The sequence below is a fragment of the Sporosarcina sp. FSL K6-5500 genome (assembly GCF_038005665.1).
In the GTDB taxonomy this organism is placed as follows: domain Bacteria; phylum Bacillota; class Bacilli; order Bacillales_A; family Planococcaceae; genus Sporosarcina; species Sporosarcina psychrophila.
Genome location: NZ_JBBOTP010000001.1, coordinates 3,951,099 through 4,066,441, shown reverse-complemented (window position 1 = coordinate 4,066,441; position 115,343 = coordinate 3,951,099). Strand labels below are relative to the sequence as shown.

Annotated in this window: 124 protein-coding genes, 2 pseudogenes and 2 other annotated features (2 of these 128 cut by a window edge); of the genes and pseudogenes, 32 read left to right on the top strand and 94 right to left on the bottom strand. The window is 38.6% G+C overall.

Annotated features, from left to right (window positions below; genetic code table 11):
* Positions 1-821: the 5' portion of an MFS transporter gene (locus tag MKX62_RS19380; RefSeq protein ID WP_187044841.1), read on the bottom strand. It extends 388 nt beyond the left edge of the window; 821 of the gene's 1,209 nt are visible here — the first part of the coding sequence; its start codon is at positions 819-821; the stop codon falls past the left edge of the window.
* A gap of 190 nt (positions 822-1,011) precedes the next feature.
* On the opposite strand from MKX62_RS19380, the gene MKX62_RS19375 reads away from it, so the two are divergent.
* Both MKX62_RS19375 and MKX62_RS19370 read left to right on the top strand, forming a co-directional pair.
* A complete protein-coding gene (locus MKX62_RS19375; protein WP_187044840.1) occupies positions 1,012-1,188 on the top strand; it encodes a Zn-dependent hydrolase in 177 nt (58 codons plus the stop codon).
* Positions 1,172-1,750 (top strand): Fic/DOC family protein, encoded by a 579-nt coding sequence (locus MKX62_RS19370; RefSeq protein ID WP_187044839.1) that lies wholly within the window; start codon positions 1,172-1,174, stop codon positions 1,748-1,750. Before MKX62_RS19375 ends, MKX62_RS19370 begins: the two co-directional genes overlap by 17 nt.
* A 66-nt stretch (positions 1,751-1,816) precedes the next feature.
* Here the strand turns inward: MKX62_RS19370 and MKX62_RS19365 are convergent, their stop codons facing one another.
* The 3 genes from MKX62_RS19365 to parE form a co-directional block, all read right to left on the bottom strand.
* Positions 1,817-3,037, bottom strand: a complete 1,221-nt coding sequence (locus MKX62_RS19365; RefSeq protein WP_187044838.1) for an MFS transporter — start codon at positions 3,035-3,037, stop codon at positions 1,817-1,819.
* A gap of 276 nt (positions 3,038-3,313) precedes the next feature.
* Entirely contained in the window at positions 3,314-5,743 is a 2,430-nt protein-coding gene (gene parC / locus MKX62_RS19360; protein ID WP_340742124.1) for a DNA topoisomerase IV subunit A, read from the bottom strand.
* The gene (parE, locus tag MKX62_RS19355; protein ID WP_067209303.1) at positions 5,740-7,716 is read right to left on the bottom strand and encodes a DNA topoisomerase IV subunit B; all 1,977 of its coding nucleotides are present in this window, start codon (positions 7,714-7,716) and stop codon (positions 5,740-5,742) included. The genes parC and parE overlap by 4 nt, the downstream gene beginning before the upstream one ends.
* Positions 7,717-8,016: 300 nt before the next feature.
* On the opposite strand from parE, the gene plsY reads away from it, so the two are divergent.
* Together plsY and MKX62_RS19345 are read left to right on the top strand one after the other, a co-directional pair.
* A complete protein-coding gene (gene plsY, locus MKX62_RS19350) occupies positions 8,017-8,619 on the top strand; it encodes a glycerol-3-phosphate 1-O-acyltransferase PlsY (RefSeq protein WP_067209301.1) in 603 nt (200 codons plus the stop codon).
* 37 nt (positions 8,620-8,656) lie between these two features.
* Complete coding sequence (locus MKX62_RS19345) at positions 8,657-8,950, top strand: HesB/YadR/YfhF family protein (protein WP_067213944.1); 294 nt, start codon at positions 8,657-8,659, stop codon at positions 8,948-8,950.
* Positions 8,951-9,060: 110 nt separating this feature from the next.
* Here the strand turns inward: MKX62_RS19345 and MKX62_RS19340 are convergent, their stop codons facing one another.
* The 4 genes from MKX62_RS19340 to MKX62_RS24480 form a co-directional block, all read right to left on the bottom strand.
* Positions 9,061-9,363, bottom strand: a complete 303-nt coding sequence (locus MKX62_RS19340) for a hypothetical protein (RefSeq protein WP_187044836.1) — start codon at positions 9,361-9,363, stop codon at positions 9,061-9,063.
* Complete coding sequence (locus MKX62_RS19335; protein ID WP_067209295.1) at positions 9,363-9,788, bottom strand: acyl-CoA thioesterase; 426 nt, start codon at positions 9,786-9,788, stop codon at positions 9,363-9,365. Before MKX62_RS19335 ends, MKX62_RS19340 begins: the two co-directional genes overlap by 1 nt.
* A 108-nt stretch (positions 9,789-9,896) precedes the next feature.
* Positions 9,897-12,611 (bottom strand): aconitate hydratase AcnA, encoded by a 2,715-nt coding sequence (gene acnA / locus MKX62_RS19330; RefSeq protein ID WP_338656698.1) that lies wholly within the window; start codon positions 12,609-12,611, stop codon positions 9,897-9,899.
* A 354-nt stretch (positions 12,612-12,965) separates the two neighbouring features.
* A complete protein-coding gene (locus MKX62_RS24480; RefSeq protein ID WP_354313179.1) occupies positions 12,966-13,130 on the bottom strand; it encodes a D-arabinono-1,4-lactone oxidase in 165 nt (54 codons plus the stop codon).
* Positions 13,131-13,310: 180 nt separating this feature from the next.
* Between MKX62_RS24480 and MKX62_RS19325 the strand changes: the two genes are divergently transcribed.
* Positions 13,311-13,856 (top strand): cysteine hydrolase family protein, encoded by a 546-nt coding sequence (locus MKX62_RS19325; RefSeq protein WP_338656699.1) that lies wholly within the window; start codon positions 13,311-13,313, stop codon positions 13,854-13,856.
* A gap of 112 nt (positions 13,857-13,968) precedes the next feature.
* Positions 13,969-14,223: a GlsB/YeaQ/YmgE family stress response membrane protein gene (locus tag MKX62_RS19320; protein WP_067209287.1), complete on the top strand. Its 255-nt coding sequence runs from the start codon at positions 13,969-13,971 to the stop codon at positions 14,221-14,223.
* Between the two features lie 154 nt (positions 14,224-14,377).
* Here the strand turns inward: MKX62_RS19320 and MKX62_RS19315 are convergent, their stop codons facing one another.
* Positions 14,378-15,052 (bottom strand): lytic transglycosylase domain-containing protein, encoded by a 675-nt coding sequence (locus MKX62_RS19315; RefSeq protein ID WP_067209284.1) that lies wholly within the window; start codon positions 15,050-15,052, stop codon positions 14,378-14,380.
* A gap of 38 nt (positions 15,053-15,090) precedes the next feature.
* Complete coding sequence (locus MKX62_RS19310; protein ID WP_067209282.1) at positions 15,091-15,684, bottom strand: SCO family protein; 594 nt, start codon at positions 15,682-15,684, stop codon at positions 15,091-15,093.
* Positions 15,685-16,187: 503 nt separating this feature from the next.
* Between MKX62_RS19310 and MKX62_RS19305 the strand changes: the two genes are divergently transcribed.
* Positions 16,188-16,595 (top strand): DUF2621 domain-containing protein, encoded by a 408-nt coding sequence (locus tag MKX62_RS19305; RefSeq protein ID WP_156476164.1) that lies wholly within the window; start codon positions 16,188-16,190, stop codon positions 16,593-16,595.
* Positions 16,596-16,699: 104 nt separating this feature from the next.
* Here the strand turns inward: MKX62_RS19305 and MKX62_RS19300 are convergent, their stop codons facing one another.
* The 5 genes from MKX62_RS19300 to MKX62_RS19280 all read right to left on the bottom strand — a co-directional run bounded on the left by MKX62_RS19300 (position 16,700) and on the right by MKX62_RS19280 (position 22,110).
* A complete protein-coding gene (locus tag MKX62_RS19300) occupies positions 16,700-17,224 on the bottom strand; it encodes a CcdC family protein (RefSeq protein ID WP_187044833.1) in 525 nt (174 codons plus the stop codon).
* A complete protein-coding gene (locus tag MKX62_RS19295) occupies positions 17,221-17,529 on the bottom strand; it encodes a thioredoxin family protein (protein ID WP_067209275.1) in 309 nt (102 codons plus the stop codon). The genes MKX62_RS19300 and MKX62_RS19295 overlap by 4 nt, the downstream gene beginning before the upstream one ends.
* Before the next feature lie 20 nt (positions 17,530-17,549).
* Positions 17,550-18,260, bottom strand: a complete 711-nt coding sequence (locus tag MKX62_RS19290; protein WP_067209272.1) for a cytochrome c biogenesis CcdA family protein — start codon at positions 18,258-18,260, stop codon at positions 17,550-17,552.
* A 308-nt stretch (positions 18,261-18,568) separates the two neighbouring features.
* Positions 18,569-20,356 carry an ABC transporter ATP-binding protein gene (locus MKX62_RS19285; protein ID WP_340742123.1) on the bottom strand — a complete coding sequence of 596 codons (1,788 nt, stop codon included), beginning with the start codon at positions 20,354-20,356 and terminating at the stop codon, positions 18,569-18,571.
* A complete protein-coding gene (locus MKX62_RS19280; RefSeq protein ID WP_338656705.1) occupies positions 20,356-22,110 on the bottom strand; it encodes an ABC transporter transmembrane domain-containing protein in 1,755 nt (584 codons plus the stop codon). The genes MKX62_RS19285 and MKX62_RS19280 overlap by 1 nt, the downstream gene beginning before the upstream one ends.
* Positions 22,111-22,299: 189 nt before the next feature.
* Here MKX62_RS19280 and MKX62_RS19275 point away from each other — a divergent pair, with 189 nt between their 5' ends.
* Positions 22,300-22,749 (top strand): DUF4362 domain-containing protein, encoded by a 450-nt coding sequence (locus MKX62_RS19275; RefSeq protein ID WP_187044830.1) that lies wholly within the window; start codon positions 22,300-22,302, stop codon positions 22,747-22,749.
* Positions 22,750-23,143: 394 nt separating this feature from the next.
* On the opposite strand, the gene MKX62_RS19270 is transcribed toward MKX62_RS19275, so the two are convergent.
* The 3 genes from MKX62_RS19270 to MKX62_RS19260 form a co-directional block, all read right to left on the bottom strand.
* Positions 23,144-23,626, bottom strand: coding sequence for a methylated-DNA--[protein]-cysteine S-methyltransferase (locus tag MKX62_RS19270; protein WP_067209264.1), 483 nt, complete (start codon positions 23,624-23,626; stop codon positions 23,144-23,146).
* A gap of 116 nt (positions 23,627-23,742) precedes the next feature.
* Positions 23,743-24,180: a GNAT family N-acetyltransferase gene (locus MKX62_RS19265; RefSeq protein ID WP_067209263.1), complete on the bottom strand. Its 438-nt coding sequence runs from the start codon at positions 24,178-24,180 to the stop codon at positions 23,743-23,745.
* A gap of 255 nt (positions 24,181-24,435) precedes the next feature.
* Positions 24,436-25,419: a helix-turn-helix domain-containing protein gene (locus MKX62_RS19260; RefSeq protein ID WP_340742122.1), complete on the bottom strand. Its 984-nt coding sequence runs from the start codon at positions 25,417-25,419 to the stop codon at positions 24,436-24,438.
* A 630-nt stretch (positions 25,420-26,049) separates the two neighbouring features.
* Here MKX62_RS19260 and MKX62_RS19255 point away from each other — a divergent pair.
* Positions 26,050-27,147: a tyrosine-type recombinase/integrase gene (locus MKX62_RS19255; RefSeq protein ID WP_340742121.1), complete on the top strand. Its 1,098-nt coding sequence runs from the start codon at positions 26,050-26,052 to the stop codon at positions 27,145-27,147.
* A gap of 382 nt (positions 27,148-27,529) precedes the next feature.
* Here MKX62_RS19255 and MKX62_RS19250 read toward each other — a convergent pair whose 3' ends face one another.
* Together MKX62_RS19250 and MKX62_RS19245 are read right to left on the bottom strand one after the other, a co-directional pair.
* Positions 27,530-27,931 (bottom strand): hypothetical protein, encoded by a 402-nt coding sequence (locus tag MKX62_RS19250; RefSeq protein ID WP_067209255.1) that lies wholly within the window; start codon positions 27,929-27,931, stop codon positions 27,530-27,532.
* Positions 27,932-28,210: 279 nt separating this feature from the next.
* Entirely contained in the window at positions 28,211-28,996 is a 786-nt protein-coding gene (locus tag MKX62_RS19245) for a hypothetical protein (protein WP_340742120.1), read from the bottom strand.
* Between the two features lie 218 nt (positions 28,997-29,214).
* On the opposite strand from MKX62_RS19245, the gene MKX62_RS19240 reads away from it, so the two are divergent.
* Positions 29,215-30,075 carry a helix-turn-helix transcriptional regulator gene (locus MKX62_RS19240; protein ID WP_340742119.1) on the top strand — a complete coding sequence of 287 codons (861 nt, stop codon included), beginning with the start codon at positions 29,215-29,217 and terminating at the stop codon, positions 30,073-30,075.
* A 584-nt stretch (positions 30,076-30,659) separates the two neighbouring features.
* Here the strand turns inward: MKX62_RS19240 and istB (MKX62_RS19235) are convergent.
* Both istB (MKX62_RS19235) and istA (MKX62_RS19230) read right to left on the bottom strand, forming a co-directional pair.
* Positions 30,660-31,433, bottom strand: a complete 774-nt coding sequence (istB, locus tag MKX62_RS19235) for an IS21-like element helper ATPase IstB (protein ID WP_338656273.1) — start codon at positions 31,431-31,433, stop codon at positions 30,660-30,662.
* The gene (gene istA, locus MKX62_RS19230; protein WP_338655197.1) at positions 31,430-32,983 is read right to left on the bottom strand and encodes an IS21 family transposase; all 1,554 of its coding nucleotides are present in this window, start codon (positions 32,981-32,983) and stop codon (positions 31,430-31,432) included. The genes istB (MKX62_RS19235) and istA (MKX62_RS19230) overlap by 4 nt, the downstream gene beginning before the upstream one ends.
* Positions 32,984-33,179: 196 nt before the next feature.
* On the opposite strand from istA (MKX62_RS19230), the gene istA (MKX62_RS19225) reads away from it, so the two are divergent.
* Complete coding sequence (gene istA, locus MKX62_RS19225) at positions 33,180-34,727, top strand: IS21 family transposase (RefSeq protein ID WP_340742587.1); 1,548 nt, start codon at positions 33,180-33,182, stop codon at positions 34,725-34,727.
* Positions 34,724-35,470, top strand: coding sequence for an IS21-like element helper ATPase IstB (gene istB / locus MKX62_RS19220; RefSeq protein WP_340742118.1), 747 nt, complete (start codon positions 34,724-34,726; stop codon positions 35,468-35,470). The genes istA (MKX62_RS19225) and istB (MKX62_RS19220) overlap by 4 nt, the downstream gene beginning before the upstream one ends.
* Positions 35,471-35,789: 319 nt before the next feature.
* Here the strand turns inward: istB (MKX62_RS19220) and MKX62_RS19215 are convergent, their stop codons facing one another.
* The 4 genes from MKX62_RS19215 to MKX62_RS19200 form a co-directional block, all read right to left on the bottom strand.
* Positions 35,790-36,056 (bottom strand): hypothetical protein, encoded by a 267-nt coding sequence (locus MKX62_RS19215; RefSeq protein ID WP_067209249.1) that lies wholly within the window; start codon positions 36,054-36,056, stop codon positions 35,790-35,792.
* 43 nt (positions 36,057-36,099) lie between these two features.
* Complete coding sequence (locus tag MKX62_RS19210; RefSeq protein WP_340742117.1) at positions 36,100-37,086, bottom strand: hypothetical protein; 987 nt, start codon at positions 37,084-37,086, stop codon at positions 36,100-36,102.
* A gap of 54 nt (positions 37,087-37,140) precedes the next feature.
* Positions 37,141-37,824 carry a YiiX/YebB-like N1pC/P60 family cysteine hydrolase gene (locus tag MKX62_RS19205; protein WP_067209245.1) on the bottom strand — a complete coding sequence of 228 codons (684 nt, stop codon included), beginning with the start codon at positions 37,822-37,824 and terminating at the stop codon, positions 37,141-37,143.
* Positions 37,825-37,892: 68 nt separating this feature from the next.
* Complete coding sequence (locus MKX62_RS19200) at positions 37,893-38,102, bottom strand: hypothetical protein (RefSeq protein ID WP_340742116.1); 210 nt, start codon at positions 38,100-38,102, stop codon at positions 37,893-37,895.
* A gap of 108 nt (positions 38,103-38,210) precedes the next feature.
* On the opposite strand from MKX62_RS19200, the gene istA (MKX62_RS19195) reads away from it, so the two are divergent.
* The gene (gene istA, locus MKX62_RS19195; RefSeq protein ID WP_422397631.1) at positions 38,211-39,461 is read left to right on the top strand and encodes an IS21 family transposase; all 1,251 of its coding nucleotides are present in this window, start codon (positions 38,211-38,213) and stop codon (positions 39,459-39,461) included.
* A 3-nt stretch (positions 39,462-39,464) separates the two neighbouring features.
* Positions 39,465-40,238 carry an IS21-like element helper ATPase IstB gene (istB, locus tag MKX62_RS19190; protein WP_340741390.1) on the top strand — a complete coding sequence of 258 codons (774 nt, stop codon included), beginning with the start codon at positions 39,465-39,467 and terminating at the stop codon, positions 40,236-40,238.
* On the opposite strand, the gene MKX62_RS19185 is transcribed toward istB (MKX62_RS19190), so the two are convergent.
* Positions 40,156-40,521 (bottom strand): hypothetical protein, encoded by a 366-nt coding sequence (locus tag MKX62_RS19185; RefSeq protein ID WP_340742115.1) that lies wholly within the window; start codon positions 40,519-40,521, stop codon positions 40,156-40,158. The genes istB (MKX62_RS19190) and MKX62_RS19185 overlap by 83 nt on opposite strands.
* A gap of 192 nt (positions 40,522-40,713) precedes the next feature.
* On the opposite strand from MKX62_RS19185, the gene MKX62_RS19180 reads away from it, so the two are divergent.
* Positions 40,714-41,562 carry an Rgg/GadR/MutR family transcriptional regulator gene (locus MKX62_RS19180; protein ID WP_338652350.1) on the top strand — a complete coding sequence of 283 codons (849 nt, stop codon included), beginning with the start codon at positions 40,714-40,716 and terminating at the stop codon, positions 41,560-41,562.
* Positions 41,563-41,982: 420 nt separating this feature from the next.
* Here the strand turns inward: MKX62_RS19180 and MKX62_RS19175 are convergent, their stop codons facing one another.
* The 3 genes from MKX62_RS19175 to MKX62_RS19165 are packed head-to-tail and all read right to left on the bottom strand — an operon-like array spanning position 41,983 to position 44,201.
* The gene (locus MKX62_RS19175; RefSeq protein WP_340742114.1) at positions 41,983-42,111 is read right to left on the bottom strand and encodes a hypothetical protein; all 129 of its coding nucleotides are present in this window, start codon (positions 42,109-42,111) and stop codon (positions 41,983-41,985) included.
* Positions 42,112-42,166: 55 nt separating this feature from the next.
* The gene (locus MKX62_RS19170; RefSeq protein WP_340742113.1) at positions 42,167-43,159 is read right to left on the bottom strand and encodes a zinc-dependent alcohol dehydrogenase family protein; all 993 of its coding nucleotides are present in this window, start codon (positions 43,157-43,159) and stop codon (positions 42,167-42,169) included.
* Positions 43,149-44,201 (bottom strand): DUF1835 domain-containing protein, encoded by a 1,053-nt coding sequence (locus MKX62_RS19165; RefSeq protein WP_340742112.1) that lies wholly within the window; start codon positions 44,199-44,201, stop codon positions 43,149-43,151. Before MKX62_RS19165 ends, MKX62_RS19170 begins: the two co-directional genes overlap by 11 nt.
* 42 nt (positions 44,202-44,243) lie before the next feature.
* Here MKX62_RS19165 and MKX62_RS19160 point away from each other — a divergent pair.
* A pseudogene (locus tag MKX62_RS19160) lies at positions 44,244-44,423 on the top strand (cysteine hydrolase); the annotation flags it as partial.
* A 114-nt stretch (positions 44,424-44,537) separates the two neighbouring features.
* Here MKX62_RS19160 and MKX62_RS19155 read toward each other — a convergent pair.
* The 3 genes from MKX62_RS19155 to MKX62_RS19145 form a co-directional block, all read right to left on the bottom strand.
* Positions 44,538-45,029 (bottom strand): VOC family protein, encoded by a 492-nt coding sequence (locus tag MKX62_RS19155; RefSeq protein WP_187044825.1) that lies wholly within the window; start codon positions 45,027-45,029, stop codon positions 44,538-44,540.
* 110 nt (positions 45,030-45,139) lie between these two features.
* The gene (gene aroA, locus MKX62_RS19150; RefSeq protein WP_340742111.1) at positions 45,140-46,489 is read right to left on the bottom strand and encodes a 3-phosphoshikimate 1-carboxyvinyltransferase; all 1,350 of its coding nucleotides are present in this window, start codon (positions 46,487-46,489) and stop codon (positions 45,140-45,142) included.
* 53 nt (positions 46,490-46,542) lie between these two features.
* Entirely contained in the window at positions 46,543-47,040 is a 498-nt protein-coding gene (locus MKX62_RS19145) for a GNAT family N-acetyltransferase (protein ID WP_340742110.1), read from the bottom strand.
* Between the two features lie 412 nt (positions 47,041-47,452).
* On the opposite strand from MKX62_RS19145, the gene MKX62_RS19140 reads away from it, so the two are divergent.
* Complete coding sequence (locus MKX62_RS19140) at positions 47,453-47,596, top strand: hypothetical protein (RefSeq protein WP_340742109.1); 144 nt, start codon at positions 47,453-47,455, stop codon at positions 47,594-47,596.
* Between the two features lie 6 nt (positions 47,597-47,602).
* Positions 47,603-48,439, top strand: coding sequence for an alpha/beta fold hydrolase (locus MKX62_RS19135; protein ID WP_340742108.1), 837 nt, complete (start codon positions 47,603-47,605; stop codon positions 48,437-48,439).
* Between the two features lie 175 nt (positions 48,440-48,614).
* Here MKX62_RS19135 and MKX62_RS19130 read toward each other — a convergent pair whose 3' ends face one another.
* From MKX62_RS19130 to MKX62_RS19100, 7 genes and pseudogenes are all read right to left on the bottom strand, one after another.
* Complete coding sequence (locus tag MKX62_RS19130; RefSeq protein WP_340742107.1) at positions 48,615-49,346, bottom strand: hypothetical protein; 732 nt, start codon at positions 49,344-49,346, stop codon at positions 48,615-48,617.
* A gap of 408 nt (positions 49,347-49,754) precedes the next feature.
* Positions 49,755-52,916, bottom strand: a complete 3,162-nt coding sequence (locus tag MKX62_RS19125) for an ATP-binding cassette domain-containing protein (RefSeq protein WP_340742106.1) — start codon at positions 52,914-52,916, stop codon at positions 49,755-49,757.
* 210 nt (positions 52,917-53,126) lie between these two features.
* Entirely contained in the window at positions 53,127-53,543 is a 417-nt protein-coding gene (locus MKX62_RS19120) for an SRPBCC family protein (RefSeq protein ID WP_340742105.1), read from the bottom strand.
* Positions 53,540-53,866 (bottom strand): ArsR/SmtB family transcription factor, encoded by a 327-nt coding sequence (locus MKX62_RS19115; RefSeq protein ID WP_067209217.1) that lies wholly within the window; start codon positions 53,864-53,866, stop codon positions 53,540-53,542. Before MKX62_RS19115 ends, MKX62_RS19120 begins: the two co-directional genes overlap by 4 nt.
* A gap of 158 nt (positions 53,867-54,024) precedes the next feature.
* Positions 54,025-54,253 (bottom strand): annotated as a pseudogene (locus MKX62_RS19110) (recombinase family protein); the annotation flags it as partial.
* Positions 54,254-54,307: 54 nt separating this feature from the next.
* On the bottom strand, positions 54,308-55,060 hold the full coding sequence (locus MKX62_RS19105; RefSeq protein ID WP_340742104.1) for an SDR family NAD(P)-dependent oxidoreductase: 753 nt from the start codon (positions 55,058-55,060) through the stop codon (positions 54,308-54,310).
* Positions 55,047-55,991 (bottom strand): MBL fold metallo-hydrolase, encoded by a 945-nt coding sequence (locus MKX62_RS19100; protein WP_340742103.1) that lies wholly within the window; start codon positions 55,989-55,991, stop codon positions 55,047-55,049. Before MKX62_RS19100 ends, MKX62_RS19105 begins: the two co-directional genes overlap by 14 nt.
* A gap of 173 nt (positions 55,992-56,164) precedes the next feature.
* On the opposite strand from MKX62_RS19100, the gene MKX62_RS19095 reads away from it, so the two are divergent.
* From MKX62_RS19095 to proC, 3 genes are all read left to right on the top strand, one after another.
* Positions 56,165-57,313: an SPFH domain-containing protein gene (locus MKX62_RS19095; RefSeq protein ID WP_340742102.1), complete on the top strand. Its 1,149-nt coding sequence runs from the start codon at positions 56,165-56,167 to the stop codon at positions 57,311-57,313.
* 19 nt (positions 57,314-57,332) lie between these two features.
* Positions 57,333-58,454 (top strand): hypothetical protein, encoded by a 1,122-nt coding sequence (locus MKX62_RS19090; RefSeq protein WP_340742101.1) that lies wholly within the window; start codon positions 57,333-57,335, stop codon positions 58,452-58,454.
* A 71-nt stretch (positions 58,455-58,525) separates the two neighbouring features.
* Positions 58,526-58,739: a binding site (T-box leader), on the top strand.
* 90 nt (positions 58,740-58,829) lie between these two features.
* Positions 58,830-59,639 carry a pyrroline-5-carboxylate reductase gene (proC, locus tag MKX62_RS19085; protein WP_340742100.1) on the top strand — a complete coding sequence of 270 codons (810 nt, stop codon included), beginning with the start codon at positions 58,830-58,832 and terminating at the stop codon, positions 59,637-59,639.
* 137 nt (positions 59,640-59,776) lie between these two features.
* Here proC and MKX62_RS19080 read toward each other — a convergent pair whose 3' ends face one another.
* The 15 genes from MKX62_RS19080 to MKX62_RS19010 form a co-directional block, all read right to left on the bottom strand.
* Complete coding sequence (locus tag MKX62_RS19080; RefSeq protein ID WP_340742099.1) at positions 59,777-61,060, bottom strand: FtsW/RodA/SpoVE family cell cycle protein; 1,284 nt, start codon at positions 61,058-61,060, stop codon at positions 59,777-59,779.
* A 7-nt stretch (positions 61,061-61,067) separates the two neighbouring features.
* Positions 61,068-61,475, bottom strand: coding sequence for a PadR family transcriptional regulator (locus MKX62_RS19075; protein WP_187044818.1), 408 nt, complete (start codon positions 61,473-61,475; stop codon positions 61,068-61,070).
* Between the two features lie 3 nt (positions 61,476-61,478).
* Positions 61,479-62,012: a sigma-70 family RNA polymerase sigma factor gene (locus MKX62_RS19070; RefSeq protein WP_067209202.1), complete on the bottom strand. Its 534-nt coding sequence runs from the start codon at positions 62,010-62,012 to the stop codon at positions 61,479-61,481.
* Between the two features lie 180 nt (positions 62,013-62,192).
* A complete protein-coding gene (locus MKX62_RS19065; RefSeq protein WP_340742608.1) occupies positions 62,193-62,738 on the bottom strand; it encodes a GNAT family N-acetyltransferase in 546 nt (181 codons plus the stop codon).
* Between the two features lie 181 nt (positions 62,739-62,919).
* A complete protein-coding gene (locus MKX62_RS19060; RefSeq protein WP_340742098.1) occupies positions 62,920-63,363 on the bottom strand; it encodes a hypothetical protein in 444 nt (147 codons plus the stop codon).
* Between the two features lie 50 nt (positions 63,364-63,413).
* Positions 63,414-63,923: a GrpB family protein gene (locus MKX62_RS19055; RefSeq protein WP_340742097.1), complete on the bottom strand. Its 510-nt coding sequence runs from the start codon at positions 63,921-63,923 to the stop codon at positions 63,414-63,416.
* A gap of 352 nt (positions 63,924-64,275) precedes the next feature.
* Entirely contained in the window at positions 64,276-64,893 is a 618-nt protein-coding gene (locus MKX62_RS19050; RefSeq protein WP_340742096.1) for an NUDIX hydrolase, read from the bottom strand.
* A complete protein-coding gene (locus MKX62_RS19045) occupies positions 64,883-65,539 on the bottom strand; it encodes an HAD family hydrolase (protein WP_340742607.1) in 657 nt (218 codons plus the stop codon). The genes MKX62_RS19050 and MKX62_RS19045 overlap by 11 nt, the downstream gene beginning before the upstream one ends.
* 315 nt (positions 65,540-65,854) lie before the next feature.
* Positions 65,855-66,886, bottom strand: coding sequence for a S66 family peptidase (locus MKX62_RS19040; protein WP_340742095.1), 1,032 nt, complete (start codon positions 66,884-66,886; stop codon positions 65,855-65,857).
* A gap of 263 nt (positions 66,887-67,149) precedes the next feature.
* Entirely contained in the window at positions 67,150-69,561 is a 2,412-nt protein-coding gene (locus tag MKX62_RS19035) for a heavy metal translocating P-type ATPase (RefSeq protein ID WP_340742094.1), read from the bottom strand.
* A gap of 120 nt (positions 69,562-69,681) precedes the next feature.
* Complete coding sequence (gene copZ, locus MKX62_RS19030) at positions 69,682-69,882, bottom strand: copper chaperone CopZ (protein ID WP_082786566.1); 201 nt, start codon at positions 69,880-69,882, stop codon at positions 69,682-69,684.
* A 75-nt stretch (positions 69,883-69,957) separates the two neighbouring features.
* The gene (locus tag MKX62_RS19025) at positions 69,958-70,245 is read right to left on the bottom strand and encodes a metal-sensitive transcriptional regulator (RefSeq protein ID WP_067209184.1); all 288 of its coding nucleotides are present in this window, start codon (positions 70,243-70,245) and stop codon (positions 69,958-69,960) included.
* Positions 70,246-70,289: 44 nt separating this feature from the next.
* Positions 70,290-70,586 (bottom strand): hypothetical protein, encoded by a 297-nt coding sequence (locus MKX62_RS19020; protein ID WP_340742093.1) that lies wholly within the window; start codon positions 70,584-70,586, stop codon positions 70,290-70,292.
* 34 nt (positions 70,587-70,620) lie between these two features.
* Complete coding sequence (locus MKX62_RS19015; RefSeq protein ID WP_340742092.1) at positions 70,621-71,529, bottom strand: cation diffusion facilitator family transporter; 909 nt, start codon at positions 71,527-71,529, stop codon at positions 70,621-70,623.
* Between the two features lie 206 nt (positions 71,530-71,735).
* Positions 71,736-71,912, bottom strand: a complete 177-nt coding sequence (locus MKX62_RS19010; protein ID WP_340742091.1) for a cation transporter — start codon at positions 71,910-71,912, stop codon at positions 71,736-71,738.
* 531 nt (positions 71,913-72,443) lie between these two features.
* On the opposite strand from MKX62_RS19010, the gene ccsB reads away from it, so the two are divergent.
* Positions 72,444-73,643, top strand: coding sequence for a c-type cytochrome biogenesis protein CcsB (gene ccsB, locus MKX62_RS19005; RefSeq protein ID WP_340742090.1), 1,200 nt, complete (start codon positions 72,444-72,446; stop codon positions 73,641-73,643).
* Positions 73,644-73,762: 119 nt separating this feature from the next.
* Here the strand turns inward: ccsB and ltrA are convergent, their stop codons facing one another.
* From ltrA to MKX62_RS18945, 12 genes are all read right to left on the bottom strand, one after another.
* Entirely contained in the window at positions 73,763-75,148 is a 1,386-nt protein-coding gene (gene ltrA, locus MKX62_RS19000) for a group II intron reverse transcriptase/maturase (RefSeq protein ID WP_338652480.1), read from the bottom strand.
* A gap of 505 nt (positions 75,149-75,653) precedes the next feature.
* Positions 75,654-76,115: a DinB family protein gene (locus MKX62_RS18995; RefSeq protein ID WP_338656851.1), complete on the bottom strand. Its 462-nt coding sequence runs from the start codon at positions 76,113-76,115 to the stop codon at positions 75,654-75,656.
* Between the two features lie 9 nt (positions 76,116-76,124).
* Positions 76,125-76,898, bottom strand: a complete 774-nt coding sequence (locus tag MKX62_RS18990) for a Cof-type HAD-IIB family hydrolase (RefSeq protein WP_340742089.1) — start codon at positions 76,896-76,898, stop codon at positions 76,125-76,127.
* A 52-nt stretch (positions 76,899-76,950) separates the two neighbouring features.
* Positions 76,951-77,772, bottom strand: a complete 822-nt coding sequence (locus tag MKX62_RS18985) for an aminoglycoside adenylyltransferase domain-containing protein (protein WP_067209169.1) — start codon at positions 77,770-77,772, stop codon at positions 76,951-76,953.
* A gap of 92 nt (positions 77,773-77,864) precedes the next feature.
* Positions 77,865-78,299 carry a hypothetical protein gene (locus MKX62_RS18980; RefSeq protein WP_340742088.1) on the bottom strand — a complete coding sequence of 145 codons (435 nt, stop codon included), beginning with the start codon at positions 78,297-78,299 and terminating at the stop codon, positions 77,865-77,867.
* 161 nt (positions 78,300-78,460) lie between these two features.
* On the bottom strand, positions 78,461-79,228 hold the full coding sequence (locus MKX62_RS18975; RefSeq protein ID WP_340742087.1) for a class I SAM-dependent DNA methyltransferase: 768 nt from the start codon (positions 79,226-79,228) through the stop codon (positions 78,461-78,463).
* Between the two features lie 125 nt (positions 79,229-79,353).
* Positions 79,354-80,289: an aminoglycoside phosphotransferase family protein gene (locus tag MKX62_RS18970; protein ID WP_340742086.1), complete on the bottom strand. Its 936-nt coding sequence runs from the start codon at positions 80,287-80,289 to the stop codon at positions 79,354-79,356.
* Between the two features lie 248 nt (positions 80,290-80,537).
* Positions 80,538-81,164, bottom strand: a complete 627-nt coding sequence (locus tag MKX62_RS18965; protein ID WP_340742085.1) for a class I SAM-dependent methyltransferase — start codon at positions 81,162-81,164, stop codon at positions 80,538-80,540.
* A 412-nt stretch (positions 81,165-81,576) separates the two neighbouring features.
* Positions 81,577-83,208: a methionine--tRNA ligase gene (metG, locus tag MKX62_RS18960; protein WP_340742084.1), complete on the bottom strand. Its 1,632-nt coding sequence runs from the start codon at positions 83,206-83,208 to the stop codon at positions 81,577-81,579.
* Between the two features lie 51 nt (positions 83,209-83,259).
* Positions 83,260-83,528 (bottom strand) — a binding site (T-box leader).
* A 278-nt stretch (positions 83,529-83,806) separates the two neighbouring features.
* Positions 83,807-84,295, bottom strand: coding sequence for a hypothetical protein (locus MKX62_RS18955; RefSeq protein WP_067209151.1), 489 nt, complete (start codon positions 84,293-84,295; stop codon positions 83,807-83,809).
* Positions 84,296-84,418: 123 nt separating this feature from the next.
* Positions 84,419-84,979, bottom strand: coding sequence for a GNAT family N-acetyltransferase (locus tag MKX62_RS18950; protein WP_340742606.1), 561 nt, complete (start codon positions 84,977-84,979; stop codon positions 84,419-84,421).
* A gap of 54 nt (positions 84,980-85,033) precedes the next feature.
* A complete protein-coding gene (locus MKX62_RS18945; protein WP_067209149.1) occupies positions 85,034-86,068 on the bottom strand; it encodes a serine hydrolase domain-containing protein in 1,035 nt (344 codons plus the stop codon).
* A gap of 443 nt (positions 86,069-86,511) precedes the next feature.
* Here MKX62_RS18945 and namA point away from each other — a divergent pair, with 443 nt between their 5' ends.
* Together namA and MKX62_RS18935 are read left to right on the top strand one after the other, a co-directional pair.
* Complete coding sequence (gene namA, locus MKX62_RS18940; protein ID WP_340742083.1) at positions 86,512-87,531, top strand: NADPH dehydrogenase NamA; 1,020 nt, start codon at positions 86,512-86,514, stop codon at positions 87,529-87,531.
* Positions 87,532-87,882: 351 nt separating this feature from the next.
* Positions 87,883-88,359 (top strand): YbaK/EbsC family protein, encoded by a 477-nt coding sequence (locus MKX62_RS18935; protein ID WP_340742082.1) that lies wholly within the window; start codon positions 87,883-87,885, stop codon positions 88,357-88,359.
* 139 nt (positions 88,360-88,498) lie between these two features.
* Here MKX62_RS18935 and rnz read toward each other — a convergent pair whose 3' ends face one another.
* From rnz to mce, 6 genes are all read right to left on the bottom strand, one after another.
* A complete protein-coding gene (gene rnz / locus MKX62_RS18930) occupies positions 88,499-89,437 on the bottom strand; it encodes a ribonuclease Z (protein WP_187044803.1) in 939 nt (312 codons plus the stop codon).
* Between the two features lie 16 nt (positions 89,438-89,453).
* A complete protein-coding gene (locus tag MKX62_RS18925) occupies positions 89,454-90,638 on the bottom strand; it encodes a DNA polymerase IV (RefSeq protein ID WP_187044802.1) in 1,185 nt (394 codons plus the stop codon).
* Between the two features lie 237 nt (positions 90,639-90,875).
* Complete coding sequence (locus MKX62_RS18920) at positions 90,876-91,352, bottom strand: chemotaxis protein CheW (protein ID WP_067209139.1); 477 nt, start codon at positions 91,350-91,352, stop codon at positions 90,876-90,878.
* 14 nt (positions 91,353-91,366) lie between these two features.
* On the bottom strand, positions 91,367-92,488 hold the full coding sequence (locus MKX62_RS18915) for a M20/M25/M40 family metallo-hydrolase (protein ID WP_340742081.1): 1,122 nt from the start codon (positions 92,486-92,488) through the stop codon (positions 91,367-91,369).
* A 17-nt stretch (positions 92,489-92,505) separates the two neighbouring features.
* On the bottom strand, positions 92,506-94,053 hold the full coding sequence (locus tag MKX62_RS18910; RefSeq protein ID WP_067209135.1) for an acyl-CoA carboxylase subunit beta: 1,548 nt from the start codon (positions 94,051-94,053) through the stop codon (positions 92,506-92,508).
* 4 nt (positions 94,054-94,057) lie between these two features.
* Positions 94,058-94,468 (bottom strand): methylmalonyl-CoA epimerase, encoded by a 411-nt coding sequence (gene mce / locus MKX62_RS18905; protein ID WP_067209132.1) that lies wholly within the window; start codon positions 94,466-94,468, stop codon positions 94,058-94,060.
* A 110-nt stretch (positions 94,469-94,578) separates the two neighbouring features.
* Between mce and prli42 the strand changes: the two genes are divergently transcribed.
* A complete protein-coding gene (prli42, locus tag MKX62_RS18900; protein ID WP_156476017.1) occupies positions 94,579-94,674 on the top strand; it encodes a stressosome-associated protein Prli42 in 96 nt (31 codons plus the stop codon).
* A gap of 98 nt (positions 94,675-94,772) precedes the next feature.
* Here prli42 and MKX62_RS18895 read toward each other — a convergent pair whose 3' ends face one another.
* Positions 94,773-95,213: a BrxA/BrxB family bacilliredoxin gene (locus MKX62_RS18895; protein WP_067209130.1), complete on the bottom strand. Its 441-nt coding sequence runs from the start codon at positions 95,211-95,213 to the stop codon at positions 94,773-94,775.
* Positions 95,214-95,376: 163 nt separating this feature from the next.
* Here MKX62_RS18895 and MKX62_RS18890 point away from each other — a divergent pair, with 163 nt between their 5' ends.
* Positions 95,377-95,634 carry a DUF3949 domain-containing protein gene (locus tag MKX62_RS18890; RefSeq protein WP_340742080.1) on the top strand — a complete coding sequence of 86 codons (258 nt, stop codon included), beginning with the start codon at positions 95,377-95,379 and terminating at the stop codon, positions 95,632-95,634.
* A 175-nt stretch (positions 95,635-95,809) separates the two neighbouring features.
* Positions 95,810-95,992, top strand: a complete 183-nt coding sequence (locus tag MKX62_RS18885) for a DNA-directed RNA polymerase subunit alpha C-terminal domain-containing protein (protein WP_067209128.1) — start codon at positions 95,810-95,812, stop codon at positions 95,990-95,992.
* A 207-nt stretch (positions 95,993-96,199) separates the two neighbouring features.
* On the opposite strand, the gene MKX62_RS18880 is transcribed toward MKX62_RS18885, so the two are convergent.
* The 8 genes from MKX62_RS18880 to MKX62_RS18845 form a co-directional block, all read right to left on the bottom strand.
* On the bottom strand, positions 96,200-97,210 hold the full coding sequence (locus MKX62_RS18880) for a DUF418 domain-containing protein (RefSeq protein WP_340742079.1): 1,011 nt from the start codon (positions 97,208-97,210) through the stop codon (positions 96,200-96,202).
* Positions 97,211-97,673: 463 nt separating this feature from the next.
* The gene (locus MKX62_RS18875) at positions 97,674-98,162 is read right to left on the bottom strand and encodes a hypothetical protein (protein WP_340742078.1); all 489 of its coding nucleotides are present in this window, start codon (positions 98,160-98,162) and stop codon (positions 97,674-97,676) included.
* 113 nt (positions 98,163-98,275) lie between these two features.
* A complete protein-coding gene (locus tag MKX62_RS18870; protein ID WP_340742077.1) occupies positions 98,276-98,521 on the bottom strand; it encodes a hypothetical protein in 246 nt (81 codons plus the stop codon).
* Positions 98,522-98,654: 133 nt separating this feature from the next.
* A complete protein-coding gene (locus MKX62_RS18865; RefSeq protein WP_340742076.1) occupies positions 98,655-98,906 on the bottom strand; it encodes a hypothetical protein in 252 nt (83 codons plus the stop codon).
* A 195-nt stretch (positions 98,907-99,101) separates the two neighbouring features.
* Positions 99,102-99,782 carry a DUF6710 family protein gene (locus MKX62_RS18860; RefSeq protein ID WP_067209114.1) on the bottom strand — a complete coding sequence of 227 codons (681 nt, stop codon included), beginning with the start codon at positions 99,780-99,782 and terminating at the stop codon, positions 99,102-99,104.
* A gap of 131 nt (positions 99,783-99,913) precedes the next feature.
* Positions 99,914-100,624: a terminase small subunit gene (locus MKX62_RS18855; protein ID WP_222618016.1), complete on the bottom strand. Its 711-nt coding sequence runs from the start codon at positions 100,622-100,624 to the stop codon at positions 99,914-99,916.
* A 200-nt stretch (positions 100,625-100,824) separates the two neighbouring features.
* Positions 100,825-101,403 (bottom strand): DNA-3-methyladenine glycosylase I, encoded by a 579-nt coding sequence (locus MKX62_RS18850; RefSeq protein ID WP_067209109.1) that lies wholly within the window; start codon positions 101,401-101,403, stop codon positions 100,825-100,827.
* Positions 101,404-101,573: 170 nt separating this feature from the next.
* The gene (locus tag MKX62_RS18845; RefSeq protein ID WP_067209106.1) at positions 101,574-101,861 is read right to left on the bottom strand and encodes a hypothetical protein; all 288 of its coding nucleotides are present in this window, start codon (positions 101,859-101,861) and stop codon (positions 101,574-101,576) included.
* Between the two features lie 204 nt (positions 101,862-102,065).
* Between MKX62_RS18845 and MKX62_RS18840 the strand changes: the two genes are divergently transcribed.
* Complete coding sequence (locus MKX62_RS18840; RefSeq protein ID WP_340742075.1) at positions 102,066-102,236, top strand: aspartyl-phosphate phosphatase Spo0E family protein; 171 nt, start codon at positions 102,066-102,068, stop codon at positions 102,234-102,236.
* A gap of 1 nt (position 102,237) precedes the next feature.
* Here the strand turns inward: MKX62_RS18840 and MKX62_RS18835 are convergent, their stop codons facing one another.
* Entirely contained in the window at positions 102,238-102,477 is a 240-nt protein-coding gene (locus MKX62_RS18835) for a hypothetical protein (RefSeq protein WP_067209103.1), read from the bottom strand.
* 142 nt (positions 102,478-102,619) lie between these two features.
* Here MKX62_RS18835 and MKX62_RS18830 point away from each other — a divergent pair, with 142 nt between their 5' ends.
* The 3 genes from MKX62_RS18830 to MKX62_RS18820 all read left to right on the top strand — a co-directional run bounded on the left by MKX62_RS18830 (position 102,620) and on the right by MKX62_RS18820 (position 104,052).
* The gene (locus MKX62_RS18830; RefSeq protein WP_067209100.1) at positions 102,620-102,853 is read left to right on the top strand and encodes a hypothetical protein; all 234 of its coding nucleotides are present in this window, start codon (positions 102,620-102,622) and stop codon (positions 102,851-102,853) included.
* Between the two features lie 116 nt (positions 102,854-102,969).
* Positions 102,970-103,395, top strand: coding sequence for a ferritin-like domain-containing protein (locus MKX62_RS18825; RefSeq protein ID WP_338652401.1), 426 nt, complete (start codon positions 102,970-102,972; stop codon positions 103,393-103,395).
* A gap of 297 nt (positions 103,396-103,692) precedes the next feature.
* Entirely contained in the window at positions 103,693-104,052 is a 360-nt protein-coding gene (locus MKX62_RS18820) for an MmcQ/YjbR family DNA-binding protein (RefSeq protein ID WP_067209091.1), read from the top strand.
* A gap of 250 nt (positions 104,053-104,302) precedes the next feature.
* Here the strand turns inward: MKX62_RS18820 and MKX62_RS18815 are convergent, their stop codons facing one another.
* The 4 genes from MKX62_RS18815 to MKX62_RS18800 form a co-directional block, all read right to left on the bottom strand.
* Positions 104,303-104,452 (bottom strand): hypothetical protein, encoded by a 150-nt coding sequence (locus tag MKX62_RS18815; RefSeq protein ID WP_156476014.1) that lies wholly within the window; start codon positions 104,450-104,452, stop codon positions 104,303-104,305.
* A 720-nt stretch (positions 104,453-105,172) separates the two neighbouring features.
* Entirely contained in the window at positions 105,173-105,772 is a 600-nt protein-coding gene (locus MKX62_RS18810; RefSeq protein WP_067209085.1) for a YpjP family protein, read from the bottom strand.
* Positions 105,773-106,039: 267 nt separating this feature from the next.
* Positions 106,040-106,819, bottom strand: a complete 780-nt coding sequence (locus tag MKX62_RS18805; RefSeq protein ID WP_340742074.1) for a class I SAM-dependent methyltransferase — start codon at positions 106,817-106,819, stop codon at positions 106,040-106,042.
* A complete protein-coding gene (locus MKX62_RS18800; RefSeq protein WP_067209080.1) occupies positions 106,819-107,253 on the bottom strand; it encodes a BrxA/BrxB family bacilliredoxin in 435 nt (144 codons plus the stop codon). The genes MKX62_RS18805 and MKX62_RS18800 overlap by 1 nt, the downstream gene beginning before the upstream one ends.
* A gap of 237 nt (positions 107,254-107,490) precedes the next feature.
* Here MKX62_RS18800 and MKX62_RS18795 point away from each other — a divergent pair, with 237 nt between their 5' ends.
* Positions 107,491-108,747 carry a TolB domain-containing protein gene (locus MKX62_RS18795; RefSeq protein ID WP_067209078.1) on the top strand — a complete coding sequence of 419 codons (1,257 nt, stop codon included), beginning with the start codon at positions 107,491-107,493 and terminating at the stop codon, positions 108,745-108,747.
* Positions 108,748-108,829: 82 nt separating this feature from the next.
* Here the strand turns inward: MKX62_RS18795 and MKX62_RS18790 are convergent, their stop codons facing one another.
* The 7 genes from MKX62_RS18790 to MKX62_RS18760 all read right to left on the bottom strand — a co-directional run.
* Positions 108,830-109,039 carry a DNA-binding protein gene (locus MKX62_RS18790; protein WP_340742073.1) on the bottom strand — a complete coding sequence of 70 codons (210 nt, stop codon included), beginning with the start codon at positions 109,037-109,039 and terminating at the stop codon, positions 108,830-108,832.
* A 145-nt stretch (positions 109,040-109,184) separates the two neighbouring features.
* Positions 109,185-109,994: an N-acetylmuramoyl-L-alanine amidase family protein gene (locus MKX62_RS18785; protein WP_340742072.1), complete on the bottom strand. Its 810-nt coding sequence runs from the start codon at positions 109,992-109,994 to the stop codon at positions 109,185-109,187.
* Positions 109,995-110,311: 317 nt separating this feature from the next.
* Positions 110,312-110,752, bottom strand: coding sequence for a hypothetical protein (locus MKX62_RS18780; protein WP_067209070.1), 441 nt, complete (start codon positions 110,750-110,752; stop codon positions 110,312-110,314).
* Positions 110,753-110,878: 126 nt separating this feature from the next.
* Positions 110,879-112,078, bottom strand: a complete 1,200-nt coding sequence (locus MKX62_RS18775; protein ID WP_067209068.1) for a Bcr/CflA family multidrug efflux MFS transporter — start codon at positions 112,076-112,078, stop codon at positions 110,879-110,881.
* Positions 112,079-112,239: 161 nt separating this feature from the next.
* Positions 112,240-112,665: a hypothetical protein gene (locus MKX62_RS18770; protein WP_067209065.1), complete on the bottom strand. Its 426-nt coding sequence runs from the start codon at positions 112,663-112,665 to the stop codon at positions 112,240-112,242.
* A gap of 179 nt (positions 112,666-112,844) precedes the next feature.
* Entirely contained in the window at positions 112,845-113,975 is a 1,131-nt protein-coding gene (locus MKX62_RS18765; RefSeq protein ID WP_067209062.1) for a conserved virulence factor C family protein, read from the bottom strand.
* Between the two features lie 18 nt (positions 113,976-113,993).
* On the bottom strand, positions 113,994-115,343 hold the 3' portion of the coding sequence (locus tag MKX62_RS18760) for an ABC-F family ATP-binding cassette domain-containing protein (protein WP_067209059.1). 531 nt of this gene lie beyond the right edge of the window; the window shows 1,350 of its 1,881 coding nt (coding positions 532-1,881); the start codon falls outside the window, past its right edge; it ends in the stop codon at positions 113,994-113,996.

Here is a 115,343-nt window from a genome sequence, read left to right as displayed (position 1 = left end):
TTTGCAAAGGCGGCTGAAGCCGCTGCGCCTATTAATGCACCTACACCTGCAATACTGACGATGAGGCCATATAGTTGGTCAGACTGTGCTAGATCCTGCTTGATAAATGTGACCTCTTGGGAATCTAAAGCAAAAGCAATCATAAGCGAGGTCTGGAACAGCAAATAAACCTTCATAAAATAAGGATCCTGCTTAATGAACCCTTTTACAACTTGCCAATCAGAAGCCAGTATCTTCAAAGTAATTGGCTCACGTTGATTTAAGTTTTCATTTTCTACGTCAGGCAACCTTGCAATACAAAATGCACAGAAAAAGAACGTAACCGCGTTTAAAATCACACACCAAGTTGTACCAAATAAGGCGATGAGTACACCGGCTAGTGCTGGTCCGATTAAAAATGAACCTGAATTCATCATACTCATGATCGAGTTAAAACTTCTTCGATCGGTTTCAACCACAAATTTTGTGATATAAAAGGTCGAACTTGGACCAAAAAATGCTCCAGCGATATTTGTCGCAAATAGAATGGAGTAGACAATCCACAGCGAATCAAGAAATGGAACAAGTAAAATAAGCGAACCCCTTAGGACATCTGCTAAGACCATCAATTTTCGTTTATTAACACGATCAATGATGGAACCTGCCCAGAAATTTGTCAGCATTCGTGCAATTGGTCCGACAATGTAAATCCCTGCGACCGCAGCCGCTGAACCAGTCATATCTAGTACTAAAATATTTAACGCAATTAAATAAACCCAGTTTCCAAAAAATGAAACGCCTATACCACTTAACAGAAGTGAGTACTTCTTCCAAATTTTCATTGAAATCTCCCTGTATTCTTCGATGCCCTAAATTTCTAATTTAAGCTTATCAAATTTTTGGGGTAGAAATAGTTAGTTTTGGGGCAATAATGTGGATATTATGGGGTGAAAAGTTGAACCCCACTTGATTAAGTGGATAAATTCTGCTAAAAAGCTTATAATTAAAGAGTATAGAAAGGAGTCGTTTAGTGTGAAGGAAATTCAATTAAATTCTCCTGAGTTTAACCGCGTATTGAAAAATATGCAGCTTGAAAACTTACATTTAAGTCATTCGCTGCAACAAAAAGCTCTTGAAATTGTCAATTCGGGTATGCCAGTAACGCCTGCTTTGATTAAGGAAGCTTTGGCAAATGGCGAAATACAATGAATTTGAAAATGACGATTATCTTTTAACCACAAATTTGTTAGGTGTGACAAACTTTGCTGAGCTTGAGCAGGCCGAGGCGTTTACTTTCTCGATTCGTGCAACTCAAATTGAACAAGGCGCATACAACATCATGGATTTTTCGCTCATCAATTTTGTTGGACTTCACCGACATTTATTCCAAGACATTTACTCGTTTGCGGGACAATTCCGTGATTTGCAATTGATGAAAGGTAATACTCGCTTTTGCCAAGTACAATATATGGAGGCGTACGCGTCTAGTTTATTCACTCAATTAGACAATGAACCTGACTGGGATACTCTAGAGTATGCAGTTAAAAGGTTGGCTTATTTCAAATCAGAGCTGAATATGCTGCATCCATTTCGTGAAGGTAATGGTCGAACAATTCGTATTTTCCTACAAGCCTTTGCGAAGTCCAAAAGATTTTTATGGACATATGACAAAATCGATCGTGACGAATACATGCGAGCTATGATACGTGCAGTAACAAGTGAAGATTTCCTTGAAAAGTTATTGCTAGATACATTAAAACCCATAGATTAAATGCCGACGAACTTCCAAAATGGAAAGTTCGTTTTTTACATTATGTATAGAAAAAACCGCAAAAAGTTAAATACTTTTTGCGGCGATTTGTTTGGGTTGTTCTAATATGATATTTCTTTTTTTCATCTGAACAAAGAAAATTGCTGTCATGCTTAAACTGATTAATCCGAAAATGATAACCATTGATTGCAATCCGATAATATCGAGAAATGCACCTGCTGTTAGTAAAACGACCTGGAACATAACCCGTTCTAACATATTGCGGAACGAGAAGAATCGGCCATGGTACTCTTTTGGCATCTGTTTCTGAAATATAACCATTGCTGTTGGGAAAAAACAACCTAAGGCAAATCCAAGTACGGCAAAAGCACTTAACGTAATTACTATACTGTCTGCAAAAAAGAGCATGAATTCTGCTACTGCTACCATCGTTGCAAAGGAAAATAAGATTGTCGTCGTGCGCCATTTTTTAGAAATATACTTCACGGCAAATGTTCCGACCATGAATGCTACCCCTTCAAATGTATAAATAAGTCCTTTAATCGATGCAGAATCCTGGATTTCACTAATATTAATGACAATTAGATTGAATGATCCGATGAAAAGCAATGGAATAAGCGTCATAATGAGTGTCATGCCGACAGCAGGATATGCTTTCAACACAGGAAAAACTTCCATGAATCCACCCTTGTTACCCACCGATTTCACTTTGGCCTCTCTTCCCTCTCCCTCATCGATGCGCAACATCATTGTAAATAGTAGTAGGGCCCCGTAAGCAATCATAGATATCCAGTAGAGCGACATGAGCGACCAGTAGACGAGCATAATGCCCGCTAAGGCCGTACCAAGCACACGTGAGATCGTAGCAACGTTCATATGCCACCCATTCATCGTCAGCAAATCATCATCTTTGACGACAAGCGGAATGGTTGCCTGCAGTGCAGGGAAGTAAAAGGTAGCAGATAGTTGAATGCTAACCATGAATGCAACCATCCACCAAACAGATCCGGTTGATATAGCAATCAGCATAAAGATAACACTGAGCATACGCCCTGCGCCTGATATAAGAAGTACGGTTTTTTTCTTTGATTGGTCTATGATTTTCCCTGCTAGCGGTCCCGCAATAATTCCCGCAAGAAGTCCTGCTGACATTATTAGTGCTTTAACGAAATCGGAAGGGATTTTTTCTTGCATAAACTCGAGATTTCCGATTATTCCCGTCCATAATCCTAAGCCTGCAATCATTTCCCCCGTTAATATTATCCAAATGTTTCTATTTTTCCACATACCCTATCCCCGTTCTATTATTAATAATTACTCAAAAAGTTCACACTTTTATAGGGTGTGCCATATTCTATATAGGTTGAAGAATTGAATGCGGTATATAAACTAGCGTAGGCGCCTGACAGTGGTAGCCGAAGCGTAATTCAATGAAATCAATCATTCAACCTATCTAGTACAAGTTCTCTTTTTGAACGTGCAATTTGTTTCGCTTATCGAACTATTATACGTTAGAAAAAATTAAAAGTCATGGGAAGATACTCCCATGACTTTTAAAGTTATTTATTCAATTTCAGCTTTTGGATCCTTGTAGATATGTGTTATGCTGCCATCTTTTTTCTCATCGACTAAACTACTACCGTTTGAATAGCGGTCAACTGGTCGCAATGATCCTGCTAAGATAGGGATTTTACTTCCCTTTTCCGTCGCTAAAACAATAATTTCATCATTTTTCACCATTAACGCCCCGCTAACACGATACGGATTTGACTTCAGTTCCTTCAGAACAACATTACCTCTTTGCGCTCTGGAAGCACTTTCGAGCTCTTTTAAGCCCATTCTTTTCACGCTGCCTCGCTGTGTCGCGATTAAGACGGAAGCCCCGTCATCTGAATTAATCTCCATAGCAACAAGCAGGTCATCATCCTTAAGGTTAATGCCGCGTACACCGGCAGTCCTAATACCTGTTACTGATAACTCAGTAAGCGCGAAGCGTAGCGCATAGGCTTGCTGTGTGAAGAGGATAACATCTTCGTCCCCCCTAACGAGCCTTGCGTCAATCATTACATCATCCTTTTTCACGCCCATCGCTTTAAACAACCTTGAATAGCGCTGGACTTTAAAATCGGCAAGTTTTGATTGTTTGATTAGCCCATTTTGCGATGCTGTGACGATTAACGCTTCTTCATCGAAGTTTTCAAGGCCAATCGCTGCAACAATCGTTTCATTTTGCCCAAGTGGGATGATACTTGAGATATGTTGCCCAAGATCTTTCCATCTAATATCTGGCAACTCATGAATAGGCTGATAGAGATAGTTCCCTGCAGAAGTGAACAGCAAGAGATGATGCTGCGTGTTCATTGGCGCTTCTAATAGCGTATAATCGGATTCCTTCATTTCCTGTCCCGTGCCGTTTGAAGCGCTGTAAGAGCGGACGCTAGTGCGTTTCACATAGCCGTCTTTTGTGACGGATACAATAACTTCTTCACTTGGAACAAGGATATCAAGATCGACTTTAATTTCCTCGATTTTTTCCTCGATAACAGAGCGTCTTGGTTCTGCAAATTGTTTACGGATGTCAAGGAGCTCTTTTTTGATGACTGCAGAAAGTTTTTTATCACTTTTCAAAATTGCATCAAGCTGTTCAATCAGTTTTCGGAGTTCAGCATCTTCCTGCTGAAGTTCAGTAATATCCGTGTTCGTCAGTCTATAAAGCTGTAGCGAAACGATTGCTTCAGCTTGTATTTCGGAGAATTCGAATTTTGAGATGATATTATTTTTAGCATCACGTTTGTCTTTTGATGCGCGAATCGCTTTGATTACTTCATCCAAAATCGATAAAGCTTTCATAAGCCCTTCGACGATATGGAGTCGGTCTTGCGCTTTTTGGATATCGTATTGGGATCTACGTGTGACAACTTCTTTTTGATGGCCAATATAGGCATCAAGCAACATCGGCAGTGACATTAATGTCGGTCTGCGCCCAGAGATGGCAATCATGTTGAAGTTATACGTCACTTGCAGGTCTGTATTTTTAAGAAGATATTGCAAGATCGCATTACCGTCGACGTCTTTTTTTAGCTCTATGACAACACGGAGGCCAGTCCGGTCCGATTCGTCCCTGACATCTGCGATACCATCTAGTTTTCGATCATGACGAAGCTCATCCATCTTCCTCACCATATTTGCCTTGTTAACGTCATATGGGATTTCCGTCACAACGATTTGCGATTTACCGCCTTTTAAGGGTTCGATGAACGACTTCGATCTGATGATAAAGCGTCCTTTTCCGGTCTCGTAGGCTGTTTTAATACCGTTTGTTCCTTGGATAGTACCGCCAGTTGGAAAATCAGGTCCTTTGATAACTGTCATCAATTCATCGACCGTAACATCCGGTTTGTCCATCCGCATAAGGACCGCATCAAGTACTTCATGAAGCGCATGTGGCGGGATATCCGTCGCATATCCTGCAGAAATACCTGTTGAACCGTTGACGAGCAAGTTTGGATATCTTGCGGGTAAAACAGTTGGTTCAGGTTCAGTATCATCGAAGTTTGGTATGAAATCGACAGTATTTTTACCCAGGTCACGTAGCATTTGCCCTGCTATTGTGGAAAGGCGTGCTTCTGTATACCGCATTGCAGCAGCCGAATCTCCATCGACTGAACCGTTATTTCCTTGCATTTCCACTAACATATGACGCAGTTTCCAATCTTGGCTCATCCGTACCATTGCTTCGTAGACGGATGTGTCACCGTGTGGATGATAGTTCCCGATGACATTCCCGACTGTTTTTGCGGATTTCCGGAATGCTTTCTCATGTGTATTACCTTCGTGGAACATCGCATACAAAATACGCCGCTGAACGGGTTTTAAGCCATCGCGTGCGTCAGGCAATGCCCGGTCCTGGATGATGTACTTACTATATCGTCCAAACCGGTCACCGATCACTTCTTCCAGGGGAAGGTCTTGGTAGCTTTCTGATGGTGTCATTCAAAATCCCCCTCAACGTGCAAAAATTCGTTGTCTAAAATATTGTGCTCTTCCTGTGTACCGAAATCGACGTTCTCTTCAATCCAGCGTCGTCTTGGCTCTACTTTATCGCCCATTAGTGTCGTTACTCGACGTTCAACTGTAGCGCTGTCTTCAATCGTTACACGGATCAATGTACGTGTTTCAGGATCCATAGTCGTTTCCCATAACTGATCGGCATTCATTTCCCCAAGACCTTTGTAGCGTTGGAGCATATATCCTTTGCCGACTTTCTCTATCGCTTTATTAAGTTCTGTGCCTTCAGTCCATGCATATGCAAATTTTTCGCTCTTCCCTGTCCCTTTGAAAACTTTGTAAAGAGGAGGCAATGCAATATATACTTTTCCTGCTTCAATTAGCGGTTTCATGTAACGGTAGAAGAACGTCAACAACAGCACTTGAATATGTGCACCGTCCGTATCCGCATCCGTCATTATGATTACTTTATCATAAGCGATGTCTGCGACTTGGAAGTCTGATCCTACGCCGCCCCCGATTGCATGGATAATCATATTGATTTCTTCGTTTTTCATGATATCCTCGAGTTTTGCTTTTTCAGTATTAAGTACTTTCCCTCGTAATGGAAGGATTGCCTGGAATACACGGTCCCGTCCTTGTTTTGCAGAGCCGCCGGCAGAGTCACCTTCGACCAGGTAGAGTTCGTTTTTCGCAGCATTCCTGGATTGCGCAGGTGTTAATTTACCCGATAGTAGTGTATCTGATCTTTTTCTCTTTTTACCTGAACGCGCATCTTCGCGCGCTTTTCGCGCCGCCTCACGTGCTTGATGCGCCCGAATTGCTTTACGTACGAGGGACGCACTTAAATCTGCATTCTCTTCAAGGAAATACAGAAGTTTTTGCGAAACGATTGAATCGGTTACGCCTCTTGCTTCACTTGTCCCGAGTTTGCCTTTCGTCTGTCCCTCAAACTGCAAAATTTCTTCCGGTATACGGACTGATACGATTGCCGCAATACCTTCACGGATATCCGCACCTTCAAGGTTTTTGTCTTTTTCTTTTAATAAACCCGCTTTTCTTGCATATTCATTAAATACACGTGTCATACCGGTTTTGGCACCGGTTTCATGTGTTCCACCGTCTTTTGTTCGAACGTTATTCACAAATGATAAAATCGTTTCTGAGTAACCATCACTAAATTGGAACGCAAATTCGACCTCTATGCCTTCTGATTCGCCTTCCAAGTAAGCTACCTCATGCAAAACGTCCTTCTCTTCATTCAGATAAGAGATGAAAGCTTCAATGCCAGTTTCGTATTGAAAGATTTCATGCTTGTCCGTTCCTTCTTCTTTTAGCTCGATTTTCAAGCCTTTTAACAGGAATGCAGACTCCCGTAAGCGTTCACTAATCGTTTCATAATGATATTTTAACGTAGAGAAGATCGTCGCATCCGGTTTGAAATGAATGAGCGTCCCTTTTTCACGTGTTGTTCCAATTTGTTCAAGTGTAGTGGCTGGCTTACCACCTTTTTCGAAGCGTTGACAGAACTTTTTGCCGTCACGAAAAATCGTGACTTCGAGTTTTTCTGACAATGCGTTTACGACTGATGCGCCAACGCCATGAAGTCCACCGCTTGTTTTGTATCCGCCTTGTCCGAACTTGCCGCCTGCGTGGAGAACGGTCAGGATTACCTCTGTCGTTGGTTTACCCGACTGGTGAATTCCTGTTGGCATCCCCCGCCCGTAGTCCCGCACACTGACGCTTCCGTCTTTATGAAGTGTAACGTCTACCTCATTACCAAATCCCGCTAGCGCCTCATCTACCGCATTATCTACAATCTCATAGACAAGGTGGTGAAGTCCACGGGAATCAGTTGACCCAATGTACATACCTGGTCTTTTTCGTACTGCATCGAGGCCTTCAAGTATTTGTATCGAATCATCATCATACGTATAATTATCTACGTTTTTCGTCAAAGTGCAACCTCCATCAAACAAATGTTCTCTATTATATAATCGTACTGCTTCCTTTAAAGCTTGTCAAATCAACGTTTTCGGAAGCTTGCTCAATTAATTGTATAGAAGATAGACTTTTATTGCAACGAAGACAGGAAATTGTTCGTCTCTCAAATCAGCTGTTAGGGGTACAAAAATCAGAAATCAGGCTATAACTGCTTAACTTGGTTCGCTCATTCTTCACATGAAGCCCATTGTCGCAACTTCACGGTTCTGCTAAACTAGGTCTATACATAGACAAACTAAAAAAGGAGTACGTCAATGGAACTTATCATACTTTTACTACTTGCTTATTTAATTGGCTCAATTCCTTCTGCACTCTGGGTTGGGAAACTTTTTTACAAGACCGACATCCGACAACATGGTAGCGGCAACCTAGGTGGTACGAATACCTTCCGTGTACTCGGCAAAACAGCGGGACTTACCGTAACTATTCTGGATATTTTAAAAGGTACTGCAGCTGCATTATTGCCGCTCTTGCCTATTTTCGACAGTGTTAGCGTCCACCCTCTTATTCCAGGACTTCTTGCAGTCGTCGGACATATGTATCCCGTCTTCGCCCATTTCAAAGGTGGCAAAGCTGTAGCGACATCCGGCGGTGTGTTGCTTGCCTATGAATGGCCTGTTTTCATCATTGTGCTCGCAACATTTTTCATCGCTTTAAAAGTAACGAAAATGGTGAGCTTATCATCAATGATCGTATCTGTCGTTGGATTTGTATACAGTATCTATTTTTACCTCCGAACAGGCGATATTTATTTGATGGTGATGATTGGTCTTTTCGGTGCCTTTATCTTCTATCGTCACCGGGAGAATATCGGTCGGATCAAAGCAGGAACCGAGCCAAAAGTGAAGTGGTTATAATACAATGGATGTAGCAACGGAAAGGCTGGTGTTTCCAATGAAGATTATTTTGTCGAAAGAAGCGCTTTTGTGGTTTAAAGAGGAGATGGAAGCTGAACCTGGTGATGCTATCCGCTTTTTTGCAAGATACGGTGGATCCAGTTCGATTCAGGCAGGCTTTTCACTTGGTGTAACGAAAGAGCAACCGGATGAAGTAGCCATTGAAACAGAGCATAATAGTGTTCGTTATTATATCGAAAGCCGAGACAAATGGTATTTCCTTGGTCATGACCTACATGTCAATGTGGATCCTAAACTGCATGAACTTATTTATTCATACGAAAAAGCGTGATGGCCATATGCCTCACGCTTTTCTTCATTTATTTATGAGTAGGTAAGGCTTTGCTGACAATAGACAATTATTAACTCCAAAAAACTTGAAACTGTTATACTACACACTCATTAAAGTAGATTGAACCGTTTTAATTGATTATGGAGTCCTTCTTTAAGTAAAATGTCTCGTTCGTGTTTACCAAACAAATCAAAATGAGGATAATCTTCCCTCATATCGATCCACTCCCGCTTCAATCCATATTGCTTGCCCCATTCGACAAGTTTGCTGATATCTGCGCAACCTGCTTTGGTTACTGTATTGTATCCTGGAAAGCGTTCATCAAGCCAGTAATGAGTTAAAAATGCCATTTCCCCTTCACTAACTGCTTTTTTCCAAGCTCGCAGTTCTACACGCTGTATCCCAAATGCCATTAGTCTTTACATCGCTTCACTTCTGTATATTTAGCATCCCAATCTGGCGCGATTTTCTTTAGGGAAACGGGACGAAATGAGCCTTTTCTCACGACGACATGTTCCGATTTTGCTGTTGCTGAAATTGTGCCGTCCTCATGGAGGATTTCATAGCCATAAGTTGTACGTAGCCTTCCGTGTGACTCTACCCACGTCCGTACAGTCGCTTTCTGTCCGTATTTCATCGCTGCCTTATATTGAATAGATAAGTCCGTCACCGGCGACAAGAAGCCATCTGCCTCCAGTTGCGCGTATGTATAGCCTAAGTCCTCAATCAACTTCGTACGTCCGATCTCCATCCATACTAAATAATTCGCGTGATAGACGATTCCCATCTGATCTGTCTCTGCATATCTGATTTCAATTTCTTTTTCACTGATAAACACTACCATCACCTCACTACCCATTATACAAAAGCCATGCTGAAAAAGCTGAACTGAAGTCTAAGCAGAAAAAAGGTGCCCGATTAAATCGGACACCTCTACCTATTAAAATTAGTTCGTTTTCATTTTATCACGAAGAACCATTTGCAGGATTCCGCCGTGACGGTAGTAGTCAACTTCAACTTCTGAGTCAAAGCGTGCTAGTACGTCGAATTCTTTGACAGAACCGTTTTTCGCAGTTGCTGTTACTTTCAGAATGTCGCGTGGTTTAACGCCTTCTGCGATATTAACGTTGATTTCTTCTTCACCAGTAAGGCCAAGTGTTTCAGCACTATCGCCTTTCATGAATTGAAGTGGAAGTACGCCCATCATAACAAGGTTTGAACGGTGAATACGCTCGTAGCTTTCAGCGATAACTGTTCTGATACCGAGAAGTGATGTACCTTTCGCAGCCCAGTCACGTGAAGAACCCATTCCGTAGTCTTTACCAGTGATGATTGCAAGACCCGTGCCTTCTTCTTGATACTTCATAGCAGCATCATAAATTGGCATAATCTCTTTTGTTGGCCAGTAAGTCGTGAATCCGCCTTCTGTGCCTTTCGCAATTTGGTTACGAATACGGATATTAGCGAATGTACCGCGCATCATTACTTCATGGTTACCACGGCGTGAACCGTACGAGTTGAAGAAACGAGGGCTTACGCCATTGTCGATCAAGTATTTACCAGCCGGTGTATCTTTACCGATTGCGCCTGCAGGTGAAATATGGTCCGTTGTGATTGAATCGCCAAATTTACCAATGACACGAAGCCCTGAAAGTGCTTGAATGTCAGCCGGTTCTTTTGCAAGTCCTTCGAAGAATGGTGGGTTTTGAATATACGTTGAGTTTTCATCGAAATCATACAATGAATCGTCTGTAGTTTCAATTGCATTCCATGCTTCGTTCTCAGTGAATACCCGTGCATATTCTTTACGGAATAACTCAGGAGTAACTGTTGATTTAACAACTGCTTGAATTTCTTCCGTAGTAGGCCAAATATCTTTGAAGAAGACATCAAAGCCTTCTTTGTCTTTACCAATTGGATCTTTTTCGAAGTCGATATCGACTGTTCCAGCAAGTGCATAAGCAACAACAAGTGGCGGTGAAGCCAAGTAGTTTGCTTTCACAAGTGGGTGAATACGTCCTTCAAAGTTACGGTTACCAGAAAGAACTGAAGACATTAGCATATCGTTGCCCATGATTGCTTTTTCAATTTCAGGAAGTAGCGGTCCAGAGTTACCGATACATGTAGTACAGCCGTATCCAACTGTGTTGAATCCGATTTGATCCAAGAACACATTAAGTCCTGAATCTTCCAGGTACCCTGTAACGACTTTTGAACCTGGTGCAAGTGATGTTTTCACGTAAGCTGGTGGTGTAAGTCCTTTTTCAACCGCTTTTTTCGCAACAAGTCCAGCACCCAACATAACATATGGGTTAGATGTGTTTGTACATGAAGTGATTGCAGCGATTGCAAGGTCACCTGTTTTAATTTCGACAGAACGTCCGTCTTCGAATTCGATTGTAGCTTTTTTCGTTAGCTCTTTAGGAGAGAATCCGAAACCTTGGTTCCCTTCAGGTGCAACAACTGCTTCGTTGAATGAGCTTTGCATTTCTGTAAGAGGAATCAAATCTTGTGGACGTTTCGGTCCAGCAAGGTTCGCTACAATACCAGTAAGGTCGATTTCGACAACATCAGTGTATGTTGGTTCTTCGTTTTCTACAGTGAAGAACATATCGTTCTCAACTAGGTATTGTTTAACTACTGCAATATCGCTATCTTCACGGCCAGTTAAACGCATGTAATCAAGTGCTTCTTCATCTACTGGGAAGAATCCGCATGTTGCACCGTATTCAGGCGCCATGTTCGCAATTGTTGCACGGTCTGCAAGTGGTAAGTGTGCAACACCTGGTCCGAAGAACTCAACGAATTTACCAACAACGCCATGTGCACGAAGTGTTTGTGTCACTTTCAGCGCTAGGTCAGTTGCTGTCGTTCCGTTTGGAAGCTGACCAACAAGTTTTACACCGATAACTTCTGGAATCGGGAAGTATGAAGGTTGTCCGAGCATGCCCGCTTCAGCTTCAATACCACCAACACCCCATCCAAGAACACCGATACCGTTGATCATCGTCGTGTGGGAGTCAGTTCCTACAAGTGTATCCGGGTATGTTTCGAATGTGCCATCTTCGTTTTCAACTGCATGGACAACATTTGCCAAGTACTCAAGGTTAACTTGGTGAACGATTCCTGTTGCAGGTGGTACTGCACGGTAGTTGTCATAAGCTTTTTGTGCCCAGCTTAGGAATTGGTAACGTTCTGCGTTACGCTCGAACTCAAGTTCCATGTTCAGGTTAAGCGCTTCTGCCGAACCATAACGGTCAACTTGTACAGAGTGGTCAATAACAAGATCAACTGGAATTTCAGGATTGATTTTATTAGGGTCGCCGCCCATTGCTGCCATTGCTGAACGAAGTGATGCAAGGTCAACAACAACAGGTACACCCGTGAAGTCTTGAAGGATAACGCGTGACGGTTTGAATGGTACTTCTGCATCCGCGTCCGCATCTTTCCCCCATTTCGCCAAGTTTTCGACATGATTGTCTTTGATGATATAGCCGTCGTGTTGACGTAGGACGGATTCAAGTAGCACTTTAATCGAGTAAGGTAGATTGGAAACTTTAGCGATACCGGCTTCTTCGAGTGCGGCAAGACGATAATAGTTATATGTCTTACCGTTCAGATCGAATGACGTACGGCTGTTGTGCAAATTGCTTTTTGCCATTATTGAATTCCTCCTTCTATCTGCTGAAAACTACTGAAAAGGCTATAAATAAGCGTCTTTTCTCTACTTCATCATATAATATCAACCCACATAAGTAAAATACATTAACTTTATAGTCTATCATAAGTTAATGTTATGACTCCCCTCCCTCTTAAGAACTCTTCATAATACGTAAGATAGTTTGCAAGTAATTTGTCATAAAAACGCGACAAGGATCATATTGCTGTCGGATATGTTCATGAACCATTTGAGATTTGGTGACAGTTTCCGCATTTGTTCATTCTTCAAATCGTTCACTTTTTCGAAATGTGGCCGCCCGTTGTATATCTCGATTAGCATGTATACCCATTAAATTTAGAGGCAAGCGTCCAATTCTTTGTACATAAGAAACGCGATGAACTCCGTTTCCTCTTCTTGCGTGGGACTGAGAAGAACATCATCATCAGTAGCGACTATGCATTCAATTGGGGGATGAACGCAAAATGGATGTGCATGCATGAAGTCATGAATTTCTTCGATGCAAGCTTCAAAAGTACGCTAGGGAATCGCATATTTCGTCTCTGTGAATTTGACGAGCTGCGGTGAAGGGAGCACTTAATAATACATACCCCTTTTTGGAGCGTTTGGAACACTTTTAGCAGAAATTAATGAAGTAGTCACTAAATTATGGCATGATGGAATGAAAAGGGGTGTTATAAAGTGAAGAAAGCGTTGTTAGTTATTGATTATACAATGGATTTCGTGGCTGAAGATGGTGCACTTACATGCGGAGAACCAGGAATTCACTTGGAAAAATATATCACCGAGTTAACGGGGAAATTTTTAGACGACAATCATTTCGTTGTGATGCCAGTTGATGTGCATGATTTAGACGATTTGTACCATCCTGAAACAAAACAATTTCCTCCACATAATATACGTGGGACTACCGGCAGGAATCTGTATGGTTCCCTTCAACAATTGTATGATGAGCACAAAGAAGAAATCCATTGGATGGACAAAACACGTTTCAGTGCATTTGCGGGCACAGATTTGGAGTTGCTTCTTCGAGCACGCAGAATTACCGAATTGCATCTGGTTGGTGTCTGTACGGATATTTGCATCCTTCATACAGCTGTCGATGCATACAACCGCGGATTTGATATTGTCGTCCACGAAAAAGGAGTTGCGAGCTTCGATCCTGCAGGTCATGCATGGGCACTTCGTCATTTTGAAAATACGCTAGGTGTTACTGTTGTCCGCTAACACTCTTGAAGTTTCGGTAATTTTTTCCTTCAAGATGTTTAAAGGCATGTAATAAAGGTTATTGCAAAGACTATAGAGGAAATTTTAAATTACTAAAAAGGAGATGGACAGTATGAGTTTCATTTGGTTTTTGATTATTGGCGGGATTATCGGTTGGCTTGCAGGAATGATTTTGGGAAGAGATATCCCAGGTGGAATTATTGGTAACATTATCGCTGGTATTATTGGTGCATGGATTGGTGGAATGCTACTTGGGCAATGGGGTCCGAAAATTTCTGACTTCTATATTTTCCCTGCTTTCATTGGAGCGATTATCCTCGTGTTCATTGTGAGCTTTATTATGAAATCAATGCGTAAAGCTTCATAATTCCAATTAATAACGAAGTACAAAAGCGGAAACGCCTGCCACGTCTAGACGTGAAATATCGCCTTTCATAGGTGATCCCTAGGCCAAGAATTTTATAATTTACAAAGCAATAAAAAGATGGACCCCAATATACTGGCGGTCCATCTTTTTAATTTTATTTATTGGCTGCTTCCATGTCAACTCGTTGGACTTCGAATTCATTGAAAAATCGCAATACGTCCTGTACGTACTTTTCACTGCGGTTATAATTGAAAATAGCCTTTTCCAAGTCTCCATCTGCTGCGCCACTTTTTGAAAGATAGTTGGCGGCACTAAAAATTGCGTCTTCGATATCATATGGATCGGCTATGCCGTCACCATTCCCATCGACACCGTATCCGCCGTATTCTTTGATGATAGCGGGATTTGTCTTGTCTTTTTCAGGAATTTCGCCTTTTCCAAGACCGCTACATCCCGGGTAAGTCCAGCCGACAAATGTGCAAGGCATGAACTGCATATGTCCTTCTGCACCCACGGGTGAAAGAAGCGGATCCATCGTTGAAAACCGCGTTTCAATGCGGTGATGTGCTGCAAGGAGTGTCCACGGGATACCATAAACCTCCGCCGCCTCTTTATAGATAGGAATGTACTCTTCCGGAATTGACGTTGCAGTGTGACGTTCCCCTATGTCGAGCAATGCACTTGCAGATTTCCGAATGAGTTCTGGATTGTTCAAACCTGTCCAAATAATAGCTGTTAATATGAAGATAGTAACAGTAATCGGGATAAGCAGGATGATAAGCATTGCTTTCATTTTTATAGATAAGCCTTTACGTTTTTGTTTTTTCATCTTTCCACCCCGTTAGATCCAGTATTGCTTTTGTTTAGTTACGCACCTTCTTTACTAAGTGCTTTCATATCCTTGACGATTTCATCAAATGGTACATCTGTCATACCGTCATAGGTTTTGACGACTTCCCCTTTTTGATTGACAAGAGAAAAGTAAGTTGCGTGCATTACCTGATCCGAATCAGGTATATCAGCAACAAGCGTCTTGAAGGACTTCGCAGCGAAGTCAGTAATTTTCTCTTGTGTATAACCAGTCAGCATTTCCCATCTGCTTTGATCCAGGACGTCATACAAGTCAAGGTAATCTTGCATCGCTTCCGGTGTATCCACATCGGGATCAATACTGAATGATACGATTTTGTAATCTTCAATGCCTTCATCAATAAGTTTTTTGTCAAGGTCTGCCATGTTCATCATCATCGGCGGACATGCACTTGTACAAACAGTGAAAACAAATTGTGCCAGCCATACTTTCCCTTTCATATCATCCAATGAAACCTTTTCATTGTGCTGGTTTGTAAATTCAAACGGTTCAATTTTATAATTATGCTCCGCTTTGAACCCACCAGCAGAACACGCACTTAAAATAAGCACAACAAGTAATACATAAGGTAGTAAAAGTTTTTTTCTCATTTGTCTTCCTCCACTATCAATTGATACGTTCATCATATCGGAAGTAATGGCTTCAAACAAGCGAGGAGCTGATTGCTTCCATGACGAATCCGTGACTTATTTGTGAAGTTCACTTCATCTTTAAGGAAAAGAGTACATAGTATATATCGACAAGTTTCGTTTCGATTCGGTGCAAGAGATAAAGTTAATCTTCAATCAGAGGGGGGGCTTCATCCCCCACTTATTCTTCTTGTGTCCTTGAAGACTTGAAATGGGGGTCTTACTGCCCTTTAATGCGGGATAAAATGAAAAAAAGTGGAGAGTCATTTACCTCGAAAGCATCAGAATAAATTCCTCCAACCGCATTCTTAAATTTGCGGGTTGCCATGACTATCACCTTCTTTGTGTCCTTATATAGTCTGAAATTAAAGAAAGGAATACATTGTCCGTGTGTTTTTTTACAAAAGCTCTTATAATGGTGAATAGAATGGAAGAGGTGAAGACTGTTGCAGCAAGATCTATTTATGTGGTTCATCATTTTCTGGTGCGTTGTCCTCATAGGGCTATTCGGCATCGGCGGCTTTTTCATGTTCCGGAAATTTTTGAAAGTGTTCCCAAAAGCGGACGGAAAATCTACACTTGACTGGGAAGAGCATTATGTGGAGAGCTCTCTGCACCTTTGGAATGACGAGGCGAAACTTTTGTTGAATGAGCTAGTTGTCCCAGTACCGGAATTATTCCGCCCCGTAGCGAAGCAAAAAATCGCGGGTAAGATTGGCGAGATAGCACTTGAGGAAAATGCGAAGAAAATTGATTCCGATCTTATTGTCCGCGGATATATACAAGCAACGCCAAAACGGGACCATAAATTTTTGCGCAAGAAAATGGCCGAAATGAAGATTGATCTAACACCATATGAACATTTATTTTGATTGAACAAAAGTGGCTCAAAGGGCTTCTAAAATCTTTGAGTTTTAAATTATTCCCTGTGCGAGATTTCATTATTTTCTAAGGAACAAGTAAAAGGTGTCCGCATTTAATTGCGGACACCTTTTACTTGTTTACCTTCTTTTATTTTATTGTACTTGATAAGCATACCAATCCGCCAAGGGATAATCATGCCAAATGCAAGAATCCAGAACATGCCGCCCAGTTCCCCTACATCTATTGTATTACTTAGAAGCAGTTTCCCGACGAGCCGAACAATAAGAAGCCCAAGTAGAATAAATAGGAATGCTTTTGACCGTTTCATATAGATATCGTCATCTTTACGTTCGAAATTTGTCGTTTTTATCAAGATAATTGAGAACAGTATCCCAACAAGGAGGGCTTCTAGCACCTGGGACAGCGGCACCCGAAATTCTTCGAATATGAACATCAGCGCACCCGTCGACATAAAGAGGGGCGGCAAGATGATCTTCAGTGGGGTAACAGGTCTCTTCGCCGCTTTCGTCCTAACAATCAGCGCAATCAATCCCATAACTAGCGCAAGTACGGTTGAACCGATAATGAGGTAAACCGGGGGCACCTTTGTGAAAACTGTTTCAATTAGTTCGTTCATATTATTTCCCCCAAGCGATACTTCAATTCTTCTATTCGAATAAAACGTGCAAATCGCGCATACTCTTTCCCTTCATTGAACAGGAGGACAACTGGCGCTGTAAATAACGAAAGTTGTCCCGCTATTTCTGGCACTTCTGCCACATTCACTGTATAAAATGGAATTGGAAAGTCTACTTTAAGTGCTTTCACTTGTGGGTATAGTCCTTCACAGACTGAACAGTTATCGGTTTTCACGAAAAGGAGTAACGCGCTTTCTCTTTCAACGTATTCCATCCATTCACCGAATGATCCGATTTGCTTCATCGGAATCCCTCCCATTCAACTCAAAAACCTTGGAAATCTCCGAAAATTGGGCTGAGCAAACTTGTTAAATACGTCAATCCATCGAAGAACAGCAAAATTCCGAATGCAATCATGACGGCGCCCCCAATTTTCATTATCAAGCCACTATTTTTCCTAATCCAACCGAGACGCGTTATAAAGAACGACAGAACAAAGAATGGAATCGCAAAACCGAAGACATACATCAGCATATAGATAACTCCTGATCCTGGGTTTGTCGCAGAGAGTCCCATGATTACCCCGATTATCGGTCCTGAGCACGGTGTCCAACCTGCGGCGAATGCAAGCCCAATTAATACACTCCCAAAATAACCAGAAGGACGGTTTTTAAACTGTAGTTTCTTTTCGCCCATAAGAAACTTAGGTGTGTATACACCTGCAATCATAAGGCCAAATAACACCATAAAGACTGCCCCGAGTTGTCTTAGTATTTCTTGATTTTCTACAAAAAATGTCCCTACCAACGACGTAGCGAAACCAAGTACGACAAAAATAATTGAAAATCCGATTAAAAAGAACAGTGTATGTAGTGTACCGCTTCTGCTCATGCGTTTCGAATCCGATTTTAGATCATCCAGTGACATGCCCGTAATATACGAAATGAATGCTGGGTACAGCGGCAATGTACACGGAGAGATGAAACTTAAGAAACCGGCACCGAAAGCGAGAAATAGATTTAAGTCTGTTGCCATTATTCTCTCCCCTTCAATTTTTCTTCCTCAATCGTATCAAAAGAAGCGTCAAATTACGTCTAATATGTCTGTGAACAGTTTATGACAATTCCGCGGAACATAGTCACAGGTCTCTGTCTCTCGCTGCAATGACTGCTTAAAACCTATATACTGTCGGCTTAAAAACCGCCTACCCAATATGGGCAGGCGGTTTTAGTTCGTGACAATATGAAGGCAATCTAAATTCGCCACGTGCTACGGGTGCATAGAAGGAGGTAGTTCAACCCTTCCTCATTGCATGGGCCACCCACTGCAGCTCAAGTCATTTATCAGATAACATCTTCCAAAATATTGTTTTGAAGGAGATACATCTTATGGTAGAGCCCTTTTTTCAGTAATAATTCCTGGTGTGTTCCACGTTCGACGATTTCGCCTTTGTGCAGGACGAGAATTAGTTCTGCGTCTTGAATTGTGCTGAGCCTATGAGCAATTGCGATTGTTGTGCGCCCTTTTCTCATTTTTTCAAGGCTCGATTGAATTGCCACTTCTGTTTCTGTATCGATATTGGCAGTTGCTTCATCCAGAACGAGAATTTTAGGATTCGTCGCGATTGTACGTGCAAATGCAACTAGCTGGCGCTGCCCACTTGAGAATGTGGAGCCACGTTCTGTTACTTTTTGAGCATATTTGTCTGGTAGTTTTTCGATGAATTCATTTGCTTGGACGAACTCAGCTGCTGCTCTTACTTCCCCAGACGTCATTTCCTTATCATGTAAACGAATGTTGCTTTCGATGTCCCCGTAGAATAGAAACGGGTCTTGCAAGACAAGTCCTGTCTTCTTCCGCAATTCTTCTTTCGGGTATTCTTTCAGCGAAACATCATCGATATAAATACCACCACGCTCATATTCATAGAAACGCATTAGCAAGTTGATGATGGAGCTTTTACCGCTACCGGTATGACCGACGAGGGCAACAGTCTCACCTGCATTCGCGGTGAATGAAATATTTTTCAGTACGTCGGCTTGTCCGTCATAGGAAAACGATACATCACGGAATTCGATTTTACCATTTTGAATTTCGGCATGTTTATTATCTTGTTGCTCCGGTTCCATATCAGGATCATCCATTAACTTAAAGACTCGCGATGCTGCAACCATCGCTTGTTGGAAAATAGATAATCGTTGCATTACTTGTTGAACAGGTTGGAATAAACGGCCAATCAAAGTTGTACATACATAGAGTATCCCCACTTCCACAGGACTGGCAAGTGATAAAAATCCGAAGTATCCGAGTACAAAAATGATTGCTCCAGCGTACAGTAAATCGATTGCTGGGCCCAGCAGGACACTGTCAAATTTGATGTTACGCATTCCCGCACGGAAATGTTTTTCATTAATATCATCAAATTCTGCCTCTAACCGATCTTCCTGTCTAAAGGCTTGAATCATCCCCATTCCGGATAATGATTCAGCTATTTTAGCGTTGAGCTGACTTAATCGCTCACGAATATCTTGATAAAAATCAGCACTATAGCGTCTGTAGACGACAATAACGGCTAAAAACAAAGGCAATAATAACAAGGAAATAAACGCCAACTTTGCATTAAGTGAAAATAATGCAATATAAACGCCAATAATTACAAATATAGCTTGTAAAAACGTGACAATGACACTGACGAACATTTCTTTGATTGCTTCCGTATCATTCGTCACACGTGACACGATACTTCCAGCAGGTGTTTTATCAAAATAACGCATGCCGAGCCCTTGTACCTTTGAAAACACGTCGATGCGCATTTGCTGAATGATTTTCAGTGCAATATCTTGGAAACGTATCAACTGAAAATAAGAGACGATAACCATGAATATCTGAATAGCTATATAGACAATTGCGATATTCGTGATGAGACTCCTTTGAAAACTCATGGTAGCTAGATGGTTATCAATGAATTGTTGAATAATTAAGGGTCCTACGATACTGCCCGCGACCGTCAAAACAAGCAGGACAAGCGCAATAATTACGCTCTTTTTATGAGGGATGATATAACGCAACAATCTTATTAAGACAACCCATTGATCTTTCGCTGTTAATTTTGGTTGTTTTTCTGCTGACATTATTCCTCGCCTCCTTGTTCGACAAGCACTTCGAGTTGCTGCAGGTCATACATTTCTTTATATCTTCCATTCATTTCGAGTAGTTCTTCATGCGTTCCAGTTTCGACAATCGTACCTTCATGCAGAATGATGATTTTATGTGCATGTTGGAGGGCACTTAATCGGTGAGAGGTAATAATTGTCGTCTCGCCTGTACGTGTTTGTTTGAGTGATTGTAAAATCGCTTCTTCCGTTTTGGCGTCGACAGCCGATAAGGAATCATCCAAAAGCAGTAATTCGGGTTCCATAATTAATGCACGGGCAATGGAAATTCGCTGTTTCTGACCACCAGATAACGATACACCACGTTCTCCAACAATAGTGCCATATCCTTCCGTAAATCCTAAAATGTCTTCATGGATATGCGCAAGCCGTGCAGCTTCATGAATTTTCTCTGTTCCAATTCTAGGGTTTGTAAAGGCTATATTTTCAGCAAGTGTCGTTGAAAATAGGAAGTGATCTTGTGGTACATAACCGATCGACTCTCTTAAACGTTGCTGCTTATATTGATTGATAGGTTTGTCTCCATAGACGATACTTCCTTTGTATCCTTCAAACTCTCTAAGCAATAGTTTTAAAATCGCTGTTTTACCTGATCCTGTTTTACCCACAACGCCCATTGTTTCTCCTCGTTTTAACGTGAAGTGAACATTGTGCAATGCAGCGCGTTCATCACCTGGGAATTTAAACTCGTCTATATCGAAGTGTAAATCGCCTTCTGGTCTTCTATCGATCGCACCCGTTACGTCTTTAATTTCTGGTGCAACGGACAACAATTCTGTAATCCGGCTGTAAGATGCATTTCCACGCTCTACAATATTAAATAGGAAGCCGAATGCAAGCATTGGCCAGACAAGAAGTCCAAGGTATGTACTGAACGCTACCATGTCTCCAATTGACATGTCGCCTGCAATAATAAACTTCGTTCCAAAATAGAAAGACAAAATGTATGAAATTGCAAATATCCCTGTAATCGTCGGATCAAATAATGCATCTACTTTGGCGACACGCATATTTTTACCAACTACATCTGTAGACAGGCTTGTAAAATCTTCAATATCTTCGTTTTTCTGACCGAATGTTTTGATGACCTTAATGCCAGATATACTTTCCTGCGTTTTGTCATTCAAATTCGAGAATGCTTCTTGGGCAAACCGGAATCGCTTGCGCAATAGTTTTCCATAATAGCTTGTCAGGAAAATCATGAATGGCAGTGGAATAAGTGCAATTAATGTCAATTTCCAATTGATGGTGATGGCCATCGTCAAAATGACAAATCCACCTGTTGAGATGGAATCGACCAGTGTCAAAATCCCCATACCGGCTGTTTGCTGCACAGCATTTATATCGTTTGTTGCATGAGCCATTAAATCTCCTACACGTCTTTTTTGGTAGAAAGATGGCGACATTCTCGTGAAATGATTGAATAACTTTTCACGCATTGTTCTGGATAACAAAACGGCTGAACCAAAAATCATAACACGCCAATAATAGCGCGCAATGTACATGAGGATACCTGCTACAGCTAGGATAATAAGCCATTTTGTGAGCCCTTCAGCTGTTAAAGAACCCTTTGTAATATCATCGACGATAATTCCGATAATTTTCGGAGGCAACAATTGCAATACGGAAACGAAAACAAGCATCGCAATCCCGAAAAGATACTGCTTCTTGCGCTGTTTAAAAAACCAGCCAAGCTGTAATAAAACCTTCACGCTACTCCCCCTACTTTTCATTAAAATTAGACCTTTGATTAGTTTAGCAAAAGTCTGAACAATATAAAAGGTCCGAGATTCAAATAATTCGGATTCAGAAGTAGTTTTAGTTTTCAAAATGGGATAATGTATGCTGCTTCTTCATATAATTGAGGTGAAACGCTAGCGGATCGTAAGGAGGTAATAAATATGAGGAACAAAATACACTTATATTTACTTGTACTAATAGCCATGATAGTCAGTTCAGCTTGTTCGTATACTAGTGAAAAAGCTGTTCTAAACGGTGATATCGTCAATATGCACGGGCCTGTCTATAACTATCCGGCGTTTGAATCGTTCTTGGAAAGTATGGAGATGGAGGAAGCAGCTACAGTCCGTATTGCGAATTACACGCTTGAAGGAGATCCAACATTATATAATCTTTCTTTCCAAGACTCCACGATCCACTTGGAGATAGATCGTTCAAAAAATAAAAATAGAGGCAAGGATCCCGTCAAAACGAATATGACATGTACGGATCTCCTAGAAGAGGAAGGGCAACAATTATTTATCTACACACTTAAAGGATGTGATTCATCCGCTGAAAGCTTTACGATTCTAAGCGTGTCGAAAGAGCATGTGGACGAACACGTGCATTAGGTATGGCTGATGGATACTTTATACAATGACTGATTTTCCAACACTTCTTGTAGTGGCATCCACATCTGGTACTCCCTTCCTTCTGGTATTGATTCTGAAACAAAAGAAAACAGATTAAGAGTTCTTTTACCAAAATGCGAAGAGTACGACGGATATCATTGGTAAAGTAATACACAGTAAAAAAGACCGTTTGATGTGCAACTACCAAACGATCTTTAATAACATAATATCGCTCCAAAGGCGATTAGCAAACTCTACAGAATAATCCGCTCATTTTCTTGGAGACTCAAGGGCGGATTATTTCATTTGTACTAATGCGATTTGAATAGCGAAGCGATCATAAGGACGATTGCTTGAAAGAGTTCACGAACAACACTGTCCTAGAGGATGTGGGTTATGCCTTGTAAAAGGTCCTCTCATGCTGAAGTAACCATTCCTTTCTCCACAAACCACCTGCATAACCTGTTAATTTCCCATTAGAACCGATAATTCGATGACAAGGAATCACGATACTTAGCTTGTTTTTTCCGTTTGCAGTTCCTACTGCCCTGACGGCTTTTTCATTCCCAATTGAAACAGCAATATCTTTGTAGGATACCGTTTCGGCGCAGGATACTTTTGTCAAAGCGCTCCAAACTGATTTTTGAAAGTCTGTTCCTTCAAAGTTATAAGGAAATGTAAATTCGTGACGCTCACCTTTAAAATATTGCTCAATTTGATCATAGCAATCCACTAAAGACGCGGGAGTTTCTGCTTGCATCCTATTTGTCACACTATCCTCTTCAGAAAACATTATTGAATATATAGCCTCATCTGTACCTATTATTTCAATTACTCCAATCGGTGATTCATAATCTAGTTTATGTAGTTTACTCATGTAAGAACCTCCGTAGATAAGGATGCTGATAATGAAGACTTTCGGATTGTATTAAGTCCCTCCTAAAACTTCTTTTGATTTTCTGTGTTAGATATTTAATGGGTACTAGTATTTTCTCAAATTGAAAAGAAATAGAAGTAGTTTTTTTCTTTCGTGAAACCGATTTTTTCATAAAGCTTTTGTGCTGTTATATTTTCTACATTGGTCTCAAGTAATATTCCTTTTGCACCTGTGTCCGCTGCAAATGAAATGGCTTTTTTAATTAACTTTTCGCCAAACCCTTTGCCACGAACACTTTCCATTACATACAAATCGTTTAAGATCCATGTCCGCTTCAGACTAACAGACGAAAAAGAAGGGTATAATTGAACAAAGCCAATAGGATTATTTTCATCAAAGGCTATAAAAATAACAGATTCCTCGTTGCTTAATCTGTCTTTAATAAACTCTTTTGCACCATTAATATTTGATTTTTGTTGATAAAATACTCTGTATAAGTCCAATAGTTCTGCTAATGAATCAAGGTCATTTCCTGTTGCTTTTAGAATGCTCATACGTGAATCCCCCTTATAATTATTATATTTCTGAATTAATCAACTTTACCATAAATTGATTTGTAATTGTCCTCGAACCAGCCTTTCTTTTTGTCCAGCTAATAGTTTGACTTGTTTTCTTTGAACTGTTATCCGAGGTTGAAAATAATCATTAGTTTACATAATAATATTATGTAACTTTAATTTGTTTAGCTTTCTATCCCACTTAACTTGACACTTTGTTCCTTATATAATCCTCATAACCAAAGATATTTATCATTCCATTTTCTCTTCCCTTTCAAATTTCTCCCGCACTGCCTCTTCCACATATTCACTCATTGACAGGTCTTTTTCTTTGGCAATCTCCTGCAATTTATCCAGCAGATTGTTTGGTAAATCAAATGTCGTGCGCCTGTATCCGCTAATAAGCGTCCACTCGCCTTCTTTAAGAACAACATCGCCTAATACGAGAAATCTTTTTATAATACTTTCTGTAAGTATCTCCGGAACAGGTATAGATAGCTCAATTTCTCCGCTTTTTATCGACAAATCAATATGTGTGTCGTGCTCACGGATGCGAATGTTTTCAATCCCCCATATTTGATAGACGAAATCAAGGAAATCAAACGATTCCTGTAAGTCTTTTGGTAGTGAAAAGTCTGTATACCCTTTAACTCTACTATTCGGACGATGAATCGGATACACCGCTTCATACTGATAAATATGGATACCATTCGTAAAAGGAATCCATGTCCGCGATTGTAAATAGAAGCCCCATTCCTGGTTGTCGTTACGCAATACACGCATATCTTGTCCTTGTTGAGTACGGAAAAGCTGGTATAGTACGATGTCAAATTTAGCATCATAAAATTCAACCCGTGTCCCCCGCACAGACGCTGTCCGTTCGATTTCTTGTGTGATCCATACCGCCGTTTCATCTGGAATGGAATAGATTGTGCGTTCATCTCCAACAGGCAATTCATCCACGGGTAAATCAGTTTCTCGAATTAAGGCATAAATGCGCTGCGTTGTCACGCCCAATTGTTTAGCGAGTTCAGAAGGCCGAAGCCCCATCGGTTGATTGCGTTGTCGTTCTGCAGCAAGTGTGTCGACTTCTTCCCGTTTGTACCTCACTTCTCGTATCAGGCGATGTGGGTCTTCTATTTTAATGATTTTCTTTTGTTTCGCATAGTGGTAGATAGTAGCCTTCGATATACCAAGTATATCCGCTACCTCTAGTCTTGTGTACCAATCATTCAATTCAATCTCTCCTGTCTTAAGTGCATAAACTTAATAAATAAAATTAAATGAGCATTACTACTTTATTTGACATAGCCTAAATTATATTTAGTAATTCAATTAATTTCACAATGATAAAGTCAGTGACATAATTCGATTAATAATAAATTCAATTCTTATATACTATAAAATAACTCAACTTTAATAGCAACTTAATATCATATCGAAATACAATAGAATTTAATCAATAAAATATTATACATAAACAAAGGAACTGTTTTTTTATGTTATATTAAAGTTGTGTTAAAATAGATAGGTTGATTGAAAATTAAAGTATCTAATTAAATGTTGAATGTATTTCTATAGGGACTTGTTAGAAATATATAGATTTTGAATAAAAAGTGTTTAATCTTTACTATATTAAAGGTGGATATAATAGTTGTAACTGACTATTTTTGAATTATTTACAGTACATACTAAATTTTTATTTTATTATAAATAGTTTGACTTAAAAGGCGGAATTGGTGTTAAAAATAATGATTGTATTCTAAAGCTACGTAATGAGTATTTTGGCGAATTGAATAAAGGGGTGTTAAGTCTATCGTATTTTCAGTGAGTGTAACTAAACAGTTGCAAATAAGTGTTTTAAAAATGGAGCTACAGGATCTATCAACTTTGCCGGCTCTTCAAAATCGTTTAGATGAAGCAGAGAAAGATGGACAAAAGGCTTTTCATGATTTTACGGATCCAGACATGATGAAATGGTTTCTTTACGAACGCCGCCACTTAAACCAAAAAAATGATCGGACGGAGAGGACAGTTAGAGAGTATGAGCGTGAACTTTTGCACTTCATCGAACAGCTCTTTACATACAGTACAGAAATCGATGTAGATGTCGCCTATATAATAGAAAGTTCTCTGTTTAAATCACTTCAATCACGTCATTTAAGAAGGTATCAAGAGTGGTTAGCAACTGAAAGTCCGTATGTGGTGAGCAAAGGGCCATACTCCCCTGCAACGCTAGAACGGAAAACAACGATACTCAAAGCATTTTTTGCATTTCTGCATCGTGTGGGCTATATTCAGGAACCGATTCACCAGGGATTACGGATTGCGACCGTTCGAAAAGATGATCGACCTAATCGGGATTTAGGACCAGTCGATGTCGTAATGCTACTGAACACATTTAGAGACATGCAGCACCCAATCATGTTTACGATTATTCACGTCTTAACAACAACCGGGATTCGGAATGAAGAATTTTGTACATTACAGTTGAAAGACTTAAAAGTGGATTCTATTCAAGGCGGCTATTATTTGGATGTGTTGGGGAAAGGGAATAAGAGACGGCATGTTCCGTTGAAAGAGAAAGTGGTCCATAGCATTCGTAGTTTTCGCAATGCACGGGGCCTATTGCCAATCGAACGAGCGCATCTGGATGATCCGCTTTTTACAACGAATACAGGACGAGCATATTCCCCCTCGTATTTATCGCAGTATGTGAAAAAGGAGATTACAAGCTTAGAACAGCTGAAGTTATCGGATCAAACGATGAAGATCACCCCACACGTATTCCGCCATGCCTTCGCAATCATCTCAAAGCTAAATGGCGTAGATATTTACGATATTATGAGAAGTCTTGGACATGAGAAGATTGAAACCACAATGATCTATTTGGAGAAGATCTTTGAGAAAGAACGCCACGCAATTCATGCATGGAAGCCAGATATATTTGGGGATTATATCTAATAAAAAAACCCTCGCTCAACAGCACTAAAACCGTAGTTTTAGAGCTGTTGCGCGAGGGTATTCCTCTTGAGTCGCATATGATTTATGAGTCTATTATACCATAATCGCCATTGTCATCAATCATCATTTCAGTTACCGCAACTTTCGACTAAAAGTTCTAATCAAATTTACCCTAAAAAAACAAGCCAGATCATTTGCGTACTGCTACCCATTTGTAAAAATAATGGTATTTAAATTTAAAACCAAAACATAAAACAAGCATAACCCCGTTCTAAATTAAGGACGGGTTATGCTAAGTTACTTCACTGTACAACTATTTTTTTCTGCTCCTGTGACCCCTCGACTATTAAAGTCCAGGCTTTGTTATACAGTATTTTCGGAATTAATTAACTTTCAATTCTACTTTCTCTTCATAATCTCCAGTTTTAGTCTGCCATTTAATTTCTATATAAGTGTGATTTAAGTCAATAATTGCTTCATCTTTAGTTGGTGGATGATTAGTTACGGACGTTCCAAAAGATATAGCGGTTTGGTTTTCTTCAGGATATCGTTCTCCCTTCCGGTTAGCTCCGGTGCTAGTAATTACCGCAAAAGTGACATAGATAAGTTCTTCATCTCCTGTATATTCAATCCCCCCTCTATCAGAGAGTTCTGAATTGGACACTTCGTATACCACATGCGCTTTCCAATATTCACCTTCACCAGCAGCTCGAATGGTTTCTTGTCTAGAACAACCTGTTAATAAAACGAAAACTATTAAAATTAATAAATTTATTCTATTCATGAAATTCTCCTTTCTACTGTATTTATTAATAGATTAATAATTAGTCCCTAATGCTGAACAGAAAATTAATTATCATATAAAATCATTACTTTTCCAAAGGTGAAAATTCATACCTTTTCATAGAAATAAGCTAAAGATTATAATTCTCACACGCGTTAACTCTCTAGATATTCGCAATTATAACATAAAACACATAATATATTGAATTATAATTTAAAAAATAAAATAGCAAAAGAAAAAACCATTTTGAATGCAATATTCAAAATGGTTTTTTCCTGATTAATCGACAGCCGAGTTACCATGTTTTATTATTTGAACGTTGAACACAAATGTAGAAGACCCTCTATTCACATTAACTGAAGTATTAGATGACACGCTGGCTGCTCCAGTAAACATGCTCAACCACGGCCAAGTTGTTGGAGCGTGATATAGGTAAGAATTTGAGGTAGGGGATTTAACTTCATTACAATCATTATAGATGCATGCCTCTAATCCCACTTGTCCGTAGTGCACTTTTCTATTTGATAGAGAAAAAGCTGTATCTAATACTGTCCAACTTCCTTTGGTGCTAAAAACTTTCCATTTGATTTTCCCGTCATTCATTTGCTGCCAACGGATAGACACTTCACCACTTACGGTATATGAACCGTCTGTTTTGGTACCCGATGATCTTTCATCGTATACTACTACAGCATTTGTTACATAATCAGTAACTATTGACCCGTCTGATAATTGAGTTTCTTTGAGTTTCTGTGTAGTTTTAAACACTTCAAAGTCTTCTTCATTTATATCTTTCGAGTCACTTTTACTTAAAGATGGCTCAATTGCATTTTTCAAGCCATCTTTGGTAGTGATTTCAGTTACAGAAGGCACCACTTCAAAATCAAAATCATTTACATCTGTCTCTCCTTTAATAGCCCTTTCTACAATTTTGTCTCTGTCCGTAATTTCCTCTTGTTCAAAAATTACTATTTCTTCAAAATTACCTGTGTTACTAGATGCAAATACAGTGTTAGGCACTAAAGCAATTAATGCTAATAAAAATACAAATACGATTTTTTTCATTTTTCTCACTCCTTTTTATTGTGGATGAATCTCACTTTTGTTTATCAAGCTTATTTCAAATGAAAAAATTAATTAAACTAATTTTCAGCCTCCAGAAATCAACCAAATATCTAAAATAATAAAAATAATTTCCAATTTATTTCCCTCCTTTCTTATATAATAAATCTAAAGTACGGTATAATTACAAAATATAAGAAAAATAATAAATGGAGGGAATTATGTCGAATTATGGCGGGACAATTAAGAAGATTAGAAAAAGTAAAGGATATACTCAAAAAGAGGTTACAGGAAACTTATTCACACAAGCAACCTATTCAAATTTCGAATCTGACAAATCGGATATTCTTTCGACAAATTTCATGCACCTTTTGTTACAACTCCAATTAACCACTGATGAACTTAGTTATATTCATAATGATTATCAATTCAATAAACCCACAGAAATAGTCAAAAGTTTTATCCGTTTACCGTATAATAATAAGACTGAAATTTCTAAAGTTATAAGTTCAATAGATGAATATCATCTTTTTGGAAATAGAAATATTGTCTTAGAGGAATTGAGAAGTATCTGCGAATCTCTATTAATTATAGAGACTACTGGTGATTTTAAGAAGGCAAGAGAAAAAGTGAATAAAGTATGGGAAAGAATCTCATACTATGATCAATGGTATTTATTGGATATACAAATGATGAATGTAATTTTATACTTTTTTGATGATGATGTGGTTATATATATTACAGATAAACTTCTGGAAAGACTTAAAATTTATAAAAACTTTGAAGAAGCAATAAGGCTAAGATCAACTCTTACACTCAATTTATCGTTACTACTCATTAAAAACGGTATGTTTTCGGAAGCACTTAATAGATTGGAAAAACTTATAGAATCACATTTGCAAGAGTTATCCTATAAACCATTAGCAGTTTGTTATAATCGTATGGCAATATGTTATTCGTATACATCAAGGGGAAAAGAAAACACAATCAATCGAAAAATAGAACTTCTCTTAGAAATCTATGAGGATGAGTTGTTTAAACAGATGATTCAACTTGAATATAAAAAATACTCCTGTGACTGAATTTTTTTCATAACTTTGATTCCTTGCTATACAGGTTTTTTAAAAGTATCAATACATACCAATTATAGCAGTACAGACCAATGCCTTGGTCTATACTGCTATATTTTTTATTTAGCAGAGGTGTAGAGTAGGTTGTGTACTCCTTGGGAACTTGAACATAATAAAACAAACCTACTTCACTCCCCTCATTTGAGGTAGGCTTGAGTATCTTGGATCCTTTTAATCGTGTTCTAAGAAGATTGAAACGACAATGAACTATTTGGAGAAGATCTTTGAGAAAGAACGCCATGCGATTCATGCATGGAAACCAAACTTATTTGGGGAATACATCTAAGCATAAAAAAACTCACATAACAGAACTAAAACCGTAGTTTTAGAGCTGTTGCGCGAGGGTACTCCTCTTAAGTCGTCATCACAAAACAAGACATATAAAAAGGGTTACAAGGGCTTCACATCGTGAGAAGCCCTTGTAACCCTTTGTAACCGCTATACTAAAATAGACAGTTTTCGCTCGAATACCTTGATGTAACCGTCAAGTAGAATTGAGCAGTTTTCACAAATTAAGTTTGATCAATTTTCCACAATTAAGTTTGAGCACTTACTTCGGGAAACAAAGTCTTTCTGTACTTCATACGCATACTTTCTTCGTCTTCTCCGAAGGAAATCACCTCACTTCGATGTAGAAGGCGATCCAATATAGCGGTTGTCAGTGAGGTATCTCCTAAAAATTTACCCCATTCATTTGGACCCTTATTCGAAGTTAATATAAATGCGGTTTTATCATACATGTCATATATAAACTGGAAAAACAGGCTTGCTTCCTTTGGATCTACAGTCATATACATAACATCATCAATAATTATTAAATCTGATGTTGTAATACGTTTATAGCGTGTCTTTGATTTACTAACGTAATCACGGCTTTTTAAAATATATATTAGTTCTCCCATTGAAACGAAGGTCACTTGATATCCATGTTCAATAGCCAAAGTGCCTAGTCCTACGGACAAATGTGTTTTGCCTGTCCCAGGTGGGCCCATTAGAATTAGGGTAAACATCTCTTCAATCCAATTTAAATCTTTTAATAATTTAAACTGTCTATCGCCAATCGCATTTTGTTCTTCCAGTCGATAATCTGCCAGTGTTTTTGGATAGGGAAAGTCTGCCCATTGCATTAGTCGATGAATGGTCTTTTTTTCTCTGCACACCATTTCATGGGTAAGGAGTTCATTAATAAACTCGTGATAAGTCCAACTGCCCGATTCTGCATTACGCAAAAGAGCGGGAAGCTCTTTTGCGGTTTCAGCGAGTCTCAGGGTTCTACATTTTTCTTGTAATAGTTCAATAGGAGAGGTCATGACCTTTTACCCCCAGATAATAAATCGGTGTAGTAATCTTCTGATCGTTCTGCTGCCTTATATTCTTGATATTTTGGTGAATTGGTACTTACTTCTTTTACTTGCGTCTGTGATTCTTTATGTAGCGTGAAAGCGACATCTCTGAAGTCATTAGCACTAATCATATGCAAAGTTTTCACAGTTTCCAGCGCTTCATTTATATGCTCTGGATGATTTCGAATGACCATTTGTAATACTTTCAACTGGTCTAATAAGTGTCTTGGATACTTCTTATTCAATTCATCTAAAAACCAACAAATCAATTCTTTATTAGAAAACCTAATCACAATTTCGTCTCTCAATAGCGTTTTCTTTGGACTTGGTTTCTTATGATGAGTTGGATCATAAACTAACTGTCCTTTCGAACTACAGAGTAAATGTCTCGCGATTATTGCTCCAGATGTCTGTAATCGAATATTTAGGTGGTCATCTGCGGTTACTTCTAAATATGCCATGTTTTTAGTTTTCGCATCGTACGTACCTGTAGGTACGGAATAACGATTGGATTCAAAGCGTATGACATTGTCCTTTTGAATTGTTCTTGTTATACTTTCTATTAGGGAATTCTCGAAAGAGAATTTTGAAGAGACTTTTCTTAAGTGCAGTTTTTCGACTGTATGCACTTCAGAAGGTCTTTTTTTTGTATTATGATGCACTTTGTAGTTTCCGGTTCTCTCAAGCCATTGAATGGCTTGTTGATTCCACAAATGGATGTCTTGAAATTCACGATTCTTCATGAAGTTATGCTTCACGAACTTGACGACTTGTTCTATTTTCCCTTTTGATTCGGGATCGCTTTTTCTACATAAATAAATAGAAAATTTTCTTAGTTTACGGTAATTATCAAATTCCTTGGTAAATAATAAGTCACCCGCATTTTCACTTACAGCTAGTAAAGCATCTTGGTCATATACCATTTCTTCAGGCATGCCTCCAAAAAACTCAAAAGCATTTTCATGACAGCGGACTAAATCTCTTGTATGGAAATGTCTATCTAAGAATTCAATGTACTTATACCTAGAATTGGATAATACAAACCCAATAAAATAAAGCCTTCTTCTCATTCCGTCATTACAAGTCACCAAATCTTGACCGAAATCTACTTGTGCTTGAAAACCCATCGGACTATCCGGAACTGCTTCATAAACTCTTTGTTCAGACACTTTCGGTATATGGTATGCAGTACGTAACTCATTCACATAATTCCTAGTAGTATTCTCCACAATATTATCTTCATTCAACCCCTGATTCTCTTTCAACCAGTCGTAGACCTGGGCACTACTCATATCAGGGTATTTCTTCAACCATCCAACAATGACATCCCTGTAGGGATCCAACTTCTTTTTACGTGATTGTAAGGAGACTAAATAATCCTCAAATTCTTCAGATGTACTCTTTAGATATTTAGAAACGGTATTTCTTGAAATGTCCAACTTTCTCGCAATTGCCGACTTAGAAAAGCCCATTTCGGATAACTCGCAGATTTTCATATAAACCATGATTTTCTTCACTCCAGTTTCCTCACTTCCTTTTACACGTTTAGTATAAAGGAAGTGAATTATTTAGAGGGAAACTGCTCAATCTTATTTGTGGAAAACTGCTCACTTTAGTTTATCGTTTACACTTGAACACTTTCGCCAACAATCATGCCATCTAGTAAGCTAGGATTATTAGTTTACTGGAGGTAAGGACTTGGAGGAAAAGTTAGTGTTATACATCGAGATTCAGCAACTATACAAACGGAAAATGAAGATTGCACAGATTGCAAAACATTTGAAAGTAACGCGTGGAACTGTTTATAAGTATTTGAATATGTCATTTGAGGAAGCACAAGAATATTTGGGGAATCCTTTGAAGAAACCTAAGAAATTGGATCCCTACAAGGATTGGGTTGTCGCATGGCTAGAAGAATACCCACATTTAAGTGCAGCACAAATTCAAGATTGGTTAATCGAGCGCTATCCTGATTTGGTAATCGGAGAAAGCACAGTTCGTACCTATGTAAAAGAGATCCGTGAGATTTATCAAATTGAGAAAAAAGCGATTGTTAGGCAATATGAGGCCGTTCCTGAACAGCCGATGGGCAAACAGATACAGGTGGATTGGGGAGAAACAAGACAGAAAACGACGACGAAAAAAGAAGTGAAATTATACTTCATTGCCTTTGTTTTAGCACATTCGCGGTATAAGTACATGGAGTGGCAAGACCGACCTTTCACTACGAAGGATGCCATTCGTTGTCATGAAAATGCCTTTCGCTTTTTTGGTGGTCGTACGGAAGAAATTGTGTATGACCAAGATCACTTACTATCAGTCAGCGAAAACGCTGGGGATATCGTGTTAACAGCAGAATTCCAAGCGTATGTAAAAGATCAAAAGTTCCGTGTTCATTTATGTCGAAAAGCCGATCCTGAATCAAAAGGAATGATTGAAAATGTAGTGAAATACATAAAGGGAAATTTCGCAGACAGCCGTGTTTTTAAAGATATTGAGGACTGGAATGAACGTGCGCTCCAGTGGTTGGAACGCACAGGAAATAAAAATGTGCATAACACAACAAAAAAGAGCCCAGTCGAAGTGTTTCTCGTCGAAAAGCAACACTTAGAACCAGTCTCTTCACTACTTTCAAATGAAAGTACACATGCATGTATTATAACAAGAAATGTAGGCAAGGACAATACGATTCGCTTTGCGTCCAACCGTTACTCAGTTCCATTAGGAACTTATGGAGTATCACCAGAGAATCAGGTTGTTTTAGACATACAAGGTGAGCAACAAGATACGTTGGTTATTCGTAAGCAGTCAAACGGTGAAGTGCTGGCCGAACATCAAATTAGTAGCGAAAAAGGAAAGCTTATTCAAAATCGTAATCATACCCGAGACCGTTCTAAAGGAATTGAAGAGTTAAAGAAAACCGTCATTTCATATTTTGAAGAACAAGAAGACGCATTGATGTATGTGGACGAAATTTGTATGAAATACGTGCGTTATCGTAGAGATCAATTAATAATTCTACAAAAGGTGATTAAAGAAGAACCCGAATGGATTGATTCAGCACTTCAAAAGTGTATGCGTGAAAAATTATATAGTGCGAATGACTTTAGAGACGTAGTGCGTTACTTGAAGCAATCGAATCTAGAGGAATCAGCCCTACTCCATGAGCAACAGAATGTTTCGATGACTCCAACGAATATTCAAGTAGAAACACGCCCCTTAGAAACGTATACACGAATTCTAGGAGGGATTGTCTCATGAATAAAACGGTGAAAGACTTACAGAATCATTTTCGTCAGCTACGGCTTTCAGAAACGGCAGAGGAGCTCCCGCAGCTCCTTCGCGAAGCTGAAAAAGAATCATGGACTTACTTAGAATTTTTGGAAGCTATCACATCATTTGAGCTAGGCAAACGCGAGGAAAAAAGTATAGGACGTCGTATTAAATGGGCGCGCTTCCCCTACATTAAAACGTTACAAGAATTTCAAGTAGAGGAGCAAACAGCTCTTACATCTCGTCAACTGACACAGTTACAAGAGTTCAGCTGGTTAGAGCAGCAATACAACTTAATCTTATTAGGCCCACCTGGTGTTGGCAAAACATTTCTAGCGATAGGGTTAGGCTTAGAGGCTATTCATAAAGGGTTCCAAGTGTACTTTGTGACAATGGGAGAATTAATTCAGCTTCTGAAAACCCAAGAATTTGCGTATAAATCGCAGGTTCAAATGAAACGACTTCAAACATCTGATTTAGTGATTATTGATGATTTAATGTACATGGCAATGGATCAGCGTGAGGCAAATCTATTCTTCCAGCTCATCAATTATCTATACGAACGAAGTTCGATTATTCTAACGTCGAATAAGAGCCCAGAACAATGGACGGAGTTAATGGGGGATCAAGGGATTATGACAGCCATTCTAGATCGGCTGTTACATCGTGTCGAAGTGATTCACATGAATAGTGATAGCTATCGAATGAAAAATAGGCAGCATATATTTTAAGCAAAAGTGTTCATTTCAAACGAGCAGAAACTGTCGTTTTGACCTTGACGGTTACACCCTTCAATTTCTACCACAAAGATTCATCTTTATTACTCAACTTTAAGAATGTATCGTTGACACTTCCCGTTATTTTTTCCACTGGCGAAATAAAAAAAGAGTAACCGCAGCCACCCTTTTTTAAAAAACATTTGTCCAACAATCCTCCAGATTGTTTTAAAATCAAATTACTTATTGTCCTCTCCCTTTTTAGCCCCGTAACCTAAGAGAACATCGATAAATAATGTAAACAAGTAATAATTACCGTCAAAGTTCTTTGTTTTTATACTTGACCAACAATAGCAAATATAAATGTCACAAATACAATTCCGAATAAGATAGAGATTACAGATATGTACTTCAAGAAACCCTTTTCTTTTATATATATAGCTATAAAACCTAGTACGATTCCAAGTAGGTAAATACTAAATCCAATAAAGATACCAGTCCATCCAAGAAAAGTTATATTCAATGGAGGGAACGACATAATCGACATGAAAATACCAATAATAATTAGTAATAATGAATAAATACTAAATTTCCTTTTCATTTGTAATCAACCTCTCTATTTACTTAATCTTCTAGTATCTCTTTTATTGACTTAGAATAACATAATCTATAATTGAACTAGGGATTTCCGTGACATTATTGATTTTTAATTTTTTTAAATCAAAAGAAAAAAAAGTAGAATTATCATCTTTATTTGAAATAAAATACATCATATCTTTACTAAACTTCGGTTTTTCAATAGTATACCCTATTTCCGTACTTTCTAGTAATTTACTAAAATCATTATTATATTTAATTAATAATGACTTCCCAGAGTTAGAATATATAGCATAAACGTTATTTTTCTGTATATATACTCCAAGAATATTTTTTTCTTTTAATTTTTTTATTTCCAACTGCCAGTTTTCAAGGTTCAATGTATATATATAACTATCACCATTATCCATGTCTACCAGGGATATATATAACTGATTGTCATGAACAGACAAATCGGACGAAACCAAAGGTCCATCTATTACTAATTCTTTGACTATGCTATTGTCTATAGTATCGACAACACTTAATGTAAATTGATTTTCAATAGGTTCTGTAAAATCTCTACTGTAAATAAATAATGATTTTTTATCAGAAGTTATTGAAAAAGGAATTCCTTTTAGTCTGAATGGCTCTGAACCTTTTCGCCCTTCCATCTTATAAGTATAATAATTCATATCATTTTCTTTATCATAATTATAGACAAACATTTTTTCATTATTAAACGGAATCATAAATAAGGGGTGAGGGAGTTTAGAGTCAGTTATATCTATTTCATCTTTACTAACTGTAATATACTCAGATTTATAAGGGCTTATTGATAACAATTTTTCTTCATCATTGATCAATGACGTTAACCCATTACTTTTAATCACTTTTGTTTCTATTTCCTTGAGATTAGAATCTAAGAACAACAACTTACTGTCTTCATCTGTTAAATTACTTTCCAATAGTACAAAGTCTTCTTTTTGTTTCTGATTACACCCCAGCATAAATAGCAGAGAAAGGATTACAGTAATTAAGATAGATTTTTTCATTTCACATTCCCCTATTAAAAAAAGAAAGCAAATTCTGCTTTCTTTTTCACTTATTTAAATTGCTTTCACTTTACTGCCTTTAGTTAAGTCGATAGGCCAGACTGCAGTTCCTCCATTATAATCTAGTTCGACTCCTAGGTCATACCAAGCTCTCCATACTAATTGTGAGCAATAGAAAGCATCTGTTCTAGTTTTTTCATAGAATGAATAGTTATAAGGATCATAAAGTTCGTATTTAGCATTGTTAACTGCACTTTGCTTTTGACTTGCAGTTGCGCCAATTACTGTATAAGCCCGAGCATCTTTATATCGCTCTTTAAAGTTATTCGTCCAATATCTCACCCCATCAGTATCCTGCCTTAATCCCATAGCTTCTATTGTTGAATAACGATCAACAACAATTGCTGCGTGGCCTCCTACAGGTAGGGATGTAGAACTAAATCCACTTGGAGTATAAAGAATATCGCCTGTATTCCCCATAGAGCCATCTGGTATAGGTACAGCAAAAGTTTCTACATCGGAGTTAGTTAGTTTTTGATTTTCTAACTGCATATTTTTAATGTATTCAGCGGTATCTTTTTGTCCTTCCAAAACTTCATCATAGTAACCCTCAGGTATTGTGCTCTTAAATTCAATATTTTGGTCATTGACTTCTTCTGCTTTGACATTATTTTGTTGATTCGTTGCTAAAAAAGATACTGCTAATGCTAGAGATAACATGATTTTCTTTTTATACATATTTTCCATTCCCCTTTTTGGCATATTCAGTACTCACTAAATCAAGCGAGTAAATTTTATTTTCATTATTAGTCTGCAAGATAACCAAAAGCCGAAGTATTAGTGATATCCGGGTTTCCTCTATATACTTTAATTACATAAGTTGCTGGTACCATGTCTTTTATGGTAGTATTTAAAGTTTTTCCTGGTAGAACTACATATTCTTTAAGTAATTTATCAGGACCACCAGCATAAACGTAATAAATACCTACTGTAACAGCTCCATTTTCTGCTTGCATGTACACATTTGTGAATATCGGTGTTAAAATCCTCAATAATAACGGTTTAAAATTCCCCAGTTTTCACAGATAATCTATTTCAGATAGAGATAGATTGGAAGTGTAGGAATGACCTTATTGTTGGAGGATTTTTTTATGATAAGAGAATTGAAACAGAAAGGTTGGACGATTAGTGCAATCGCAAGGGAAACAGGATTTGATCGAAAAACTATCCGGAAATATTTAGAGGCCGCAACAACCCCTCAATCAAAAAAAAGAATAAAAAGAGGAAGTAAGCTGGATTCATACAAACCATATTTACTGGAACGAATAAAGGAAGGTACCACGAATTGTGCAGTCTTAATGGAAGAAATTCGAGCGAAAGGCTACGAAGGAAAAAGTACTATTCTTCGAGAATTTGTCCAGCCCTACCGGGAGGCACCTAAGAAACAAGCAACCGTTAGGTTTGAAACGATTCCTGGACGGCAGGCGCAAGTAGATTGGGCAGAGAATGTCGGAGAGTTTTATGTAGATGGTCTGAAACGTCCATTGTACGCCTTTATTATTATCCTGAGTTATTCCCGTAAACGTTACATTGAGTTTACAACGGATATGACGCAGGAGACGCTGATGAAATGTCATATGAATGCCTTTAGCTATTTCAATGGCATTCCCCAGCAGCTTCTTTACGACAATATGCGAACGGTTGTCACGAAACATAGTGTCAGCCAGATTCGGTTTAACAAAAAGTTCGAGGATTTTCTATCCTATTATGGTGTAGTTCCGAAAGCATGTAAGCCCTATCGGGCACAAACGAAAGGAAAAGTAGAGAGGGCTGTAGCTTATTTAAAATCAAATTTCCTTAAGCGTCGCCTTCCTGAAAATCTAGAAGATTTGAATTCAGAAGTACGTAAATGGTTGGATGAGGTGGTTCACAAAAAGCGCAATCAAACTACGCAACAACGTCCATGTGATCGGTTTGAGGAAGAGCGTGCTCTCTTAATTACATGGAATACAAAACCGCTGTATCAAGTAAGACAATGGGAACTCCGGGAAGTGAGTAAGGATTGTTTTATTTCCTATCAGCAGAATAAGTATTCCGTACCGTATCGGTACGCCGGACAGCAAGTTAAATTACATGAAACTAATGAAGGAATGCTTGAACTATACGATGAGTATGAGCGCATAGCCGTGCATCCGCTACTAGACGGAAGACATCAAATGACGATGAAATCTGAGCATTATCAGGGATTACCTGGAACAAAAAAAGAGCAGGAAACGAATCTAGATGGTTTGGCGACCCCAGATTCTCCTACTCCAATACCGACTGTTGAAAGTCGATCGTTAGCTATATACGCTGCGCTCGAGGAAGGAGAATAACTCATGCATTCATTACTCGAAGAGCGCTTACAAACGCTCGGATGGCAACAGACAGCACAACAACTAGATGAACTGGTTGAAAGTGCTTCTGCCAATACTTTATCATATTTTGACTTTCTTGACACCCTGGTGAAACAGGAATGGGAAAATCGAGAATCAGAGGCATTGGCAAAACGAATACGAAAGGCGAAGTTTCCTTATACGAAAACGATTCATGAATTCGATTTTAGCTTTCAGCCTAGTATTAGTGAGCAACGTGTCAAAGAAACCTGTACCTGTCGCTTTATCGCAAATGGAGAGAATCGAATCATCCTTGGCCCACCTGGGGTGGGAAAGACACATCTAGCCATCGGATTTGGATTAGAAGCGTTAGCCAAAGGCTACCAAGTCTTATTTATGACGGCAGATGAATTAGGCGAGCAATGTCAAAAAGCTTCTCAAAAAGGTACTCTCTCTTATTTAATGAAACGTTTATGTAAACCGGATCTTATTATTTTGGATGAGATTGGATACTTTGACTTCGATGAAGTCACAGCCAATGTGTTTTTTCAAATCGTTTCCAAGCGATATGAGAAAGGGGCTATGATCATTACTTCAAACAAATCTTACTTAGAATGGGGAAAAATATTTGGAGACGATGTGTTAGCAACAGCGATTTTAGATCGTCTCTTGCATCACTCTGTAACTTTTAGTATTAAAGGCGATTCATATCGCATGGAGGAGAAAAAGAAGGCTGGGGTGTTCCCTCTGCCTTCAGTATCAGAATCAATGAAGTGAGGAATTTTAGTCCGGCGTTTTTGGGGAATTTTAACCCGGTATTGACAACATTTCCTGTTCCGTCAATAATCTTTATACTATCCGATACAGCAACAAATTGATTTGTTTTTAACGTGACGCCAACCGCAGCAGAACCAGGATTAATAACAGCACTAGGTGTTAATGTTTCTTCACTGCTAATAGGTGTTAATATTTCTCCATCGCTATTAGCATATGCACTTTGGGATACCAAATTAAGAGATACAATAAGTATTACGAATAAAGAAATTATTTTTTTACGCATGAAATTTGCACCCTGCTTTCTAAATTTAATTTATTTTGGTTTACCGGTCAATTCTTTTAACCACCTCCAATAATCCATATATCTAACAAAACTAGTATAAATTCCATTGTGCACCCCCTGAATCTATAGTAAAGTAAGAATATTAAATAGCTACATAATATTCAAAAAAGAATATTGTTGAGGTGAAATAGTTTGCTGAATGGAAATACAATAAAAAAAATAAGGATAAATAAAGGGTATACACAAAAGTATGTTGCTAAAGACATCCTCTCCCAGTCATCATATTCTAAGTTTGAAGCTGAACTATCAGATGTTCATTCTATTGCCTATATAAATTTTCTGGATAGATTAGATATGACTTTGGAAGAAGTAAGATTTATTAATAATGATTTCAAACATGGACAGGTTCAGCAAATAATCAATAACTTCTTTTCATTACCCTATAATGATGTAACTGCATTGGAAAAGATAAAAATAGAAATTAATAATGCTTTAAAAAAACACCAAAACATTTTATTACTGGATATTAAACTTATATGTGAAGCACTAATATCCCTTAATATTAAGAATGATATTAATATCGTTCGTATAATTGTTGAACCAGTTTGGAATAGGCTTTCAAAACTTAATCAATGGTATTTAAGTGATATTCTTCTAATTAATACAATTTTATATTTCTTTCCAAATGATACTGCAATTGCAATTTCTTCTCGTATTATTGAAAGACTTGAACTTTATGATGGATTTCAGAATTCACAAAAATTAATAATTTCATTTAAAATTAATCTCACATTATTACTTATTAAAGAGGGAGACTTTTTAAAAGCGTTAGAAATGTTAACTATAATTATTCAAAAGCATAAAAAATCGATGTCATACCAATCACTTGCGGTTTGTTTTGCTAGAATTTCCATTTGCAATAATAAGTTAGGAAGAACCAACGCAACCACTTGTATCCAGCAAGCCCGACTGCTTCTAAAAATTTACGATGACTTGGATTTTTTGGTTAATGTCGAAAAAGAATATGCTTACTATAAATGATTAGATTGGTATAAAAATCCGAATGATAGATAAACTGGTAAGATGGTTTTTCAAGTTGCATCTTCAGCTTCTGGTACTTCTAGGAATATAACAGTTAATGCATTGCGTTAATCGCACTTTCAAAGTGAATCGGATATGATAAAAAAACCTTGAAACCTATACATACCAAGGACTCAGGGCTTTTTTGGGCATACATTAAATTCATGTTAATTACGACATCATGCGATCCCTTGGACACGAGAAGATTGAAACGACAATGATTTACTTGGAAAAGGTCTTCGAGAAGGAACGTCATGCAATTCATTCGTGGAAATCGGAAGGTTTTGGGGAGTATATTTAGGGGCGAAAAAAGGTAGCACCTCCGTCTTTAGAATGACGGAGGTGCTACCTTTTTACTTGAATTGAATGAGTAGGTATTAATTATGATGTTCCAATAATTCTTAATACTTCATCCAGTTCAATCACGGTCAATTCTGCAATTTTTGCTGCTAGCGTTTTTTCGTATGCATGTTGAGGAAGGATCCTCTTTTCGGGGAGTGTGCCGACCACCCTTGAGCTACCTATTCAATTACACCATATATACGTTCTTTAGACGTCTTCCAACTTAAATACTCGTTAAAAAGACCTTCCCTCTATTACTTTTCGAGGATTCCGCGATACGAATGGCTTCCTGTACATCCAGTAGATCAAATTGAAATTCCGGTTTCATCAGTCTTAACCTTTTGTTCTGTATCAATTCGATTATGTGGTTAAATGTTTCATGCCATGTCTGTACTGAAACCCGTTGATTCCAATGTCGTAGATGGAATAATATAATATGTACCTTTGACTTATTCGAAATGGCTGCCCAGTCTATAGGTTCTCCTGACAAAAGACCAATCGTAACTGATACCCCATTGGATTTAACACAAAATGCTAACTCCGTACCTTCAATTCCGCCAATCGAATCGATGGCAGCCGTTGCACCATAGCCATTTGTAAGCTCCATAACTATGAGATGTAATGAAGTTTCTGAAGTGTTTATGACATGGTCAGCTCCCAGTTGAAGTAACTCCTCTGTATAGGCATTATTTCTTGTGACAGCAATCAGTCGAAAACCTATAATTTTGGATAACTGAGCATATATGCGCCCAATCGCAGAACCGCAAGCATTGACGAGTAAAGTATCCCCCTGTTTTAACTTTAGTTCCTCTGTACATATGATCCATGCGGTTAAGGGATTGATATATAATTGCGCAGCTGTAAAATCGTCTATTGTATTTGGTAAAGGTACGGCCAAATCTGCTGCTGTTCTAACATATTCCTGCCATGTCCCTTCCCCTCGCAATGGCAGAACACGCCTGCCTATAAATTGTTGGGAAACCCCAGGTCCTACCTCTTCTACAATACCAACACCTTCGTAACCAGGAATGCCTGGCAAAGAAATACGATGTGAATACGCACCCTTAATAGGAATTAAATCAGAAGGATTGATAGGGCGTATCTTCATTCTCACAAGGAACTCGCCTTTCAAAGGAGGTTGAATGTTTTTGTCCTCGAATTTTAAAACCTCTTCTGGATTTCCAAATTCGTGAAATGTTATGCATTTAGCCAACAAATGAATCAACCATCTTTAACTTAACTTGATATAACCGCATCGCCTTCAAGTCCCCTTCATACTCAAAGGTCCCCTGCTCGATTAAACAACGAAGTCGGTACTCAATCCATTCAATCCCCCTGTATTGCTCCATATGGCCACATACTTCACCAATAATACGCGCGGCTTTGAGAAAATCGGACGTTTCCTCTTCCGCATGCATCCTTTCGGCACAAGTAATGATGAAGTCATCATCACAATCTATATTCGTATTATGCCAGAGCTCATTGTCCCCCCATGTACGAATAAGATATGGTTCATTGGACAGCATACTATGGCCTTCTTCAAGCAACATGTTCCAGCCTTCCTTGCATAAGGCTTCTCGCTTTTCCGGCGGTACAGGCCGCATGTCGAATTGCTCGTAAAATAATAATAAATCCTGCCCATTTGACGTTTGCGGATAGTTCTCTTCTGCTAGCGCAGGATATGTATAGAGCTCATGGAAAGCAGTAAAGGTATTGAGGATAGAAACGGTATTCCATTTGTCTTTCAGCAATGCAAGGACAATACGTAATCCAGATTGTTCATGGGCGTTATTGCCTGTCCAGATCACAATATCTTGATAGGATGGAATTGCTTTGATTCTATCAATGGCTTCTGTCATCCCATGCATATATGCATCCCGCTCATTGATTGCATCTTGGTATCGATCTTTCAACCACTGAAAGCGCGCTTGAATCCCTTCTTTTGTATGCAAGCCTTTCACAGGACCAACCGATAAAATATCAGGTAATACAAGGACCTCTTCAGTTTCTTCATAAGCAGTGCCATGAAATGCAACTTGTAAGCTACCAGCTGTCGAATCACCAAAAACAATATGTACTGTTTGTGGATGACCAGCTGGTTGTACAATCATTAGCGATTGTTTTATTTCGCGTAATTTTTTGACAAATTGTCCCGGCTCATTCGTTTCAGCTTGTAAAAACAGTTGAAAAAGCAACGACTTGGCGTCTATATCGCTTAATTTGGTTATCGCCTGTTTGAGCTGGTTGGTATTGTCCAATAATGTCCACTCCTTTATCATTTATGATCTCAACTAAATTAACATGTTGTCGTTATGGGCTGTTTAGATATAACATTAGTTGGCGGTGGGCATTCAACAACGGACAATAAGGTTTTAAATGCGGAGCAAATCATACTAGTACATTACAATGTCGAACACTTTTCAGTTGACAGAAATGTAGATGAAGACTTATTTCGTCCAATCCATAACTCATATAGGTAGAATTTAACTAAAAGCTATACTAAAATATGCGGGTTCTATTCAACAAGAATCTGATGCTTTTATGAAGTAAATAAAGCTTAATTTCTTGCTGACAACACTAAGAAATCCGGATTATTATTTCGGATTTGCTAACGCTACCCCTTTAGGAGTGAAATTAGCTTTCTCCCAATCACTCAAATACATATTACTAGTTAAGTTAGGGTCGTTTTTCTCCACTTTACAGATAAATTCTAAACTGTTTCCATCTGGATCATTAAAATGTATTTTGGCATGACCATAGCCCTCATTAGGCATAACGAATGGTTCGATTGGTTCAAAACCAAACGCTTTTCTAGCCTCGATGTTTCTTTCTGCAAGCCATTTTCGCGAATTCCGTAAATCTTCTAGTTCTACATGGAAAGCAATATGTCGGATTGATGGGTGATAGTCGAGATTTACTTTGTCTGTTTGCCATAAACCTAACCAACTTTTGTCTTTTTCTATCCAAAGGAATGCTACTCGAGCCTCTATTCTATGGTCAAATTCTAATCCTAAACTTTCATAAAATTTAATTGAGCGTTCTAGGTCACTTACGGGTAAATGGGCTTCGTATAATCCTTTAATCATATTATTTTCATTATCTCCTATTTGTTTTCAACTGGTTAATTCCCTGTTCGTAGCAATGCTTTTCTCGATTGCATGAATACTCTCTTGATCAAAAGCCCTTATTCAACCAATCAATTTGAATACTCAACATTCACACCTAATTGCTGCAGTAAGTCAAAAAAAGTTGGACAAGTCTTTGACACACACCCTGGATCATTAATGACCACCCCTGGAACCTTTGCGCCAATCAATGCTAATGACATTGCCACTCGATGATCGTCATAGGAATCCAATGTTGCAGCATGTGGTGTTCCTGGGTAAACGGTTAACCCGTCTTTATACTCTTCGACTTTAATGCCCAACTTTTGTAATTCTGTACAAATAGCACTTATTCGATCTGATTCATGATAGCGAATATGTTCAACATCTCTGATTGTAATCGGACCCGTTGCAAATGGAGCGATTGCGGCTAGTGTCAACGTCTGATCTGACATATCGAGCATGCTAATCTCAAACCCGCCCTTCAACTTAGGTGTTCCAACTAACTCAATAAAGCCTTCTCCTCTAGTAACAGTGCACCCCATTTTTTCATAGACATTAATCATATTAATATCAGGTTGACTGTTTTCGGGAGAAAGATTGGTGATCTTAATGCGACCATTCGTAATAGCTGCTAAGGCTAAAAAATAACTTGCAGTTGAAGCATCTGCTTCTAACTCGAGATCACAGCTCTTGTATTCTGATTGAGGAATAACAATTTCCCTAAGATCTTCAGTAAATTGTGTTTTTACTCCGAATTTCTCCATTAGATTTAATGTTATTTCGACGTAGTCTGGCTGAACAATGTGATCAGGGATCATTACAGTTACAGCTTTTTTTGCATACGGACTTGCCAGTAGCACGCCACTTATAAATTGACTTGAAACTTTTCCAGAAATACTAACTGAACCTCCCGTGAGTTCACTGGCTGTTATACGGAGAGGGAAATAACCGTCTTTATCCAGATAGTCGATCTTTGCTCCCATTTCGGTAAGTGCGTCTATTAAAGGTTTTACTGGCCGTTCACTCATACTGTTACTTGCCTCAATAACCCACTTTCCGTTTTTCGCAACTGCTAATGCACCAGGAAGAAAACGAGCAATCGTGCCTGCAGCCCCAATGTATAAGTCTGCATTTTCATTTGGCCAAACTGCATTATTGCCATGAACGGTAATCGTATCCCTTTCTAGTTCGGTCTTGATGCCAAGGCTATTGAGTGCATCGATACACCAATATGAATCATCACTTTTTAAGATTCCGGATAATGTTGAAGTTCCGTTAGCTAAAGCAGCCAGTATTAATGCTCGATTCGTGAGACTTTTACTCCCTGGTATGCTTATTTCACCGTTAATGGATTGCACTTCAGGTGGAGATAGACTTACACTTTGAACTTGATTTAAGATTGACCACGGCGACCGTGCTTTCAAATCTACATTACTCAAATTAAACACCCTTCCCGAGATTGAATTTCCCTATATATCTTACTAGTAATTTATCATAAAAATAAAACCATATGCTCTTGATTAAAATAAGTGTCGTCAACTTTTAATGCCCTTTTCTCTGTGCCAAAGACATGAAAGCCTAATGAAGCATATAGATTTCTAGCAGGCTCATTTGTTGTCACCACAGTTAAATAGATCTGCTCTACACCTTCCATATCGTTTGCCACATTTATTACTTCTACCATTAGAGACTTTCCGATACCCAACCCGCGTTTTTCAGGAGAAACGTACATAGCTATAATAGTTGCCTTATGTTGGAGTTTAAGCAATTTTTCTTTAACCAATGTAACAATTCCAACTAGTTGAGTGTCTTCAAAAGCACCTAAAGTAAACGAGTTGTTCGATTGAAACTTACGTTTATATTTTTCAACAGGATGGTCTTTTTCCTCTTCATAACTTGAGCCAAATGCTTCGGGTGTATTTTTTAAACCTTCTAATCGTATACCGAGATAAGCTTCAGCATCCAATGGGTTTAAACGTCTAATTGTCATAATTCCACCTCTTTAATAAATTTTGTAGTTAAATTTAAGGTCTTTTTCTATCAACTCTTTTAATTCCAATGTTATAACTCTCCCATCTCTTCAAAAGTATGTTGATAAAAAATAAAAGTCGTTCGCCATATTCCGTTAATTGTATTTTCTGTTAGTTCTATAGAAACTACTGTACTACATTATCAAACTTTTCGCTCTACTATTATTAAAGTATCACCCAATTTACTCAACAAAAATAAGGTAGGACCAGATTTAGAAGAGAAAATTAGTAGTATTAGCGCTTAGTGATTTATAACTCTAATAATTCGCATATGTCATTCATCTTTACTTACCTTATAATAGAATTAGTTTTGAAGTTATAAATCGGATTTATGAATACGTCAAAAGAATCACGAAAGTTGAGGAGGACTATATGGAAACGGCATTTTTTATGATTAGACATGCGGAATCACCATTTATCTTTGGTCAAGAAAGAATTCGGAAACTGTCCGAACAAGGTGAAATAGAAGCCAATAATATTAAAGAGCGGCAAAAACAAGAGAAAATCAGGAGGTAAGAGCATATGTGGACACCGCAATTCATTGAAACAACAAGAGGTTCGTTTGAGTTTTTTGTAAGGGGTGAAGGTGAACCGATTTGTGTAACGCACTTATATAGTGCCTACAATGAGAAAGGTAACGCGTTTGCCAATCCATTCACAGAACATTACACCGTTTATCTCGTCAATTTGCGAGGAGCGGGTAACTCGGTTGGATCTGTAAATAAAGATGATTTGAGTATGAAGGAATCGATTAAGGATTTGGAAGCGATACGGACTGCCCTTAAATTTGAAAAATGGGCATTTGCAGGCCATTCAACGGGCGGAATGCTAGGACTCGTCTATGCCATCCAGGCGCCGGATTCCCTCACTAAAATGGTCATTGGCGGAGCTGCTGCCTCGAAGGAGTACATGCACCATCCTGGCAGTATTTATTGTGAAAAGAATCTGAATAACGAACGTATAGGGGAAATTATTAGGACCATCAATAATCCAACAATACCCGCTGAAGAAAAGAGCCCATTAAGCCGTGAATGGACCGAAATGTCCCTCTACCGACCGGAAAACTATGAGCAGTATTTCAATAAACCGAATAGTGGGAGTACCGTTCCTCAGAGACTTGATTATTATTCATACACGGAGCTTCCGAACTACGACTTAACGGATCAGCTTTCAGCCATTTCGATACCGACAACCGTCTATTGCGGGTTGCATGATGCCCAATGTCCGCGTGTATTTTCCGTGCAAATTGCTAATGCAATACCCAATGCTCAGCTAATCACATTCGATGAAAGTAACCACCTACCATTTACAGAGGAACCGGAGAAATTTGCGAGTATGATTGCAAGACAAGTCAAATAGTTTACACGTTTTAATAAAATAAAAAAGCCCGGTCGGAAAGCGAATTCCGACCGAGCAATGAAAAAGTCTCTTCCTTATAAGTAAATCGACATCGGGATTATATAATCCATCCATTTTGAGCCGTTACCTCAAGGATGGATTATTTTTTATGGCTGAATGTAAATGTAATCGTAATTCATACCATTTTTAAAACGTAATGTAAGTATCTACGAACTTGGATGATTCGTTCAGTCAATGAAGCTGATACGATTATGTAGAATTGTTCACTTTCATCCGTTTTATATAATTTACGAATAGTTCTTCTTTCATCTGGCCAGAAACCAACCAATAAATTTGTTTCTTCCATTTCACGCGCTATATTGTACAAATAGCCATTAGATGGAGACCAACCAAACAAACTATTCAATTGCTCCTGAACTTCGGCCATATGAAAAGATTGACGATTTAAGCTAAGTCGCAGAGCCATAAATCGTACAACATCCTTTACAGATAGCAATTTTGATATAAATAATCTAAAGTCTTCGTGTAGTGGCTCAATCGAGGCTTGTGGTAGCGATCCATTTTTAGTTAAAAAGTAATAGAACCTATCTATAACAATCGAAACTTCACTAAAGCGAAGTGCATAAATAGTTTCGTATTCCAGAAGACGAGCTTTTCCTTTTTCAGTAATTTGAAAGACCTTTTTGCGGCCTTCTGTTCGGGAAAAAAGAAAACCATTATTTTCTAAAGCGTTGGTAGTACGTGCGACATATTCATAGGAAACGGAACGTCCTGGGAAATCCAAGTTGAAGTGTTCATAGAGTGCTTTTGAATAATTTTCTCGTTCAAGAATAGTTCTTAACAAGAACAAGGATAGGGCATCACCAACACTAAATCCAACAGCTTGCTGAAACGAAGGTAACTTCATAATTAGACAACTCCTAATATTTTTAATAATTATACACCTCGCTAGTACATATATCAATATTATTATCGGTTGTGATGTTTCTTCCTCATTTCAAGCTATCCCTCCTCCTTAGTAGATGTCAGTAATACTTTATACGGGAGTGTTTTATAAGTGGAGAACAAACTAGTAGCGAGCGTTGTATTTTTATATGCACTAGCGAGGTTTCGTTTATCGTTAATATATACACTATTCAGAATAATATAAAGTAACCTTTAATTATATTTTTAGAGGTTCTGGCAGTAAAATATGGATTTTCAACGTTAAGGAAATTCTAAATTAAAAAGCCCAATTTCTCTGGAAATTAAAATAGAGAAATTGGGCTTTAATGAAGTTCTTTCATCTATCTAGATTGAAACTTTTAATATTCTTTTAAGCCAAGCATTGATAAACCGCCATCAAATCACGTTTATTTAACTCACTTATACGATTGAAGATTGGAATATCTGCAACGGCCTCAGTATATAGGTTTTTCTCAACAACATCACTTACTTTACCAGTAAGCCATGTTTCAACTGCTATACCTTCGACAACTTCCTGAAGTCCTCCTTCAGTGATGCCACTTTCATTACAACTCACACATGGGATCGTTAATTTATATACGCCATCATGGAGATTATCTTCTGTAATGACTTTCTTTCCTTTACAGAATGGACATGGATGACTTTTTTTAATTTTATTAATTTGGGTTACAATTTTTTTATATCCAAAGGCTTCATAGACATAGACAAGCTTTTTATATTTTCCATTGGTGAAATACTTATCAATGATCGTTTCTCTGGTCTCAGTGATCTTATCAAAATCGCAGATCGTAACCTGGTTATTCGTGCTGATGGATTCGATATTGCTGCTAATTTTATCCCAGAATGGTAAGGCATTTTGTAACACCACTTCATAACCAGCAAAGCTTGCCATTTCCAATTCAAATACTTTCAGCGCGACTTGTGTTTCCCTAGGCAGTAAAGAGACATCTTCAGTCAAAGTCATATCTCCGCCGACAATAGATTTCAATTTTATCAGTTCAGGTAACGCTCCTACCGTTTTCAATGCTTGATCAATCGGCTGGCTTATAATCTCACGAATATCCGTATCTCCAAACTTGAGTTGATTTTGATGGTTTAACACAGACCCTTCGCAAATTGGACATGAAATTATCTCTTTGGATGCTTTCATATGCTCTTTAATAATCGATTTTGAAATAAACATATACATCCCAATTATACTATTGAAGCCTTGCCATGTTCTCTGCGCCTTAGCTGCTTTATCATAAAACGACTTTTCTAAATACCCATATAAAAAGGTATGCTTTTCTTCTTTTGTCATTTCATTATAACTTTTACTCATATCGTGACCGAGTTCATTCTTAATTTCATCAAAAATGAATTCCAATCTTGAATATTGATAATGTTTTAATACCTCCATCACATCTGGATGCAATAGGCCATCCCAGAACGGAGCGTTTTTGTCTTGAATCACAACATCTATATCAAACTTTTCAATCACTCGGCGGCCCGAGCAACTTGGACAATGATTGTCTTGATTATAGAAATCGAAGCTCTGCGTATTTTTATTGGTCGGATGAGCTGCTACAATATGGTTGATCAATCCACCCATTTCATAGAGAAAACTATATTGACTATACAAATGTCGTTCCAGATCAATGGCGATGACGGGTGCAATTGTTTCGGATTCGTATTCACCATAAATCAACCGTGCCATTGATGATAAGCTTTTTAAGATACCGCCCTTATAGACGTTTTCTGCATTTTTAAAATAGGCAATTTGATTTTCTTTTAAGTAGTTTACGCCATTTTGTTGATGGATGGTTGAAGAAATTTGCAACGGAGTAACTCTATCCGTCCTGTTTTGTTGACGATAATAATCATAATGACTCACAATATCAAGGTGTTGAACAGGTGCAAGCTGTCTTTTACCAAAATCAACGATAAAATCAGAGCTTTCCATCATATAAGAGTTATGTTCAATCATAATTATTGAGACAGATTCATCCTGCAGAATGACCCTAATACTATCAATGAATTGATTTAAAATATTTTGTGATAACCCTTTTGAAGGCTCGTCGAAAATAAAAAGCGTATGGGGGTTTCTCGAGTTGGCAAACAGCTCAGAAACTAAATGGACACATTGAAATTCACCATTCGATAAAGACTGTGTTTTTCTTTCCAACGTCAAATAACCAAGTCCAAGTTTAATTAATAGGCTTAGGCGTTTATAAGCGATGTCTTCATTCGGCAGTTCATCAATAATGTCTTCAATCGAGCGCTGAAAAATATCATCAATTTCTTCACTATATTTTTTGAGTTTCCTTTTAATATCAAGAAAAGTCGCAACTGTTGACCGACTGGTAATCGATTGGTTGCGATTTTGCCCCACCATTACCAATTTATCTTTTGGATATCGCTTCAGAAAATCTTTGGCCATACACTCATTGACAAGTGTAGATTTACCACATCCAGACTCACCCGTAAAAGTTATAAGTCTATTTTGGGGAATCTGAATTTCAGCCATTTGAATATTACGACAGTAAAGATCATGAAACTGGAAGCACTCCGTCGGCATTGACTGATTTCGTTCCGAAGAGATTGGTTTTGGACGTGGGGATTCTTCAACAATTTTCCCGCCATATTTACCACTACCAGGCCCAAAGAACAATTGCTGATCCGTTGTATCGAGCACCGTGTCAGAATGGTCAATGAGCCAAATTTGATTCTTATACCCCAATTGCTTAATCTCTGCTAAAATTTTCAATAGTGTTTGGTGATCAAGACCCACGGATATTTCATCAATTATAATTACCGTATTTTCACTTGTTGCCATGAATTCTGCCAAGTAAAGTCGTGTTAATTCTCCACCTGACAATGTACCCATAATGCGATTTAAAGTTAAGTAACCAATATTCATATTGATAATATTTTTAAGAATATGTTGTTTCGCTTCACTAATATGTAATTCTTCTCCGAGAGAAAGAATTGATTCAATGCTTAAGTTGTTGATATCAGAAATGCTCTGTGGTTGCTCCAATAAATCTATCTTATATTGCTCAACTTCAGGATTATAGCGCCTGCCCTCACACTTTTTACATTCGACATTTTTAGTAGTTCCGCGACCTTTACAACCTGGACACCAGCCTAGCTCATTATTAAATGAAAAAACTTCTGGAGACAGTTCAAATTTTTCAGCAAGGGTAACACGAATGTCTTTAAATACGCCTGTATGTGTACCTATTGTAGAACGTGGATTGGAAGAAATCGCTGATTTTCCGAGAAAAAGGACTAAAGGCATTTCTTCCATCTTGATGGCACTGAAATTGGTTTCCATAATACGGGGAAATAAATACTGATATTCAGACTTTGGCAATAAGGAAACGAGACGCTTCTTGGATTCTTCACCAATTGTTTGACAAAAAGTTGTTTTACCAGATCCAGACAAACCAGCAATTCCTAACGATTTATCTACTGGTAGTGTTGCATCTAAGTTGTTAATATTGTTCGCAATTAATTGATTTATTTTCACAGTATTGTCCTCTCCATTCTCTAAATTTAGTCTTGCCACGTTTGCTAAATTATAATTCAAACAAAAATTGTTAGATTACTTAATCCTTACTTCCATTAAAAATGACGCTTTCCATGTTCCGGAAAAGCGCCATATTGTTGAAGAATGGATTATTTTTATAATAAAGTTAGTCCTGAAAAGCAGACATCATAAAGGATGAAGAAATCATTTTTACAGTTCTGCTAATACTTTTTCGAGTTGCTCACCCATTTGCGTCCAAGCATATGTAGCTCCCTCGATGGCTCCTGGTTGTGCTTTTGTTGCTTCACTAAATCCAGTTTGATCGAAATGTAGATGGACAGTTCCATCTGAACCTTCTTTCAAAGTCCATGTAACAGTAGTGCTTTCTCCGGCACTTAGCCAAATGTAAGATAATTTATGAGGCTCGTCCACTTCGAGCACCTCGCTATCTACAATGCCATCCCACCATTCGTTAGGCTCTGTCCGAAACTGGAATTTATGTCCAACGACTGGTTTAAAATCATTATCCCATATCCATTTCGCAAGTGTGTCCGAATCCGTTAAAGCATTCCACACCTGCTCGATAGAAGTTGTAAATTGATAATCTAATGATACATCTGATTTCATTTTTTCTCCTCCAATAAAAGATTTAATTTAGCAATTCTTTCATTCCAGAATCCTTCGTAAAAGGATACCCAATCTTGAACTTCTTTCAACGGGGTTGCATTCAGCCGATATCTTGTTTCCCTACCGACCTTTCGAGCAATTACTAGATTCGCCTCTTTAAGGATCGATAAATGCTTAGATACTGCTGTACGCCCCATTTGAAAATGAACGGTTATCTCATGTAGGGGTAATTCTTCAACATCCGCCAACATTTGAATTAACTTTCGCCTTGTTGGATCGGCAACAGCGTCATAAACATCCCTCACTTGACTTTTTTCGTTCAAAATCAGCCCCGCCTTTTCATTAATATTTCCTGTAACGTCACTGATTAAACTTCATAATAATTACGACACCTTTTGTTGTCTTATTTATTATAGGACACCTAAAGGTGACATGTCAAATTCCCTTGCTATTCTATTATCCGGTTCTTTAATGGAATTGGGCTATATGGATTATTTTCTAATAGATTTAGCCCTGTATCCTTGAGTGATTTAATCTTGCATTTTCCCTCGTATTAAATCAATCAATTCAAATAAATTCTGCGTACTTCGAGTGATCCGAATTAAGTCTATAACGTAAATAATGTAATTTCCTCGTAGATACTCTAACAACTTCTAAAGTTGTTCACGATCCTTTGTTGCTTCAGAAAATTTTTCTTCAAAAAATATGTTTTTCAAGGTAAAAAGCCGGCAATTACGCCGGCTTTCGCAAAATGCTTATTCCTATTATTTCTTCATAAAATACTTCCGCCCCAACCGTTCGACAAGCGTCGGAGCGACTGCGTGGAGTTTACTCGTGACACCCATATACCAAGGTAAATTCACATCGCGAACTGGTTTCCCTACTGTTTTAAACACCGCATCGACCACGGTTTCCACAGTCAATAAATGCCTGCCAAGTGATGTGCGATAAGTACCTGTTTCATCCGCGAGATCCAGAAAGGGTGTGTCAATCGGACCTGGGTTAATAGTCGTCACATGGATATCGAATGGAGCCACTTCCATACGAAGCGCGTTCGTATAGCCGATAATCGCATGCTTAGACGCAGCATAAATAGAAGCCTTGGGTGTTGCCACTTTTCCGGCTTGTGAACCTAGAAAAATCAAATGTCCGCTGCGGCGTTCCATCATGCTCGGCAACAGAAGTTTAGTCAGCTGCATGGGTGCGATTACGTTGACTGTCATCATGCTTTGAATTGCTTCATCAGACGTTTCGTGAGCGAAATCGAATGAACCAACGCCCGCCGAAAAGATGACGACATCGGGTGAACCAATTTTTGCCATCAATTGCTCAACATCTTCTTTTTTCGAAAAATCCGCAGGTATCGTATGTGCACCTTCACGTTGCAACTCCTCTAAAACGGCAAGTGCCCTACCTGTCGCCCACACCTCGTAACCTACTGCCAACAGCCGTTTAGTCAGTGCGTATCCAACCCCGCTAGTCGCACCTGTTATGAGTATCGATTTATGCTTGTTCATAATGCAGGACGCCGCCTTCATCCCTTGTTTCGCGAGCTAGCCCTTCATTGACAAGGTAATCAGTTTGCCCAATCGTTTCAGAGAGTGTAAGACCCAGTTCTTTTTCATAGACAGCCGGGAACAGTTCTCGGGTTAATTCGAAAATTGTCCTTGAGCCATCGTTCATCATAGCAAGTACCTTTAACGCACGTTCGCGCTGTTTCACTAGTCGACTTTCAATAAGTTCGTGAGCATTCCGTACTTCATTGCCATGCCCAGTATAAATAATGTCTACAGGCAATGTCAGTATACGTTTCAACGATTCGTTATATTGCAATAGAGAATGCGGCCGTCCCTGTGCAGGATCAAGTGGTGGTTCAATAAGCGGGTTTGAAGACACTTTTTCAAGCACTAAGTCTCCACCAATCATTGTTCTATTCTCTTCATCCCATAAGACGATGTGGCTTTGAGCGTGGCCAGGTGTTTCCATAACTGTCCAGCCAGGATGCCCCGGAAGCGCATCACCCTCGGCAAGCATACTATCCAGTGGACGTTCCCCCATAAGTGCAGTGGATCGTTTCATCTTCTTAACCCAACCAAGGTACTGCTCAGGCACTCCTTCTTCGATAAGACAATCGAGATAAAACGCATCATGATAGCGGAAAAAAGCTTCATCCCGTTTGAGCCATAAATCGTTATACACATGACCAAGAACTTTAGCGTTATCAAACGCGTCAATCCAGCCAGCATGATCAGGATGATGGTGTGTCAAAATGACTTGTTCAATATCGTTGAATGCATACCCAGCTTCCTTGATGCCCTGTTGCAATGCTTCAAATGCTTCAGGGGTTTTCGGCCCCGCATCAACGAGTGACAATGTATCTCCTTTTATCAGAAATGCATTTACATCGCCAACTGCGAATGGTGTTGGTATAACAATTTTCTGTATCATATGTAAAATCCCCTTTATTAATATGAATGAGTATTCAGTCCATTGTACCTTTTTTAGTAGCAAGCGTCATCTTTTGAATCAATTCTCTACCATGAAGTTTTAAAATGGTATAATCAAAGTATCTATTTTAACAGTTATTTACGACGATATAGAATTACTAGGAGGGCTTAAGCATGGGATTATTCGGATTTTTCAAAAGTCAATTTATTGAAGTCATTGAATGGACGGACCAAAACGCAAGTACAATGGTTTACCGCTTCCCCGTCCAAAACAACGAAATAAAAATGGGTGCAGAATTAACCGTTAGGGAGTCACAAGTTGCCATTTTCGTCAATGAAGGTGAAATTGCGGATGTATTTGGGCCAGGACGTCATCTATTATACACACAAAACATGCCCATCTTAACGAAATTAAAGTCGTGGAAGTTTGGATTCGACTCCCCTTTCAAAGCGGAAGTCTATTTTGTGAATACGAAGCAGTTCATCAACCAGAAATGGGGCACTTCGAATCCAATCATGATGCGCGATTCGGAATTTGGCGTCATTCGATTACGTGGCTATGGCATATACTCATATCGCGTATCCGAACCTGTTGTTTTCTTAAAAGAACTGTTTGGCACGAGCGCATCCTATGACACCAGCAGCATTGAGGGGCAGTTGAAAAAAATGGTGCTGTCGGGACTTACAGATCTGTTTGCTGAATCGAATATTGCTGCTCTAGATCTAGCGATGAACTACGACGAATTAAGTGAAAAAGGCAAAGAGAAGATGAAGCAACGATTCAGTACATTCGGATTTGAAATCACTTCGTTGTATATTGAAAACTTATCACTCCCTGAAGAAGTGGAAAAAGTATTGGATCGAAAAACTGCAATGGGTGTTATTGGTAACATGAATCAGTATCAGCAATACCAGGCGGCAGAAGCAATTAGAGATGCGGCGCAAAATGAAGGCGGCGGATTAGCAGGTGCAGGTGCAGGCATTGGTGCAGGGGCTGCGATTGGCAGTGTGATGGCAAAAGCTCTCCAAGGCAACCATCAACAAATTAATTCGCCTTCAGCACCGCAACCAGAAAAAATGACTTGCCCTCATTGTCAGACACTCATTAATACGAACGCAAAGTTTTGCGGCGAATGTGGGGAAACTGTACAAAAGCAAAAAGTGCCATGCATTAGCTGTCAGGCGGCAATAAATGAAGATGCAAAATTCTGCGGGGAATGTGGCGCAAAACAAGTGACCGAAAAAACATGTGCGAAATGTGGCAAGGTAAATGCCCCGAATACAAAGTTTTGTGGGGACTGTGGCGACAATCTGCAACAGTGATGGATAGAGAGGTGTTCGAGTGTCCAGTTTAGAAAACAATGAGCGTGCGGAAGCGATGATAGTTGAACAAACGGAAGTGAATAAATGTTCTTCCTGCGGTGGTAATACAGTTTTTGACCCTTCAAGTGGAACACTTAAATGCCCATTTTGTGGGAGTGAAAAAGAAATCTCGACATCGCGAGAAAACACGATTGAACTTGATTTCTTACAGGCACTAGAAAAAGAAGACCACAGTTGGGATGATGAAAAGCGAGTTTTCAAATGTGGAAATTGTGGTGCCGAAACCCTTTTAGATAAAGATAAGATAGCAGATTTTTGCTCGTTTTGTGGATCGTCGCATATTGCGGTAACGGAAAACCACGCAGGTATCAAACCAGCTTTGGTCCTCCCCTTTCAAATTACAAAAGACGTAGCGGTCGAAAAATTCAAGGTGTGGATGAAAAAGAAATATTTTGCTCCTTCCAAGCTGATCCAATCGTATAAATTAGACCATTTGGCTGGTGCTTACATTCCATACTGGACATTCGACTCTCAGACAAATTCATCCTACGTCGTCCAAATTGGTACGTATTATTATGTTACAAAAACACGGACTGTAATTGAAGATGGCAAACCCAAACAAGTAACAGAACAAGTGAGAAAAATCAGGTGGCGTACAGAACATGGTCATTATAGCAAGTTCTTCGATGATGTATTGGTGAAAGCTTCACGTAATGTGGCCAGTGGATTGATTGATAAAGTGGAACCTTTTCATCTAAATGGACTTGTTGATTATAAAATGGACTATTTATCTGGATTTTTGGCAGAAAAGTATTCAATTCCATTGATGGATGGATGGAATGATGCCAAAGTTGTCATAGACGATGGAATTACAAGTGGTATACACGGCAGAGTTCATGGCGATGTTGTTAATATAGTCAGTGTCTCCACCGACTATGACAGCATTACCTACAAACACATTCTATTGCCTTTATGGATTTCATCATTCCAGTTCAACAATAAGGTCTATCGCTTCCTCGTCAATGGACAAACTGGCAAAGTAAGCGGGAAATCCCCTGTGAGTGCCGTGAAAGTATCGATTGCCGTAGGGATAGTTATTGCGATTATGATTGCGATTTACTTTATCTTGAAAATGACCTAACGATAACTCGATAAAAATTAGATAGTTGACTTTTTTTAGACGACGTGCAATAATCGGTCTAATTCAAGTACATATAGGCGTTGACGAAGACAAGTAGTTGCGGCAATGGAGAACAGAAAATGTGGTCACCGGCTGAAAGCCACATCCCCTCTCCCGCTTCGAACCTCCTTCTGAGCTGCTGTGGAAACACAGGCGTGCCTTTCGCGTTAAGAAAGAACGAGATGTATCGGTGTTATGCCGGTAAATTTAGGTGGTACCGCGGAAACATGTGTTTTCGTCCTTATTTAGTAGGGACGAGAGCGCATTTTTTTATTGTCCAGATTTCAGCGCCTAGGTGCGTACGTTTTTATTAATGGAATGAAAGGGGTAATTTGAATGAAAACGATTGTATTTATAGGTGCCGGTTCTATGGCAGAAGCTGTTATTGCAGGAATTGTGGAACAAGGTGCAGTGGTACCTCATAATGTTTTTGTTATGAATAGATCTGATGATGAAAGGCTACTTTCATTACACAATAAATATGGTGTATCCATTGTCTGCAAGGAAAAAGAGGCGCTGAAAAATGCAGATCTCGTCGTTCTTGCGACGAAACCAAAAGATATCCATCAGGCGATGGCGGATGCACTTCCTTATTTGGATGATAAAACAGCGGTTTTGTCGGTTATTGCAGGCGTTTCAATTCAGACAATCGAAAATGGTCTTGGTGCAAGACCTATCGCACGCTCCATGCCAAATACCTCCGCTACAATCGGAAAATCTGCCAGTGGTATCGCTTGGAATCATGCGATTAGCGAAGAGTTGAAAAAACATATCCTCGGTCTGTTAGAGTCAATCGGAATGGTGAAAGAAGTAGATGAAGATGACTTACATGCAGTCACTGCTCTTTCCGGTAGCGGCCCTGCATATGTCTATTATTTAGCAGAAGCACTTGAGGAAGCAGCGATCGGCAAAGGGCTTTCAAAAGATATTGCGCGCGCGCTTATCATCCAAACGCTTGAAGGCGCAGCGGCAATGTTGAAAGAAACAGGTACAGAGCCAGCGGAACTACGGAAAAACGTGACGAGCCCAGGCGGTACAACGGAAGCCGGATTGAATGCGTTGGAGAACGGGAAGTTCAAAGAAACGATTGCGCAATGTATTGGGAAAGCGGAGGCGCGTTCTCGTGAGCTAGGGGCGCAGTCTTAAAGCTATTCATTTTGCACTAAATAGTGGAACGCAAAACTCGAATAATAGGTCACTTTTATAAAACGTGTCTACTATTCGAGCTATCGTTCAAGTTTTAGAAGCTCGCCTTTTATCTTATCGAGCTAGTTTACATATAACTAAATTTCCCCACTTTCAATATGACTAAAATGACTCGACGTCAAATCTTTCCTTCGATAGACACTTAATACGACCCCAATTAAAAAGGCATTCAATAGAATTGGCATTAATCCATAACTGATGAATGGCAATGACATAGAGATCATCGGAAAGTATCCGAGTGACATTCCAATATTGCTAACAAACTGGATTGTATAAAGAGCAATCGCACCAATCAGTAGAAGTTTCCCATATGGAACCTTGATTTTACGCAAGACAACCACTATCCTACTTGCAAACAGCGAAAGAAGTACAACAAGTGCAATGCCAAAAAGCCAACCATAATGATAAGTAAAACTCACAAAAACAAAATTGGTGTGAGCATCTACTATGGTCTCTTTATTCATTGAATTACCAAACCATCCTGCTTGGCACATTCGCTCTTTAATGTACAATGTCGTAGCAGTTGGATATTTTTCTGGATTGATAAATTCCAGTAACCTTAGTTTCTGATAAAATGCTAATAACGGCCAGAGGATTAAGCCAAAAATAATGAATGAACTAGACGTTAGTATCGTAATTACGAGAATAGTTTTCCTACTATATTTGCTCCACCAAACCATCGCAAACACCATGACAGTGTATATATAGGCAGTTGAAGTACTAGGTATCGTAAAGAGTAAATAAAAAGAAAGGACAAACAACATGCCCAAATGCCAAATTTTCAACCTTTTGTTATTGATAAAGGATGCCCATGCAAGGAAAAAGAACGGAATAGACATTACGCTTTCAATTGTTACTGGGCCAATCTCTACTACAGATGTCCCAAATACAAAGCCTTTAGAAAGAGCTTTTATCATTATGAGGACAAGCACTCCTATTGTGTAAAACAACCATCCTAACTTTTCCAATTCCCTATAGTTAATCAACATTAACCCTAAAGCTACCCCAGCACCGAGAAGGACAAAGATGATCTTATAAATTGCAAAATGTCCATTATTCATATAACCAAGAGAAAACAGTGGCAAAAACCCTATCCCCATAGTGGTTATCAATAAAACGACTGTCAGCCAATCCACCTTTGGCCGATGAAGCTTGTTCAGCTGTTGACCAAGCATTACCGGACTTCCCATTTGCCCGACAGCTTTTTCTTCTGCCTCTGTCTCATCTATCCCTTTCGTTAACAAGTGACTCTTCGCTTCTTTTATGTGATAATCTAATTCTATCTCTACAAAATCCTTTGCCTCTCTGGATTTAATTTGATCCCTAACTTCGTTTAAAAATGATAGTCTTCTTTTTCCCACTCGTTTGTCACCCCTCCACTAATCCTTTCCGATTAAACCGTTTAGTTGTAGACTGTTTCTCTGTTTTTCGTAATAACTTCCTACCTTTATTGTTTAATTGATAATATTTAATAGTCGACTCATTCCAGCCGGATTGTAAACTGCCATCCTGTTCTAGCTTGTGCAACAAGGCATATAAGCTTCCTTCATTATCCTCAAATTTACGAATTCCCCGTCCGCGCAAGAAATTCACCAATTCATAGCCCGTTTTTTCATAAACTAGCAGTTGCATAACGGCTAATAAGATGTCTTCTTCACTGTCATCACTTTTGCTGATTTTGTCCCGAATTCCCTTGCGATGTTGCTCGGTAAAATTGAGTTGGCTAAATGTACTAGCATCCATTGATTTTTTCAGCCCTTTTAAACGATCATCCATTACTTATTCCTCCAATCGTTCTTTTAAAAGCTCCTTAGCACGTCTAAGTCTAGTTTTAACAGTATTTCCGCCCACTTCAGTGACCAAGGCGATTTCTTTGATTAGCAATTCCTCGTAATAATAAAGATAAATCACTTCTCGGTATTTAATGGGCAGTGTCATGATTGCAGAGATTAATTGGTCATCCTCTTCCTGCTGGATCACGACCTCTTCAATCATTTCTTTTGTAGTCCTATTATGTGTTGGTTCATCTTCGGTAATAATGACATTCCTGTTATACCAGCTTTTTAGGAAGTCCTTACAATGATTAATAGCAATTCGCCACAACCATGTTCTTAACGTTGATTTGCCACTGTATGTATGAAGAGATTTATAACATTTTATAAAGATATCCTGCGTTAAATCCTCTGCTACCTCTTTATTACTGACATAAGAATAAACAAGCCTTAATATATCCTGTCCATGACGATTCATAATTTCATCCATTAGTACTACCTTGTCTTCTATTTCAAACGCTCCAACGATCAATTCTTCCATATTCAGCCCTCCTCCCTAATTAATAGACGAGATGCCCTATTAGAAGGTTTTTAAAAAGCTTTGAATAATTCCATAAAAAAACGGCAGGCAGTTGCCATACCGTTTTTTCACTAGTGCACCTGAACAGTAAAGTTGTTTCATTCTATTTTTCAATTTAAAACACGAACTGTGCACAAGTCATCATACGTTAAATCTTCCCATAACTAAGGTATTGTAGTATAGGCCGTCGGAAAGGACTTTGTCATTTTCTAGAATGCCTTCGGTTTTAAAACCAAACTGTTTATAAAGGTTTATCGCTTTTTCATTTGTTTCAAGAACATTTAAGGTTATTTTTTTAATTCCATTTGAGTCAGTCCAAGCGATGGACTCTTTTAAAAGATTTTTGCCAATGCCATAGCCCCAATAATCTTTTAAAACACAGACACCAAATTCTACTTTATGAGCAAAACGTTTCAATTGATTTCCTTCACATCTTGAAAAACCGACAATCCTATCATGAACTACAGCAACTAAAAAAAGGTTCCTTTTATTTTCTATGTCTGCTTTGATTAATTGTTCAAAACCTTGTACATCTATGAAATCTTCACCTTTTTCTCTGTCGAGGTTTTGAGTCTCTCCGTCAATCTGTATTCTGATTTCAGACAAAGCCCGTGCATCTTTATGTATTGCAGATCTAATTATATATTTCGTCCCGTTAACATTAATTTCTTGCCTGTTAATTTTCATCGTGTATTCCCCTTCACCATTTATTTGTTCATCCATATCAATAATCTGCTCTGTTTTCGTCTACATATTATCATTAGCGTTATAAACGATTTTATTGTAATTAAAGCTTCGAAAATCGTTGTTCTTCACAAAAAGCCAAATAAATTTATTTGGCTTTTTCAAATAGTAAGTAGCTGAGACTTTAGGAAATAAAATCCTGTATTCTATTCAAAGAGTTCATGAGGATAAGTAACGGAAACAGTGTAGCGAAAAAAATACGACTTCCCCAGACTGCATTCCAAAACTTCTCTCCCTTACGCAATTTTAAAATAAGAATGAGAATCGAAATGCTACTTGCAGTAAATAGAAACCAACAAAAATCTTTCTGCCGCTTTATTCCATAGTTCAATTCTTCAATTTTCCACAAATTATTTCCAGAAAATGATAAGGTAATGATATCCTTTTCTAACCCAATTATATTAAATTTTTTTACGATTACACTGTCTTTTTGCTGTGAAACAATATCATAACCATTTGGTAAAAATGAAAGCTTGTAGACAGCAAGATATGACAGAGAGCCCACTATGATAATGAATAGAGTGAAGCCTAAAAGCGTTCTGATTTTATATTTTACTGAGGAATTCATTATTTTCATGCCTACCTTTATGCTTGGTCATTATTAACAAAGTGAAATAATCAACTATACCAAGCTATCGCTTTTCTATCAATCTCCAATGCTAGTTGTTCTTTTCCTTTAATGTATGATTCAATATCATAGGGAAAACGTTGAGACAGCTTCTCTTTTAAATCCCCATAATTTTGAGCAACATCTGGGTGTGCCCGTAAGTAATCCCGAAATGCAAGATGACGTTCAATTTCAGAATTCCCGGATTCATAAATATGAACATGATGAGGTCGATTATCTCCCCCTTTTTGGAAGTATCGACGTTCGGGTATACCATTTTTCCCCTTTGGATCATAGCCAATGGCAACCATTGCCTTGTGAAATTCATCAATTCGATTAATGTCCCTCACTACCGGCATTATATCTATAATGGGCTTTGCCAGCAGTCCAATTACAGAAGTGCTGCCGATATGGTGTATCTCGATAATTTCAGAACCGAAAATCTCATGCAATTTATGGGACTCTTCTTCAAAGTTTGAAACCCATTGTTCATCATAAGGTTTAACGTCAACTATTCTCATTTAAATCTCACTTTCCGTCGTTCAATAAATCATTTTTTTATAGCTTTATTAAACGATGATGTTTATTCTGATGAACAGTATAAGAATTATAATAACAGGGGCTCATCTGTTCATTTATAAAATTATAGTCCCCGTTAACGAAAGCTAGTTCTTTCTTTCTCCTAAAAAGTATTAGAATAATAGCCGCATAAATCACATCTTCATTGCGAAAAATAAGAATTAGTAAAAAATATCATGATAATTAATCCTAACCCTGCTACTAGTAAATAGACTCCACTAACAGTGAAAAAAGATATCTCTAAAAGTTTACTAACCCTTTTTTTATTGATTTTCAAGCCTGCCATCCCCCTATTTAATCAAACAACGTCTCTTTATCAGGGTCCCTTGAAAACTCAAAAAGTGTTTTTATTTGTGATTCTATCACTCTATCTTCAGAAAGATCTGGTATATTGTTTTCAGAGAAAAACTGAATACCACTCGTTTCGATTCCGGTAGCTGGAATACCTCCAACAATTTCACACTGAATAAAAATTTTATAATAATGATACGGTTGCGGAGGATGCGGATGTTTATTTTTATCGAACAAAGCAAGCAGTTTCGTAGGAACTACATCATAGCCAGATTCTTCTTTTATTTCCTTTATAATATTTTCAGACGGCGACAACCCTATATCGCAAAAACCACCAGGTAAAGACCATCTATTATCCATATTTTCTTTTACCATTAATATCGTATTATCTTTAAAAACTACTCCACGAACATCGACTTTAGGGGTTTGATAACCTGTTTCATTCATAAATAAATCCTTGATTTTTTGCATTTCTACCCCTGTGTGTTCTTCCATGATTTCTGCACTAATCATGCGTAATTCTTCATAACGCTCGATATCATACATGTCTTTTGAAAAGGTTAATCCTGATTGAGATATTGCTTGTATTCTCTTCGCCCATTCCAACCATTTAGCACTCATTAGTGACACCAATTTTCATAGAATCAATGAATTCTGTTACACTTTTAAAGATGGCATCAGGTTCAATCGTAAATTCCATTGAATGATAATCAGGTAACCATTGGACGCCTACAGTATGTACATTCGCTTGAACGCCAGCATCTATGTCTGCATCACTATCTCCGATAAATAGTGCCTCACTGCTTTCGACACCTAAAAGAGATAAAGCTTTTAATAACCCTTCTGGATCAGGTTTTGGTTTGTTCACATCATCCCCTGTTATGATGACTTCAAACAGCCCCTCCATCTGTAAAGCTTTCAAAGATATATCTAAACTTCTTTTTGCCTTTCCAGTAAAGATCCCAATTTTGAGTCCTACTTCTTTTAAGTGCTTTACTAGATCAACAATTTCCTTATGTGGTGTAACTAATTGGTTATGGCGTTCAGAGTACTTTGCATAGTACAACTCAATAGCTTCGTCTTTATTACTATTGGATAGGTTCTCTCGAATAATCCCAGTTTCTGACGGGCCAAACATTGCCTTTATTTCTTCTATGGAAATATCTCTACTATCAAACTCATTGAAGACACACTGAAAAGCATAATAACAAATGGGTAAGGTATTCGCTAAAGTCCCATCAAAATCAAATATAATCGCTTTGATAATGAACACGTCCTTCAATTCGATTTTCACACCACTATTCGCCCTGTTTAACGGTGGCAACATACGTACCACCTATAATATCGTGGATTCCTCTTTTATCTTCACGAAATATAAGGCTAGACTACCAATCCAGATTAGATACTCTGTCCCCACACTAATCCATCCTCGTAAAGTCAAACTCTTATTTACTATTGCACCCTAATTGAATGAATTGTTGGAATAAATACAGTGAAACGAACTCTTTTAATGAAAAAAGAGTTCGTTTCAAATTAAATTGATCAGCAACTCTTTTATCCAACAATGATAGTACCACTTACCTCATTCTACCCCGCTTTCCAAAATCGAAAAAGTCCCCTTATCGCAATTGATCTTTGCCATCACACCGTAGGGCAAAACAATTTTTGGTTCTGTGTGGCCGAAATTCAAATTATAGAGAATCGGTAAATCCTCTAAGCCATACTCTTTCATGACCTGAAGAATAACTTCTTTATAGGATTCATAATATTTTTCGTCCTGTGGTTTCCCAAAAATGATGCCATTTGCCATTTGAAGAATACCTTGTGCAGCATAATTACGCAACCAGTATTTTATAAAACTAGGTTCGGGTTTTTCCTCCGATGTTTCGAAGAACAGAATGCTGTCCTTCCAATGCTTCTGTTCGGGCCAAATCTCTGTACCCTTCGCGAATTCTAGTACTTCGATACACCCACCAATCAATCTTCCTTGTACAACTCCCGACCCTTGAAGCAGTTCATATCCATGATTTGGTAGCATTTTCCGGCGTCTATTCTTATTCCTTTCATGCCATTCCAAACGTTCACTCGTCCATTTTAGAGCAGGTTTAACTTTACCGATAACTTCATCAGAAAAAAGTATCCGCTTCAACATATCAACTGTATAGGAATCCATCTCAACGTTTTCAGCGAAATCAGTTAAAATCGCCGGACCATAAAAAGAAGATATACCTGCTTTATGGCAAAACAGATGAGTAATCGTCACATCAGAATAGCCCATGAATATTTTTGGATTTTTTCGTATTATGTTGAAATCAATATATGGAAGTAAACGAATACTTTCTTCCCCACCAATATTCGCAAAGATTCCTTTAATGCTCTTATCCTTAAATGCCGTCATTAGATCTTCTGCACGAGCCTGTGGATGTTCATAAAGGTACTCTGAACCTTTCAAACTATTCGGCATCGGGAGGACCTCAAGGCCAAAAATACTTTCTACTCTTTTAACCCCTTGGTCATAACGCCATCTAAGTTCTGAATCACCTGCCCCTCCCCAAGAAGGACTTACTGTTGCAATTTTATCTCCTGGTTGCAGTTTCTTTGGTTTTTTTAGCAAACTAATCCCCACTTTCCCCTGTTGTTATCAGTCTATGCAAAATATTGCTCATTATCAGCTTCAATCATTGAATAATCTTAAGGCCTATCGTAACTCATTACCCATATTATTACATCCTTTTTTTGCTTAGCTAGATAAGATTTTGCATCTTGGCAATCTGAACACATAGGTCTAGTGTACAATTTCAGTTACCTATTTTTACACTTAAATCCCCCTCTACACTAAAAAAAGCCATGCAGAATTTCCGCATGGCTTCATTCCTTTTACAATTTCACTTTTTGCAAGCGCAATGCATTCAATACAACGGACACCGAACTGAATGCCATCGCTGCCCCCGCAACCCAAGGGGCTAATAAACCAATTGCCGCAATAGGAATTCCGATTGTGTTGTAGAAGAATGCAAAGAATAGGTTTTGCTTAATATTGCGCATCGTTTTGCGACTCATAATAATCGCATCAGCTACACTATTAAGGTCTCCACGCATCAGTGTAATATCTGCTGCCTCTATCGCAATGTCTGTACCTGTTCCGACAGCCATTCCGATATTCGCCATCGCAAGTGCTGGCGCATCATTGATACCGTCCCCAACCATCGCAACTTTCTTACCTTGGTCTTGCAATTTTTTAATTTCATCACTTTTTTGTTCTGGTAACACTTCTGCAATGACATGAGATAGCCCAACTTGACGAGCTATTGCTTCCGCAGTTCGTTGGTTATCGCCTGTCAGCATGATTACTTCAAGACCCAATGCCTGCATTCTAGCAATGGCTTCTTTCGATGTTTCCTTCACTGTATCCGCGACTGCCACAATACCTGCAAGTTTATGATTCACAGCAATCAGCATCGCTGTTTTCCCTTCACTTTCAAACTTTTCCATAGCAGCATTCGAGTCTGAAATAGCGATTTTATAGTCGTTCATCAATTTTCTAGTACCGACTAATACTTCTTTACCACTAACATTTGCCCGGATACCATAGCCCGGTAATGCTTCAAAATCAGACACGTCAAGTAGTGATAACCCTTTTTCTTTGACGCCTAAAACAATGGCTTGTGCTAAAGGATGCTCGGACTGATTTTCAGCTGTTGCAACTAATTGCAGCACTTCATCTTCTGTAAAGCCTGCTGTCACTGTAATATCTGTTAACGCAGGTTGACCTTTTGTCACTGTACCTGTTTTATCCAACACGACAGTGTCAATTGAACGGGTATTTTCCAAATGTTCTCCGCCTTTAAAGAGTAAGCCCATTTCAGCTGCCCTACCTGACCCTGCCATAATCGATGTCGGCGTTGCCAAACCTAACGCACATGGACAAGCAATAACTAGAATCGAGATTGTTGGTATCAATGCCGAACGGAAATCGCCTGGTGTTACAATGAAAAAACAGATTAGGAACGTTGCAACTGCAATAACGACAACAACCGGTACAAAGATACCTGAAATTTTGTCTGCTAAACGTTGGATTTCAGCTTTCGAACCTTGTGCTTCTTCCACTACTTTTACAATTTGTGCCAATGCTGTATCTTTTCCAACTTTTGTTGCTGTGATTTGCAATGAACCATTCTTATTGATTGTCGCACCAATGACTTTATCACCTGCAACTTTATCAACTGGGATACTTTCACCTGTAATCATCGATTCATCGATGGCTGAACGTCCTTCAATAATTTCGCCATCCACCGGAATCCTTTCACCTGGCTTCACAAGAATTGTGTCTCCCACGATAACTTCTTCAATCGGCAGTTCCATTTCAACGCTACCTCTTAGGACTCTCGCTGTTTTAGCTTGTAAACCTAGCAACTTTTGAATCGCCTGACTCGTTTTACCTTTTGCACGAACTTCAAATAATTTACCAAGTACTATTAATGTAATGATGACAGCGGACGCTTCAAAATATAGCTCGGGACTTCCAACTTTGCCATTATTCATCCATTCAATCGATAAATAAAGGCTATAGAAGTATGCCGCACTCGTACCCAGAGCAACCAATACGTCCATGTTGGCACTTTTATTCCGTAGTGAATTAAAAGCACCTTTATAAAATTGAGCGCCAATGATAAATTGAACAGGCGTCGCAAATGCAAGCTGAAGCCACGGATTCATTAAAATATGGGGCATATAAATAAATGATAAAAACTCAAAATGCGCCACCATTGTCCATAGTAATGGAATCGTTAAAATTAGTGAAACAATGAACTTTTTCTCTTGCTTTTTGATTTCTTGTTCCTTGTGATCCATTTTGTCTTTGCTATCTTGTTTTGGAATTAAACCATAGCCCATTTTCTTAACGGCCGTAATCATCTCTGTTGTTTCAACTTGTTTACTATCATATTCGACTGCAATTGTTTCTAGCGCAAAGTTAACACTTGCGTTGGAAACACCATCCATCTTGCCAATACGTTTTTCGATTTTCGTCGCACATGCCGCACAAGTCATACCTGAAATGTCAAAAGCTACTTTTTCTTGAACGACGTTAAATCCAAGTTTTTCAACTCTCGCCTTAAACTCATTGACATTTGTTTTAGCTGGATCGTAGACGATTGTTGAACTTTCCAATGCAAAGTTAACGTTTGCTTTCTCAACACCCTCTATTTTTGAGAGCCCTTTTTCAATGCGATTCGCACATGCTGCACAAGTCATTCCAGTAATTTGTAACGTTTTTTCAGACGTAGCCATTTGTCTCTCCTCCAATACTCGGTAGGGGTATATTTATTTCAAAAAGAAGGATCATACCAAAAAGTATAATCGTTTCTACTACTATATACCCCCACGTGGTGTAAGCTGACAGTCTATTCGTTAAACGAGTTCGTAGCCTTGCTCTTCAATCGTTTCCTTGATTTGCGCAAATGTAGTTGCATTGTCAAATTCTACTGATACTTCATTATTGCCAAGATCTACTTTGACTGTTGAAACACCCGTAAGTTCCCCAACGCTCGTTTCGATTGAATTAACACAATGATTACATGACATGCCTTCTACTTTTAACGTTTCTTTCAAATTAAAAACCTCCTGTTTTTGTTATTACCCTAAACTTACTATACCCCTGTTAGGTATGTCAAGCGAGGAGTATTTTTACTTCGTCATTGTTTTCATAACGTCCATCAATTCTTTAATAGCCGCATCACCATTCTGACCTTTAATGGCATTGACTACACAGTGATGTGTATGATCTTCTAACAAGGCTAAAGAAACCTTGTTCATGGCTGATTGAATCGCGCTAATCTGATGCAAAATATCGACACAATAGCGATCATTCTCGACCATTTGATGAACGCCTCTTACTTGTCCTTCTACACGTTTTAACCGGTTAAGAAGCTGTTGTTTATTTGGTTGGACTGTTGTTTTGGTTGATTCCTCCATGATTTTGCCTCCTTAAGCAGGTGCGCATACCCCGTACCCCTATATTAGCATTTTACTTGGTGTGGGTCAACGAGTTCGCTTTTTAAGTTATTTTCCTCAAAATAATGCACGAATTTGAAAAAAGGTTCCCTTCTTTTGCCATGTTCACTATATTTTTCGGCTGCCTTAAATCGATCCGTCATCCCTGCAACTTTTCTTTCCACTACCTCAATGTACAGTTGCTGTGACGTCGTCAACTCCAGTTCATCGCCTTCACCAATATAATCTGCCATGACTGCTAGTTGCTTGGCATTTAATATTGATCCAAATGCGATTCCACCATTCCCTGCTAGTTTAACCATTTTCTCTAAACTAAATCCTCCTTCATCTCTTTAGTTACACGATAGGTGTTGCATGTTGCAAATCAGACTTTTCAATTTGAATCGTTGTATGCATGATTTTAAACTGCTTCTCGATTTGTTGAATCGCTTGTTGAAGTATGCGCTGTTCATCTTGATTATCCTCTATTAGCAGGTGGCAAGTAAGTGAATCCAATCCGGATGTAATTGTCCATACATGCAAATCATGTACATTGATAACTCCTTCGATCGCTTCTAATGTCTGCTTGACCTCTTGCTGATTAATTGTAATCGGTGTCCCTTCCATTAGAATATGAATCGTCTGTTTAATAATCCCCCATGCACCTTTTAGGATTAACAATGCCACGACAACACTGATAATTGGGTCTGCAACATACCAGTCAAAGAAGTACATAACAATCCCGGCAATAATCGCTCCGACAGAACCAAGTGCATCACCAAGGACATGCAGATAGGCACTGCGTAAATTCACATTATCCTTCACATCGCCTTTGCTAATTAAAAACCAAGCACTAAGTAGATTGGCCGCTAACCCAATGAACGCAATGATAATCATCGAACCACTCGCAACAATCTGTGGCTCAAAGAAACGTCCATACGCATGATAAACAATCATTCCTGCGATGACAAACAACGTTCCCCCGTTAAATAATGCCGCTAAAATCTCAAATCGATAATAACCGTATGTTTTTTTAGGTGAAGCCGCACGCGCAGCAAACCAAATTGCCACTAAACTTAGCGCCAATGACCCCGCGTCGCTCAACATATGCCCCGAATCGGCCAGTAAAGCCAAACTGTTCGTCAGCAAACCTCCAAAAAACTCTAACAACATAATCCCGGCAGTAATTATAAATGCTATCGCAAGTCCTTTTTTATTTCCTTCTCTAGCGTGACTGTGATGATGTCCGTGGTCGTGATCATGCATGATAAATCACTCCTTATCTTTTAGTCGTTCTCCAGTATAACTGTCGAGCTACTCATTTATGTTTGGCTATAATTATGTAGATTACCCATATACATAATGGGGGTATAATTTATTTAAAAAGAATGATTATACCTAAAGGCATAATCCCCTAAACTACTTTCTACCCGTACATGAAGGCTGCAACTGTTGATTTACTTATGTTGAAATTAGATGACGTTATAGCCTTCTTCAGTTCTTTGAGCATTATCAAACTCCACCACAGCCTCATCACCACATACATCGACTTTGACAGAAGACACACCGATAAGTTTGCCAACTCCACCCTCAATTGAATTGACACAACTAGTGCAAGACATCTCTTGTACTTGCATTAGACCCCTCATTTTGAACACCTCCTGTTTTATTAATGTTTTCAATTTACCATACCCCCATGCAGTATGTAAATCAAAGAATAAAAAGTCCATCCCTCATTATTTCGAAAAGGCTTACTATTAGTCTTCTAATACAATATCTTGTTTTTCAACCGTTATATAGAATAGCTCTAAAACTGTATTGGGGCGATGAAATCATACGGTTGTTTAAAATATGATAAGTCGACTATCTAGCAATCAAGGAACCTACATAATCAGCCGGTTTTCGGGCCGAAATTAACAATAATACATCTCGAATGGTAAAACCTAATTCATACGATGACTTCAAGTCATGAAATTGTCGGAACTCTTCCTCCATTTCGAATTTGCGAATGCTACACTGGATTAAATTGGTTTATCTGAGTAAATCAGATAAACAATATTAACAGTGAGTTGGAGGTTACTATCGGTATTGAAAATCAGACTTATGCATAAACATCAGTCATTCTACTCAGGTTGTAGTTTAAAGAGATCTTAAAAACATGTAAGAGGAGGCGTTCCATCTTGTCTACAAGTTCATTAATCAGTTTAAGCAGTACAGCACTTTATATATCCTTTTTTATCTACTTACTAGCAATTATTCCTTTAGGACTAGCAGTTAGGTCGAAAAGAAAGATATTTTCAATACTTGGAATAACACTGACTTGGGTAGGTTTCATTTTACAGATTGTTTATTTTATAACTAGATGGTCTGTTGCCGGACATGCACCAGTCAGCAACCTTTATGAATTCATGACTTTCTTTGGCATTATGCTCGTTGGAAGTTTCCTGATTATGTATTATTTATATCGCCAAAGTGTAATTGGACTCTTTGCTCTTCCGATAGCACTGCTAATTCTGGGCTATGCAAATGCATTTTCGAAAGATATAACGCCCCTTATTCCCGCTTTGCAAAGTAATTGGTTAACAATACACGTACTAACAGTAGCCTTTTCTAGTGCGGTATTGTCCATATCTTTTGTTACAGGTATTATCTACCTTTTAAAAATAGTTAATCCAACTGAAAAAAGCAAGAATACATTCTGTTTGGAGCTCGTCATGTATTTTATGGTAGTTGTATTGGGCTTCATTCTAATGACTAGCACATTTAATGCAGTCGGTTATACTAAAAATCTTCAATTCGAAAATCATAAATCTGAGGTGGACGTTTATAACTATAAATTACCAGCCATTACCGTTCCTAAAAACTCAGTAGTTGCCCAATCAGTGGATGCGAATTCTTATGAGACTGTCGATCAAAAAAACGGTATTATAGAGATTCCAAACTCGATTGATGCATTAAAATTGAATACAATAATATGGTCATTCCTTGTAGGGACTGTGCTCTACACAGTAATTCGTCTTTTCACGAAGCGAAAAATCATTTCTCTACTCAAACCACTTACTCATAAAGTAAATGCGAACTCTATGGATGAAATTACTTACCGAGCAGTCATCATTGGTTTTCCTTTGTTCACACTTGGTGGACTGATATTCGCTATGATTTGGGCCCAATTTGCTTGGAGCCGTTTCTGGGGGTGGGACCCGAAAGAAATTTGGGCTTTAATCACCTTCTTATTTTATGCCACAATGCTACATTTAAGGGTAGGGAAAGGATGGGAAGGAGAAAGAACTGCTTGGATGGCAGTCATTGGTTTTGGAATAATTATTTTCAATCAAGTCTTCGTGAACCTTGTAATTGCTGGGCTGCATTCATATGCTTAATAAAAAATATTGATAGATCGAGTTATGTTACTCACTAAATCGAGTAGAGTGAACGAATCAGAAATTTGATTCGTTCGTCCCTCTCACACCACCGTACATACGGATCCGTATACGGCGGTTCAATAATTTGAGTGTACAAACTGGTACTTCACGGATATATCCATATATCCGAGTTGTGCCAGTTTTCTATCTGTTAAAGACCTATGAAGGATATAACTGGAAGAAATCCTCCAGTAACCCTTTCGGGTATTTGACCATTCAAAGGCTTTTCGCTCTTCGGTACCTAGTTGAATTAGATTTTTACATTTCGTTCGTGGGTTTTTCCACTGTTTCCAAATGTATTGCCTGATTCGTCGTTTCAACCAACCGTTTAATTCATTCATAAAGCTTTTCATTTCACCAATACCGTAGTAGTTTATCCACCCCGTCATTAGCTGCTTGATTTGCTTGAATAGAACTTCAATGCTTCTCCCTCTGTTCCGCTTTGTTATTTTCTTCAACTTTTGCTTCACAGTAGATTTCGCCTTTTGATGTGGTCGAATTTTGACGCCGTTTTTAGTTGCCAATAGGCAGAACCCTAGAAACTTTCGTTTCAGTGGACTTCCTACCGCACTTTTCTCACGATTTACGGTTAATTTTAGTTCGCCTTCAAGGAAGTTGGTTGAACTCTCCATCACTCGATAACCTGCCCGTCTACTTTTGACGTAAATATTGCAGTCATCCGCATAACGGACGAATTTGTGCCCACGTGTTGTGAGGAGTTTATCGAATTCATTCAAGTAAATATTACTTAATAGCGGCGATAAGTTCCCCCCTTGCGGGGTTCCTTCTTCGGATGCTTGAAATAAACCGTTTACCATAATACCGCTTTTGAGATATTGGCGGATAAGACGTAAAACACGCTTATCTTGAACCTTTTCCTCAATATAGTGCATAAGTTTATCGTGGTTTACTGTGTCAAAATAAGCTTTCATATCCATATCTACAACATATTTGTATCCTTGTTCGTAGTACGACTTCGCTAGGGTGATAGCTTGATGTGCACTACGCTTTGGACGAAACCCAAAGCTATTATCGGAGAACGTAGGGTCAAAAATGGGTTGTAAGACTTGATTGATTGCTTGTTGAATCATCCGGTCGATTACAGTTGGAATTCCTAGTTTTCTTACACCACCGTCTGGTTTAGGAATTTCAACCCGCAACACGGGTTGCGGGCGGTAAGTTCCGTTATGTAATTTCACTAGTAATTCTTCCCTGTGCTCCTTCAAGTATGGGAGTAGCTGGTCATAGGTTATACCATCTGAGCCTGCGGCTCCCTTATTTCTGACAACTTGTAGGTAAGCTTGATTGAGATTATTCCTTGAGAGGATTTTCTCAAACAGATGTACACCATTTTGATTGTTCAGTTCACCATGGAAATTACTATGCACTCCGTCATACCCTTCATGTTCCACATTATCTCTCTGACGGTAGCTAGGTTTCCCTATTTTCTGCGGTTTTCGCAATTTCCACACCTCCTTGTATCCTCAAAATTATTATTGTTCAGTCCTTCATGTCCTGTCAGTGAACACTACTATGACCTCTGCTGACTTCTTACGATTCATCTTCATGTCACCACAGAGATTGCACTGGTTCGTTATCATTTAACTTGCACTGTGCCCTCGTAAGACCTCCCCCGGTAAGAGCGAATACTTTCCTCCCATGTAACTGCTAGATTTACTGTATAGGTTTCGGGCAGTATTGGACTTCGGTTTGTCATGCAACCTTATCCGACCTAATTCAGCCTTCTATCTAGTTTCTGTTCGTCAGTTCAGGAGTTTGCGTCCGACTTCCTTCAGCCACTACCTCACGATAGCCACCTTGTCTTTCGCTAACAGTTCCTACTGCCAAGCCTGTAGTGGACTTTCACCACCGAGTATTCGCCCATGCAGGGCGCACACGAAAAAACGATTCCCCATTTCAACATGGTGGAATCGTTTTTTTAAACAGTTTGTTGAATTTAATTGTTAACTAAATTAAATCTCTAAATAGTAAATCAGACGATACAGGTTTCAATCCTATTTCTCTAGACCAAACAGATAATTGTCCAATATGATGAATTTCATGTGATAGTATATGTGTAATTATTTTATCAAACGAGAATGAATTAGTAGTACCATTTCTACTCTTTACTACCAAAGTTCTATCTTCAGATTCAGACGTATGTGATTTTATGAAGCTCTCTGTTGCTGGTTTGGTTAGATTAGAAAATGACTTAACATCATTAAGACTTGATATTCTATTTATATCTTTAATGATTACAGATGTACCTTGCATTTGATTAACCCATATTTGTTCGCAGTCAATTACATGAAATAGATTATGTATTATGCTCTGCATACCCCCCATACGTTTTTTAGTGAGTTCTTCGTATGGAATGGTTTCACACCACTTAAACCAGTCTTCTCTGATTTGCCAATTATACTGAAACATATTTATCAATTAAATCACTCCAAACTTTTTCAACGCGAACTCAATTCCGTCTTCACTTGACTTTTTAGTTACGAAATCTGCAATTGTTTTTATTTTTTCATTCCCATTCCCCATAGCTATACCAAGTCCTACTAATTCCAACATGTCTATGTCATTCTCTCCATCACCAAACGCAATAGCCTCTGATTTATCAATGTCGAAATACTTTAAAACTTTTATAATGGCTAATGATTTAGATACTTCTTCTTGTAGTACATTCAATACATAAGGATGCCATCTCTTAAATGTTAGATACGGAAAATTTTGAATATATTTCTCAACCATTTCGTCAGTTGCATACAAACACATTAAGTAAACCTCTTGATTATTAATCAGTTTATTTATTGTAGGATAGTTATTCAATGATAGAGTTTCCTTCAACGCTTTTACTATTTCAGTATCTTTTACACCATTCATGCTAAAATCTTCAGTGAAGAATGAAAGACCTTGATTCTCTGTGTAGGAAAATTCAACGACATCTTGAATCACATTTTTATCCATCGGCACTTTATGAATAACCTGGTGATTGTGTTTGACATACGCTCCATTCGCAGTGATGAACGTATCTATTCCTAGTGCTTTTATTTCTTCGCACATAGATAATGGTCTTCCTGTTGCCGCTACTACCCTTATTCCTTTGTTCACTAATGCTTTGACTGCTTCTTTAGTATTAATTGAAATACTCCCATCTTCATGGTGCGTAATTGTTCCATCAACATCGAAAAACACAATTTTGTAAGCCATAAAAATCCCCTTCAGTAGCAGTAAGTTGAAAAGTGAGAAAATTGACATTAAATCATACTATACGTTTTTGGATTAAGCTGCTGTTGCAGTAACTAATGATATACTTCGAAAATCTTAAAGCCATTTCAATTCTCTGCTCATCAGAAGTGAAAAACTCGATCCCAGCACCTTTACGAACATTTATTGCTTCCTTAATTATCTGATGCCATTCCTCTGGTAGATGCAGCAATCCATACTCGCCAGCACCAAGTTTTGATAGTACGTTATGTTCTTTTAAGGTATAATATTGGCGTAACAATCCGAGAATCGACCATTCAATTTCAAAATCAATCTCTTCAGCTGATAGATGAAGTAACTGTCCCAATGAACTCTCAATTCTTTGGATCCGTTGTGCCCAATACGTATTCATATTTTCATGTACATAAGAAACTAAGAGCTGTGGATCAACTTCAAATCTTAGCGCAGTTGGTTCTGGACCTAAAATGCTAATTCCATTCGTTTTCAGTATCCACCAAGTGATAGAGTTAAAATAAGCACCATAACTCAATTCACCATCGTTATAGAAAGGATAAATATTATCATCAGCTTCTAGTTTACCAATATCCTCCCAAAGAACATAGACTCCATCCATTTCTGGTTTTTGATAGTTACTGGCAATAATACTATGAATTTCGGCTAATACTTCCACTTCTTCTCCTGACAAACGGCGATTTATTATTGCAATAAAATCAATATCACTTGAATCATTCACATAGGCATTCAGTGCAATTGATCCTTGGATATAAAATCCTTCGAGTGTGTTTGGTAAACGCTCATGAAACAAGGCGATGTAGTCCTTTAGAATGGTCTGTACAACAACTGGTAATTGCTGCATCAAGTTCTCCCCTTAATAAAAATGCATAATTCTCCACTAGTACAATGAATCCTATTTACTGTGTTTTAAATAAACAATATCTCCATTTTTCGTCACATCAAAAACTTCGTTATCTTCTGAATATAAAGTTTCACGTTGTCTACAGAATTTGTACCTTCAAAGAATATCCCAAACTTATTACTCTCAGGATAACCATATAGATAACAAACCACTTTTCCGTCTTTCATGAAAACGATTTGATTCATGCCCTCACTGACTGTTTCACTGATATTATCCCACTTATATCCTATTATTTCATATATCTTTTCTATTGAAAGATATGGATCGAATGAATAAACTTTATCCCATTCAAATGGGGTAAATGTGGTCAAATTCACCTTTTTATTAGTTGCATTTTTTGATGAAATTTCATTTTTAAGTAATTTGAAATTAGAATCCCATATATCTTCTTTAAAAGGATTCATAACGAGTAAACTTACACATACAAGCAAAAACATTAAAATAACAACATATTTCCTTTGCTTCATAGTACATATCCCCCCTTTGTCAATGGGTTGCAAATTACTTCCATTAGTTAGACGATCAGTATGACAAAAGGTTCAAATTATTAGCAAAATACAATAAAAGCTGCGCCGATTTAATACTAGAGAGGAGCCGGATTTCGATGTATCTTAGAATTGGGCTCCTTTCATTTTCTAACTTTACACACATACACCATAGAAGTACTTTTCACATTGAGCTCATTTTTATCCCAATCACCATATACCTGCAAGATTTCAAACCCATTCTCTTTAAGCACTCTTTCCATTTCGAGTGGAAATGAATAGCGTAATGAAATGCCATCTTGCTCTTTAGCAATTAAGGTTTCTCCTTGATAAATTTGTCGATCAGTATGGCAATGTAAGATCTGTGTCATCGAATTGTATTCTTCACGGTGAAATTCGATAATTTGATTACCATTATTATCGCTATACTGTTGCTCATATTCATCAACAGCTGCCAACTCATGTAGTAAAGGATTTCGCGTGTCAAAAATAAAAATTCCATCCTCTACCAGATGTTGTCGGACAGATTGTACTAAGTCATCTTGTACTTCATTCGTTAGGAAATGTTGAAAGGAATTCCCAGTCATAAAAACTAACGAACTTTTGACGGGTAAATTCAACTTCGTGCAGTCTTGCAGTAAAAACTCAATCGATACCTTTTGTTCTTTCGCCTTTTGCTTTGCACGTTCCAACATACCCTCATGCAGGTCAACACCAACCATTTGAAATCCACGTTTTGCCATAGGAATGGTAAGTCGGCCTGTACCACACGCTAATTCAATAATCGGATGATCTAGCTTGGCCAATTCTAAAATCAAGTTCAAATCCTTCTGATAACCTTCATATAAGTGGTCATACATTTCAGGATCAGCATATTTCTCAAAGTTTTCTTCAAATACATTCCTACTCATACATTCTTCCCTCCACAATTGCATATTCCAATGGTGTAGCAATAGGAAAGCAACCTTCAAAATTACTTTTCCACAAACGAGAATTCCCGCAACATTGAAATACGCATAATAAATTCAGACTTAACCTAACAATTTAGACTATAGCTTGAAGGATCGTATACGATCTTGATAAGCCCTTCAAAAAGGTGTCTCTGGGATGGATTAGCCCAATCATCCTCTACATCGGCCATTAACCACATAACCTCATCTAGAAAAACATGCTCTACTGCTTTTTCCCAATAAACGTAATCTAGATCGGTAAGACTACTATATTTTTTATAGCCTTGCAGGAATAATTGCCATTGTTCAGGCGTAAATGGTTTGTCTGGAGCGGTTGATAATTCATTATGAAATAAAAGTAGGGCTAATGCTACATCAAAAATACGTGGAATCCAACTGGCATTATCAGGATCTATTAAATAAGGATCTGGTGTATAGATTAAGTTATTCGCTTTGAAGTCATGTGGAGTGAGTACAAATTGCAAACCGCTATTTTTCAATTCTTCTTGCTGATTAACTACTTCTACTAATTTCTTTTTCAGTTGAATACCTTCAATTTTAAAATCATAACGTGCAGCGTATTTTTCTATCTTTTGAACACTCTCTGCCACTTCGTCCACATTAAAATCAAAAACATCATATTCTTCTAATTCAAACGTATTTTCCATGGGCGAAAGGCTGTGTATTTCCCCCAATAGTTTGCCTGCTGCTATGATTTCGTCATCTTTACCGGAATACTGCGCTCCCTTAATAAATGGATAAACTACATATGTATCCTCTCCGATTGATTGAGGGTTTTCCACACTTAAACTAACTGGTGTTACCACATTTACTCCATTTTCTTTTAAGTTGGTCGTATACCTCATCAGTCTTTGTGCACGCTCAATTGGTCTCTGTGTTTTCTTAACAATAAAATCATTCATTTCACTGTTAACTCGATATACCGGGGAGAAAGGATAAATACTTTTCGGTTCTTCTTGAGTTTGAAAGCCGAATCTTTTTAATACTGCTAGTCCATTCATTATGTTTCCCCCATATCAATTTACTTTATTGATAGATTTATCGCCTAGAATACTTTTAAATTGAAAGTCGCTTTTTAAATATTCACGTAGTGTAACCTCCTTATTTTATAGTGTAGAAAAATCGAAACTAACCATTAAATGCCACTGACTCTTACACGAGTTCAAAGTTAATAACCACCTTCATTAATTACAGAAAAAATGAGTTGCCGAAACAACTCAATTTATCATTTCGACTATAAATTTTATATTTACCTCGTAACCATGAATACACCGCCACAATGCGATACGCGATGAAATTCACATTTACAAACGTTTTTTAACGAGTATTTGATTTCATTGGAGACTAAATAAAACTCATCCTCATCCCAATATTCAATGCTATTATGTCTACAAATATCAAGCTCCTTACGTGTATGAAATGCAATATCCCCAATGAATATTTTCCCATTCGCTGAAAGTAGAGGTAGCAAACTCTTGATAAAGGTGATTTTCTCTTCATCCGCAATATGATGCAGCGCATATGTGCTTATAATAAAGTCATACTTATTGACTTCAAAAGAATCAGGAAAGCCCTTGGTAATATCCCACTCCACCAAATTTGCCATTGGCATTTTAGACTGAGCAACCGCAATCATCTGAGTAGAAAAATCTAAACCATCAATGCGATGCCCATTTTCATAAAGTCGACTCGTTAAAGCCGCTGTGCCAAACCCTATATCTAAAATGGTTGATTGCTGCTTTTGCATGACCTCATTAAAAATAGTATTCAATATTTTTTTGTATCCAGCAAACGGATACAAATTATTTTCTTCACACACTTGTACTGTTTGATCATAGTCATTCGCCCATAAATTAAATCCTTGCTGATTTAACATGAATGCTCCCCCTATAATTCGAACGAGCAATCGAGCATTCCTTTTTATTTAAAAATAGTCTTTTTAAACAATTTAATTTACCCGATTAGTCGCCGATCGTTTCCCCTAAGACGTTGCATCGATAGATAATAGTAGTTTTTTTCATAATAAACTCCACCTTTCATAGATACATAGATATTATCATAATATTTCGCATTTCGGAACCACTCAATATGAAATGATTTTTTTGAGGGATATAGCGCAACTCATATTTTGTGAAATAGTTTAGTATTGAAGACTTTCTGACAAAAGATTTAGCCTTATCCAGCATTTGATTTTTCCCATCAACGCTTCCTAGGGAGAAAGCCCTCGATGTTATTAACTTACAACGTTGAATAGCGGTTTAGTTATTGTTATACTCTCGAGCCTTTGCTTATATTGCATTCAATTTCAACTTTTCTAATTCGATCTCAATCTGATTTAAATCGATTCGTTCAAATAAAGGACTTACTTGAAAGGTTTGATATATTGATTTTTCTATGGGTTCCCAAGTAAATGGTGCTAAATTCAACATTGCTTTTACTTTATCACTTGAAAAAGGTAGGAATGGCGATAATAACTGAGCACAATTTGCAATAATATGCACACATGTAAGTAAAATATTCTTGCACTCTTCCCTGTTCTCATGGATTTCTTTCCAAGGTTGTTTTGTATCAAAGTATTTATTTCCGAAGCGAATGGTTTCAAAAATCGTTTCAATCGCTTGTTTGAAATGACCTTGTTCAATCAAGTGACCAATCTCACCATATCTAGATTGAGTCATTTCTACAATATCTAAATCCAGGTTACCAGAAACAGCCCCTTCAAATGATTTGTCAATAAACTTCAACGTCCGATTTACGAGGTTACCGTAAGCACCAAGAAGCTCAGAATTATGACTGAAAATGAATTCACGCCACGAAAAATCAGCGTCTCTATTTTCAGGTGCATTTGCAGTTAGAAAGTATCGAATGGAGTCAGGATCATAACTTTCCAAAATGGCGGGAACCCACACAGCCCAGTTTTTGCTCGTTGATAGTTTCATTTTTTCTAATGTTAAGTACTCGTTTGAAACGATATGTGTTGGAAAAGCGTCCTTTCCAATACCCGATAAAATAGATGGCCAAATAATCGAGTGGAAGGGAATGTTGTCTTTCCCATGTACATAGTAAGATACGGTCTCTTCATTCCAAAAAGCTTCATCACTTTGATTAGTGTCAATCGCCCATTGTTGACTGGCCGAATAATAACCTGATACTGCTTCAATCCAAACGTACACTTTTTTATCCTCATAACCTTGTACTGGGACACTAACTCCATTTTGTAAATCTCTGGACACAGCGCGGTCATGTAAACCTTCTGTCAAATATCTTTCTGATAAATGGATGGCATTTTCTCTCCACGCTTTGTTTGCCCGAACCTTCTTAACTTGCTCTTCTAGCTCATGTTGAAATGAACTTAATGAAAAGTAGAAGTGTTCCGTTGCCTTTGTGGTTGGTTCATTGCCACAAATTTTGCATTTACGGTCAATTAAATCAAGCGGATCAAGGATGGTTGAACAATTATCACATTGATCCCCACGAGATGGATGTCCACAGTTCGGACAAACTCCCTCCACATAGCGATCTGGTAAAAATTGGTAGTCAAACTCACAATAGGTTTGTTCAATCTCTTTTTTATAAATATATCCATTCTCAAGTAGCTGCAAGAAAATCCGCTGGACAACTTCATGATGTTGTTGACTATCCGTTCTGGAATAAAAATCATAACTAAATCCCAGTATCGCAAAGCTTTCTATAAATTCTTGATGATAGCGATCTGCGATATCTTGAATCGCTAGCCCTTCTTGATTGGCCCTAATCGAAATAGGTGTACCATTACAATCGCTACCAGACACATATAAGACGGATTCACCCTTTAGTCGGTAATACCTCGCTAAAATATCCCCCGGTAACAACGCTGCGATATGACCTAAATGCAATGACCCATTGGCATATGGCCACGCGCCCCCAATTAAAATGCTCAAACCAATTCCTCCTTTTTAGGGCATACAAAAAACCCCGCCACTTATCGTATCGATAAGGACGAGGTTAATATTTCACTCGTGGTACCACCTTAGTTCACAAATAGCTCACGCCACTTGTCTTAGTAAGTACGTCGCTACAAATCCTGCGAGTATACTTTGACATTTGTAACAAGTGCCAAATCTTGTTGCAGCCTACTCATCCGCGGATTTTCAGTGCAAAGCTCGGAGATCATGTTCATCAGACTAGTTTGCTTCATTTCCACCAACAGAAGCTCTCTATATAACATCGTCTCATTACTTTTCCTCGTCATTGCCGTTTGATATAAGGTTTGAATTGATTATAGAGAAGTGTGTGTGTAAATGCAAATAATAAATAAACGTATTTCGTGGTCATGTTAACCATACTTGTATCACAACGTCAGCGATACACTACAGTGGATTATTACAAGTAAAGGAGTCACCATGCATTACATATGGGATTTGTGAATAATGAGTTGCCCCAAAAATTATTTCGATTGTAAAACTTAATCTAGTTACTTTTATGTAAGTTATTTCCTCATTTAGAGTATGCCATTTTGAGAACTTATATTCATTGTAATTATAATGTATTCTGTATAATTATATTTAAAATCTCTAATTTATCCAAGTCCTTATTGTTATTTTTTGTTCTTCTATAGCCATCTTCTAGCGATTTATTATAGACTTTAACGAAATCCAAAATCGTAGGTAAATAGTATTCTGAACCAGCATCTTCAAATAGGTTTAAACTTGTATAATCTACATCCGCAAATTCCAATAAATCTTCCGTAAAAGCAAACCCAATTTTAATATCATTTTTAATAAATTCATGTTCCTGTAAGTTAACCATTCTATAGCCTAGCTGTTCCATGGTATGTTGGAGAAATTTCCATTTTTCTTCTAAATAAGTTAAGGGCACAAGTATATCAATATCTTGAGGAGAAAAGTCGATATTTGTTACTTTTCCAAGACCTAATGAACCATATAAGACGGGTACAATGTCTAACTGTTGGTTTAATAATCCAGAAATACATATAAATTCTTCATATAAATAATGTTCTCTATTCATAATTTCCCCTTCTATCAGTCAAAACTATATTTATATATAGTAGTAACTTTCACTCGTTTTTTTTGCACAGAAATCGATTCGGTATTAAAGTTATTTATCATCTTTTGGTGAAAATTTAGCACTCTATTTTCCACTCCACTCATGAACTAAAATACTGTATAAAAGGGAATCACGCCATCCATCTTTTAGTAATAAATCCTCACGTATTCTACCTTCTTTTGTCATGCCTATTTTCTCTAGCACCTTTGATGAAGCAACATTTCTTGGGTCGCATGTCGCATAAATACGATGGAGATTAAAATTTTTAAAACTGAATTCAATTACCAATTTCGCTGCCTCTGTTGCATATCCCATTCCCCAAAAATCTGGATTTATAATGTAGCCAATTTCTCCGATTTTATTGCTATAATCTTGGATATTTAACTCAGCTGCCCCAATCATGTTTCCGTTTCCCCTTAAAATTATGGCAAATACAAATCGACTTCTTGGTTTCTTTTTTGCATCTACAATAACTTTTTTTACAAACTCTTCAGATTCCTCCTCAGAGTTTGGTCCCCACGGTTGGTACTGACACACTAGTTGTTGCGATGCATATTTATGAACATCTACCCAATCTTTCTCCTCAATTTCTCGCATTATTACTCTTTCACTTTTAAGATATTCCCCAATCAAAAAAATCCCCATATCTAACTTTCCCACTCTCCTCTTCGTCAATTTTAATAAGGTTCAAGTCATTCTTTATTTAAAGGCTTGGAACCTTGTCAGTTCCTCTTCAATTCCATTCATAATGTCAGATGCTCCTGTTGACTTGTTTGAGCATACAACAACTATTTGAGATGAATTGGGAAAATAAGCGGAGTGAAAGCTAACTCCAGGATCATAGCCCATTACATGATACTTAAATACACCTTTTTCATTTTTCTTAATCCATATGCCATATCCATAAAAGCTATCTTCATCGACTTGAGTATGAGCCGTGAGTAACTGATTGGTTAGTACCTCATTTAGAAGTCGATGGTTCATCAAGGCTTCCCATAGCCTAACCATATCTTTTGCTGTTACATATGCTCCGCCATCCGAACCGCCTTTTACTGGTAGTGAATAAATATTCGTTTTCCATGTTCCGTCTGAATTATCTATATACCCTAAAGCAGTCCCTTGCGGAAGAGCATCAAACGCAAAGTATCCTGATTCTAACATGCCGACTTCTTTAAAAATACGTTCTTCAACGTAGTCAGTAAAGACAAGTCCACTTACTTGTTCAACTATCAAACCTAGCAAAATATAACCTGCATTATTGTAGTGAAACCGCCCTACTTTCGGAGATTTCATGTGCTCATTTTGAAAAAGTGGCAAAAAGTCGCTCAAACGTCTTAAGTGATACATCGGATTTTTGACCCACAGTTCCTCAAAGTCATCCATGACTTCTTCATCGAAATAATCTGGCATTCCTGTAGTATGCGTCAGTAAATGGTGGATGGTTATCTTTTCGTCTAAATACGGAAAATCCAAATCAAGACATTCTCCTATAGTCGTATCAAAAGATAGTTTTCCTTCTTCTACAAGCTGACAAATTGCAATTGAGGTGAAAAGCTTACATCCAGACGCTATTCCATATCGAGATGTTGTTTGATTTTTTAATTGTTCAGAACGATTAGCATAACCATAGCTTACATCTGCCAAAATCCTTTCCCCATCTTTAACAAATACAGTACCTGAGAAATGATTACTACTTTGAATTTTTGCAATCTGCTCTGTAATTTTTATGTTCACTTTTATTCCCCCAATGTATCTGTTTTAAGTCATATCTTTGCTTCAACGTAAGTTAGATAGTTTATACTCTTTGACAAATTCCTCGTAATCCATTACTTCAATTACATCTGACCAATGCCTAATGAAAATAACAGGTTTTCCATTAGCCTTGAAATCCTTAATAACAATCTTGATTATTGACAGCTCTCTTGAAAATTACCGAAATTCACTATTCCATTTTGCACATCTATAACTAAAAAAGCCTCCATTTTCCCACCAACTTTTCCTTTGATAGATAACTCTTCTAGAATGGTGATAACTTCTCCTGCTATTTAGGGGGTCGTTCTCTGACACTTTTTTTGAAAAATCGTGTTAATGCCAATCATCTTTCCAAGTCGGGACCCCCGCCTTATATTCCCGCATTTGTTATACTAATCGTATTAATCATTTAGGGGGTTAAAAACATGGCAAAGTTATTTGAACCATTTACAATACGCGATGTTGAATTTAAAAACCGCATCGTTATGTCACCGATGTGTATGTATTCGAGCCATAACGAAGACGGAATGATTGAGGATTGGCATAAGACACATTACGCCACACGTGCTGTCGGTCAAGTTGGCCTTATCATTGTTGAGGCTACAGCAGTACAACCTGCGGGACGAATTTCCTCACAAGATCTTGGCATCTGGAGCGACGACCATATTGCGGGATTAACAGAAGTGGTCCATCTCATGCAACAGCAGGGCGCGAAAACGGGCATCCAGCTCGCACATGCTGGACGTAAAGCGACAGTCGACGGCGATATTTATGCACCGTCCGCAATTGCATTCAATGAAAAGTATAAATCGCCTGTTGAAATGACTATAGACGATATAAAAACGACTGTACAAGCATTCAAGGAAGGTGCAATTCGTGCGAAGAAAGCCGGGTTTGACGTCATTGAACTCCATGGTGCACATGGCTATCTTATTAATGAATTCTTGTCGCCTTTATCGAATAAACGGACGGATGATTACGGCGGCTCTGCAGTAAACCGCTATCGCTTGTTACGTGAAATTATCGACGTAGTTCGCACTGTTTGGGAAGGTCCCTTGTTCGTCCGAATATCCGCACATGATTATACTGACGGAGGCATGACGTCCGTTGCGTACATTGAAATGGCGAAGTGGATGAAAGAGCAAGGCGTCGATCTAATTGATGTTAGTTCCGGAGCGGTCGTCCCAGCCGCAATTGATTCATTTCCTGGCTATCAAGTGAAATTTTCGGAAACAATTAAAGATGGTGCCGATATATTAACGGGCGCAGTTGGCCTGATCACAACTGGTATCCAAGCAGAAGAAATCTTGAAAAACGGCCGTGCCGATATGATTTTGCTGGCACGCGAACTATTGCGCGACCCGTACTGGGCATATACAGCGGCAAAAGACCTCCGTGTTGAGATCCAGTCGCCGAAACAGTATGAGCGAGGCTGGATGTTTTAAATAAGTTATCCTGCCAATATTGGACAGTAATTTATAAATGAAAAAGTAGTAGTGCAAACCCTGGCACGGGTTCGCACTACTACTTTTTTAGTGATATGCCTGTAGAGTATCCTCTTAGGTATCTACCAATAGTAAATATAATTTATTCACCTACTCGAGATATAAAATTCGTGGAAACTTCACGAACCAGATAAAGTATTTGTCTAACTCATTCAATTCTACGTAGTAGTTCCAAATATCTCCTAATGGAGTTATATAACCTTTCTGAGTGTTCACCAAAAATAAAGGTAAAGGTTATAACTTTGTAGAATATTGTCTATTAAACGAAAATGTTTGAAGGGATTGAGATAAATGCAGAAGTTAACGACTAGTGTTAAACAAGTACAAGAGAAACTATTGGAATTAGGACATCCAAACGAGGTCAACAAATTGACAGACAGCGCTCGAACTGCTCAAGAAGCGGCAGATGCCTTAGGGTGTGAGGTCGCGCAGATTGCTAAATCGATTATATTCAAACTAAAAAGTACAAATGAGCCGCTATTAGTTGTTGCGAGTGGAATCAATCGCATTGATGAGAAGCTAGTTGCTCAAACGCTAAATGACAAACTAGGTAAAGCAGACGCTGATTTTGTCCGTGAATCCACAGGATTTGTTATTGGCGGGGTTCCCCCATTAGGGCATAAAAACTCTGTACTAACCTTAATTGACGAAGACCTTTTCAAGTATGAAACGATCTGGGCTGCTGCTGGACATCCGAAAGCAATATTTCAATTAACACCAGATGAACTCGAGAAAATGACAAATGGACAAGTTATTTCTGTAAAATAATGTTTGATACATACACTAAACCCGATTCTTCCTGCAATAGGAAAAATCGGGTTTCAGCTTACATATTTTCACATAAGATATTGCTATGTTCAAGTAGATGTAACGGCTGAAAAGCACCTATATCACTCTGAATTCATGTTTAGTCCCGAATAACTTCACCGTTTTTCCATTCGAACCGTGAGAAGTCTTCCGCAATATGGAGTGCAGGGAAAATGGCTTCCCCTTGTTTTTGCAATTGCGCCACGTCGCTAGGCATGAAACGGGCACTAATATGATTTGCAATAAGCGTTTTAGCTCCTGCTTCTTGCGCTACCCGTGCTGCATCCCCGATTGTTGAATGGCCATATTCTTTCGCCAGATTTCCCGTATCTATATCGAACGTAGCCTCGTGAACGAGAATGTCCGTGTCTTGCGCCAGTTCAACAGCGGCACTACAATAATTTGTATCACCAAGAATGGCAACTATAAATCCTTCTTGCGGTTCCCCGGTGACGTCCGAACTGGCAACAACTCGCCCGTCCTCCAATATCACATCTTCTCCGCTCTTCAACTGTTTCAGTAGCGGACCGTTTGGTACACCCGCTTCTTTCGCTTTGGTGATGAGTAACTTTCCTGGAAGAGGCTTTTGCTCAATCCGATAACCTAAACACGGGATAATATGCTGTAAACTTTTCGCAGTTACACGGTAATCGGCATCTTCAAAAACAACGCCTTCCCCGATTTCATGAACAATTAGCTCATAGTTTAAATGCGTATTGGTTACGCGCAACGTTGTCTTAATCCATTCATTCAACCCAGTTGGCCCATAAATGTCAAGTTGCTCCTCGCCACCAAGGAATGAGCGCGAGCCAATCAATCCGGGTAATCCGAAAATATGATCGCCGTGCAAATGCGTGATAAATATCTTGCCGATTTTCCGTGGTTTTAGCGATGTATGTAATATCTGGTGTTGCGTCGCTTCCCCACAATCGAATAGCCAATAACCGTCCCCTTCGGCCGATAAATTCAAAACGACAGCTGACGTATTACGCATTTTGGACGGCATACCCGCCCCAGTTCCTAAAAATTGTAGTTCCATAACGGATATCCACCTTTCATTTCATGCCCCGCTTCACTGTTCCAGGACCGAATTTTTGTTCCAACTGCGAAAGCAAAGTATCCATTGTCTCTTCTTTCGCATGTTTTTCAAAGTTATAAATTGATAGCTGTTCATGCAGTTCATTCATCATAACCACATTTGATACGGTAATACCAAGAAGACGAATTGGTTCGCCATCCCAATGCCTTGTAAATAAATCAGCAGCTTCTTTATAAATATCTTGTTCTTTATAAAGTGGATTAAGGACCGTCCTGCTTCGAGAATGATTACGCCAGTCTGCTGTACGTATCTGGATCATGACGACTGTGCCGGCTAATTGTTTAGTATCAAGACGGGCCGCTACTTTGGACGCCAACCATTTGAAAACCTTCAGGCATTCATCCAAATCAGTTTCATCTACCGGTAATGTCGTTGAGCTGCCGAAACTTTTTCGTTCTTCAGCAGCTTCAGGGTCTACAAGACGGTGGTCAATACCATTTGCACGTTCATGCAGTCGGATGCCGTGTTTCCCAAAAGACGATTTTATGGTGATCTCATCTGTTTTTGCCAAATCCCCGATTGTGAAAAGGCCCAACTCATTCATCTTTTTCTCTGTACTCTTCCCAATTCCATGCATTTCAATAACCGGAAGTGGCCACAAGATAGATTCAATTTCCCTCTTTCGTAAAATCGTAATACCCATCGGTTTCTTCATATCTGATGCAGTCTTTGCAAGAAACTTATTCGGCGCGATACCAATCGAACACGGCAGGTCAAGCTCCTGCAAAAGACGTTGTTGCATAGCAGATGCAATATTCACAGCATTGGTCAATCCACCAATCGCAGTAATATCGATATACGCCTCATCAATTGACACCGGTTCTACAAGGTCAGTAAAGGTTCGTAACAAGTCGAAAACAGCAGACGAAGCGATTCGATATTTTTCGAAATCTGGCGGGACAATTACCAGATCTGGACATAGCCGTTTCGCCTCACCGACAGTCATCGTCGTGTAAATGCCAAACGATCTTGCTTCATACGAACATGTCACAAGAATGCCTTTTCGTGCTTTTGGATTACCGGCAACCGCCATTGCGATACCTTTCAAGGAAGGGTCATGCGCTTGTTCAACGGATGCAAAAAAACTATTCATATCCAGATGAAGAATGACCTTTGCTTGTGAATCACTAACCGTCGTCAAGACATATTCCCCTCCTTCACTTTAATACTACTTATGTAGAAATAAAGAATGCCATTGAATTCGCTCAGCTGCAAGGGGGATATCTCCCGCCCTAAGCCAAGCAACTTAGCCACCATTCTTAGGGCTTTGACTACCCCATTTAGGGCGCCTTCACTTAGTTTTTTAGGTATCCATTTGTTTAATATATTTAATTATAACATGCAAAAACCGGACAGATGCCACTGCCCGGCTTACAGATTACTTTTCTTGTGCTAGTTGTGCTTCCACATACTCGCCGATTTTATCCATCCCAGCAAGCGTTTGGGATAAAATCTCAGGATCGACAACGGTAATCATTCGGTTTTCTAAATTTGCAACTGTTGTGAAATAAGGTGTTCTTGAGTACGCAATAAGTCCCGAGGAAGTTAAAGCACTTTCTGGAATATCAAGAATTTCTTTCGCATTCAGTACAAGTAAACCAATGTATAAACTGCCAGTTTGAACTACAACAACACGTGCATCTTCATATCCTTGTGCAGTTTTACCATAGAGAATCTGTTCAAAATCCAGAATCGGAACAAGTTCCCCACGAATCCGCATAAGTCCGAGCATATATTCAGGAAGATGTGGAATCGGGTTTATTTGTTCAAGACGCTCAATTGACACGACAGTATCAACAGCAATCGCGTATTCCTCGTTACCACATTGGACAATAACTGCTTTTAAATCACTCATCCTTTTACCCCCTTTTACTTATTCGCTGTTACATGGATGATTTCAAGCAAGAGTTCTGTCAGCTTGTTCAACTCATCAACAGGCATCCGCTCATTTTTCGTGTGAATTTCTTCGTAACCAACAGCTAGTGTAACTGTTGGAATACCTGCGCCATTGAATACATTACCGTCACTTCCACCGCCGCTAGTCATTAACTGTGGCGTTAGTCCGATATTCGTAATGGCCTTCATCGCCGTTTGCACGACTTCTGCGTCTTCTTCAAAACTAAATCCTGGATACATCAGCTGAACTTCTGTTTCAGCTGTTCCGCCCATTAGTTCAGCAGTCCGCTCAAATGTACGAATCATATGTTCTATCTGTTCATTCAGCTTTTCTTGATTGATAGATCTTGCTTCCGCTAAAATACGAACTTCATCACAGACAATATTCGTTGCTTGTCCACCTTCAAAGCGTCCGATATTAGCAGTTGTTTCTGAGTCAATGCGACCCAGGGACATTGCAGAAATCGATTTAGCCGCGATATTGATGGCAGAAACTCCTTTTTCAGGTGCAACGCCAGCATGTGCTGTTTTGCCATGGATTGTCGTCCATAATTTTGCTTGGAAAGGTGCAGCAGTTACAATTCCGCCAACTTTTTGGTCACTGTCGACAGCATAGCCGTATTTCGCCGTAATCAATGACGCATCCATCTCTTTCGCCCCGACTAGTCCACTTTCTTCACCTGCTGTTATAATGAACTGAATATCGCCGTGTGGTTTACCACTTTCTTTCAATGTACGTGCCATTTCAAATAGAGCCGCAATTCCTGCTTTATCATCTGCGCCAAGAATTGTCGTACCGTCAGAATAGACATAACCGTCATCACGCAATTCCGGTTTAATACTTTGACCAGGAACGACAGTATCCATATGACATGTGAAATAAATTGGATCGATGCCTTCAGTAGTCCCTTTCAACGTCGCAATAAGGTTACCTGCGCCATGTCCAGTGCGATCGTCAGAATCATCTTCCTCAACATCAAAACCGAGTGCTTCCATTTTTAGTGTTAAAACATCAGCAATCGCCCGTTCGTTTTTCGTTTCAGAATCAATTTGTACGAGTTCCAAAAATTCTTCTAGTAGTCTTTGTTTATTCATTTAAAGCATCCCCTTAATTATAACGGTATATTACCGTGTTTCTTCTTCGGTCTAGTCTCTTGCTTGTTGCGCATCATGTCAAGTGCTTGCAATAGTTTAATGCGTGTTTCACGCGGATCAATAACGTCATCGACCATGCCGTGTGATGCCGCAACGTAAGGATTTGAGAATTTCTCTCGGTATTCCTCGATTTTTTCTGCGCGCATTGCTTCCGGATCGTCGCTATTGGCAATTTCTCTGGCAAAGATGATATTCGCAGCGCCTTGCGCACCCATAACTGCAATTTCAGCATTTGGCCAAGCATAGACAATATCTGCTCCGATTGATTTAGAGTTCAGTGCTACATAAGCACCGCCAAATGCCTTGCGTAGGATAACCGTTATTTTTGGCACAGTTGCTTCCGAATAAGCGTACAAAATTTTTGCACCGTGGCGAATTATACCACCATGCTCCTGTTTAATGCCCGGGAAGAATCCAGTTACATCTTCAAAAGTAATGATTGGAATATTGAAAGAGTCACAGAATCGGATGAAACGGGCAATTTTATCGGATGAATCAATATCAAGGCCACCTGCCATTACTTTCGGCTGATTACAAACGAGGCCGACCGGTTCCCCTTTCATACGGGCCAATCCGACGACAGCATTTCTTGCAAATTCAGCTTGAACTTCCATGAAGGAATCCGTATCAACGACTTGTTCGATAACCTTCCGTATGTCATATGGACGAATGGTTTCATAGGGTACGACATCCGCCAGATTTGCACGGTAATCATCTGCTTCGCCATAAGCTGCGACTGGCGGTTTTTCTGTATTGTTTTGCGGTAAATAAGCAAGTAATTTGCGGACATTTTCGAGAACAGTCTTCTCATCTTTACCACGGAAATGGGCATTCCCGCTGATTGAGTTATGTACTTTCGAACCGCCGAGGTCTTCAGACGAAATCTTCTCCCCAGTAACCGTCTCAATTACTTTCGGTCCTGTGATGAACATCTGGCTTGTTTCATCCGTCATGAATACAAAGTCCGTGATGGCTGGCGAATAAACAGCGCCGCCTGCACAAGGCCCAAGAATGACTGATATTTGTGGAATAACACCTGAGTAGATAGCATTACGGTAGAAAATTTCACCATAACCGTCAAGTGAGACGACACCTTCTTGAATCCGTGCTCCGCCCGAATCATTCAGTCCGATGAATGGTGCACCATTTTTAGCAGCGAGATCCATGACATTGGCGATTTTCATGGCGTGCATTTCCCCTAGCGCTCCTCCAAAAACAGTAAAGTCCTGTGAAAATAAATATATTGGTCTACCGTTAACTTTCCCGTAGCCAGTTACCACGCCATCGCCTGGGCCGACTTGCTTGTCCATCCCAAAGTCCCGCGTACGGTGGATAACAAACGGATTTAATTCAACAAATGAATTCGGATCTAGCAGCAAGTCAATTCGTTCCCTTGCGGTCAACTTCCCTTTTTCATGCTGTTTAGCAATTCGCTCGTCTCCGCCACCAAGTTCAATCACTCTTTTTCTATCATATAATTCATTGATTTTATCATAGATATCCATTTTGTCAGTCCCCTTTGCCGCTTTTATCGCATAGCTCATACAATACGCCGAATGATGATTTTGGATGGAGGAACGCCACATCCGCTCCACCAGCACCTGGTTTCGGTTCTTCTTGCAGTAACTGAACGCCTTTTTCCCGCAGTTCAGCCATCCTTGAACGAATATCCGTCACACCGAATGCGATATGATGAACTCCTTCACCACGTTTTTCGATGAATTTCGCAATTGCTCCATCTTTCCCCAGTGGTTCCAATAACTCAAGCTTAATATTCCCAGCGTCAATGAACGCGACGCGCACGTTCTGACTTGGGACCTCTTCAACTGCTAAAAGCGTAAGCCCGAGCGTATGTATGTAATAGTCTATTGATACATCGATACTTTTGACAGCGATTCCAACGTGGTCTACTTTTTGCATAACAATTCCCCCTCCCCCTATTGTACATTTTACCTCATTAAACGGCTAGATGTTGTGATATTCATAAATTCTGTTAAAATAGAATTATAAAGCTTAAGGAGTTTTGACTAATGAGCAATCGTAAAGTACAGAAAGTCGTTGTTTTGGTAATGGTTGGAGCAATGCTTGCTTCAAGTGTTATGTTCGGTCTTAGCATGATCATGTAAAAGCAAAAAACAGTCCGTATGTGCAATCTAGCACATACGGACTGTTTTTTGCTTTATATGTCTAGCCTAAGTTCATTTTCAGAAGCCCAGCACTTTTCTTATAGTTCTTCGCAATATTCCTCAAATTGACTTTGTAGATTTGTCACAACAGACATTGGATCATGTCCTTCGATTTCATAACGTCCAACTTCAGCGACAAGCTTGCCGTCTTTCAGAAGTACGAATGATGGTGATGAAGGCAGGTGATCTTCTCCGAAAAGCATACGTGCTTGTGCAGTTGCTTCTTTGTCTTGTCCTGCAAACACAGTTACTAAGTGATCCGGACGTTTGTCATAATGCACTGCGTGTGCAGCTGCTGGACGTGCGATACCACCTGCACAACCGCAAACCGAGTTCACCATTACAAGTGTTGTGCCAGAACGTTTAAACGCATCTTCAACAAGCTCAGGCGTTGTCAGCTGCTCATAACCGCTAGCTTCCATCTCTGAACGTGCTTGTCTAAGGATATCATTCATATAAAGATCAAAATTCATATTCATGTTAATCAAACCCCTCTCTATTTACTTCTTTATCATAGCAGGACAGGGAGTTTCCTGCAAAAAATCGATTTCGAAATAATTAATAACCCAAAATGAAACCTTTTCCAGTTTCTTTCGTAAAACTACTAACTACTAATTATTCGACAAGGAGGAGAACGAAGTAATGGAATTCTGGATCATCGGTTCGGTTTTCGTGATGTACTTTCTTGTTATGATTCCAGTTCAATATAGCAATATTGTAGCTACAAAAAAAGAGCTTGAAGAATCTGGTTTAACGCATAACGTTACATATGAAGTAATGAGTTTTGAGCAGCAACAGTTACAACTTAATCTACAAGGTAATCTCTTTAATTTACCCGCGACATTAATGGCACAGTTTATTTATTTCATGCGCCATCGAGGCAACAAAAAGGTTAAATAGATGAAGGCTGTTGGAAAAGTCAATGTAATTTTCAATAAGGTAATCCAACCTCAATCTTATCGAGGTTGGATTACCTTTTTTACTGTATGTTTATACTTTAATTTGTCAGTTCGTACACCATGTTAATAGAACCCCCCCACACGGTTAAGATATCCACTTTGACAAAGAAAAATATTTGAAAGAACCAATTGAAATACTGGAACTAAGTGTACGGTTGACTAAGATACTTAAAAAGAATGACATTCACACGCTAGAGGACCTTATCACTGAAGATACCTTTGAACTTGAATGTACGGGTCCGATATTTAGGAAAGAGTTAGAGGAAGTAATTGACGAGATTATATTAGAAGTTCAATAAAACAAATATAACGAACTTTCCCTAATCTGATTGGTCGTTGTTTTTTTTGCAAACCCATCTTTCTTTCGGATTCCACGTCCCCATGGACACCCTTGCGTTAGGCTAACTGTTACTTCTGCCTTCAAAGTTCGGGACTTGCACCCTATAGACTACTCCCATGCAGGGCGCACGATAAAAAATCCAACATATTTCTGTTGTGCCGGTACATTATTTTTCTTTAACCAAAGGAATGATTGTCCAATACGTAATAACTCTCCAGATCCATTCAAGTGGGCCCATTTTAAAATAGCGTAGCCAAATCATACTGAACACCATCTGAATGGCACAAATTACTATGCATATATATAAGGTTCCCATATACGAAAGGTTTGCTGATAGATTAAAAACTCTACCAGCAAGTAGAATAAGTGCAGTTTGTCCTACATAATTGGTCAATGCCATCCGACCATAATGCTTTAGCGGTGAAAGAACAAGTTTTATTACTTTTGATTGTAATAAAAGAAGCAACAATCCTACATAAAATGCTGACAGTACTGGGCCGACCATTATACCGGCTCTCAAAAATTTACTTACCGCGTCAATTGGCCCTTCTTCATCTATAACTATCATACTGAAAAACGGTTCGTAAGGTACTAATTGATACTGTGTATATAAGGCGAATCCACTGCAGATTAACGCGCTTGCTGTAAAGATAAAGAAACGTCTTTTTTCACCAAGGTTTTCAAAAATACGATATTGGCCACAAACCAAGCCCAATAAAATCAATGGAAATGTTAAGAGTAGTTTCTCTCCCATAACTGCAAACACGACAAGCAACATCATGCCTATAGCAAGGTTCACATGCTTGTTTACTTTAAAGAACGGTAATACAAGTAATCCGCATACAGCATAAACTGCTAATGCTTCTCCCGGTTGAAAAAACATATGAACCATCCCAAATACAAATAGAATTACTATTCTACGTATAAACAATACATATCCATTTTGTTTTTTACTTCGTGCCCGCGTAAGAAAGATATAAAATCCCACTCCAAACAAAAATGAAAAAATGGAGTAAAAACGACCTTCTACAAATAAAAATAAAAATCGTTGATAACTTGCATCTATTGTATGCGGCTCAGGAATACCTATTTGAAGCAAAGCCAATATATTTACCAGAATGATTCCCAACAAGGCGAATCCACGTATATAATCCAGTTCCTCAATTCGTTTATTCATTCTATATTTCTCCACTCCATTTCTGATTTCATTGTAGGATAAATCCCAATACCTATCCATCGGTTCGGGTGACGTTTACCTTACAGTTTTGCAACATCTAATAATTCCTGCTAGATCGGCTATTAGATGAAAGTTGGATTACGAATGAAGGAGTTGAACGAACAGCTGGGCACTTTTCTCCAATGTTTAATAGATGTAATTGAACAGCGAGACAGAAATTTGATGCATAATCTGACCCAAACGGTGATGTATGTACATTTACTTCTAATAGACATAACACCCGAATGAGGAAGTATTTAACTTCATTACTCAATAAAAAGCGGCCAACCACAATTAATTCTGTAGAGGGGCCGCTTTTTATTTGGTCTTGTTTAACCTTTCCACAGAAAACTGGACCAATAAAAAAGACCGTCAATTGACGATCTCCTCTTGTTGAACTAAAGCACCACAACTGTAGGCTTTTTCATTTCATATACTGCTTTAAAAATGGCTCAATTCCTGGATAGCTTTCATTTATTACGATGGAGAGCAATTGATTACTGTCGACGATACAGTGCGTCATTAACTGATGTAGGGCTGACGCTAAACATTTTTCAGCATTGATTTCTTCAACTAACTTACACGTTTTTGACTCCAATAATGCTATTACTTTACAATACTGTTCCTCCTTGGCTAAGGAAAGCACTGTATCAACTACATTTTTCTCTTGCACGAGTAGCCGAAGTGCTAAATGTAAGCATTTTTTTTGTGCCTGCAATTTTACCTCATCTACTATGCGGATAACAGGTGGCTCTGGGGGACGTGCATGAAGGAGAGTTTGATCAATAGCCCAGACGTAAACACCCTCTCGATTATTAAAGTAGCTCGGATCTCCAAACTGTATCACCCCACCACAATGCGTACAAACTGCCGTATAGTTTACATAAAACACATCAATCCCTGGCTTTTCCACATTTCTGTACGTCCTATACGGAATAAATACATCATGTGCGCAGAAAAGACAAATAAGCGGTCGGTTCAAAATAGTAATTCGACTTTCCTCACAGCTTAAATCTTCTACCATATCTAATCTACCTGTTTGTAAACGATATTCGTTTCCATCCCTTTCGTTAGTTGTTGGAACTGCTGAATATTACCACAGTCTTTGCAAGTTAAAGACTGCAGTGTTAATTGCTGCTTTTGCTCTTCATCAACAAACGGTACTACATCAATATATACTTCCCGATGACTAAAAATGACACCTTCACAGTGGGTACAGCTTAGCTGTTTACCTACAATCCTTATTTCATAATTACCACGTCTTTTAACCAATTTACGACATCCTCCCTTTTCTAAGCTTCGATAATATCCAAAATCCGCCCTCTGTTTAACTAATTGACTATGTATAGCTTTTCTTCTTCCACTAAACTGCTGTGTTGGTTAAACAAAAACAGTGCATTATTCTCTATTCGTCCTTATTCATTTGAATACCTCTGGAATTTGACAAATTAAAAAAGCTGCCCATCCATAATCTAATCTGTGGAAGTACCGCTTTTAATTTAATATTATAGTCGACGGCATTCGCTTCCGCATAAACATACTTTGGAACGGCTGATTGTGAGTAACAGATTTCAATACCGATAGATGCTCGATTACCTTTGCCTTGTCCATCCCCTGCATGATAGATAGTAGCGTGTAAATACAACGTGCTTGTCATCGATTGCGACGCGATAACCTACAACGGTTGCATTCCTTGTCATGTAAGCAATCTCATTAGCTGCCGTCGCATCATTGTACGTATTGTGGATGGTCACATACTCTGGTTTCATGGCGTATGGTACTTTTATATTCACCTGTCTATTTCACTACGACGCATAATGGTCCGAAAGTGAATAACAGAAACATGCGGAATTCATCTTGTATGATTAATAATCAATCTACCAATCTCAAATATTACAGCCTCTTCGAAGGACTGTACCTCACATAGTTTTTTTCTAGAGTCTTTTTTGTAAAAATACACTCCGTCAGTTTCAATCCAATCATACAGACAATGCATTTTCAACTTTTCAGCAGGTAATACTCCTTTTCTGTTAAGTATACCTACGCTTCCAGAGTGAAATCCATTCTCAATCAATCCTATTTTAAACGGCTCTATAAATACTGCTCTATGATTTAATTCATGATATAACCATTCTTCCCTACTAATATTAGAAATAGCTCCAATGAATCTTCTCGGAGACCACGGAATACTAAACACAACATCCTTACTAAAATCAAGCATTACAGAAGTTGTATTTTGACTATCTTCGTAAATTTCTAATGGAATGTTATTCTCTTTTAAAACATGATAAGGTGGATAAAAAAGATTATCTATTTTAGGAATATCATACTCTACAGTTGTCATAATAGGTTGCAACAATCTAGACTGTATTGAAAAAGCAAAAATATGAATTGCACGGTAAATGGGATGCTCGGAGTCATCTAACGATATATTTGTATTTTCGTTTATTATATTTTTAGCCATCAACATGCTATTCTCGAATTTTATATTTATTATGCGTTCCTCTTTTTTATTTTTACTTTTCCAAAACATATAAATCCCCCCTTTAACCCACAATTCTACAAAAGGAGGAATAATCCTTCATTTACTTCCCTGCTTCAACCTGCCCGGCCAAATATTCAGCCACCGGAACCTGATAAATCTCCGTGAGGAACGCGAAATACTTAATCGTCGCTTTCGGTTGGGTTTTCGACATCGCTCCACACCTCCAACCTTGTCGCATCTAGTGCTTCGTTAAATCCATCATCTTCGTACTGTTCAGGATCCTCGTTACCGAATGCTTTTGCATGAGCTATTTTCAATTTTTCTTGTTCAAGTTGACGTTTGAAGTGGTCTGGTAGCATATCGAAATGTTTGGATAGGAAGTCCATTGCTTTTTCTCGACTAGCGAGCTTGATAGATACTCCATCCTTACCTTGCTTAACTTCACTGATTATAGTTCCATCCACTTCATCGTCATTCTTGAAATCAAGATGACTCATCTTATAGGTGATCGGTTTGAAATTAGCATCCAACATAACCTTGCCCGTTTTCGGATGCCGTTGTTCCATCTCGATACTTCCGAACTCAACAAAGTCTGTTATGTCTGCAAAGGCTATTTGAATGTACTTATTCAACACATCCATCGCGGTAATGAAGACTTCCTGGTGCATTTCACCTTTCAGTCTTCTGACTTCGACTGCCACCTTAACATTTCTAAGCAACCGACTTCCATCGACGTGAGCACTATTTCTTGCATACCCACCCTTGATAGCTGCCATTGTCGCGTTAAAGCTCTTAATGTAGTAAATACAAAAAAGCCTCTGCTTATCGGTTAAATCATCCGTCTCGACAAAGACTTCTTTTGCTACCTTTTTCGTTGCGTCGCGCTTCACGTTTCCTCTTGACTATTTTTCTCGATTCTTTCTACTGCGAATGGTGGAATCTTTCACGCCATGCTTTCCGCTAAATCATTGAATTATATTTCACTTGTTTCCCACTCTTTCTGTATCTCTTCCCAGTTTGGCACATCACCGTCCACCTCCGTTATTTTTGGCATAGAAAAAGCACCACGACGGGTGCGAAAGTAGATGGATTAGTTCAACATCGAGTGTCGATAACATTCTACAAGATGATCATTAACCATTCCTATTGCCTGCATGTATGCATAAATGGTTGTAGAGCCTACAAATTTGAATCCTAGTTTTTTTAAGTCCTTGCTGATCAGATCTGATAATTCCGTTGACGCAGGAACATCCGATATTTTAGTCCATTTATTTTTAATCGGCTCATGATTCACGTACTTCCATAGAAAAGAATCTAAGCTCCCATATTCATCAATTAATGATAAATACGCATTAGCATTTGTAATGACAGCATTAACCTTTAACTTATTCCTGATAATACCTGTATTACTCAAAAGTTCATCTATCTTGTCTTGATCATACTTCACGATTATCTTAGGATCAAAAAAATCAAATGCCTCATTTATAGTTTCCCGTTTTTTCAGAATCGTTATCCAGCTTAAGCCCGCCTGTTTACCTTCTAAAATAAGTAGCTCAAACAGTTTATTTTCGTCATGAACGGGAACCCCCCACTCATTATCATGATATTCTCTTTCAGTTGTATTCGTTTCAGCCCAACTACATCTACTAAACGGAATTTCATTACTCATTAGAATCACAACCTTACTCATTTAATTATATTTGTCCAAAAATTTATTAACATGCATTACTAACACTTGGAATAAACAGCTATTTATTCCCTCAATATATAACCCCTCCACATGACATCATTCGTCATAAAAAGGGGAAACCCTCTATTTATCTCTCGTATGTATCGGGGCTAGTAAGAGAGGTTATATCGCTCGCACGCACCCCTTAAATGCTCCATATCCCCCGCATCAAGCGCCATATCAGTCTGTAACAACAACATGTCCTCGTCCGTGATATCCGTTTCAATACTCGGATGATGTTCCAAATATTGACGGAATATCTTGGATCCTTCCGACATCTCAGCCATAAGTTTTCGAGAGTTGATTTTCCCCATTTCCCCTAAAGCATTCGCACACTCAGCGATCGAAAAGCTCTCCATCAATCTTTTAAACTTTTCACGTTCATGGTCGTTGTTCATCCTTCTCCACTCTTTCTGAGTCATATGACAAATGAATTTTGATCCAATAATAATTTAGAAGTAGTCATCAATTATACCTGATTTTTATTTTATTATTGGTAAAAATCTAAATTAATATGAAAATAAAGCACTTTTGAAATTTTATTGACATGTATATTTTCTACCTTCGTTATAGATACTAAGATAAAATCGGGAGGTACAAACATGACCAATAAAAAACTTGAAGATATGGACAATCAAATTGAAACAGTAAGAAAGCAACTCAACGAACTAGCTAAGGAGAAAGCTCTATCTGACCCAAAAGTCGTTGAAACAAGCCAATTGCTTGATTTATTATTAAATGAATACGAACGGTTGAAAAATAAAGATTTATGAATCATCCATAATTCCTCCTCTTCAATTCACCATGCCGAAATATCCCAATCCGATTAGACTTCGTAAACCAAACCTCGTACGGCTGTCTGGGCAAAACCTTTATAACCCGTCCCTCATGCGATTTGAGATAGTAATAATCCTCAACCTCTTTCTTCTCCACATTGACGACGAGTTCAACCATGTCACCAAGCCCAAACGCTATTGTTGGCACCGTATCAAAAATAGTGAGTTTCTGCACCACTACTATCCCTCCTTCACAAAATGTTTGGCATACCTTACTGCTGATTATTTTACTTTCGTTTTAAATCCGCACCAAAGGTAATTTAATGCATTAAATTACAATGAAGCTCTTTTAAAATGACTAAGTTATGGAGGCGAAAAAATTGAATCCAAATAATCTTGAAGATCATCTTAGTGATAAACTCGCCGTTGTGGGATCAGCGATTTCCACAATTGGTGATGCTATTTCAACCATTGCAGCAATTATGTCATTAGAAGAATCAATACTCGATGATGTCCAGCAACAACAAGATCAAAAAGAACAAGATCAGAAATTCCAAAAGATGCAAAAACAAATTGACGTCTTGACAAGTGAATTATCAAAAATTAAATCCTGATTTTTTGAGCAATCAATAATCACTTTGTTCATCTATGAATAAATCTTTCACTCCCATAAGACAAGGTCCATATTTTTAGTCTTACTCATACACTGAGTAAATGAGCTGATTACAAAATGAATCAAAGTTCCATGCAATCTTCCCCAAATAAAGAAGTTCTAAATGATATTTCGAAAGCAATTAATGGTGAGTACACAGCAATTTACTGCTATGAACTATTAGCGAACCAGGCTCCAAACAACGAAATAAAAAAACGCATTCTTGAAATTAGAAGTGATGAAATCAGACACTACGAAACCTTTTGGCATCTTTATATTTCTTTAACAGGAAAAAAACCTTCTCCTCAAATCACAAAACAATGTCCTGCCGATTATAGAAGTGGGGTACTCGCTGCATTTATAGATGAACAGGAAACCGTTGACTTCTATCACGATATTTCAAGAAATACCGATAACCCAGTTATTAGAGACGCTTTTACACGGGCCTCAGCTGACGAACAAAATCATGCCGTTTGGTTTTTATATTTTATGAATAATTATTAACAAAGCCAAAATCGATCATTATGTCTATTGCCAAAAACTTCTACGTTTAATGTTTTTCTTGTTCACCAATACTGTTGCTATATCACAAGATGACTGTGATAAAGACCACTGATTATTTTTAATCAGTGGTCTTTTTATTCCTTCGCTTTTTGTTTGAACTACGCATAATTTTTTCATGTTTTATTACAAGTAAAGCCGCATTTACAATAATGTTATTGAAATACATAGGTTATTGATTATAATAAATGTAATCGAACGTGTGTATTTAGTGACCGTTTTATAAAAGGAGACTTAAAAATGGATAAAGCTAGACTTCAATTATTTTGTCAGACACTACCCGGAACGACACATGATTACCAAGTAGACTGGCAAGCAGATCGTTATCATGTTGGCGGGAAGATGTTTGCTATGATGGGAGGAGACTCTCAAAGAAAGCCAATTATCACTTTAAAGTGCGAACCTACTCGTGCTGAAGAGTTGAGAGAAACATATCAAGGTATTATTCCTGGGCATTATATGAATAAAACACACTGGAACTCTATTTATTTTGATTCAAATCTATCCAACGATCTATTAGAAAATCTAATTCTTCATTCCTATAATTTAGTTTTTCAAAAACTAACTAAAAAAGTCCAAAACCAAATTATTTCGAAGTAGTTTTTAACAACATCTTTAGTGCTATTATTTTTGTTTTCCAATTGAAAGAGTAACTTACTCTTTCTTTTTTTAATTTATATCGGATTTTGAACCCAGCCCGTTAATTTGCCCGACCGTGCATCCGACCAATATAATAAATCCCTAACGCGAGTAACAAGGCAGAAATAATAAATGCCCGGCCTTCAAACGCAGTAATCATTGTCGTCATAACTTCCATCCCTCCCACTGATACAACAACCCCACACTCCGTTTATAACGTATTCCTCCGCCGCATAACCACATAATACATTACATTTTTCTCTCGTTTATCAAAAGCAGCCTTCGACCGACCGATTTCAGACAACAGTTCCCCGTTACGGCCATTCTCGACTCGCATAGCCTCCCACTGCATTTGCTTCATGCCGTCATCGCCTCCTCTTCGCCAAGTTCCGAAAGGAGCAATTGCACAGCTCCTTCCGGTGACTAGTCATACTCAGTAAAGGATTCAGCGTTGTAGCCGAATTTCTCTTCGACCATTTCCTGCGTAAATCGCTTCGGGACAAGGAGCCCGAATACTAAGAACAGTTACCGAGAGTTTCCCATGAGTGAAAATATCAATAATCTTTTACTTGTTTACAAAGAGTGGCATGAGCAGTCTATGGCGCCTTACCAGTTCCGGAACCCGCTTGCTATGTATTATCATTACTTACGCCGGAGAACCCCTTGGAGAACGGTACATGAAGCGTGTGATCGACTTGATATGCGAAAAAGAAAAAATTACCCACTTCTCACTCCATTATTTTAGGCATACATTCGATCCAGTTATAAAATAACATACCGATTTCCACTGTTGCTGCGCTAGTGGGAGATACCCACGAAACGATTTATAAAACATAAGCTCGCTCTTTTGAGAAAGACGAAATTCAGGCATCTAATTTAATGGACGAAATCGTCACTTTGAATTCTTTTGAAAAAGATAAAGAGTGAATTTGGGGTACAATTTGGGGTACGTGGTTTTTTGCTCATTTATCATGAACAAAATCACTTGGTGGGTGTGCATCGTTGAAACTCCACAAACGTTGATATATCAATGTTTATAAAAGAAAAAACACTCGCTTTTCAGACGAATGTTTCAACATTTTTAGGATAACCATTTAGGAGGTGTGTCTTTTGCCCAATAGATATCACCGATTGAATAATGAGCTGTAAATTCATCAGCCGCAATATGATAGTGAAAATTGTAGTAGTAGCCGTCTTTTGGCCTTTTTTCAGTACGTACGTGGAAACGGATAAGATCTTTTCTGTCTTCTAGGTCGTATACATTGAAAATTTTCTCTGAGTAGTCTCCGGCAGGTTTTTCACTGATAGCAAGTCGGCGTTTATGTACGTCTCCTGAACTTGCAAGTGTCGATTGGATGGCTTCCTCAATTTTCGGGAAAATAACACTGTCAAACTCATCGGCGATTACCGGGCCGACTTTTGTTCCAAATTTCATGTATGATAGCTTCTTCGCAGACGTGATAAATAAATCTTCTATTGAATCCGAATTATCTTCTAAACTATCATCGACTAACGAGTCTTCTAATCCAATTGAATAATCATTACTTCGTGATGGTCCTACTGCGTGCTTCGAAACATCTTTGTCTTGCAAGTTTGTCCAAATTTCATGATTCGGTGAAATCGCACCGAATGTCAATAATGCTACGGCAACAATGAGCGTTTTTTGTAACCACTTTTTCATAACATCTCACCTGCAATTGTTTTTATTTTTGTTTACAATAGTTTATTTGACGAAAAAGTATTGAAAAGGTTTCTTCTTTCTTATTTTCATTGTACAATAAAAATGAAGATAATTGTATGTTTTTTTGAAGGAGGGTATCACTGATGGATGTGAATCTGTTTATCGGTATCGGAATGCTGGCATTGCTTGTGTATCTAAGCTCATTGAATTTCACCCACTAATATCAATAAACGCCGTCACCCTCTATTTTGAGGAGGACGGCGTTTTTCATTTTTCGATAAAAGCGAAATGAAACTTCGTATTCGGTCTGATTTTTCGCTGCATATTGAATTGCTCGAATACGGGTGAATCAAACCGGTCTTTCACAACAACACGTCGTTTACATACACGAAGTGCTTGCTTGATCCAGTCATCTGTCAGCACACTATGTACCCCAGCTTGACGCAGCGGCGTAAAATTAGACGATTCCGTAATAGGTGCATGAAACATCGGATCCATATAGACAATATCCCACGATGAATCAGCTTGATCGCTCAAAAACTCAATCGCTTCCGACTGGACGACCTCAATTCGAGTCATGGCCTGAACTAGTTGCTCCGACTCAGATGGGAACGAGCGCAGTCCTCGTCTGGTTATGAACGCGACAGCTGGGTCTGCTTCGACGCCCAACACTTTGCCGCTTTCACCTGTAACGAAAGAAGCAATGATACTGTCGGAGCCAAGCCCAAGTGTACAATCGAGAAACGAATCATCTTCTTGTAATTGAGCTATCTCAATTAACGGATCCATTTCACCATTCAATAGCCTTTTCAATCTAAACGCTGCAGAATTGGGATGAAAGAAAAATGGTTCATCCATTCCAATACGATACAAATCATAGCGGTTTTTTCCCGCTACAATAACATCCGAACTGTGCGTGTTTTGTATTCGGGAAACCGCTTGCTTTTTACGTTCGACAATAGGATAGCCTAGAGTTTCAGACGCTTCTAGTGCTAGCTGCAGCGATTGATCATCAGGCCTGCCAGCGGTCGTGATGACTGTACTCATTATTTACAAACTTGATCGAGTACTTCCGATAGATGGTCTTTAATTTGCCCCATCTCAAAATTCTCAATTTGTTCCCTTGGAATAAAGTACGCAAGTGCCCCATCTTTCCAAAGTGCGATAGAAGGTGAGCTAGGAGGTACTTCAGGGAAATATTCCCGCATCATAGCTGTAGCTTCTTTATCTTGTCCTGCAAATACTGTGAACAAGTGATTTGGTTTATGTTCAGCTTCCTGTAATGCTTCCCTTACTGCTGGACGTGCAAGACCTGCGGCACATCCACAAACCGAGTTGATAACGACAAGAGCTGTCCCCTCAAGTGTCTTCATTGTTTCTTCAACAGCCTCAGCCGTCGTCAGTTCCGTAAATCCATTTTGTGCAAGTTCTTCACGCATCGGTTTAACGATGCCCTTCATGTAATCATCGTAAGCGTTCATATTTAATAATCCCCTTTCAATCTATTTAAATAGTGCTTGTTGTTAATGGTTTTTCCATCTTTCATATTACCTTGTCCTACGTATTTTTTCACTAAATAGCGACTATATAGCTAACTTAATTTCAACTTTTCGATTAGTTCGAGGATTGCAATGAAAATTCTACCCCAAATACTAAACATTATTTTACATACCTAATTATTCATTATTGGGAGAACATACGTCGTAAGAGGTGATTTTATGGCAAAGTTATTTCATATACTTGTTATTTTATGCTTGATTTTTCCATCCATTATTTATTCGGAAACAAATGCTTCAGATGCAAAAGTAGCGTTTATTAGGGATGGCTATTTGTGGGTGAAAATTGATGATAAAGAAGAAGTACTGACTGTTGAAAAAGCAACATACCCTTATCCTCCACAATGGTCCTTCGATGGGAACTTGCTTCTTTATCAAAAAGAAGTCGAGGAATTAGTAAATGAACATAAACAGACCTCAAATCAATTGTGGGTATATGATATGAAAACAAAAAAGCACAGTAAAATCTTTTATGATGGACGAAATCCAAAATGGTCTCCAACTGAAAATATTGTTGCTTTTAGTGATGGTGGCGTATTGAATGTATCGGATTTTAAGAAATTCTATAATATTGCTTTAGGAGTAAACGATTACGAATGGCAGCCTGATGGGAAGGGTTTTATTGCCTCCTCTAGTGCTTCTCTTCGGCCGGATGGATGGACCAATCCTGTCCTGTATACGATTTCTATAGCGAATGGTTATCAAAACATCGGAAATTTAACGAAAAACGCGACAGAATTCTTCGTGATTCCAAAAGAAGTAGTGAAAGACGACGTGAAAGTTCCTTCGATAAACGCGGAATCATTTGCTTATTCTTCAGATAAACAATGGATATCCTTCTTTGTGACTCCAACAGCTTCATGGGCGATGGATAGTGATATGCTATGTGTGATTTCTGTAGACGGAAAAGAATTTGAAGTATTAGATGAAGTTATCTGGGCATTCACTCCAAAATGGGCATATAGCGAAAACTTACTCGGTTATATTGCCGGCGGCGGAAGAATTGTTTTTGGTTTTAAAAATAAAAATCTAAAGGTAACGGAAATTTCCACTTATCATTCTATAAACCTAACGCCAAAAAACTATGCGGAGATGGATTTTTCATGGGTTAATGATAGTTCGCTTATTGTTTCAAGGGTAAAGGAAAGTGAGTGGTCAAATGACGCTGAGAAACGCCCTAAAGCTTCCTTATACTTTTTAACGCTAGCTGGTCAAAAACAACTAAAAATAACGACACCACCAAAAAATAAAGGTGATTATAAGCCCGAATATTTACCTTCAATCGATAAAATAACTTGGTTACGAAAAAGCGATTTCGTTTCTGCTAAAGGTGATTTATGGGTGGCTGATATTGATGGTGGCAATGCAAATTTATGGATACGTGATATAGGGTTGTACACCTTTTTCCCCTCGGAGTAATCTGATGAAAATTAAAACAAACCATCTTCCCTTATTAGGAAAAGATGGCTTGTTTCGTTTTACACCATAAAATTAGGATCTTTCAAGAACCCTTGGCGAACGACAGCCCTTTGGTGGCAAGAGTATCACTGATAAGATCCATGGCTTTTGGACCCGTACCATGTAAATAGCTTCCCAGAGGTTTAGCGAACTGTTCATGCCGCAAGTAACCGGTACCTGAAAGCGCTCGTGTTGCCGGTTTTGATAATCCGTTTGGCAAATCCCTTTCGATGGCATTATCGTTGTGCGGCACAATAATTTCCCCCTTATTCGATGAAGATGAGATAGTAACAGCTATTATTTTCTAAGCTCGCTCTTTATGCTATTTCAAACTCACCATAATCGCTATTGCAGCTGATGGTTCTTATTTCACACTCCTCAAAATAAATGACACGCAATTACTTACCATCTACCAAAAGGCTACGCTCAATCGCTACATACAAGAGCCCAATTGCATCCGAGTCCGTCAATGTTCCCTTCAATAACTTTTCATGCCAAGTTGCTGATAACGGGCCATCTGGCATCTTTTCAAGTCGTTTTAAAACGGCGCTTGTCGAATTGATAAGTGATTGCGATGATGGTGTATACAACTTATTTGTTCCTTCCTTTGGTGAAAGTATCTGATTGCCTACGGAAGCAGTTAGCAGTTGCAATTTAAAGTATATAGCCAATCCTTCTGCGATTGCCTCACCTTGGGCTTGCAAATAGTGATCATCCCGTAACTTTAGTATGTCAACTGTTGAATCCATAAAGCCTCCCTCACTTAAGAATGCTGGCATAGCAGATTCCCGAAGAACGTGGAAGTTGGCACGCTTCATACCACGATCACTCAACCCCATGGCCATAACAATCCTAGGATGAATAGCACCAGCAATTTCCTTTGATTTTGGATTCGCTGTTGGGTTGTCCATTGTATATGTTTCAATACCGCTATGGCTGCCCCACTTATCCGTAAGGGTATTATGATGGATAGAAGCATATACATCGGCTTGCCATTCGTTCGCTAGAGTTGTGCGTGTAGCAAGCGGAACATCTGTCTGACCGGTCGGATCATCCACACGTAGAATTTCCACATTTTTGTATGTCTTTAGTTTAGCAATAGCGTATTTGGCTACTTTATTGTTAAACGACCACTCCCGTTCGTCATCCGGTGAACGTTTACCTGGTGTATTGAATCCGTGCCCAGCATCGATTACGATTTTAACCATTTTGTGACACCTCCTTTTTGTGCCCTATTAAAAAGTATTTGTTTTTTTAAATTGCCACAGCAATCCAAAGATACTTTTCTATCTATACTATTCACAAAGCGTTTTTGAATGGCGGCACTTGTCCGATTTTAAACAAATATGTAGAGGACATGCCAAAACTTAACGTTTTCAGATGTCTCAATTATATTGAACAAATTAATAATTATATAAACAAAGCGAAGGCGCTTTTCAAAAAGTAGCCGGAGCCCTAAGACCGGCGATATCCCCTTGTACCGGAACTAGACTTCTTTATTTCAACAAATATATTTAGTTGATTCTCAAGACTTTTTGAGTTTAGTTTTGTTAAACGGCAATCCTAATTGTTTCCTATAAAAATTGAAATTCAGTTCGACGTGGTGCAATAAACGCTTATTTTTATCAAATAACTTTAAACTATCTTCGTAGTGTTCCCATCGGATTTCCTTTTTAATGGACCAAATAATCGAATCTAAATCAGGATCAACTAGCTCATAGTTTCTTTTAATAACGTCTTCAATTTCAAAAAAAGACTCTTTTGTAATCCCGTCATATCCGTCGCCTGGCACAATTGCAGCTACTAGTAACTTTAATACTGGAGTGTAAACGTTTTTCAGGATTTCTGTTTTATATTTAACCGCTTCGTTTCGAATCTCTTTCATTAGTTGAAAATGATAGTTAAAAAAACTTGTGATGATGATTGTAATTGAAGAACTGACTAACGCGATGATGACTTCTTTCACTGCCTTCTCTCCTTTATTTAGCCGATATAGTCATTATATTCAGGTCACGAAAGACAGTGTCTACATTATCAGACAATAAAAAGCAGCCACCTACTCAAATGAGTAAGTGGCTGCTTTTAAACTCTGTTAGTTTTGTTCGACTTTTTCTCTTGAAAGTCCGAAATACGCGAGGACTGCAATTAAACTTGAAGCGAAGATAATGGCTCCCATCGGAATTGCGGTTTCTTCCCCTGCTATTCCGACAAGTGGTGCCGTAATTGCGCCTAAAATGAATGGCAGTAAACCAAGTAATGCGGATGCACTACCCGCAATATGCCCTTGCTTTTCCATTGCGAGTGAAAAGGATGATGTCGAAATGACACCAATCGAAGCGACGAAAAAGAAGATAGGTACAACAATTGTGAAAAGTGGTCCATTCATTAACACGGCTATCAATAGCAATGTACCTGAAGTGATAGAGATGAATAAACCCGATTCCAAAAATCGTTTTTCTGAGACCACACCCGTTAAGCGTCCTACTACCTGGGTCCCGATGATTAGTCCAAATCCGTTCATACCGAATAATATGCTGAATGTCTGTGGTGAGACTCCGTATATATTTTGATAAACAAACGGTGTCCCGGCGACATAAGCAAAAATGCCGGCCATGATGAAACCTTGTGCAAGTGCATACCCCATGAACTGTCTGTTTTTTAACAGAGACAGAAAGTTTTTTAATGTATGAGATAGATTACTTGGTACGCGCATTTCTTCTGGCAATGTTTCATCCATTCTCCATAGAACAATGACAAATAGTAAAAAGCCGATTGCGCTTAAAACCGCAAATACACCAGTCCACTCAGTAAACGCAAGGATGCCCCCTCCAAGAACTGGTGCGAGGATTGGCGCCAAGTTATTAATTAGCATGAGTAAAGCGAAAAACTTCGTCAATTCTCGTCCGCTATATAAATCTCTGACGACAGCCCTTGAAATGACGATACCCGCAGCAGCAGCAAAGCCTTGCAAGAAACGTGCCGCAATGAAGAACCCGATATTCGGGGAAAATACACATAAAACTGAAGCGACAAAATAGACAATAAGTGCAATAAGTAACGGCTTTTTCCGTCCATGGACATCACTCATTGGGCCGAGAATAAGTTGACCTAACCCGATACCTAGTAGGCAGGCGGTTAGGCTTACCTGTACATAGGTAGCCGTAGTGTCAAAAGCACTTACGATTGTCGGGAATGAGGGTAGATACATATCAATTGTTAACGGACCCATCGCTGCTAGTGTTCCGAGAAGTAATGCAAATCGTATTCGTTTATTTCCTTTAAGTGGTCCCATGATTACTAACGACCTTTCTATAATTTAAAAACTTCCTATGTATGTGATGAAATCTCTAAAGAAGAATCACAAGTATCCTACTATATCACCAAAATGCCATACATTAAAGAAGGATGATTTAGTTTCAAACCACCCCCCCTACTTTATCAATGAAATCAGCATTATTTAAGGAATTCTTTATAAACGATAACCTTTAATGCTAGAATTTCTTCCTCCGTTAACTTTCCTTCAATATCTTTTAACAGCTCTTGTATTTCCTCATTCGACATTCCCTTTTGGGCGTTGGATTGAATAGCTTGGAGTTCACTAAACCCAATTTTTTTGATTAATACTCTTGTTGCCTGCTCTTTTGTTGTGAAAGGAAGATTACTACTTTCAACATTTGCACCTTCTTCAATGAAACGCATTAATTCAGGGTCATTTGCTACCATTTGTTTAATTTCGTTTAACTGTCCGCTATTTTCTAATTCAGCAGTTACAACGTTCATTACTTTGTCGGATGCAATATTAGTTCCAACATAATAGATTCCATACCCAGCTCCACCAATAATTAATACGATGAGGAGAAGGATCTTCAACAGTTTCATATGTCTTCCTCCCATTTTCAATAGATTAGGAAACTATAAAATCTCATAGCGTGGATAAGCTGCAACATAGAGATTTCATATCTAGACTCCAGCGTTTTTGTTCTTTAGAAAAAACGTTAGCAGAATGTAATTTTTCACATCCACTAACGTTTAACATATTGATAATTGTAGTCGTTACATTACTCTTTTGAAGCCGTACGCGCCTCTGTCATTTGCTTCCAAACAGAACCTTTAGCATCTTCACCTTCAGCAATTCGTGCAATGGCCATCCGGATTTGGAGTTTCACTTCAAACTCTAAATCGTTTTCAGCCTCTTTCAAAGCAGGCAACGCCTTGTCAGTTCCTGTTTCATATAAAAACATAGCCGCACGCCAACGAACCAGTTTGTTTTTATCATTCAATGTTTCGATTGCCGCCTGTTCGAACCCTTCAAATCCAAGGTCGCTCATGCAGTCTCCAGCCGTTCGACGCACTGCCCAACTTTTATCTTTAAGCGCTTTTTCTACATATGGAATGACAGCGTCGTCTTCAATCATACCAAGATAGACCGTTGCAAGGCGTCTGATTGACATCTTTTCATCGTCCAGTGCTCGTTCGAGAAGTGGTGCATCCGACATGTCGGGGTCAGGGATTTGATCCAGCAGTTGGAATCTAGTCTCCCATTGATCCACTGAGAACTCCTCCAGTGAAATTTTTCTTCCGCGCTGGATATTTTCACTTTGTCCTTCATTTGCCATACGGATAATCGCTAGCAAACGTTCTTCTGGATACGCCGCCTCTATTTCTTGGATCACCGTTTCACCAATTTCAGCTTTTTCTCCGTAACGGATTCCGTAATCTGCCCATTTACGCAATAATATATAGTTTTCCACTTCACGTCCATGAACCTTTTCCATAGCTTGCACAAAACGTTCACTTAGTCCAAAACGTTCCTCAGATTCGCTATCGAATACTTTCACTTGAAGGGGAATATCTTTGTAGGTCTGAACGTGTACGTATACTTCTCCGTAGTTGTCGTCAATCTCTTCCATAGATTCAGTCTGATCACTTTTCTCTTCATTGAAAACAGCCTGAACGTCTGCAAGAATTGATTCCCATGCGACATTACCAATTCGCTCGACGGCCATGAAGTTCATGACATGATAGATTCCTTTTACGCCATGAATGTTCAATAATGCTGAAGCTGGATAGGATGCTGTTTCTGCATCACTTTTTTTATAATTATGACTCGTCCCTTTTGGTAACTCTGTGTCGAGCACGATTTTCATGGAATTGGGACTTGGTGTTGGTTCGATTGTTACGATTTTCATTTGTATTTGCCCCTTTCGTTAGGATTTATTCAATTCTTGTAAAAAAGACCAACGTTCAATGAGTGTTTCATATTTGCCGTTCAATTCGTCAAGTGTTGCCGTCAGTTCTCTTAGCTTATCGTAATCGGAGCCAGTGGATGCCATTTCTGCCTCCGTAGCTTCGATTGACTTCTCTACATTTTCAATAGCTGATTCAATTGTTTCGTACTCTTTCTTTTCAGCGTACGACATTTTCTTTTTGGTTTCCTGCTGAACCGGTATCTCTACCTCAACGATTGGCTCATGTGCCACTTTTTCTTTAGGTACATAGGTTTCAAGGAAGTCAGAATAGATACCAAACCATGTGTCGACATCCCCTGATCCATCCATTACCCATAGCTTTGTTGATGTTCGATCTAGGAAGAATCGATCATGTGAAATGGTGATGACAACGCCTGGGAATGTATCGATGAACGTTTCCAGTACTGAAAGAGTCTCAAGATCGAGGTCATTTGTCGGTTCATCCAGAAGCATGACGTTCGGTTGTTCCATTAACAGTTTCAACAAATAGAGTCTTTTTCGTTCGCCACCTGATAATTTACCGATGGGTGTCCCGTGTGCTTGTGTGGGGAATAAAAACCGTTCTAGCATTTGCGAAGCTGAAATTCGTACTCCATCAGCACCCTCAATATCATTTGACGTATCACGAATGTATTCGATAATTCGCTTTTTCTCATCCATAATTGGCGTGTGTTGTTGGAAATGAGCAATTTTCACTGTCGTTCCTTTGTCGATGATTCCACTGTCCGGTTGACTTTCTCCAGAAAACATATTCAATAACGTCGTTTTCCCTGCCCCGTTAGGTCCGACAACAGCGATACGATCACCTGATTGAAGGATACTAGAGAAATTATCAATGATTTTTCTTCCGCCGAACGACTTCGAGATGCCGACCGCTTCAATCACTTTCTTACCAAGACGTGTCGACTTAAGCGCGACTTCCATTTCTCCACCCGTATCTTCTTTTTTGACTTTCTCCGATAGGTCATCGAAGCGGTCAATTCGTGCTTTTTGCTTTGTCGATCTCGCTTTCGCACCTCGTCTAATCCATTTCAGTTCTGAACGGTAGCGATTTCGGAGTTTATCGTCCGTCGATGCAGCCATCTCCGCACGAATGGCTTTCGATTCAAGATAATTCCCGTAGTTACCTGTATGTGCATATAACGTTTTATCTGCAAGTTCATAAATATTGGTGGATAACTCGTCCAAAAAGTAGCGGTCATGGGTAACAAAGATGACAGCTCCTTGTTCATTTTTCAAGTAATCTGACAGCCACATAATTGAATCGACGTCGAGATGGTTTGTCGGTTCATCGAGTAACAAGAGATC

Bases quoted from the DNA above. Each gene is read 5' to 3' on its own strand.
- MKX62_RS19105 (WP_340742104.1), bottom strand. From the start codon at position 55,060: ATGAACAAGCATAAATCGATACTCATAACAGGTGCGACTAGCGGGGTT.
- MKX62_RS19100 (WP_340742103.1), bottom strand. From the start codon at position 55,991: ATGATACAGAAAATTGTTATACCAACACCATTCGCAGTTGGCGATGTA.
- MKX62_RS18820 (WP_067209091.1), top strand. From the start codon at position 103,693: ATGGATAAAGCTAGACTTCAATTATTTTGTCAGACACTACCCGGAACG.
- MKX62_RS19370 (WP_187044839.1), top strand. From the start codon at position 1,172: ATGGCGAAATACAATGAATTTGAAAATGACGATTATCTTTTAACCACA.
- MKX62_RS18795 (WP_067209078.1), top strand. From the start codon at position 107,491: ATGGCAAAGTTATTTCATATACTTGTTATTTTATGCTTGATTTTTCCA.
- MKX62_RS19070 (WP_067209202.1), bottom strand. From the start codon at position 62,012: ATGGAAGAATTGATCGTTGGAGCGTTTGAAATAGAAGACAAGGTAGTA.
- MKX62_RS19295 (WP_067209275.1), bottom strand. From the start codon at position 17,529: ATGAAGCAAATCGGATCATTCGGTGAATGGATGGAATACGTTGAAAGA.
- MKX62_RS18895 (WP_067209130.1), bottom strand. From the start codon at position 95,213: ATGAATATGAATTTTGATCTTTATATGAATGATATCCTTAGACAAGCA.
- MKX62_RS19185 (WP_340742115.1), bottom strand. From the start codon at position 40,521: ATGCGTAAAAAAATAATTTCTTTATTCGTAATACTTATTGTATCTCTT.
- MKX62_RS18935 (WP_340742082.1), top strand. From the start codon at position 87,883: ATGCAGAAGTTAACGACTAGTGTTAAACAAGTACAAGAGAAACTATTG.
- MKX62_RS19365 (WP_187044838.1), bottom strand. From the start codon at position 3,037: ATGTGGAAAAATAGAAACATTTGGATAATATTAACGGGGGAAATGATT.
- MKX62_RS18890 (WP_340742080.1), top strand. From the start codon at position 95,377: ATGGAATTCTGGATCATCGGTTCGGTTTTCGTGATGTACTTTCTTGTT.
- mce (WP_067209132.1), bottom strand. From the start codon at position 94,468: ATGCAAAAAGTAGACCACGTTGGAATCGCTGTCAAAAGTATCGATGTA.
- MKX62_RS19025 (WP_067209184.1), bottom strand. From the start codon at position 70,245: ATGGAGGAATCAACCAAAACAACAGTCCAACCAAATAAACAACAGCTT.
- MKX62_RS19140 (WP_340742109.1), top strand. From the start codon at position 47,453: ATGGAAACGGCATTTTTTATGATTAGACATGCGGAATCACCATTTATC.
- MKX62_RS18800 (WP_067209080.1), bottom strand. From the start codon at position 107,253: ATGAACGCTTACGATGATTACATGAAGGGCATCGTTAAACCGATGCGT.
- plsY (WP_067209301.1), top strand. From the start codon at position 8,017: ATGGAACTTATCATACTTTTACTACTTGCTTATTTAATTGGCTCAATT.
- MKX62_RS18985 (WP_067209169.1), bottom strand. From the start codon at position 77,772: ATGCAGCAATTACCAGTTGTTGTACAGACCATTCTAAAGGACTACATC.
- istB (WP_340742118.1), top strand. From the start codon at position 34,724: ATGAATAAAACGGTGAAAGACTTACAGAATCATTTTCGTCAGCTACGG.
- namA (WP_340742083.1), top strand. From the start codon at position 86,512: ATGGCAAAGTTATTTGAACCATTTACAATACGCGATGTTGAATTTAAA.
- MKX62_RS19200 (WP_340742116.1), bottom strand. From the start codon at position 38,102: ATGCAAGCAGAAAATGGAGCTGTTACAGTAGGTATTTATTACGTTTAT.
- MKX62_RS19130 (WP_340742107.1), bottom strand. From the start codon at position 49,346: ATGAAGTTACCTTCGTTTCAGCAAGCTGTTGGATTTAGTGTTGGTGAT.
- MKX62_RS18990 (WP_340742089.1), bottom strand. From the start codon at position 76,898: ATGGCTTACAAAATTGTGTTTTTCGATGTTGATGGAACAATTACGCAC.
- MKX62_RS18770 (WP_067209065.1), bottom strand. From the start codon at position 112,665: ATGAAACTGTTGAAGATCCTTCTCCTCATCGTATTAATTATTGGTGGA.
- MKX62_RS19255 (WP_340742121.1), top strand. From the start codon at position 26,050: ATGGAGCTACAGGATCTATCAACTTTGCCGGCTCTTCAAAATCGTTTA.
- MKX62_RS19320 (WP_067209287.1), top strand. From the start codon at position 13,969: ATGAGTTTCATTTGGTTTTTGATTATTGGCGGGATTATCGGTTGGCTT.
- MKX62_RS18920 (WP_067209139.1), bottom strand. From the start codon at position 91,352: ATGAGTGATTTAAAAGCAGTTATTGTCCAATGTGGTAACGAGGAATAC.
- MKX62_RS19010 (WP_340742091.1), bottom strand. From the start codon at position 71,912: ATGAGGGGTCTAATGCAAGTACAAGAGATGTCTTGCACTAGTTGTGTC.
- istB (WP_340741390.1), top strand. From the start codon at position 39,465: ATGCATTCATTACTCGAAGAGCGCTTACAAACGCTCGGATGGCAACAG.
- MKX62_RS18980 (WP_340742088.1), bottom strand. From the start codon at position 78,299: ATGAAGCAAAGGAAATATGTTGTTATTTTAATGTTTTTGCTTGTATGT.
- MKX62_RS19050 (WP_340742096.1), bottom strand. From the start codon at position 64,893: ATGAGTGCTAAATGGTTGGAATGGGCGAAGAGAATACAAGCAATATCT.
- istB (WP_338656273.1), bottom strand. From the start codon at position 31,433: ATGACCTCTCCTATTGAACTATTACAAGAAAAATGTAGAACCCTGAGA.
- MKX62_RS18955 (WP_067209151.1), bottom strand. From the start codon at position 84,295: ATGAATAGAGAACATTATTTATATGAAGAATTTATATGTATTTCTGGA.
- MKX62_RS19270 (WP_067209264.1), bottom strand. From the start codon at position 23,626: ATGAGTAAACTACATAAACTAGATTATGAATCACCGATTGGAGTAATT.
- MKX62_RS19015 (WP_340742092.1), bottom strand. From the start codon at position 71,529: ATGCATGATCACGACCACGGACATCATCACAGTCACGCTAGAGAAGGA.
- MKX62_RS19020 (WP_340742093.1), bottom strand. From the start codon at position 70,586: ATGGTTAAACTAGCAGGGAATGGTGGAATCGCATTTGGATCAATATTA.
- MKX62_RS18915 (WP_340742081.1), bottom strand. From the start codon at position 92,488: ATGAATAAACAAAGACTACTAGAAGAATTTTTGGAACTCGTACAAATT.
- MKX62_RS18810 (WP_067209085.1), bottom strand. From the start codon at position 105,772: ATGAAAAAGTGGTTACAAAAAACGCTCATTGTTGCCGTAGCATTATTG.
- MKX62_RS19065 (WP_340742608.1), bottom strand. From the start codon at position 62,738: ATGAAAATTAACAGGCAAGAAATTAATGTTAACGGGACGAAATATATA.
- MKX62_RS18825 (WP_338652401.1), top strand. From the start codon at position 102,970: ATGAATCAAAGTTCCATGCAATCTTCCCCAAATAAAGAAGTTCTAAAT.
- MKX62_RS18975 (WP_340742087.1), bottom strand. From the start codon at position 79,228: ATGAGTAGGAATGTATTTGAAGAAAACTTTGAGAAATATGCTGATCCT.
- MKX62_RS19120 (WP_340742105.1), bottom strand. From the start codon at position 53,543: ATGAAATCAGATGTATCATTAGATTATCAATTTACAACTTCTATCGAG.
- MKX62_RS18995 (WP_338656851.1), bottom strand. From the start codon at position 76,115: ATGTTTCAGTATAATTGGCAAATCAGAGAAGACTGGTTTAAGTGGTGT.
- MKX62_RS18865 (WP_340742076.1), bottom strand. From the start codon at position 98,906: ATGACAAGCACGTTGTATTTACACGCTACTATCTATCATGCAGGGGAT.
- prli42 (WP_156476017.1), top strand. From the start codon at position 94,579: ATGAGCAATCGTAAAGTACAGAAAGTCGTTGTTTTGGTAATGGTTGGA.
- MKX62_RS19075 (WP_187044818.1), bottom strand. From the start codon at position 61,475: ATGGATGATCGTTTAAAAGGGCTGAAAAAATCAATGGATGCTAGTACA.
- MKX62_RS18765 (WP_067209062.1), bottom strand. From the start codon at position 113,975: ATGAAAATCGTAACAATCGAACCAACACCAAGTCCCAATTCCATGAAA.
- MKX62_RS19305 (WP_156476164.1), top strand. From the start codon at position 16,188: ATGTGGTTCATCATTTTCTGGTGCGTTGTCCTCATAGGGCTATTCGGC.
- MKX62_RS19215 (WP_067209249.1), bottom strand. From the start codon at position 36,056: ATGAAAAGGAAATTTAGTATTTATTCATTATTACTAATTATTATTGGT.
- istA (WP_422397631.1), top strand. From the start codon at position 38,211: ATGACCTTATTGTTGGAGGATTTTTTTATGATAAGAGAATTGAAACAG.
- MKX62_RS18880 (WP_340742079.1), bottom strand. From the start codon at position 97,210: ATGAATAAACGAATTGAGGAACTGGATTATATACGTGGATTCGCCTTG.
- MKX62_RS19300 (WP_187044833.1), bottom strand. From the start codon at position 17,224: ATGAACGAACTAATTGAAACAGTTTTCACAAAGGTGCCCCCGGTTTAC.
- MKX62_RS19245 (WP_340742120.1), bottom strand. From the start codon at position 28,996: ATGAAAAAAATCGTATTTGTATTTTTATTAGCATTAATTGCTTTAGTG.
- MKX62_RS19290 (WP_067209272.1), bottom strand. From the start codon at position 18,260: ATGGCAACAGACTTAAATCTATTTCTCGCTTTCGGTGCCGGTTTCTTA.
- MKX62_RS18860 (WP_067209114.1), bottom strand. From the start codon at position 99,782: ATGTTTTGGAAAAGTAAAAATAAAAAAGAGGAACGCATAATAAATATA.
- MKX62_RS19205 (WP_067209245.1), bottom strand. From the start codon at position 37,824: ATGTATAAAAAGAAAATCATGTTATCTCTAGCATTAGCAGTATCTTTT.
- MKX62_RS18965 (WP_340742085.1), bottom strand. From the start codon at position 81,164: ATGTTAAATCAGCAAGGATTTAATTTATGGGCGAATGACTATGATCAA.
- MKX62_RS18850 (WP_067209109.1), bottom strand. From the start codon at position 101,403: ATGAGTAATGAAATTCCGTTTAGTAGATGTAGTTGGGCTGAAACGAAT.
- MKX62_RS19135 (WP_340742108.1), top strand. From the start codon at position 47,603: ATGTGGACACCGCAATTCATTGAAACAACAAGAGGTTCGTTTGAGTTT.
- MKX62_RS19060 (WP_340742098.1), bottom strand. From the start codon at position 63,363: ATGAATTCCTCAGTAAAATATAAAATCAGAACGCTTTTAGGCTTCACT.
- MKX62_RS19055 (WP_340742097.1), bottom strand. From the start codon at position 63,923: ATGAGAATAGTTGACGTTAAACCTTATGATGAACAATGGGTTTCAAAC.
- MKX62_RS19035 (WP_340742094.1), bottom strand. From the start codon at position 69,561: ATGGCTACGTCTGAAAAAACGTTACAAATTACTGGAATGACTTGTGCA.
- MKX62_RS18910 (WP_067209135.1), bottom strand. From the start codon at position 94,053: ATGGATATCTATGATAAAATCAATGAATTATATGATAGAAAAAGAGTG.
- MKX62_RS19250 (WP_067209255.1), bottom strand. From the start codon at position 27,931: ATGAATAGAATAAATTTATTAATTTTAATAGTTTTCGTTTTATTAACA.
- proC (WP_340742100.1), top strand. From the start codon at position 58,830: ATGAAAACGATTGTATTTATAGGTGCCGGTTCTATGGCAGAAGCTGTT.
- MKX62_RS18970 (WP_340742086.1), bottom strand. From the start codon at position 80,289: ATGAATGGACTAGCAGTATTAAAAAGATTCGGCTTTCAAACTCAAGAA.
- acnA (WP_338656698.1), bottom strand. From the start codon at position 12,611: ATGGCAAAAAGCAATTTGCACAACAGCCGTACGTCATTCGATCTGAAC.
- MKX62_RS19340 (WP_187044836.1), bottom strand. From the start codon at position 9,363: ATGGCATTTGGGATACAGCGTGTAGAACTGCGAGCTTGGAAAAAAGCA.
- MKX62_RS19240 (WP_340742119.1), top strand. From the start codon at position 29,215: ATGTCGAATTATGGCGGGACAATTAAGAAGATTAGAAAAAGTAAAGGA.
- MKX62_RS19315 (WP_067209284.1), bottom strand. From the start codon at position 15,052: ATGAAAAAACAAAAACGTAAAGGCTTATCTATAAAAATGAAAGCAATG.
- MKX62_RS19210 (WP_340742117.1), bottom strand. From the start codon at position 37,086: ATGAAAAAATCTATCTTAATTACTGTAATCCTTTCTCTGCTATTTATG.
- MKX62_RS19285 (WP_340742123.1), bottom strand. From the start codon at position 20,356: ATGTCAGCAGAAAAACAACCAAAATTAACAGCGAAAGATCAATGGGTT.
- MKX62_RS18845 (WP_067209106.1), bottom strand. From the start codon at position 101,861: ATGAACAACGACCATGAACGTGAAAAGTTTAAAAGATTGATGGAGAGC.
- rnz (WP_187044803.1), bottom strand. From the start codon at position 89,437: ATGGAACTACAATTTTTAGGAACTGGGGCGGGTATGCCGTCCAAAATG.
- MKX62_RS19345 (WP_067213944.1), top strand. From the start codon at position 8,657: ATGAAGATTATTTTGTCGAAAGAAGCGCTTTTGTGGTTTAAAGAGGAG.
- MKX62_RS19310 (WP_067209282.1), bottom strand. From the start codon at position 15,684: ATGAGAAAAAAACTTTTACTACCTTATGTATTACTTGTTGTGCTTATT.
- MKX62_RS18950 (WP_340742606.1), bottom strand. From the start codon at position 84,979: ATGGGGATTTTTTTGATTGGGGAATATCTTAAAAGTGAAAGAGTAATA.
- MKX62_RS19155 (WP_187044825.1), bottom strand. From the start codon at position 45,029: ATGATTAAAGGATTATACGAAGCCCATTTACCCGTAAGTGACCTAGAA.
- MKX62_RS18775 (WP_067209068.1), bottom strand. From the start codon at position 112,078: ATGGGACCACTTAAAGGAAATAAACGAATACGATTTGCATTACTTCTC.
- MKX62_RS18805 (WP_340742074.1), bottom strand. From the start codon at position 106,819: ATGAGTACAGTCATCACGACCGCTGGCAGGCCTGATGATCAATCGCTG.
- MKX62_RS19265 (WP_067209263.1), bottom strand. From the start codon at position 24,180: ATGAGCATTCTAAAAGCAACAGGAAATGACCTTGATTCATTAGCAGAA.
- MKX62_RS19275 (WP_187044830.1), top strand. From the start codon at position 22,300: ATGAGGAACAAAATACACTTATATTTACTTGTACTAATAGCCATGATA.
- MKX62_RS18815 (WP_156476014.1), bottom strand. From the start codon at position 104,452: ATGAAGCAAATGCAGTGGGAGGCTATGCGAGTCGAGAATGGCCGTAAC.
- MKX62_RS19095 (WP_340742102.1), top strand. From the start codon at position 56,165: ATGGGATTATTCGGATTTTTCAAAAGTCAATTTATTGAAGTCATTGAA.
- MKX62_RS18785 (WP_340742072.1), bottom strand. From the start codon at position 109,994: ATGGTTAAAATCGTAATCGATGCTGGGCACGGATTCAATACACCAGGT.
- MKX62_RS19145 (WP_340742110.1), bottom strand. From the start codon at position 47,040: ATGACAATTAGACGTTTAAACCCATTGGATGCTGAAGCTTATCTCGGT.
- MKX62_RS18840 (WP_340742075.1), top strand. From the start codon at position 102,066: ATGACCAATAAAAAACTTGAAGATATGGACAATCAAATTGAAACAGTA.
- parC (WP_340742124.1), bottom strand. From the start codon at position 5,743: ATGACACCATCAGAAAGCTACCAAGACCTTCCCCTGGAAGAAGTGATC.